Source organism: Pseudonocardia sp. UM4_GMWB1, assembly GCF_017312155.1.
GTDB classification, from domain to species: domain Bacteria; phylum Actinomycetota; class Actinomycetes; order Mycobacteriales; family Pseudonocardiaceae; genus Pseudonocardia; species Pseudonocardia alni.
On record NZ_QJPN01000001.1, the window covers coordinates 4,668,987 to 4,783,203 of the forward strand.

The window sequence follows — 114,217 nt, forward strand, 5'->3', positions numbered from 1 at the left end:
CGCCGTGTGTCAGTCCTGCTGCTGCGACGGCAGCGTCCCCGCCGCCATCCGGCGGGCCACCTCGCGCCGCATCCAGACCAGGACCGCCCACACGAGGATGAACACCACCGCGACCACGACCAGCGAGGACAGGAACACCAGCGCCGCGACGAGCAGCGCCACCTGCAGCACCAGCGCCGCGGTGAGCCCCCACGGCCGCCGCTGCACCCCGGACGCCAGGATCATGGCGACGGCGATGCCCGCCACCACCCCGAAGCCGAGCGCGGTCGACCCGGTGCCGAAGCGCGGGAGCACCAGCAGCGCCAGGAGGACGACGATCGCCTCCAGGATCAGCGTCGCGGCGAACACGCCGCGGGCACCCTTCATGGGGTCGGTGGGCGGCGGCCGCACACCCTCGGGCACACCCGGCACGTCGCTCACTCCGGTTCCTTCCCGAACAGCGCCCGCGCCTCGCCGACGGTGACGACCGACCCGGTGACGACGACGCCGACCCCGGACCCGCCCGCCTCCTCGGCGATCTCGCGGGCCTGCTCGACGGCCTCGGCCAGCGACGGCTCGACACTGACCCGCTCGGACCCGAAGACCTCGGCAGCGAGCGCGCCGAGCTCGTCGGGGTCCATCGCACGGGGCGAGGAGTTGGTGGTGACGACGACCTCGTGCAGCGCCGGCTGCAGCCCCTCCAGGATGCCGCGGGCGTCCTTGCCCTGCAGCACCCCGATCACGCCGACGAGCCGGGTGAAGCGGAACTCCGAGCCCAGCGCGCCCGCGAGCGCGGTGGCTCCGGCCGGGTTGTGCGCGGCGTCGAGCAGCACGGTCGGCCGGTCAGGCCCGCCCTCGACGGGCTCGAGCCGCCCGGGTGAGCGGACCGAGGCGAACGCGGCGCGGACCGCGTCGGGGTCGAGGGGCTGCGCGGTGCCGGCGCCGACGAGCGCCTCGGCCGCGGCCAGTGCGACCGCCGCGTTCGACGCCTGGTGCTCGCCGTGCAGCGGCAGGAAGATCTCGTCGTAGCGGCCGGACAGGCCCTGCAGCTCCAGGCGCTGCCCGCCGACGGCGAGCTCCCGCTCCACGACGCCGAATTCGGCGCCCTCCCGGGCGACCTGTGCGCCGACCTCGGCGCAGCGCTCCAGGAGGACCTCGGCGACCCGCTTGTCCTGGGCCGCGAGGACGGCGACCGAGCCCTCCTTGATGATCCCGGACTTCTCGCGGGCGATGTCGGTGATGTCGTCACCGAGGTACTCGGCGTGGTCGAGCCCGACCGGCAGGACCACCGCCACGTTCCCGTCGGCGACGTTGGTGGCGTCCCAGCGCCCGCCGAGCCCGACCTCGATGACCGCGGCCTCGACCGGGGCGTCGGAGAACGCCGCGAAGGCCATCGCGGTGAGCACCTCGAACTTGCTCAGCGCGGGCGCGTCGCCGCGCCCGGCGTCGACGAGCTCGACCAGCGGCTCCACCTCGCGGTAGGCCGCCACGTAGCGCTCGGGGGTGACCGGGCGGTTGTCCAGGTTGATCCGCTCGGTGGCGCGCTGCAGGTGCGGGCTGGTGTAGCGCCCGGTCCGCAGCCCGATCTCGGTGAGCAGCGCGTCGACCATCCGGGAGGTGGAGGTCTTGCCGTTGGTCCCGGTCAGGTGCACGACCGGGTAGCCGCACTGCGGGTCGCCCAGTGCGTCGCACAGCGCCTGCATGCGCTCCAGCGACGGCTCCATCACCGACTCCGGCCAGCGCCGGTCCAGCGCCGCGTCGACGGCGAGGAACTCGGCGTAGCCGGTCACGGTGGACTGGGCCGGGACGACGTCGGGGTCTCCCCCGCCGCGGATCTCGTCCAGGACGGCCGCGATCAGGGCCTCCTGGGTGTCCTCCGGCGCCGCGTCGGACGCCTCGGGGGCGTCGGAGCGGTCCTCGCCACCGGGCTCGTCGTCCTGCTCCTGCTCGGCGTCGCCGCCGGACGGCTCACCGTCGGGCGAGTCGCCGAACCCGCCCTCGGCCCACCGGTCGCCGCCGTAGGTCGGCGAGTCGGCCTCGGTGAAGTCGTCGAACTCGTCGTACTCCTTCGCCACGGCGGGATCAGGCCTCCGGGAGCGCGGCGAGCCGCGCGGTGATGCGGTCGATGTCGGCGACGGCGGTCGCGTGCCGGGCACGGATCCCGTCGACGACCTCGGCCGGTGCCTTCTCGGTGAACTTGGGGTTGTTCAGCTTCTTGTCCGCGGCGTCGCGCTCCTTCTCCGCGGCGGCCAGGTCGCGGCCGAGCCGGGCGCGCTCGGCGGCGACGTCGATCGCCCCCGAGGTGTCGAGCTCGACGGTGACCGGCCCACCGGAGGTGGCGACCTCGAAGCTCGCGGTGACGGCGAAGTCGTCACCGGCCGGGTCGAGCCGGGTGAGGAAGCGCAGCGCGCGCTCGTGCGCGGTCAGCCCGGCGGCGTCGAGGCCGGTGAGGCGGGCGGCGACGGCCTTGCGGTCGGGCAGGCCCTGCTCGGTGCGGAACCGGCGGACCTCGGTGATGACCTTCTGCGCGTCGGCGACCCGGACCGCGGCGGCCGGGTCGACCGGCGCCCCGGTGCCGTCGGCCGTCGGCCAGGCCGCGGTCACGACGGTCTCGCCGCCGGTCAGCGCGGTCCACAGCGCCTCGGTGACGAACGGCGCGATCGGGTGCAGCATCCGCAGCAGCGCGTCGAGGACGTGTCCGAGGACGGCCCGGGTGCCCGGCTCGGTGGCCGGGTCGTCGAGCTGGGTCTTGCACAGCTCGACGTACCAGTCGGCCAGCTCGTCCCACGCGAAGTGGTACAGCCCCTCGGTCGCCTTGGCGAACTGGTAGCCGTCGAGCAGCTCGTCGGTCTGCTCGCGGACCTCGGCGAGCCGGCCCAGGATCCAGCGGTCGGCGTCGGTGCGTTCGGCCTCGACGGGCAGCGGCAGGCTCGCGTCCGCGCCCTTGGCCAGCGCGAACCGGGTGATGTTCCACAGCTTCGTGGTGAAGTTGCGGGACCCGGCGACCCACTCCTCCGACAGCGACATGTCGGTGCCGGGATTGGAGCCACGGGCGATGGTGAACCGCAGCGCGTCCGCGCCGTAGGAGTCGATCAGCGCCAGCGGGTCGATGACGTTGCCCTTGGACTTCGACATCTTCTTGCCGTGCTCGTCGCGGATGAGCCCGTGCAGGTAGACGTCGCGGAACGGGGCCTTCCCCATCACGTAGGTCCCGAACATCATCATCCGGACGACCCAGAAGAACAGGATGTCGTAGCCGGTGACCAGGACCGAGTTCGGGTAGTAGCGCTCCAGGTCCGGGGTCTCGTCCGGCCAGCCCAGCGTGGAGAACGGCCACAGGCCGGAGGAGAACCAGGTGTCGAGGACGTCGGGGTCCTGGCGCCAGCCCTCGCCCGACGGCGGCTCCTCGTCCGGTCCGACGCACACGACCTCGCCGTCCGGGCCGTACCAGACCGGGATGCGGTGGCCCCACCACAGCTGCCGGCTGATGGTCCAGTCGTGCATGTTGTCGACCCAGTCGAAGTACCGCTTGGCCTGCTCCTTCGGGTGCAGGACGGTCTCGCCGGAGCGGACCGCGTCGCCCGCGGACCGGGCCAGCGGCTCGACCTTGACGAACCACTGCAGGCTCAGCCGCGGCTCGATCGGGACCCCGGTGCGCGAGTCGTGCCCGACCGAGTGCAGGTAGGGGCGCTTCTCGGCGACGATCCGGCCCTGCGCGCGCAGCTCCTCGCGGATGGCCTCGCGCGCCTCGAAGCGGTCCATGCCGTCGAAGCGGGTACCGGTCCCGGCGATGGTGCCGGCCTCGTCCATGATCGTCGGCATCGGCAGGTCGTGGCGGCGGCCCAGCTCGAAGTCGTTCGGGTCGTGCGCCGGGGTGATCTTGACGGCGCCGGAGCCGAACTCCGGGTCGACGTAGTCGTCGGCCACGACCGGGATCCGCCGCCCGGTGATCGGCATCTCGACCTCGGTGCCGACCAGGTGCGCGTAGCGCGCGTCGTCCGGGTGCACCGCGATCGCGGTGTCACCGAGCATCGTCTCGACCCGGGTGGTGGCGACGACGAGCGAGGCGTCCCCGTCGCCGTAGCGCATGGAGACCAGCTCGCCCTCGGTCTCGATGTGGTCGACCTCGATGTCGGAGATCGCCGAGCGCAGCGCCGGGGACCAGTTGACCAGGCGCTCGGCCCGGTAGATCAGCCCGTCGTCGAACATCTTCTTGAAGACGGTGGCGACGGCGCGGGAAAGGCCCTCGTCGAGGGTGAAGCGCTCGCGCGACCAGTCGACACCGTCGCCCAGGCGCTCCATCTGCCCGAGGATCGAGCCGCCGGACTCGGCCTTCCACTGCCAGACCTTCTCCACGAACGCCGCACGGCCGATCGTGTGCCGGTCCGGCTCGCCCGCGGCCGCCATCCGCCGCTCGACGACCGACTGGGTCGCGATGCCGGCGTGGTCCATGCCGGGCAGCCACAGCGCGTCACGGCCCTGCATGCGGGCGCGCCGGGTCAGTACGTCGATGAGCGTGTGGTCCATCGCGTGGCCCAGGTGCAGGCTGCCGGTGACGTTCGGCGGCGGGATGACGATGCAGAACGGGTCCTTGTCCGACGACGGGTCGGCCCGGAAGTACCCGGCGTCGACCCAGCGGCGGTACATGTCGCCCTCTACCTCGCCCGGGGTCCACTTCGCGGGCAGGTCGGCGGTACGCGCTGGCAGGGTCTCGGTCACATGTCAAGTCTACGAGTCGACACCGACACGATTCCCGGCCCCCGGACCCGCGCGCTCAGGACCGGAAGTGCGCCTTGGGGATGACCCCGTGCACCCCGACGGTCCGGTCCACCACCTGCGAGACCGCGAAGTCCGCCGCCGCGGAGAGGTAGGCGTAGGCCGTCGCCCGGTCCATGCCCCGGTCCTCCTGCAGGAAGTCGAGCGCGTTGACCACGGCCCGGCGCATCGCGACGTCCAGGTCTCCCTTCTGGCCGCCGACGCTCCCGTCCGGGTCGGAGAGCCCGATGGGCACCCAGGCGTCCTGGGTCTCGCCGAACGGGTGGCCGAAGGCCACCGACGGCGCCGTGCCCTCCCCCGGCCGGCACACGGTGAGCCGGAACGTGGCACGCAGCGAGCCCTCCAGCGCGGTCAGCGCGACCTCCCCGTCACCCATCGCCAGGTGCGGGTCGCCGACGTGGAACAGTGCCCCCTCCGCGCGGACGGGCAGGTAGAACGCCGAGTCCGGGCCGAGCAGCCGGATGTCGATGTTGCCGCCGCCCAGGGTCGGCGGGATCGAGTTCAGCTCCGGGGCGTTCTCGGCGTCGGCCGCGGCGTGGGCCACCCCCATGGTGCCCATGAACGGTCGCAGCCCGAACGACACCTCCTGGCCCTCGCCGAACGCCAGGTGGGCCTCGGGGCCGTCCGCCCCGTCGCGGACCGGGGTGAACACCGAGACGTTGCCGTAGCGCGCGGGGTCGCCGGTGGCGCGACCGTCGGTGGCCGGCGGCGGCATGACCTCGTCGAGGACGATCCCGGCGGGCGGCGCGCCGGACGCGGTGCGCCCGAGTGCCCCCTTCCCGTGCCTGCTGGAGACGACGCCGTACGGCACCCGGGGCACCGCGGACAGGGTCTCGACCTTCAGGACGTCGCCGGGGCGCGCCCCCTCGACGAACACCGGCCCGGTGATGACGTGCGGGCCGTCGGCGTCGAAGTCGCGCGGTGTGCGCCGGTAGTCCCGGGCGACCGCGACGGCATCGGAGAGCACACCGTCGGCCGCGACCCCGTGGCGCCCGAACCACGCGACCGGGTCCCGGCCCTGGTCCTCCAGGATGCCCTCGTGGGAGACGGTGTCGATGGTGACGGTCTGCCCCGACCGCATCGTCAGCACCGGAGCGGCCCCGATCGCCGGGACGTAGCCCCAGCGCACGTCGGCCGGGTCGGACCCGAGGTAGTGGTCGCCGGGGATGTCGCCCGCACCGGGCTGCAGCGGACCGTCCGGCAGCGTCGCCGCGACGGATCCGGGGACGGTGGCGGACGTGCCGCAGCCGGCCAGCCCTCCGGCCGCGGTGACGGCGGCGGCCGCGCGGAGGAAGTCGCGCCGGCCGAGCGCGGCGAGCAGCGGGCGGGGATCGGGGGGAGCCATGTCCCCACCCTCACCCGCGTCCGTTACGTCCGGATCACCGCTCGTTTACGCCCGGCCCACGGGCAGCAGCAGGCACCACGGCCGCGGCCACCCCAGCACCCCGCCGACGGCCGCCGGGTCGCCCCGCCGGAGCAACGCCGGGTCGAACGCCCGCACCCGGCCGCAGCCGGGCTCGTAGACGCGCCACCGGCCGTCGTCGTCCACGCCCAGGACCAGCACCCAGTGCCGCGGCAGCCACCGGGACCCGACCAGCAGCGGGACCGGACCGACGGCGGCGGGCACCGCGGCGAGCGCGTCGCGGGTCGCCGGGCGGATCCGGAACGGTCCCGCGGCGGGTGCGTGCCGGCGCAGCCACGCCCGCATCCCCCACGGCGTCGTCCCCAGGGCGCGCGGCCAGAGCCGGTTGGCCTGGCGGTGCGCGGTCCGCTGGGCGGCGGCGAACCGGTCCGCCACCACGCCGGGCCACCCCGAGCCGGCCAGCACCGCGGTCACCACCAGCACCGAGGGTCCGCACGTGACGCCGTCGACCTGGCGGCCGAGCAGGGTGCCGGGTGTGAGCTCGTCCATGGCGGACACCCTCCCCCGGCGGCGGGTGACGCGGCACCCCCGGCGGGTCTTCGGGACCGCCACGCGGCTACGGCCACGGCTGCCTGCCGGCACGGCCCCGGCGGTGGGCGCGTGTGGTCACGGCCGGTCCGGGCGGGCCCGACCCGGTGTCGCCCGGGTGGTCGGGCGGGTTCCCGGCCTAGGCTCGGCGACATGCCCGTTCTCACACCCGAGGTCGTCGAGTTCCTCAACCACGGCACCCGTACCGGAATGCTCGGCTGGACGGCGAAGGACGGGCGCCCGCTCGTCGCGCCGGTCTGGTTCCTCGTCGAGGACGACACGATCGTCTTCGACACCGGGGCGGACACCGCGAAGGGACGGGCGATCGTCCGCGACCCGCGGGTCGTGCTCACCGCCGACCTGCCCGCACCGCCGTACGCCTTCGTGCAGGTGCAGGGTGTCGCCGAGATCAGCACGGACCCCGACGAGCTCCTGCGCACCGCGACCGCGCTCGGAGGCCGCTACATGGGCGCCGACCGGGCCGAGGAGTTCGGCCGGCGCAACGGCGTCCCCGGCGAGCTCGTCGTCCGGATCCGCCCGTCGAAGGTGGTCGCCCACCTCGACATGACGGCATGATCGGTTGACCTGAAGTCCGGTTCATCGTCCACCGTCGCGGCGGGCGATGAGTTCGGCCGTCGGCGTCGGTCCATCACCCCGAGAGGACGGTGGACCATGACGCAGCTCGACCTCCGGCACGGCACGCAACGGGTCTTCGCGCACCTGCTGGTGAGCACCCTGGTGGTGTCGGTCGTGAACTTCACGGTGTGGTTCGCCGTGACGTTCTGGGTGTTCCTGGAGACGGGGTCGGTCGCGGCGACCGGCATCATCGCCGGGATCTTCCTGGTGGCGACGGCGCTGACCGGGATCCCGTTCGGCGGGGTCGTGGACCGGTTCGGCAAGCGCGCGGTCATGCAGGTCTCGGCGGCGGTGTCCGCCGTGGTCTACGCGCTGTGCCTGGTCCTGCTGCTGCTCGCCCCCGAGGGGGCGTTCCGCGACCCGACGGACCCGTTGCTGTGGACGCTGGTCGTCGCGCTGATGCTGGGTGTGATCGCCGGGAACCTGCGCACGATCGCGCTGCCGACGCTGGTCACCCTGCTCGTCCCGGCCGCGGTCCGGGACCGCGCCAACGGGCTGGTCGGGACCGCGACCGGGGTGAGCTTCCTGGTCACCTCGGTCGCGTCCGGGCTGCTCGTCGCGGTGGACGGGATGCGGTCGGTACTCGTCGCCGCCCTCGTCGTGCTGGTCGTGTCGCTGGTGCACCTGTCACGGGTCCGGATCCCGGTCGTGCCCGCACCGGCCGGCCCGGCCGTCCCCGTGACCGTCGAGGAGCGGGGCGGCCTCGACCTGCGCGGCACCGTCCGGCTCGTCGCGGGTGTGCCGGGGCTGCCCGCACTGATCGTGTTCTCCTGTGTGAACAACCTGCTCGGCGGGGCGTTCATGGCGTTGATGGACCCCTACGGCCTGTCGATGATGTCGGTCGCGGCCTGGGGGCTGCTGTGGGGCGTGCTGTCCGCCGGGGTGATCGTCGGCGGGCTCCTCGTCGCCCGGATCGGGCTGGGCAGCCGCCCGGTCCGGACGTTGCTGCTGGTCAACGCCGTGCTCTGGGCCTCGACGATGCTGTTCCCGCTGCAGGCCTCGATCCTGATGCTCACGCTCGGCATGGCGGTGTTCATGCTGCTCATGCCGTTCGCCGAGGCCGCCGAGCAGACCGTGCTGCAGCGGGTCGTGCCCTACGGGCGGCAGGGCCGGGTCTTCGGGTTCGCGCAGAGCGTGGAGCAGGCCGCGTCGCCGCTGACCGCGTTCCTGCTGGCCCCGTTCACCGAGCTGGTGGTGGTTCCCTACATGAGCGACGGCGGCGCCGGTGCGGCCGCGATCGGCTCCTGGTTCGGCACCGGCACCGCCCGCGCGATCGCCCTGGTGTTCGTGGTCTGCGGCGCCCTGGGCGTGGTGCTGACCCTCGCAGCCCTGGCGAGCCGCCCCTACCGTCGTCTGTCCGCCGCCTACGCGACCACGCCCACCGGGTCCGTCACACCCGCCGCGGAGGGTGCGGCCACCGCGCCCGACGCGGCCGACAGGTCCGACACGGCCGACAGGTCCGACGCGGCCGACAGGTCCGACGCGGCCGACAGGTCCGACGCGGCCGACAGGTCCGACGCGGCCGCCGGGCCCGCCGGGCCCGACACGGCCGGTGGTACCGACGTGCCCGGCGCGGTCACGGGGACAGGCACGGGCCCGGACGCCGGGCGGGCCACCCCGCCCGCGGCCCCTCCGAGCCCGGCCGCGGTCCCCGCGACCCCGGTCGCCGTGGCCGTGGCCACCACCGCCGTCCCCGGACCGGCCACCACCGTCCGGCTCCCCGCGGAGCCGGACACCGCACCCCGGCGCTGACCACGGAGCCGTCCCCTGGATCCACACCCCCTGGCGGGCTCCCACACCCGTCGCAACAGGTGTGGGAGCCCGCCGGAGGGTGTGGACGCAGCCGGAGACGTCGTCGCACCCCGGCCGGGGTCGGCGCACCGCTGCCGGCCACGCCGGAGGCCGCGGACGCGGTCGTCAGGTCCGGCGCAGGGTGGTGGTCCAGAGGGAGGCGCCGGCCTGGTCGCGCAGGTGGACCTCCAGGGTCGTCCCGTCGGGGGCGACGTCGAGCTCCCCGAAGTGCTGGAACCCCTCCAGTGGGCTCGCCCCCTGCCGGGACGGTCCGCGCACGAACTCCGCCCGCGGACCGAAGGTCGGGTCGAGCTCGTTCGGACCGAAGGCACCGGCGTGCAGCGGGCCGGACACGAATTCCCAGAACGGGTCGAAGTCGGTGAACGCGGCGCGCTCGGGGGCGTAGTGGTGGGCGGCGGTGTAGTGCACGTCCGCGGTCACCCAGACCACGTTGCGGACCCTCCGCCGGCGAATCCCGGCGAGCACCCCGGCGATCTCGGACTCGCGCCCGCTCGGCGGCCCCGGCACCCCGTTGGCGACGGCCTCCCAGGCGGTGTCGCCGTCGGGCACCAGTACCCCGATCGGCATGTCCGAGGCGACGATCTTCCACGTCGCACGGGAGGACGCGAGCGCGTCGACGAGCCAGCGGGCCTGGGCCTCCCCCAGGATCCGCTCGCCGCGTCCGGTGTTGGCGGAGTTCGCGCTGCGGTAGGTGCGCATGTCCAGCACGAACACCTCGACGTGCGGGCCGAACGGCACCCGCCGGTACACCCGTCCGTCGACGGCGGTGCGTGGGTCGACCGGCTGCCACTCGTGGAACGCGCGGAACCCGCGGGCCGCGAGCACGTCCACCCGCTTCTCGGTGTAGCGCTCCCCCACCTCACCGGTGAGGATCTCCCCCGGGTACCAGTTGTTGGTGACCTCGTGGTCGTCCCACTGCACGATCTGACCGACCGAGGCGGCGAACCGGCGCAGGTTGTCGTCGCGCAGGTTGTAGGCGAACTGGCCGCGGAACTCGGTCAGGGTCTCGGCGACCTTCGCCTTCTCGGGCGTCATCTCGTTGCGCCACACCCGGCCGTCGGGCAGCGTGACGGTCTCGGTGAGCGGGCCGTCGGCGTAGACGGTGTCGCCGGAGTGCAGGAACAGGTCGGGGTCGCGGTCGGCCATCGCGGAGAAGATCCGCATGCCGCCGGTGGCGCGGTCGATGCCCCAGCCCTGCCCGACGACGTCGCCGGACCACTGGATCCGCACCGGCTCGCCGCGCCCGGGGACCGCCCGGAAGGAGCCGGTCAGCGGCGCGCTCGCGGGACCGCCGTCGAGCGGCTCGGCGACGACGCGGTAGTGCACCCGCCCCCGCGTCGCCGGGACCCGCAGCTTCCCGGTGAGGTCGGTGTCCGGGGTCAGCACCGGGCCGGGGACCCGCAGCGCCCGCCGGAAGTCCGGCGAGCCCGCGACCTCCACGACCATCCGCGACGGCCGGTCGGCGCGCGTCCAGACGAGCCCGGAGCCGGGCCGGACGTCACCGGCGGCGACACCGTGGGTCAGGACCGGCCGGCCGGAGCGCACCAGGGCGGGTGCGGCCGCAGCCGCCCCCGGCAGGACGAGGGTCGCGGCGCCGGCGAGACCGCCGGCGGCCGCGGTGCGGAACAGGGAGCGTCGGGAGAGAGCCACGCCCGCCGTTCTAACCCGGACGAGTGATGACGAACCGGACCGTCCGGGTGAACGGCGGGCGAAGACTCAGCCGAACAGGGCGGGGATCTTCAGGACGAGCTCGTACAGCCCGTAGGCGAACGGCACGCCGACCCACACCCAGGCCAGGACGGCCCCGATCCACTGCACCGGCCCCCAGGTCGACGACCCGCCGGTCTCGGCAACGCTGCTCACGCGGTCTCCTTCTGGGTCGGGGTGCGGGCCGCCTGCGCGGGCGGCTCGTGGTGCTTCGCGTCGACCGGCTTGATCAGCTCGTTGCAGACGAACGCGATGACCAGCAGCACGATCATGATGATGAACGCGGTCGTGTACCGGGCCGGGCCCTCGACACCGGCCTCGATCCGCGCGTCGGCGATCGCGTTGACGATCAGCGGGCCGAGGACGCCCGCGGTGGACCACGCCGTCAACAGCCGGCCGTGGATCGCGCCGACCTGGTAGGTGCCGAACAGGTCCCGCAGGTACGCCGGGACGGTGGCGAACCCGGCGCCGTAGAACGACAGGATCAGCACCGCGGCGACGATGAACAGCGCCCGCGACTGGTTCGGGATCAGCGTGATCAGCAGGTACAGCAGCGCGCCGACGCCCAGGTAGATGCGGTACATGTTCTTGCGACCCAGCACGTCCGACAGCGACGACCAGGCGATGCGCCCGGCCGAGTTCGCCAGCGACAGGATCGCGACGAACCCGCCCGCCGCCGCGGCGAGGGTGGCCGTGGCCCCGTTCTCCGCGAAGAAGTCCTGGAAGATCGGCGAGGCCCGTTCCAGGATGCCGATGCCAGCGGTGACGTTGAAGCACAGCACGACCCACAGCAGCCAGAACTGCGGCGTGCGGATCGCGGTGTTCGCCGAGACGTTGCCGGTCGAGATCATCCCGCTCTTCTTGGCCGTCGACGGGTCCCAGCCCGGCGGCGTCCAGCCCTCGGCGGGCACCCGGATGAGGATCCAGCCGACCGACATGAAGACGAGGTAGATCAGGCCCATCGTGAGGAACGTGGACCCGATGCCGGCCGAGGTGGCCCCGTCACCGGAACCGCCGAACGCCGACAGCAGCGAGTTCGTCAGCGGGGTCGCGATGAGCGCGCCGCCGCCGAAGCCCATGATCGCCAGGCCGGTGGACAGGCCCGGGCGGTCCGGGAACCACTTGATCAGTGTGGAGACCGGCGAGATGTAGCCGATGCCCAGGCCGATGCCGCCGACGAAGCCGTAGCCCAGCACGACCAGCCAGTACTGCTCGGCGTAGAGGCCGAGACCCGAGATCAGGAACCCGGCGACGAAACAGCTCGACGCGACGACCATCGCCCAGCGCGGGCCGTTGCTGTCGACCTTCGTACCGAACAGCGCCGAGGACAGGCCCAGCATGATGATGCCGAGTGTGAAGGGCAGCGCCGTGGCGACGCCCGACAGGTCGAGTGCGTTCGCCAGCGGGGTCTTGAAGACGCTCCAGGCGTAGACCTGGCCGATCGCCAGGTGGATGGACAGCGCGGCCGGTGGGACGAGCCACCGGCTCCATCCGGGTGGAGCAACGATGCGCTCCCGCGTGAGAAATCCGGACATGTCGCCCTCCGTCGTAGTTGACGGAGCAACGCTAAGTAGTGCGGAGGGGTGCAGCAACCCGAGCGGGTCTCGAAACGACAACGCCGGTCCCACCTGCAGGTGGGACCGGCGTCGGGTCGGTTCCGGCCGCGGCTCAGGCCGAGCGGTCGCGGCGCTCCCGGCGCTGCGGCTGGCGCGGGACAATCGTCGGGTTGACGTTGTCCTTGACCGTCTGTGCCGTCACGACGACCTTCGCCACGTCGTCGCGGCTGGGGATGTCGTACATGACCGGGAGGAGCACCTCCTCCATGATCGCCCGCAGGCCACGGGCGCCGGTGCCGCGCAGGATCGCCTGGTCGGCGACGGCGTCGAGGGCGTCCTCGGCGAACTCCAGCTCCACGCCGTCCATCTCGAAGAGCTTGCGGTACTGCTTCACCAGGGCGTTCCGCGGCTCGGTCAGGATCTTGACCAGAGCGTCCTTGTCGAGCGAGGTCACCGAGGCGACGATCGGCAGCCGGCCGATGAACTCGGGGATCAGGCCGAACTTGATCAGGTCCTCGGGGAGGGTCTCGGCGAAGCGCTCCGCGGAGTCCAGGTCCTTCTTCGAGCGGATGTCGGCGCCGAAGCCGATACCGGACTGGCCGACCCGCTCGCCGATGATCCGCTCCAGCCCGGCGAAGGCGCCGGCCACGATGAACAGGACGTTCGTCGTGTCGATCTGGATGAACTCCTGGTGCGGATGCTTGCGGCCGCCCTGCGGCGGGACGCTCGCGGTGGTGCCCTCGAGGATCTTCAGCAGCGCCTGCTGCACACCCTCGCCGGACACGTCGCGGGTGATCGACGGGTTCTCCGACTTCCGCGCGATCTTGTCGACCTCGTCGATGTAGATGATGCCGGTCTCGGCGCGCTTCACGTCGTAGTCGGCGGCCTGGATGAGCTTGAGCAGGATGTTCTCGACGTCCTCGCCCACGTAGCCGGCCTCGGTGAGGGCGGTCGCGTCGGCGATGGCGAACGGGACGTTGAGCATCTTGGCCAGCGTCTGCGCCAGGTAGGTCTTGCCGCACCCGGTGGGGCCGAGCATCAGGATGTTCGACTTGGCGATCTCGATGCCGTCGGAGGCGTCGCCGCCCGCGGCACGGCTGCGCTCGCCTGCCTGGATGCGCTTGTAGTGGTTGTAGACCGCCACCGACAGCGTGCGCTTGGTGGTGGCCTGACCGACGACGTACTGGTCGAGGAACTCGTGGATCTCGGTGGGCTTGGGCAGCTCGTCGAGCTTGACCTCACCGGCCTCGGCCAGCTCTTCCTCAATGATCTCGTTGCAGAGATCGATGCACTCGTCGCAGATGTAGACGCCGGGGCCGGCGATGAGCTTCTTGACCTGCTTCTGGCTCTTCCCGCAGAACGAGCACTTGAGCAGGTCCCCGCCGTCGCCGATGCGTGCCATAGGTGTCGATCCCCAGTCCTGGTCCGGCGTTCTCGCGTCGCGCCCGTCGCCCCGTGCGGATTGACGGTACCTGCCCGCGGCCCGCACGGGGACCGGAAGCGGTGTCCGGTTCCCCGGCGGGTCGCCGGGCGGTCACCGGCGGCCGGAACCGGCCGCCGGTGACCCGGGTGTCACTTGCCGCCGGCGGTACCGGACAGCTTGCGGCTCTGCACGATCTCGTCGACCAGGCCGTACTCCTTGGCCTCCTCGGCCGTGAGGATCTTGTCCCGGTCGATGTCCTCGCGCACCTGGTCCGCGGAACGGTTCGAGTGCCGCGCGATGACCTCCTCCATCCGCTTGCGGATGCGGGAGATCTCCGCCGCCTGGATCTCCAGGTCCGACACCTGGCCGTACACGCCCTGCGTGGCCGGCTGGTGGATCAGGATGCGGGCGTTCTCGACCGCCATGCGGCGGCCCGGGGTGCCCGCGCACAGCAGCACCGCCGCGGCCGACGCCGCCTGCCCGAGGCAGACGGTCTGGATGTCGGGACGGATGAACTGCATGGTGTCGTAGATCGCCATCAGCGACGTGAACGACCCGCCCGGCGAGTTGATGTACAGCGAGATCTCGCGGTCCGGGTCGAGCGACTCGAGCACCAGCAACTGCGCCATGGTGTCGTTCGCCGAGGTGTCGTTGATCTGCTCACCGAGGAAGATGATGCGCTCCTCGAAGAGCTTGTTGTACGGGTTCGACTCCTTGACCCCGTAGCTGGTGCGCTCCACGTAGGACGGGAGCACGTACCGGGAGCGGGCCGGGTCCGGCGCCCAGCCTCCGGGGCCGCGCAGGTCGGTCATCGACTCCGGGTGGCGAGGGTCGAAGGTGCTCACTTGTCGCTCCCGTTCTGCTCGCCGATCCGCCCGGCGTGCGTCACGACGTGGTCGACGAAGCCGTAGTCCTTGGCCTCCGGCGCGGAGAACCAGCGGTCCCGGTCGGAGTCCCGCTCGATGGTCTCGACCGACTGACCGGTGTGCTGGGCGATCAGCTCCGCCATCTCCCGCTTGGTGCGGCGGAACTGCTCGGCCTGGATGGTGATGTCGGCTTCGGTGCCCCCGACGCCCGCGGACGGCTGGTGCATCATGATCCGTGCGTGCGGCAACGCCGAGCGCTTGCCCGGGGTGCCCGCCGACAGCAGGAACTGCCCCATCGACGCGGCCATGCCCATCGCCGTGGTCGCCACGTCGCACGGGATCAGGTTCATCGTGTCGAAGATGGCCATGCCGTCGGTGACCGAGCCACCGGGCGAGTTGATGTAGAGCTCGATGTCCTTGTCCGGGTCCTCGGCCGCGAGCAGCAGCATCTGCGCCGCGATGCGGTTCGAGATCTCCGCGTCCACCTGCTGACCGAGCACGATGATGCGCTGCTGGAGCAGGCGGTCGTACACGGAGTCGGACAGCGACATCGCGCTGATGCCGGACCGCATCTGCGGCCCGGTGCCGCGGCCCGCGGACGGGCCGGTGTCCTGCTGGCTCACTTCACCCTGCTTTCCGAAGTCGGGCCCGCCCCGTGGCGCGGACGCCGCGGGAGAGGGTCCCGGAGTCTTCCTCTGGATCGCTCTCGGTTCTCCGGTGTCGGGTCTTGCGAACCCGTTCACGGTCCGGTTGGGGACCGGTTCGGGGCCGACCCTACGCGGAGCGGATGCCCCGCGTAGGGAACGACGCCCGATGTTCGCCGACAGCGCACGACGAGTCGTGCGGGACCGCGCGACGACTGCCGATCAGGCCTTCGCGTCGGCCTTGTCGGAGGTCTCGTCGGCGGTGGTGTCCGCGGCGTCGTCGGCGGTGTCGTCGGCACCGTCCACGTCGGTCGCGGGGATCTCCTCGACGGTGGTCTCGTCCTCGTCCGGCCCGAGCAGGTCGGACAGGTCGACGGCCTCGCCACCCGGCAGGGTGACGGTGGCGGCACGCACCGCGGTGATCAGCGCCTTGGAGCGGCGGACGTCCTGGTAGATCACGCCGAGCTGGCCGGCCTGCTGGATCTGCTGGACGAACTGCTCCGGGGCCATGCCGTACTGCTGCGCCTGGTAGACGATCCGCTCGGTGAGCTCCTGGTCCCCGACCGAGATCTCCTCGCGGTCGGCCAGGGTGTCGAGCACGAGGCGGTAGCGGACGGCCTTCTCGGCCTCCTCGCGCGTCTCGGTGTCGAACTGCTCGCGGGTCTTGTCCTGCGAGGAGAGGAACTCGCCGAACTTGTCCTCGTCGTGGTCGAAGGCGTGCACCGCGTCGTGGGTGCGGGTCTCGACCTCGGCGGCGACGACCGACTCCGGCAGCGGCACCTCGGTGTCCTCGACGAGCTTGTCCAGGAGACGGTCACGGGCCTGCGCGGCCTGCTCCATCCGCTTGGACCGGCCCAGACGCTCGCGCAGGTTCTCGGTCAGCTCGTCGAGCGTGTCGAACTCCGAGGCCAGCTGGGCGAACTCGTCGTCGGCCTCGGGGAGGTGACGCTCCTTCACGGTGGTCACCTTGACGGTGATCTCCGCATCCTTGTCGGCGTGCTCACCGGCGACCAGCTTCGAGGTGAAGGTCTTCTCCTCGTCGGCCGACATGCCCTCGAGGGCCTCGTCGATGCCGTCGATGAGACCGCCCTGGCCGACCTCGTAGGAGAAGCCGGTGGTGGTGGCCTCCTCGATCTCCTCGCCGTCGACGGCGGCGGAGAGATCGATCTGGACGTAGTCACCGGACTGCGCGGGACGCTCGACACCTGCCAGGGTGCCGAACCGGGCGCGCAGCTGGTCGAGCTGCTCGGTGACCTCGTCCTCGGTCACCTCGGTCTCGTCGACCTCGACGGTCAGGCCGTCCAGGTCGGGGAGGGTGATCTCGGGGCGGATGTCGACCTCGGCGGTGAACGCGATGCGCTCGCCGTCGGCGATCTCGGTGACCTCGATGTCGGGCCGGCCGATCGGCTTGACGTCCTCGGACGTCACCACGGCCTCCTGGTACTTCACCGGGATCGCGGCGTTCACGACCTCGTCCAGGACGGGGCCACGGCCGATCCGGGCCTCCAGGATGCGGGCCGGCGCCTTGCCCGGGCGGAAGCCGGGGATGCGGACCTGCTGGGCGATCTTCTTGTACGCGCGGTCGAAGTCGGGCTTGAGCTCGTCGAACGGCACCTCGACGTTGATCCGGACGCGCGTCGGGCTGAGGTGCTCGACGGTGCTCTTCACGGTGGAACTCCTTGGGCGGTACGAGTGCTGCAACGGGCCGCGGCTCGCGCGGCCCCCGGTCGGTGGCCCCGCCCGCCGGCGCCGGACGATCCCGGCTCTGCGCCGGGCGTCCCGTGCCACCGGCCGCCGGGTACGTGGGACGCGCCCGGTGACGGCGGGGCTCGCGCGAGTCTAGGCGAGCCCGGTCACCGTGCGACGGCCCGGGCGCGGGTCACGGTGCGACGGACCCGCCCGGAGCCCCGCCCGCACCGACGTCGGCGACGGTCACGTCGACGGCCAGGGTGTCGTCACCGAGGACGGCACGGACCCGGTCGGCGACCTCGTCGGCGACCACGGCGAACGGCCTGCCCAGCCGCAGGACGACGGCGATCTCCACCGGGTCGGCCAGCCGCACACCCTGGACCCGGTGCCCGGGCAGGTACGACGCGATCGAGCCGAACGGGCCGCCGTCGAGCCGCAGCACCGACGGGTGGGCGAGCACGGCGTCCGCGACGGCCTGCGGGCCGGGTCCTGCGGCGGGGTCGGTCACGGCTCGGACCCTAGCCACACACGACGGCGGCGGCACCCCGCTGCGGGGTGTCGCCGCCGTCGTCGTGCGCGGGTCAGCTCGTGAAGGTGTCCTTGAGCTTCTCGCCGGCCTGCTTCAGGTTGCCGGTGGCCTGGTCCGCCTTGCCCTCGGCCTGCAGGTCCTTGTCGTCGGTGGCCTTGCCGGTGGCCTCCTTGGCCTTGCCACCCAGCTCCTCGGCCTTGTTGCTGATCTTGTCTCCGAGACCCATGGGGCTCACCTGCTTCCTGATCGCGTGTCCGGCGGGCGAGGGTGCGAGCCGGTCGCTACCGTCGCTGACCGGGTGGACTACCCCACCCTCCACTTCCCACACCCCGACGGGGCGTCCATGGCGAACGCACAGGTCAGCGGCCCACCGGCCGCCGGGCCCCCGGGCCCCGGCGTGCCGTCGGCACGGCCGGCGCGGGTGCCGTCGCGGGCCGCGCTGGACGAGACCACGCTGGTCGTCCGGGCCCAGGACGGCGACGTCGGCGCGTTCGAGGAGCTGGCCCGCCGTCACCAGAACGCCCTGTTCCGGGTCGCGGTCCGGGTGCTCGGCGACGCCACCGACGCCGAGGACGCCCTGCAGGACGCGCTCGTCGACGCCTGGCGGCGGATCGGCACCTTCCGCGGCGAGGCGGCCTTCTCCACCTGGATGTACCGGATCGTCACCCACCGTTGCACCGCGCTGGTCCGGCGGCGGCGACGGACCGAACCGCTCCCGACCGACGACGGGCCCGGCGCCCCGGCCGACGACCGCTCCCCCACCCCGGAGCGGGCCGCCGAGGTGGACGCGGAGATGGCGGCCCTGTCGCGGGCCGTGGCGTCGCTGCCGGAGGACCAGCGCACGGCCTGGGTGCTGCGGGAGCTGGAGGGGCTGGGCTACAGCGAGATCTCGCAGATCACCGGGGCGGGTGAGACCGCCGTCCGCGGCCGGATCCACCGGGCGCGCGGGGCACTGGCGGAGAGGATGCGGGCATGGCGGTAGAGAGGAGCGGGGCGGAGCGCGTCGAGCCGCTGGCCTGCGGCCGGGACGCCGCCGACGTCTGGGACCACGCGGAGGCGGGCGTGCTCGACGAGCACGAGCTGACCTGCCCGCACTGCATGCGCGCGCACGCGGACCACGACCGGCTCGGCGGGCTGGTGGCGCGGATGGCGGCCGAGCCGCTGCGACCGCCGCCGTCGGTGCTGGAGCAGGTGATGGGCGCGGTCGTCGCGGACCTGCGCCCGCACGAGCTGCTCGCCCTGGGGCCGGACGCCTGGCTGGGCAGGCCGACCGCGGAGGCGGCGCTGCGGCACGTCGTGGACACGATGGACGGGCTGCGGGCCCGTCGGTGCCGGATCGAGCAGCTGCGCGCCCCGGACGGTTCCGGGGACGACCCGGCCGCGGTGTGGGTGCGGGTGACCGTCGCGGCCCGGTTCGGGGTCGACCTCGCCTCGGTCACCGCGCGCGTCCGGCAGATGATGATCTCGGCAGGGGACCGCACCCTCGGCGTGCCGATCGCCGGGGTCGACATCCTGGTCGAGGACCTGTGGGAGGAACCGGCATGAGCGGGCGCACGACGGTCACCGTCTCCGACCTGGCCGTCGCACGGGTGGCGGCGCGGCGGGTCCGGCGGGTGCCGGGGGTGGCGGCGCTGATGGGCGACGTCGCGCAGACCCTGCTGGGGCTGGCCGCGGACTGGCTGCCCCGTGACCCGGTCCCCGAGGAACTGCGGGTGCAGGGCCTGGTCGCGTCGGTGCACGGGCACGAGGCCGAGATCCGGGTGACGGTCGGGGTGCGGTTCGGCACCCACTGCGCCGAGCTGGCCGAGCGGGTGCGCCGGGAGGTGACCGAGGAGGTCGCGACGGTCTGCGGCCTCGACGCCCGGGTGCGGGTGACCGTCGCCGACATCGCGCTGCCTGCCTGATCCCCTCCGCCCCCCACGCGGTGTGCGCGGGAGGACCTGGTCCGGTGGGTCCGGATCAGGCCCGGCCGACGAGCACGCAGTCGCCGCAGGTCCCGCCGCCGGGGGCGCGGACGTAGAGGCAGCAGGAGCGGCGCCGGAACGCCCACTCGGTGTCCGCGTCGGTGTCATCGAGGCGGAGCAGCCGGCCGGTGGCCCCCGACGGCAGCGGCCCGCGCAGCACCGGGTGGTCGGCGAGCGCGTCGAGCAGGGCCAGATAGCGGCGCCGGTCCGGGCGTCGCATGGCCTCCATCACCCGTGCCGCCCCGCCGATCGAGGACACGACGTTGCCGCGCAGCACCCGCGGCGACACCACGGCCCGGGCGGCGACGGCGGCGTACAGCGGATCGAGGTGGGTGGCGGCGAGCTCGCGGGCGAGCAGGTCCGCGGCGCCCGCCGGGTCGTCGGCGACGTCCGGGGTGGCGACGCCGGTGGGCCCGGCGGACAGGCTCGGCGCCCACGGGTCGGCGGCGCCGGGGTCGCGGCGCAGCTCGCCGAGCGACGGGAGCACACCGTGCAGGGCCACGGTCGCGAAGGGCATCGACACGATCCGCGCCGCGAGCCCCATGACCGCCACCGAGGCCCCGATCCGCCGGTCCCCGCCGAGCGCGGTGGTGACCTCGCCGATCCGCCGGCCGAGCGGGTCCGGGCCGCCGGGGACCGGCGCGGCGTAGAGGTCGGCCCACCGGACGGTCCCGGAGGCGGCGGGTGTCGCCACCGCGAACCAGGGACCGATGGTCGCGACGTCGGCGAGTACCTCCACCACCCGGCCGCCGGTCACCCGCTCGGGTGAAGTCGGCGGCGGCCCGGGTGTGGCGACGCGGATCGGGGGCACGTTCACGAGGGAGCAGTCTGCCCGACCCGGGGACGCGCTGCGTAACGGTTCGGACGCCCGCGGCGATCCCATGCAGGAGCACGCCGCTCCCGACGGATGGTCACGCCTCGCTCACCGTCCGGACACGGGCCGGCAACGTCGACCTGCTCGCATGGTCAGCGATCCACATCACGGGACCGGTGGGCCGCTCTCAGTAGCGCATCGCGGTGGCGGCGTGCGACTCTGTGCACTCGCCAGACCGCACTCGCCGGGGTGTGTGGTCGAACCGTGCCGCAGGAATGGCCGGGTACTGGAAGTCAGCGCCCGGCCGCTCGGCGTGCCCGGAGGAGGATTCCGTCCGCCGGTCACCCACCCGGCGGCACGGTGCACCTGAACGGCCCTCGTCGCACGTCCCACTCGGGCTGCGCGCTGTATTCTGAGAACTTTCTTCGGACCGCAGCGAGCTGCCCGGTCCGGGTCGTCCGATGCGGGTGACTCCAGGTGCACCGAGACGACAGGAGGAGCAGTTGGCCGCGATCAGTGACCAGACGCGTCGCCCCTCGCCCGGTGGGCTGTACGCCGCCGATCACGAGCACGACGCCTGCGGTGTGGCCATGTTGGCCGACGTCACCGGCAAGCGCAGCCACGCCATCGTGCAGAAGGCCATCGAGGCCCTGCTGCGCCTGGAACACCGCGGTGCGCGTGGCGCCGAGTACAACACCGGTGACGGTGCCGGGATCCTGATCCAGGTCCCGGACGCGTTCTACCGCGAGGTCACCGACTTCGACCTGCCCGCGGAGGGCGCCTACGCCACCGGCATCGCGATGCTGCCGCGTGACGAGGACGAGGCCGCCGCGGCGATCGAGCGGATCGACGCGCTCGCCGCCGAGGAGGACCTCACGGTCCTCGGGTGGCGCGAGATCCCGACCGACCCCGATGCCGCGGACCTGGGCTCCATCGCCCGGGACGCGATGCCCGGCTTCCGCCAGCTGTTCGTCGGCGGCGTGGAGCTGACCGGGGACGCCCCGGAGAACGCGCCCGCCGGCATCGAGCTGGAGCGCCGCGCGTTCTGCTTCCGGAAGCGGGTCGAGCACGACACCGAGACCTACTTCCCGTCGCTGTCGCCGCGCACCGTCATCTACAAGGGCATGCTCGCCGAGCCGCAGGTCGCCGCGTTCTACCCGGACCTGAACGACGAGCGCGTGACCTCCGCGCTGGCGATCGTGCACTCGCGGTTCTCCACGAACACGTTCCCGGCGTGGCCGCTGGCGCACCCGTTCCGCTACGTGGCGCACAACGGTGAGATCAACACCCTGCGCGGCAACCGGAACTGGATGGCGGCCCGCGAGTCGCTGCTGGAGTCCGCGAACCTGCCCGGCGACCTGTCGCGGCTGACCCCGATCGTCACCCCGGACGCGTCGGACTCGGCCACCTTCGACGAGGTCCTGGAGCTGCTGCACCTGTCCGGGCGCAGCCTGCCGCACGCGGTGCTGATGATGATCCCGGAGGCCTGGGAGCACAACACCGAGATGGACCCCGCCCGGCGGGCGTTCTACGAGTACCACTCCACGCTGATGGAGCCGTGGGACGGACCGGCCCTGGTCGCGTTCACCGACGGCACCCAGATCGGTGCGGTCCTCGACCGCAACGGACTGCGCCCGGCCCGCTACTGGGTCACCGAGGACGGCCTGGTCGTGCTCGCCTCCGAGGTCGGCGTGCTGGACGTCGCGCCCGACAAGGTCGTCCGCAAGGGCCGCCTCGAGCCGGGCCGCATGTTCCTCATCGACACCGAGCGCGGCAAGATCGTCGACGACGACGAGGTCAAGGGCGCGCTGGCCGCCGAGCAGCCGTACACCGACTGGCTGCACGCCGGTCTGATCCGGCTCGACGAACTGCCCGCGCGTACCCGCGAGACCCCGACCCACGAGACGCTCAACCTGCGCCAGCAGGCCCTCGGCTACACCGAGGAAGAGCTCAACGTCCTGCTCCGCCCGATGGCGGTCACCGGGGCCGAGCCGATCGGCTCGATGGGCAACGACGCGCCGATCGCGGCCATCGCCGAGCGTCCGCGTCAGCTGTACGACTACTTCATCCAGCTCTTCGCCCAGGTCACCAACCCGCCGTTGGACGCGATCCGCGAGGAGCTCGTCACCTCGCTGTTCAGCCAGCTCGGCCCGGAGCAGAACCTCCTCGACGCGACGCCGGCGCACTGCCGCACGATCGTCGTGCCGTTCCCGGTGCTGACCAACGACGACCTGGCGAAGATCGTCCACATCAACGACGACGGGGAGTTCCCCGGCTTCGCCTCGCACGTCGTCCGCGGCACGTTCACCGCCCGCGACGGCGGCAAGGGCATGCTGTCGCGGCTGGCCGAGATCAAGCAGGAGGTGTCCCGCGCGATCGAGAACGGGGCCCGCCTGATCGTGCTGTCCCAGCGCGGGGTGGACGCCGAGCACGCGCCGATCCCGTCGCTGCTGCTCACCGGCACCGTGCACCACCACCTCGTCCGGGAACGCTCGCGCACCCGCGTCGGGCTGGTCGTGGAGTCCGCGGACGCCCGCGAGGTGCACCACATCGCGCTGCTGCTCGGCTACGGCGCCTCCGCGGTGAACCCGTACCTGGCGATGGCCACGGTCGAGGACCTCGCCGAGCGCGGCGACGTCCCGGGTGTCGACGGCCGGACCGCGGCGAAGAACCTGGTCAAGGCGCTCGGCAAGGGCGTCCGCAAGACCATGTCGAAGATGGGTGTCTCGACGGTCGCGTCCTACACCGGCGCGCAGATCTTCGAGGCCGTCGGCCTGGGCTCCGAGGTCATCGACTCGGCGTTCCGCGGCACCGCGTCGCGGATCGGCGGCGTCGGCTTCGACGTCCTGGCCGAGGAGGTCCTCTCCCACCACCGCCGCGCCTACCCCGCCGACGACGTCCGTGCCTCGCACCGGGCGCTGCCGGTCGGTGGCGAGTACCAGTGGCGTCGCGAGGGCGAACTGCACCTGTTCAACCCGCAGACCGTCTTCAAGCTGCAGCACTCCACGCGGGCCGGGCGCTACGAGGTCTTCAAGGAGTACACGAAGGCCGTCGACGACCAGGCGCGGAAGCTGATGACGCTGCGCGGCCTGTTCACGTTCAAGGACGGCCTGCGCGAGCCCGTGTCCGTCGACGAGGTCGAGTCGATCGAGTCGATCATGACCCGGTTCGCGACCGGTGCGATCTCCTACGGCTCCATCTCCCAGGAGATGCACGAGACCCTGGCGATCGCGATGAACCGCATCGGCGGCCGGTCCAACACCGGTGAGGGCGGCGAGGACCCGGACCGCTTCACCGCGGACCCGAACGGCGACTCGCGCCGCAGCGCGGTCAAGCAGGCGGCGTCCGGCCGGTTCGGCGTCACCAGCGAGTACCTGGTCAACGCCGACGACATCCAGATCAAGATCGCCCAGGGCGCCAAGCCCGGTGAGGGCGGCCAGCTGCCCGGCGGCAAGGTCTACCCGTGGATCGCGACCACCCGGTACTCGACGCCGGGCGTCGGCCTCATCTCGCCGCCGCCGCACCACGACATCTACTCGATCGAGGACATCAAGCAGCTCATCCACGACCTGAAGAACGCCAACCCGCGGGCCCGCATCCACGTGAAGCTGGTGTCCCAGGTCGGCGTCGGGACCGTGGCGGCCGGCGTGTCCAAGGCGCACTCCGACGTCGTGCTCATCTCGGGCCACGACGGCGGCACCGGCGCCTCGCCGCTGTCCTCGATCAAGCACGCGGGTGGTCCCTGGGAGCTCGGCCTGGCCGAGACCCAGCAGACGCTGATGGCCAACGGGCTGCGCGACCGGATCACGGTCCAGGCCGACGGCCAGCTCAAGACCGGTCGTGACGTCGTCATCGCGGCGCTGCTCGGCGCCGAGGAGTACGGCTTCGCCACCGCCCCGCTGGTGGTCTCGGGCTGCATCATGATGCGCGTCTGCCACCTGGACACCTGTCCGGTCGGCGTCGCGACGCAGAACCCGGAGCTGCGCAAGAAGTTCAACGGCAAGGCCGAGTACGTCGTGAACTTCATGAAGTTCGTGGCGCAGGAGGTCCGCGAGATCCTCGCCGAGCTGGGCTTCCGCTCGCTGGACGAGGCGATCGGCCGGGCCGACGTGCTCGACGTCGACTCCGCCGCCCAGCACTGGAAGTCCAAGCACCTGGACCTCTCGCCGATCTTCCGGATCGCCGACGTGCCGGACGACGCGCCGCGCAAGCGGACCCGCGAGCAGGACCACGGCCTGGACAAGGCGCTGGACAACACCATGATCCAGCTGGCCGAGGGCGCGCTGCGCAACGGCGACCGGGTCCGCCTGGACCTGCCGGTGCGCAACGTCAACCGCACGGTCGGCACCATGCTCGGGTCCGAGCTGACCCGGGCGCACGGTGGCAAGGGCCTGCCCGACGACACGATCGACATCACGTTCACCGGCGCGGCCGGGCAGAGCTTCGGTGCGTTCGTGCCCAAGGGCATCACGCTGCGGCTGGTCGGCGACACCAACGACTACTTCGGCAAGGGCCTGTCCGGTGGCCGGCTGACCCTGCGGCCGGACCCGTCGTCGCCGTTCGCCGCCGAGGAGAACGTCATCGCCGGCAACGTGATTGGCTACGGCGCGACCTCGGGCGAGATGTTCATCCGCGGTGTCGTCGGCGAGCGGTTCTGCGTCCGGAACTCGGGCGCGGTGGCCGTCGTCGAGGGCGTCGGTGACCACGGTTGCGAGTACATGACCGGTGGCCGGGTCGTCGTCCTCGGGCGGACCGGGCGCAACTTCGCGGCCGGGATGTCGGGGGGCGTGGCCTACCTGCTCGACATCGACAAGAACCGGGTCAACCCGGAGATGGTCGACCTCGACCCGCTCTCGGACGAGGACCGGTCGATCGTGCACGACCTCGTCGAACGGCACCACGCCGAGACCGGCTCGGCGGTGGCGCACGCGCTGCTCACCGACTGGGACAACGCGGTCGAGCGGTTCGGCAAGGTCATGCCCAAGGACTACAAGCGCGTGCTGCTCGCGACGGAGAACGCCGAGCGCGAGGGCCGCGATGTCAACCAGGCGATCATGGAGGCTGCTCATGGGTGACCCCAAGGGCTTCATGACCACTCCCCGGCAGACGCCCACCCGGCGGCCGGTGGACCTGCGGCTGATGGACTGGCGCGAGGTCTACGAGGACTTCCCGACGAAGACCCTGGAGTCCCAGGCCGGGCGCTGCATGAACTGCGGCATCCCGTTCTGCCACCAGGGCTGTCCGCTCGGGAATCTCATTCCCGAGTGGAACGACCTGGTCTACCGCCACGACTGGCGCGAGGCGATCGAGCGCCTGCACGCCACGAACAACTTCCCGGAGTTCACCGGGACGCTGTGCCCCGCCCCGTGCGAGGCGGCGTGCGTGCTGGCCATCAACGACGACGCGGTCACGATCAAGCAGGTCGAGATCGAGATCATCGACAAGGCGTGGGACGAGGGCTGGGTCACCCCGCAGGTGCCCGAGGTGAAGACCGGCAAGAAGGTCGCCGTCATCGGGTCGGGGCCGGCCGGGCTGGCCGCCGCCCAGCAGCTGACCCGGGTCGGGCACGACGTCGTCGTGTTCGAGCGGGCCGACCGCATCGGCGGACTGCTGCGCTACGGCATCCCCGAGTTCAAGATGGAGAAGGCGCGCCTGGACCGGCGCCTGGAGCAGATGGTCGCCGAGGGCACCCATTTCCGGGCCTCGGTCGACGTCGGCACCGACGTCACCGTCGAGCAGCTGCGGGCCGACTTCGACGCGGTCGTCCTCGCGGGCGGTGCGACGGCGTGGCGAGACCTGCCCGCCGAGGGCCGCGACGCCGAGGGCGTCTACCAGGCGATGGAGTTCCTGCCGTGGGCCAACCACGTGCAGCAGGGCGACCTGGACGCGCCGCCGATCTCGGCCGAGGGCAAGGACGTCGTGATCATCGGCGGCGGTGACACCGGCGCCGACTGCCTGGGCACCTCGCACCGCCAGGGTGCGCGCTCGGTGACCCAGCTGGAGATCATGCCGACCCCGCCCGAGCAGCGCACCGACAACATGCCGTGGCCGACCTACCCGACGGTCTACCGGGTGTCCTCCGCGCACGAGGAGGGCGGCGACCGGCTGTTCTCGGTCAACACCACCGAGTTCGTGAAGGACGCCGACGGCAAGCTCGCCGGCATCCGGATCGTCGAGGTCAAGCGCGGGGACAACGGCTTCGAGCCCGTCGAGGGCACCGAGCAGGAGCTCCCCGCGCAGCTGGTGCTGCTCGCGATGGGCTTCGTCGGCCCGGAGAAGGGCGCCCTGCTGAACGACCTCGAGGTCGACCTGGACGAGCGCGGCAACGTCGCCCGCGACGACCGCTACATGTCCTCCGCCGACGGCGTGTTCGTCGCCGGTGACATGGGCCGCGGCCAGTCCCTGATCGTGTGGGCCATCTCCGAGGGCCGGTCCGCGGCCGCCGGGGTGGACGAGTACCTGACCGGGCGCACCGTGCTGCCACGCCCGATCGACCCCACCGACCGGCAGATCGCCTGATCCACCCGGCGTGACGACAGGGCCCGGCCGTTCGCGGCCGGGCCCTTCGTCGTCCCGGGATCGTCCCCGGGCTCAGTCGAGGCGTTCGAGCTCGTAGGCGTCGTCGCCGATCCAGATGCGCACGCCCTCGGCGTCGTCGGAGATGTAGCCGTCCTCCTCCTCGCCGAGCTCGCGGATCGCGCCGAGGGCGAGCCGGTCGAACTCCACGACGCCGTCGCCCACGTCGACCGGCCGGTACTCCCGGGCCAGCATCGCGGTGCGGCACTGCGTCGCCAGCCACGTCGCGTTCTCCGTACCGACCTCGACCCGCCACCGCTCATCGCGCATACGAGGAGTATGGCCTGGATCTCTCCGTCCGTCGCCGGTCTTCTACCGGCGATCGTGACGGAGTGCTCCTCATCGGACGCACGCCGCGATCCGCTCCCGCCCGTCGCGGGGGCGGCGCCGCTCACGGTGGCGGGCGAGACAGGAGCCACTGCACCCACAACCCGACGGCGGGTCGGGCGTTGAACCCCGTGACCGGCATCTGCAGAACCGGGAGCCCCTGTCGATGCCGGGCACCATCGGGTCATCGGGTACCGCGGCCACGCGCCGCGGGCCCGATGCCCGGTGGTGTATCCCGCCCGGTCGCCGCGCGAGGCGATGAGTTCTCCGGGGCCAGCCGGTCGTAGGCGGTGAGTGCTCCGGAACCGCCGGGGCCGTGCCCGCGGAGGCCACCATGACCGCCCCCTCCCCCACCCGTCGTATGCCGGTCGCCGCACATCGTGCGCTGTGGGTGCTGCAGATCCTGCTCGGCCTGTTCTTCGTCCTGGCCTCGGCGCTGCCGAAGTTCTGGGGCGACCCGTTCGCCGTCGCGATCTTCGACGGGATCGGCCTCGGCCAATGGCTGCGCTACGTCGTCGGGTTCCTCGAGCTGGCCGGCGGGATCGGCCTGTGCACCCGGCGCTCGGCCGTACCGGCCGCCATCGGGCTCGTCCTGCTGATGGTCGGTGCGGCGCTCACCCAGGCATTCGTCCTGCACGGCGGGGCGCTGGTCGTCACACCGCTGGTCGTCGGCGCCCTGACCGCCGTGGTCGCGGTCGCGCGACGGAACGAGACGCTCACCACCCCTCGCTGACCTGCGTTTACGCACAGCGATCATCGGGCATTTCCGGGGAGAGAAGACCGATCCGGATACCCCGGTTCGCCCGCGTGAGTCCCGCAAAGGGGAGGAACCCGCCATGGCCGACCGCCACGTCAAGCCGGTCGACGACGGCTGGACCGTCGAGAAGGAAGACGCCCAGCGCCCGAGTGCCCGTACGAGCACCCAGGCCGAGGCCATCACCCGGGCGGTGGAGATCATCGCCAACGACGGCGGCGGCAACCTCGTCGTGTACGGCACCGACGGCTCGGTGCGCGAACGCCGCTCCATCGACGCCGACGCCGACGCCGGCACCGCCACGAAGGCCGTCGCGAGCACCACCGCCACCGCGGCCGGTGACACCGCGTCGAAGGCCGCCGAGACCACCGGCAAGGCCGCCGACAAGATCGGTGCCGACACGCGGACCACCGCCAAGAAGGTCGCCGGCGAGACCGGTGACAGCGCGGCGAAGGCCGGCGAGACCGTCAAGAAGGGCGCCGACAAGGTCGCCGCCGAAGCCCGCAAGGTCGATGACCAGGGTAAGGACCCGAAGAAGGCGGGCAAGGCCGCCGCCGAGGCCGCGAAGGCCACCGGCGAGCAGCTGGCCGGGAACGCCCAGCGCACCGGCAAGCAGGTCGCCGGCGAGGTATCGTCGTCCGCGGAGCGGTCCGCCGCCACCGTCAAGGCCGTCGCCGAACAGGGTGCCGACTCCGCGGTGCGCACCGCGGACCGGACCGCGCGCGTGAGCGCCCGCGTCGAGGACGACCTGGACGACACCGGGGCCCGCCTGGCCCGCCGGCTCTACGAGAACGGCGAGCGGGCCGCCTCGCAGCTGGACGACTTCGCCCTGCGCGTCTACAAGCCGCTGAACCCGATCCGGTTCACCAGCCGCGTCGCCGCCGGGGCGGTCGCCACCGCGTTCGGGGTGACCGGTGCGGTCACCTCGCGCGCGGGCAAGCTGTTCCAGCGCGGGACCCGCAAGGCCGCAGGCCGCTGAGTCCCCGCAGTACCGCGACCGCGCCCCCGCCGACCACGTCGGCGGGGGCGCGGTCGTCTGCGGTCAGGACGTCGGACGCAGCACGTAGTCGCCGGTGTCGTCGCTCCACTCCATCGCGATGAGGTCCCGGGCGCGGGCCGCCTTCGCGAAGGACAGGAAGCTGCCGAAGCCGTAGCGCTTCTCGGAGAAGTCCGGGACCCGCTTGCGGAGCTGGTTCTTCAGCCCGGACAGCTGCGGCGGGTCCCCAGCCGCGGCGATCCCGCGCACCACGTCGACGAGCAGCGCGAACGCGTCGTGGTCGGCGTCCGGGTCGTCGGGCAGCGCCACCTCGGGGTCACCCTGCGCCGCACCGGTGGTCAGCGTGACCGCACCGCGATCCTGCAGATGGCGCAGCAGCTCGCCGAAACCGCGGAAGCCGTGGTCGGCCTCGTCGAACGTGGGGTCCTTGCGCAGGATCGCGCGCTTGAGCCGCGACGCCAGGACCGGGCCGTCGGCCTGGCGGGTCAGTCCGACGAGGGTGCTGACGACGAGGCCCGCGACGTCGCGTTCCTCGGCCCCGGTGGTGGCGGTGTCGTCGCGCCCGTCGGAGAACGTGACGTCGAACGGGTCCGGCGGAACGACCGGCTCCGGCTCCGGGACCGCGACCGGGGCGGGGGTCGCGACCGGTCCCGCGGCCGGGGCCGGGGCGGGGCGCGGACTCCCCCGGCGACGACGCGGCGGTGCGGGCGCCTGGGTCGGCTCGACACCGGGGAGCCGGTCGTAGAACAGGAACTCGTCGCAGGAGGGCGGCAGCAACGCCGAGGTCGAGGACTGCACCCCGATCCCGATCACGCGCTTGTCCAGCTCGCGCAGCTTGTGCATGAGCGGGGTGAAGTCCGAGTCGCCGGTGCCGATGGCGAAGGTGGTGATGAACTCCCGCTCGTAGGCGAGCTCGATCGCGTCGACGGCGAGCTTGATGTCCGCCGCGTTCTTGCGGGAGCCGCCGATCCGCTGCGGGATCTCGATGAGCTCCACCTGGGCGCGGGCCATCAGGCGGCGGTCCTCGTCGAAGGAGGACCAGTCGGCGTAGGCGCGGCGGACCACCACCCGCCCGCGTTCGGCGAGCGCGTCGGCCACCGGGCCGAAGTCGAAGGGGACGACCCCGAGCCCGTCGCGGGCGCCGATCGCGAGGTTCTCGTAGTCGAGCAGCAGTGCGATGCGTTCGTCCTCGTGGGCCACCGCGGAAGCCTAATGCGCTGGCCCGGGTGCCCGCCCGCAGGGCACGGTTCACCGATGCGCGCGGACGACGTCGAGAACGCGGTGACGATGATGGTCGGAGCCCTGGGGGCGGTACCCGACGACGGCTGGTCCGCCCCGGCCGGACCGCTGGACTGGTCGTGCCGCGACACCGTGGTGCACGTCGCGGACGACCTGTTCGGCTACGCCGCCCAGGTGGCGATCGCCCCGCCCGACGACTATCCGCCGTTCGAGATCGTGGTGCCCGACACCGTCGGCACCGCCGGGCTGCTGCAGGTCGTCGCGACCGGCGGGGCGATGCTCGCCGCCGCCGTCCGGACCGCACCCGGCGGGGTGCGCGGCTGGCACCCCTACGGCGACGCAGACGCCGCCGGGTTCGCCGCGATGGGCGTCACCGAGGTCCTGATGCACACCCACGACATCACCCGGACCACCGATCCGGCGTGGACGCTGCCCGCGGCGCCGTGCCGGGGCGTACTCGCCCGGCTGTGGCCGGACATCGACGCGGGCGACGACCCGGCCGGGGCGCTGCTGCACCACACCGGCCGGGCGTCGTGGCGTGGTGTGCCCGCGCCGGCCCGGTGGCGCTGGCACGGCGCGCCACGCTGAGCGGCGCGCCGGGGTGTCAGGGGGCGGGCGGTCAGCCGCCGTCCGGTTCCCCCTGCGACCCGCCCAGCGGCTGCTCGGCGACCTGGCCGGTCCACGCGGCACGCGCCCCGGAGTCCCCGATCCGTACCGTCGTCACCACCGGTCGCTGCGGATCCTCGCCCGGCTGGGCGCGACGGGCGTCGTCGCGGTGGTGCTGCCGGCGAGCGCCCTGGTCGGGGTGAACGCCGGTCTGGACTACCTGCGGACCGTCGGCGACGTGGCCGGGACCGGACCGGCGGAGGGGATCGGGGTCGCCCAGCTGCTGCTGAGCCGGAAGGTCCCGGCGACCGGTCAGGTCGTGCAGATCCCGATCCCGGGGACGGCGTCGCACTTCGCGGCCCGGCCCGCGGTCGTGTGGGTGCCGCCCGCCTGGTACGAACGGCCCCGGCCACAGCTGCCGGTGATCGTGCTGCTGCACGGGACCCCCGGCCGTCCGGTGGACTGGGTGGACTCCGGGGGCGCCGCCGACGTCGCGAACGCCTGGGCCGCCCAGCACCACGGGGTGGCACCGATCCTGGTGATGCCCGACGTCAACGGCACCTACACCGCGGACTCCGAGTGCGTCGACACCCCGACGGCGAAGGTCGAGACCTACCTGACCCGCGACGTGCCCCGGGTGGTGAGCAGGCTCCTGGGGACGCGGCCGCCGGGGCCGTCGTGGGCGGTGGCGGGGTTGTCCGAGGGCGGCAGCTGCGCGGCGATGCTGGCGCTGCGCCATCCCACGGTGTTCGCCACGTTCGGTGACTACGCCGGACTGCTCGGCCCGCGGGTCGGGGACTCCAACGGCGGAGTCCCGGACACCGTCGCCGGGCTGTTCGGCGGGTCGCAGGCCGCGTTCGCCGCACACGACCCGGCGACGCTGCTGGCCGCGAACCGGGCCCCCGGGATCGCCGGCTGGTTCGAGGCGGGTGACGCCGACACCGATCCGGCCGCCGCCGCGCACACGCTGTCGGCGGTGGCGACCCGGGCCGGTGTCGAGAACCGGCTGGTGATCGTGCCCGGGGGCGGGCACGACTTCGACCTGTTCTCCCAGGCCCTGTCGGACTCCTATCCGTGGCTCGTGGGACGGGTGTCGGTCCCCGTGCCCTGAACCGGGGTCAGGGGGCGCCGAACCCGGCCGCCCCGAGGACCTGACGGCCCTCGTCGCCGTTCACGAACTGCACCCACTTCTGCGCCGGCTCGGCGTTCTTCGTGTTCTTCAGGACGACGATCGGGTACTGGTTGACCGCCTCCGACGCCTGCGGGATGTCGACGCCCTGCGCCTGCCCCGTCGACGCGGCGACGTCGGTCCGGTAGACGACCCCGGCGTCGGCGTTGCCGGTGGTGACCTTCTGCAGCACCGACTTGACGTCCTGCTCCTCGGAGACGGGCGTGATGTCCACGCCGGCGGCCTTCTCCACCTTCTCCGTCGCCGAGCCGCACGGCACCTGCGGGGCGCAGACCACGGTCCGCAGGCCGGGCCTGCTCAGGTCCTGCAGCGACGCGATCTGCTTCGGGTTCTGCGGCGCGACCGCGATCTGCAGGGTGTTGGTGGCGAAGACCTCGGGCTGCCCCTGGGCGTTGCCCGCGTCGGTCACCTTGGTCATGTTGTTCTGGTCGGCCGAGGCGAACACGTCGGCCGGGGCGCCCTGGTTGATCTGCTGGGCCAGGGCCGAGGACCCGGCGAAGTTGAACACCACGTCCGTGCCCGGGTTGGCGGCCTCGAACTTCTTCTCCAGGTCACCGAACGTACCGGTCAGCGACGCCGCGGCGAACACCGTCAGCGTGCCGCCCTGCGCCTCGCCGCCCGGCTGCGCGGCGGTCCCGCCGCCCCCGGCTCCCCCGCCGCAGCCCGCCGGCGCGAACAGCGCCGTCACCGCCAGCGCGGCGCCGGCCACTCGTCCTCGGATCCTCACGAACACCCTCCCGGGATCGACTCCCCGCGCCGTTCGCCGATCACGAACTGCGGATCAGCGGGCATCCTATGCACGCAGTCACCGGTTACGCACCCCTGATCGGCACGCAGAACCGGATCTCCGCCGTGCGGCTCGAATGTGGACTCTCGGTGATCGCTCAGCGTCCTCTGGGCTTGCTCTGCGCAACGACCGGAAGGGGCACCCGCGGTGGCGGATCGTGCCGCAATGACGCAGGAGACGGTGCATGGCGCTGGAGACGCTGGTCCCGCCGGGGGCCCCGACCCCGGGGACGACGGCGGTGGGGCGACCCGCGGGCGGGACCGGTCCACCCCGGGTCCGGCGGTGCGGCGATGAGCGCGGTCGAGACCACCGTCGAGATCGCACCGGAGCCGTCGCGGCGTCGCCGCCGCAGGCGTCGGGCGGGTGCCGTGCCGGGGTGCTCGTGGTGCTGCTCGGCGGCGCGGGCGCCGGGGTGGGCGCCGTGACGTCGGCTGCGCCCCCGGTACCGGGCCGGTCGAGGCGACCGCCGAGCGGGCCCGCGACCACGGGCTGAACTGGCTGGTCACCGGCCTGGAGCAGCTCCAGTGCGCCGTGGACGCGCCGTCCGAGGGCGGTACCCCGGCCGGCGGGATCCCGCGGGCTCCGGGTGCGCTGTCCGACCCGGCGACGACGCCGCCGGTCGCGGCGGGCGCGGGGGTCGCGGCGGTCGCCCCGCTGCCCGGGAGGGCGCGTGGTGCGGTCGTGACCGGGCGGGGGCCCCGTCCCGGGACGGTCAGTCCTCGGGCGGGGCCTCGCCCAGCTCGTCGGCCTCCGCACCGGCGGCGGCGATCTCCTCCTTGACCACCCCGTAGGCGACCCCGGGCCCGTAACCCTTGCGCGCGAGCATGCCGACCAGCTTGCGGGCGCTGGACTGCCGCTCCTCGCGGCTCCCGACGGGCAGGCTCCGCAGCCGCCGTACGACGAGCTCGCGGGCCCGGTCGCGTTCGGAGTCGTCGTCGATGCCGGTGAGCGCCTCGTCGGCGATCTCGCGGTCGACGCCCTTGCGGTGCAGCTCCATCGCGATCGCCCGCTTGCCGAGGCCGCGGTGGCGGTGGCGGGACCGGACCCACTGTTCGGCGAAGGCCTGGTCGTCGACGAGTCCGACCTCGTCGAACCGGTCGAGGACGCGGTGCGCGACCTCGTCGGGGACCTCCTTGCGACGCAGCGCGTCGCCGAGCTCCTTGACCGTGCGGGCGCGGTCGGTGAGCAGGCGCAGGCAGATGTCGCGGGCGCGGGTCTCCTGCTCCTGCGGTGTCTCGACGCGTGGGGTGACGTCCTCACCCCGACGTCTCCCCCGGCCACGGCCCTCTCCGCGGCGCCGGCCACGGGGGGTGGTGCTCTCCTCGACCGGGTCCGGCCCGGTGCCCTCGGGCACGGCGGCCGTGGCGTCCCGGTCGGTCGCGCCTGCCGCGGCGGCCGGACGCCGACGCGGGGTCGCGCGGTCGCGACGGGGTCCGCTGCGGCGGGCGCCCCGTCCGGACAGCTCCTCGAAGGAGACCACACGGGGTGAGCCGGGTCCCGCATCGTCGACGCCGTCGTCGGCGCTCCCACCGGAAGCCGGGTCGGGGTGGGGGTCGGGGTCGTCGAGGGTCAGCCTGCGGACCGGGGCGGGGGCCGCCGCCCCGTCCGTCGCGCCGTCCGCCGCCGGTCCCGTGGACCAGGCAACCGGCGGTTCGGTCGCCGTCGTGGGGGCCTCGTCGGCACCGCTCAGCGCGGCGAACGAGACCTGGTGGGGGCTCGTGTCCCAGCCGGGGACCCCCGAGGGCTCGGCGACGGACTCGTCCGGCTCACCGCCGGTCGGGTCGGCGGTCCGGATCGCGGGCGGATCCTGCTCGTCGGTGACCGACGGGGTCACGCCGAACAGGTCGTCGAGCGGGACGGTGCGGGGCCTGGTCGGCTCCGCACCGTCCCGTCCGGACGTGCCTCCGGACCCGTCGCGCTCGCCGGTCACGCTCAGAAGTCGACCGGGGCCGGGAGGGGCTCGACCGGGCTGGTCTCCTCTGCGTCGACGACGGCGCCGATCCCCAGCTTCTCCTTGATGCGCTTCTCGACCTCGGCGGCGACGTCCGGGTTCTCCTTGAGGAACTTGCGGGCGTTCTCCTTGCCCTGCCCCATCTGGTCGCCCTCGTAGGTGTACCAGGCACCGGACTTGCGGATGATCCCCTGCTCGACGCCCACGTCGATCAGCGAACCCTCCTTGGAGATGCCGACGCCGTAGAGCACGTCGAACTCCGCCTGCTTGAACGGCGGGGCCACCTTGTTCTTCACGACCTTGACCCGGGTCCGGCTGCCGACCATGTCGGTGCCGTCCTTCAGGGTCTCGATGCGGCGGATGTCCATGCGGACCGACGCGTAGAACTTCAGCGCCTTACCACCGGTCGTGGTCTCCGGGGACCCGAACATCACGCCGATCTTCTCGCGCAGCTGGTTGATGAAGATCGCGGTGGTGCCGGAGTTGCTGAGCGCACCGGTGATCTTCCGCAGCGCCTGGCTCATCAGCCGGGCCTGCAGGCCGACATGGCTGTCGCCCATCTCGCCCTCGATCTCGGCGCGCGGCACGAGCGCGGCCACCGAGTCGATGACGATGATGTCGAGCGCGCCGGAGCGGATCAGCATGTCCGCGATCTCCAGCGCCTGCTCACCGGTGTCCGGCTGGGAGACCAGCAGGTCGTCGGTGTCGACGCCGAGCGCCTTGGCGTACTCCGGGTCGAGCGCGTGCTCGGCGTCGATGAACGCCGCGACGCCTCCGGCGGCCTGCGCGCTCGCGACGGCGTGCAGCGCGACGGTCGTCTTGCCGCTGGACTCCGGGCCGTAGATCTCGACGACGCGGCCGCGCGGGATGCCCCCGACGCCGAGCGCGACGTCGAGCGCGATGGAGCCCGTGGAGATGGCACTGATCGGGACGCGGGTCTGGTCGCCCAGGCGCATCACCGATCCCTTGCCGTGGTTCTTCTCGATCTGGGCGAGGGCGAGTTCGAGCGCCTTGCCGCGGTCCGGAGCGGACATCTCTTGACTCCTCGCTGGTGGTCGACGATCGGGTCCTGCTGGTGTCTTTCGGGGAGGCACACCACAACGGTATGGGGTACCCCTGACAGTTACGGGCCCGGATCGGCGCCTGTGGACAACTCGTCCGACACCGCGCCGCAGGACCGGTACCGCGAGCCCTGGCGGAACCGTAGACGAACACGCGTTCGATCCGACACCGCGACACGCCGACCGGGCACCCACGGGAGCCGAGCGGTCACCACGACCGCCCGGGCGCCGCTACCGCCGTGCGGGTGGGACCTCGTAGGCCGCGCAGACCGCGCGCCAGACCCGGCGCAGGTCGAGACCTGCCTCGATCGCCTGCTCGACGGTCCGGCCGCCGAGGTCGGCGAAGACGTGGTCGCGGGACAGCGACGCCGCCCGCACCGGCCCGAACTCGCCCTCCATCAGTTCCCGGAAGTGGCTCAGTCGCACGCCCGCGAGGGTAGACGGGTCACCCGTTCCGTGTGGTGTCCGCCCGTTGACGGCCCCGGAGCCGGTAGCCTGGGTGATATGTCCGAACTGCTCGCGACCGTCCCGGTCGACGTCGCCGACGAGGTCCTCGCGACGACCGGCATCGGGTCGCCCCTGGCGTGGCAGGTCGTGTCGCTGCTCGCGCTGCTGTCCGCGCTGGTCGTGCTGGTGCGCTGGTGGCTCCACCAGCGCCGTCGCTGAGGGTCCCGCTCAGCCGGCCGCCGGGCGTCCCGTGCGGGCCGAGCGTGCTGCCACCAGCAGGAACGGCACCGTCGCCACGACCACCAGCGCGCCGAGCAGCGCGTAGGACGACACCGTCACGAGCACCCCGGCCACGATCCCGGCGGCGGCGCCGACCAGGTTCATCGCCACGTCCACCGAGCCCTGCACCCGCGGCCGGTCGGCCACCGCCAGCGACGCCGTGAGCTGCGCCGACCCGCCCACCACCGCTGCCGACCAGCCCAGACCGAGCAGCACCAGGCCCACCGACAGCAGGCCGGTCGAGGTCGGCGCGGCGAGGGCGCAGACCACCCCCGCCAGCGGCAGCAGCACCCCGGCACCGGCCAGCACCCGCGCCGGACCGAGCCGGTCGGCGAGCCACCCGAACAACGGGCTGAGCGCGTACATCCCCGCGATGTGCAGGCTGATCACCAGCCCGACGACCGACAGCGCCGCGCCGCCGTGGTCCATGTGCACCGGGGTCATCGACATCAGCCCGACCATCACCGCGTGCCCGAGCACGATGCCGACCGCGCCGAGCAGCGCGGGGCGCGAGGCCCGCAGCACCGCCCACGGCCGCACCGCCGCGGCCCCGGGCGCGCCGGCCGGGGTCCCCGCGCGCTCCCGGGCCCGCAGCAGCGGGTCGGGCCGCAGACCCAGCCACCCGGTCAGGGCCGCCAGGGCGAACGCGACCGCGCAGAGCAGGTACGGACCGGCGACACCGGGCAGCCCGGCCGACACGGCCACGGCGTCCAGCGGACCGAGCAGGTTCGGCCCGGCGACCGCACCGACCGTCGTCGCCCACACCACCAGCGCGAGCGCGCGGCCGGCCCGCGCCGGCGCGGCCAGGTCGGTGGCGGCGTAGCGCGCGGCGAGCCCGACCGCCGTCCCCGAACCGATCAGCAGCAACGACACCAGCAGCAGCGCCAGCGAGCCGGTCGTGACCGCGACGACCGCACCGACCGCGCCGAGCAGTCCCACCAGGTGACCGCCGACCAGCGCGGGACGCCGTCCCCGGGCCTGGGCCACGCGTGCGACGACGGCGGCCGCACCCGCCGCGCCCAGCACGCTCGCCGTCGACGCGACGCCACCGACCGCGGGCGAGCCGGACAGCCGGGACGCGACCAGCGAGCTCGCGGCGATCGAGGTCGCCACGGCCGTCCCGCCGAGCACCTGCCCGATCGCGAGCACCGCCAGCAGGCGGGGCTGGGCGGGGTCCTGCGGCGGGGAGGCGGCGTCGGGTGCGGCGGTCACGGACGGATGCTGCCGTGCCACGACCGCCGCGCGCCAGGGCGTTACGCTCCGGCCCGGCCACGCGAGCGGAGGACGGTGGACATGGCGGGCACGACCCCGAACACACGCAGGTCGGCGGGTACGGACGACGCGGAGCTGCAGAACGCCTACCGCATGGTCTCCGACGTGCTGGCCGGAGCGGTGCGCGAGACCCTCGCCGCGCCGGGGCCCGACCCGGCCCGGTTCGCCGTGCGCAGGCTGACCGCGGTCGACCGGGACATGCCGCCGGACGCCACCCCGCCCGGCTGGTCGCTGGCCTTCCTGGTGCTGGCCGACTGGTACGACGCCGCCCGCACCGCGCTGGCCGACCACGACGACCGCTCCGAGCGGGCACTGGGCTGGATCGGGAGCAACCTGGGCCCGCGCTACGCGGCCCGGGCCCGCTACACGGTCGCCCCGCTCGTCGACCCGGCCGACGCCCGCGAGACCTCGCACTACGTCGACGCGCTGGGCGTGGACTTCCTGGCGTCGATGGTCTGGACGGTCGCGGCGGTCGTCGCCGAGTTCCCGGCCGAGGACACCGCGGAGGTCTGGCCCCGCACGAGGGCCGACGCCGCCCGCTGACGTCGCAGGTCACGCCCGGTCCGACGGGCGCTCGACGGGTGACTGTCGGACCCCACCCGCATGATGGTCGGCGTGACCGCACTCGAGGGCTTCTCCCCCGCCACCCGCCAGTGGTTCGAGGGGGCCTTCGCCGCGCCCACGGCGGCCCAGGAGGGCGCCTGGTCCGCGGCGCAGGCCGGGCGCAACGCGCTCGTCGTCGCGCCGACCGGGTCCGGCAAGACCCTCGCCGCGTTCCTCTGGGCGCTGGACCGGCTCGCCGCCACCCCGCCGCCCGCCGAGCCGAAGCACCGCTGCCGGGTCCTCTACGTCTCGCCGCTCAAGGCCCTCGCCGTCGACGTGCAGCGCAACCTGCGCTCGCCGCTGACCGGCATCCGCCAGGCCGCGCAGCGGCTCGACGAGCCGGTCCCCGACATCACCGTCGGGATGCGCACCGGCGACACCCCGGCCGACGAGCGACGCCAGTTCCAGCGCACCCCGCCGGACGTGCTGGTCACCACCCCGGAGTCGCTGTTCCTGCTGCTCACCTCGGCCGCGCGGGAGTCCCTGCGCGGGGTGACGACGGTGATCCTCGACGAGGTGCACGCCGTCGCCGGGACGAAGCGGGGGGCGCACCTGGCGGTGTCGCTGGAACGCCTCGAGGAGATCACCGAGGCCACCCCGCAGCGGATCGGGCTCTCGGCGACCGTGCGCCCGGTGGACGAGGTCTCGACGTTCCTGTCCGGCACCCGCCCGGTCGAGGTCGTGCAGCCCGCGATCCCCAAGACGATCCGGGTCGAGGTGCAGGTCCCGGTGCCCGACCTGGCCGCGCTCGACGAGCGGCCCGCCCCGGGCAGCACCGACGAGGAGGTCGTCGGGTCCGCCGCGGGCACGGCGCGCAGGCCCTCGATCTGGCCCGCGGTGGAGGAGCGGCTGCTCGGCCTGGTGCGCGAGCACCGTTCGACCATCGTGTTCTCCAATTCCCGCCGGCTCGCCGAGCGGCTGACCTCCCGGCTCAACGAGCTCGCCGCCGAGCAGGAGGCCGCCGCCCTGGAGGAGGCCGCCGACCTCGACGCCGACGCCCCGGGTGCGTTCCCGGCCGAGGCGGTCGGGCAGTCCGGGGTGGGCGGCGGGGCCGCGCCGACGGTGGCCAAGGCCCACCACGGCTCGATGTCGCGCGACCAGCGGACCCTGGTCGAGGAGGAGCTGAAGTCCGGCGTACTGCCGTGCGTCGTCGCGACGTCCAGCCTGGAGCTGGGCATCGACATGGGGGCCGTCGACCTGGTCGTGCAGGTCGAGGCGCCGCCGTCGGTCGCGTCCGGGCTGCAGCGGGTCGGGCGCGCCGGGCACCAGGTGGGCGCGGTGTCCGAGGGCGTCGTGTTCCCGAAGTACCGCGGCGATCTCGTGTCCTGCGCCGTCGTCGCCGAACGGATGACGACCGGGTCGATCGAGTCCACGCGCTACCCCCGCAACCCGCTCGACGTGCTGGCCCAGCAGATCGTCGCGATGGTCGCGATGGAGTCGTGGCAGCTGTCCGACCTCGCCGCGACGATCCGCCGGGCGGCCCCGTTCGCGGCGCTGCCGGACTCCGCGCTGCACTCGGTGCTGGACATGCTGGCCGGGCGCTACCCGTCCGAGGAGTTCGGCGAGCTGCGCGCCCGCATCACCTGGGACCGGGTCACCGACGAGCTGCGCGGCCGCCCGGGCGCGCAGCGCCTGGCCGTCACCTCCGGCGGCACCATCCCCGACCGCGGCCTGTTCACCGTGATGACGCCGGGCGGCGCGGACGGCGCCGGGTCGCGGGTCGGCGAGCTCGACGAGGAGATGGTCTACGAGTCCCGCGTCGGGGACACGTTCCTGCTGGGGACCTCGTCGTGGCGGGTCGAGGACATCACCCACGACCGCGTGATCGTCACCCCGGCGCCGGGGGTGCCCGCCCGGATGCCGTTCTGGAAGGGCGAGTCGATCGGGCGGCCGCTGGAGCTGGGCCGGGCCGTCGGCGCGTTCGTGCGCGAGATGTCCGGGCTGGCCGACGCCGACGCCCGGGAGCGCGCCGCCGCGGCCGGGCTCGACGAGTGGGCCTGCGACAACCTGCTGTCCTACCTGCGCGAGCAGCGCGAGGCGACCCGGCACGTTCCGAGCGACCGCACGATCCTGGTGGAGCGGTTCCGCGACGAGCTGGGCGACTGGCGCCTCGTCGTGCACTCGCCGTTCGGGGCGCAGGTCAACGGGCCGTGGGCGCTGGCGATCGCCGCCCGGATGCGGGAGCGCCGCGGGGTCGAGGTGAGCGCGTCGGGCGCCGACGACGGGATCGTGCTGCGCCTCCCGGACGCCGTGGACGACAACGGCACCGAGGTCGTCCCGAGCGCCGAGGACGTGCTGCTGGAGCCGGGCGAGATCGAGCAGATCGTCGTCGCGGAGCTGGGGAACTCGGCGCTGTACGCGTCGCGGTTCCGGGAGTGCGCCGCGCGGGCGCTGCTGCTGCCCCGGCGCGACCCGGGCCGTCGCAGCCCGTTGTGGCAGCAGCGGCAGAAATCGGCGCAGCTGCTGAGCGTCGCGGGCAAGTTCGAGCAGTTCCCGATCACCCTGGAGGCGATGCGGGAGTGCGTGCAGGACGTCTACGACCTGCCCGGCCTGCGCGAGCTGATGGGCGACGTCGCCGCGCGGAAGGTGAAGGTCGCCGAGGTCGAGTCGTCGCAGCCGTCGCCGTTCGCGCGCAGCCTGCTGTTCGGCTACGTCGGGATGTTCCTCTACGAGGCCGACGCGCCGCTGGCCGAGCGCCGCGCGGCCGCGCTGTCGCTGGACTCGACGCTGCTGGCGGAACTGCTCGGCTCCGAGGCGATCCGGGAGCTGCTCGATCCGGAGATGCTGGCCGAGATCGAGGGCCAGCTGCAGCGCACCGACCCGGACCGGCACGCCCGCGACATGGAGGGCGCCGCGGACCTGCTCCGCTTCGTCGGTGACCTGTCCGAGGCCGACGGGCGGGCCCGCGGTGTCGACCCGGCGTGGCTGGCGCAGCTGGAGCGCGACCGCCGGGCGCTGCGGGTGCGGATCGCCGGCGAGGAACGGTTCGTCGCGATCGAGGACGCCGGCCGGATCCGGGACGCGCTGGGCACGGCGCTGCCGGTCGGGGTGCCGGAGGCGTTCACCGAGCCGGTGCCCGACCCGCTCGGGGATCTCGTGCTGCGCTGGGCGCGCACGCACGGGCCGTTCACCGCCGCCGAGCTCGCCCGCCGCTTCGGGCTGGGCGTGGCCGTGGTCGCCGGGGTGCTGGAGCGGCTCACCGGCACCGGTCGGCTGATGAAGGGCGAGCTGCGCCCGCAGGCGTCGGTGCCCGCCGGTTCCGGCGGCGAGCTGGAGTACTGCGACGCCGAGGTGCTGCGACGGCTGCGGCGCGCGTCGCTGGCGAAGCTGCGGCACGAGGTCGAGCCCGTCGAGCAGCGGGCGCTGGGCCGGTTCCTGCCGCAGTGGCAGGGCGTCCAGGTGCGGTCGGGCTCCGAGCGGCGAGGCCGGGTGCGCCGCGCACCGGGTGCCGAGGACGTGCTCGGTGTGGTCGAGCAGCTCGCCGGGGCGCCGCTGCCGGCGAGCGCGGTCGAGTCGCTGGTGCTGCCGGCCCGGCTGCCGGGCTACACCCCCGCGCTGCTCGACGAGCTGACCGCCTCCGGTGAGGTGACCTGGGTCGGGTGCGGCGCACTGTCCGGGCAGGACGGCTGGCTGGCGCTGGCCCCGGCCGACGTGGCGGATCTGCTGCTGCCCGCCCCCGACCTGGACACCGCGGGTACTCCGCTGCACACCGCGGTACTGGCCGCGCTCGGGCTGACCGACCCGGCCGCGCTGACCGATCCGGAGGCCGCACCGGACTCCGGGGGCGGTGCGCTGTTCTTCCGCGAGCTCGCGACCCGGGCCGGGGTGCTGCTGACCGAGCAGGACGAACCGGCCCCTTCCGACGACGACGTCGTCGCCGCCGTCTGGGACCTGGTCTGGGCGGGTGCGCTCACCAACGACACGCTCGGCCCGCTGCGGGCCCGGCTGTCCGGGGGCGGCGGGCGGCGTGGCGCGTCCGGGCGGCAGGGCGGGGCGCACCGCACGGCACGCCGACCGGCCCGCGGGCGCTATGCGCAGCTGCGTGCGGGGCGGCCGTCGATGCCCAGCCGGACCGGGCCGCCGTCGGTCGGCGGGCGCTGGTCGGTGGCCGTGCCGCGCGAGCCCGACCCGACCCGCCGTGCGCACGCCACCGCGGAGGCGTTCCTGGAGCGCCACGGCGTGCTGACCCGGGGCGCGTTGGGCACCGAACGGGTCACCGGCGGGTTCGCCGCGGTCTACAAGGTGCTCCGGGCGATGGAGGAGTCCGGCCGGTGCCGGCGCGGCTACATCGTCGAGGGGCTGGGCGCGGCGCAGTTCGCTGTACCGGGCGCGATCGACCGGGTCCGGGCCCTCGCCGGGAGCGACGGCGGCCCCTCCCCCGCCCCGCCGACCGGTCCGCGCCGCCTCGGGGCCGGGCCGGGCGCGGTCGTCGCCGACCCCACCGACCGCGCCGGTTCCGCCGACCCGGCCGGGTCCGTGGACCCGACCGGGGACGGCGAGCCCCTGCCCGACGACCTCTCCGACGACGCAGCCGGGTTGCCGGGCTCCGACCTCTCCGGCGACGTTGCGGGGCTCCAGCCGGGCGACGACCCGTACGCGGGGGTGCCCGACGACCTGCGCGGCGGCCTGGGCGGGCTCGGCGGCGCCGGCCGCCACGGCGAGTTCGACGGCGCCAGTCGCCGCCCGCAGGCGCCGCGGGAGGCGTGGCGCGAGCTGTCCCGGGTGGTGCTCGCCGCAACCGACCCCGCCCAGCCCTACGGCGCGGCCCTGCCCTGGCCGGACACGACCAGCGAGACCCGGCACCGCCCCGGTCGCAAGGCCGGCGCCCTGGTCACCCTGGTCGACGGGGCGCCCGCGCTCTACGTCGAACGGGGCGGGAAGTCGCTGCTGTCGTTCACCGAGGACCGCGACGAGCTGCGCGCCGGCGCCGAGTCGCTCGCCGGGGCGGTGCACGAGGGCTGGCTCGGGTCGCTCGCCGTGGAACGCGCCGACGGGCAGGACTCGCTGGTCTCGGCGCTGTCCGAGGTCCTCACCGAGGCCGGGTTCCGGGTGACGCCGAAGGGGCTGCGGCTGCGGGCCTGACCGGGCACCTACCCCCGTCGGACGCCCGCGGCCGGACCGTGGGGGGGTGCGGCCGGGGCAGGCGCGCGGGCGGCCGGAGTCGGTACACATCTGACGGAGGTCCCCCGTGACGCTCGAACTGGCCCTGCCCGACGGCAGCACCCGCTCGGTGGAGGTCCACCGGGTCTTCAACGCCGGGTACGCCGGACGCGCCCAGGAGGAGGTCGCCGCGCACGTCGCCGAGCTGGCCGAGCTGGGCGTGCCGGCCCCGGACACGGTGCCGGCGCTGTACCCGGTCTCGCCGTACCTGGCGTCGCAGACCGACCGGGTCCCCGCCCAGCACGACCGGACCTCCGGCGAGGCGGAGTGCGCCCTGGTCGTCGGCGACGACGTGACCGACCCGCTGCTGACCGTCGCCTGCGACCACACCGACCGCGCCCTGGAGGTGCACGGCGTCGCGTGGAGCAAGAACGCGGGTCTCGACGTCCTGGGCCGGAAGGCCTGGCGGCTGTCGGAGGTCGCCGACCGGCTCGACGACATCAGCCTGCGCGCGTGGGTCCGTCACGGCGGCAGCGAGGAGCTCGTGCAGGACGCGACGCTGGCCGCCCTCCTCCCGCCCGGATACTGGGTCGACCTGCTGCGCGAGCGCGGCTGGCTGGTGCCCGGCACCGTCCTGCTGTCGGGGACCGTCGCGATGAGGCCGGGGGTCGACCAGTTCGCCGACGCCTGGCGGGTGGAGCTGCACGACCCGGCCACCGGCGACACGATCGGCCTGACCTACGAGGTCGACCGGCTCCCGGAGCCGATCGGCTGACCGGCCGCCCGACGGCGACCGGTCGGCAGGCCCGGTGGACGTGGCCGGGATCGCCTGCGGGCACCCGGCGCCGGCCGTGACGCCCGCCGCATCGGCGGGCGCGGCCGCCGCCCGTATCGGGTGGCACCATCGTTGTCATGCTCCGTCGCTCCCCCGGCACCCCGTCCCGTGACCGGCGTCTCGCTCTCGGGCTCGCGGGGCTGCTCGGCACCGCCGCCGTCCTGCACGTGGTGCGGCCCGAGCCGTTCGACTCGATCGTGCCGCGCAGCCTGCCCGGGGAGCCCCGGTTCTGGACCTACGCCTCCGGGGCCGCCGAGGGCGCCGTCGCCGCGGCGGTCGCGCATCCGCGGACCCGGCGTGCCGGCGGCTGGGCCGCGGCAGCGCTGTTCGCGGCGGTGTTCCCGGCGAACGTGTCGATGGCGCTGCACTGGAACCGCAAGGACCCGCTGTACCGGGCGATCGGCTGGGGTCGGCTGCCGCTGCAGGTCCCGCTGGTGCTGTGGGCACTGCGGATCGCCCGCAGCGCCCCGCGCGGCTGACCGGAGGGTGGGCCGCCGGTAGACCGAAGTCGATCGTCCACCGCCCGATGCCCGCTGCACCGGACGGACCCCCCGGGGTCTGATGGCGCCGGGCCCGGGACCGCCGGCGTCCACGTCGTCGCTCGGGGGGACACATGACGTCGTCGACCACGGTCCGGGACTCCGGCGCTGCGCCCACGGCGGTTCCGCGGCTCGCGCGGCTGCCCGTCGGGATCGTCGCCGGGGTGGTGGCCGTCGTCCACCTCGTCATGGGGGCGCTGGGGCGCGGGTACTGGTTCGACGAGGCGCTGATGCTGGCGATCGGGCGGCACCACCTCGACTGGGGGTCGGCCGACCAGCCCCCGGTCGCACCGGCGCTGGCCGGGCTCGCCGACGTCCTCGCACCCGGGGTGAACGGGGTGCTGCGGATCGTGCCGTCGCTGGCGACGGCGGGCGCGGTCGTCGTCGCCGCGTTGATCGCCCGCGAGCTGGGTGGCGACCGCCGCGCCCAGGTCCTCACCGCGCTCGCCCAGGCCACCGGGCTGTGGGTGACGCTGTTCGGGCACTTCCTGACGCCGTACTCGCTGGAACCGCTGCAGTGGGCGCTGCTGCTGTGGCTGCTGGTGCGCTGGACCCGGGTCCGCGACGACCGGCTGCTCCTCGCCGTCGGCCCGCTGCTCGGCCTGGCCGCGCTGACGAAGTTCCAGGTCATCCTGCTGGGCGCGGTGCTGGTCCTCGCGATCGGCGTGGCCGGGCCGCGGGCGATGCTGCGACGGCCCGCGTTCTGGTGGGCCGCTCTGCTGGGTGCACTGATCGCGTCACCGACGCTGGTGTGGCAGGCCATGCACGGCTGGCCTCAGCTGCGCATGACCTCGGTCGTCGCGCAGGAGTCGGTCCTGTTCGGCGGGCCGGGCCCCAACGCGGTGGCGATGCTGCTGCTGGCCGGGCTGCTCGGCACCGTGCTCGTCGTGGTGGGGGCGGTCGCGGCGTTCACGACGCCGCGGCTGCGGCCGTACCGCTTCGTCGCGGTGACCTTCCTCGTGCTGTGGATCGTGTTCGCGGTGACCGTGGGGCGTGCCTACTACCTGTGCGGTCTGCACGGTGCCGTCGCCGCGCTCGGGGCGGTGTGGTTCCAGGAGCGGCGCGGGGCCGGGCGACGGCGGTGGTCCTGGGTGGCGTGGCCGGCCGGGATGCTGTCGGTCGCCCTCGCCGCGGCGATGCTGTCCGCGAGCGCCGGGGCGGCCGACCCCGCCGTACCGGAGCGGATCGTCGGCGAGGTCGCCCGCGTCCGCGACGGGCTGCCCCCGGACCAGCGGGACCGCGCCGTCGTGGTGGGCGGCTCGTACATCTTCGCCGCCTACGTCGACACCGCCGACCCCGCGCTCGGCCTGCCGCCCGGGTACAGCGGCAACCGCAGCTACGGCTACTTCGACCCGCCCCCGGACGACCACGACGTCGTGATCTTCCTCGGCCGGGACCCCGGCCTGCTGGCGCCCACCGGGGTGGCGCTGCGACCGGTCACCGACCTCGGCGACGGCAACCGCATCTGGCTGGGCGAGGGCATGACGCGTCCGTGGTCGCAGGTGTGGCCGCAGCTGCGGACCCTCGTCGTCGACTGAGCCCGGGCCGGACCCGGCCCGCCCGGGTAGCGTCGCGGACGTGCCCGAGGGAGACACCGTGTACCTGGCCGGTAAGCGGCTGCACAGCGCGCTGGCGGGGCACGAGCTGCTGCGCGGCGAGCTGCGCCACCCGCGGCTGGTCGAGCACGACCTGGCCGGGCTGACCGTCACCGGTGTCGTCCCGGTCGGCAAGCACCTGTTCACCCGGTTCGACGACGGCCGCAGCCTGCACAGCCACTTCCGGATGGACGGCTCCTGGCACCTGTACCGGCCGGGCATGCGGTGGCGCCGGGTCGCGCACGAGGCGCGCGCGGTGCTGGAGACCGCCGACCGGGTCGCGGTCGGGTTCGCCCTGCACGACCTGGAGCTGCTCGCCACCGACGACGAGCACACCCTCGTCGGTCATCTCGGGCCCGACCTGCTCGACCCGGACTGGGGCCCCGGCCACGACGCCGAGGCGCTGCGCCGGATGACCGCCCGGGCCGGCCACCCGCTCGGGCTGGTACTGCTCGAACAGCGGGTCATGGCCGGTCTCGGCAATCTCTACCGCAACGACATCTGCTTCCTGCTCGGGCTCACGCCCTGGGTGCCGATCCGCGACGTGCCCGACCTGCCCGGGGTCATCGACCTGTCGCGGCGGCTGCTGTCGTCGAACAAGGACCGCCCGGAGCAGACGACGACCGGCTCGCTGGCCGCCGGCGAGGCGCACTGGGTGTTCGAGCGGCCCGGACGCCCGTGCCGCCGGTGCGGGACCCGCATCCGGACCGCCGACCAGGGCGACGACCACCGCGCCCGGATCACCTACTGGTGCCCGCGCTGCCAGACGGGACCGTCCCCGCGCCCGGTGCGCCGGGCGACCGGCCCGCGCCGCGGTGCCCCCGGGCGACCGCCACCCGGCGCCGCCCGCACCCGCTGACCCCTGCTGCCACGGGCGCCACCGGCGGCCGGGCCTGCGGACAGCCGCCCGGGCCCGGACACACGTCCGCCGCGGTCCCTGGGCGGGACCGCGGCGGACGGGACGGAACGGGCGAGCGGCTCAGGCGGTGCCGGGCTGCTGCTGGTTCTGGGTGTTCTGCTGCTGGGCCGGCGCCGGCGAGGACGGCAGCTGCTGCTGCGCCTCCCCCTGGCCCACCTGCGGGGCCTGCTGACCCCCGGCGATCGGCGCCCCCGACATCGACGCCCGGATCTGCTCCAGCCGCGACATGCCGGCCATGTCGGTGGTCGACTGCTGGACCTCCAGCATCCGGCCCTGCACCGAGTTCTGGGCCAGCTCCGCGGACCCGAGCGCGGTCGCGTACCGCTTCTCGATCTTGTCGCGGACCTCGTCGAGCGAGGGCGCGTTGCGCGGCGCGGAGAGCTCGCTCATCTGCTGCAGCGACTTCGCGGCCTGCTCCTGCATCTTGGCCTGCTCGAGCTGGCTGAGCAGCTTGGTGCGCTCGGAGATCTTCTGCTGCAGCATCATCGAGTTCCGCTCGACGGCCTGCTTGGCCTGCGCGGCGGCACCGATCGACTGGTCGTGCAGCGTCTTGAGGTCCTCGACGCCCTGCTCCGCGGTCACCAGCTGCGTCGCGAAGGTCTGCGCCGACTGCTCGTACTGCTGGGCCTTCTGCTCGTCGCCCTGGGAGCGGGCCTGGTCGGCCAGCACGAGCGCCTGGCGTGCCGACGACTGCAGCTTCTCGATCTCGCCCAGCTGCCGGTTCAGCTTCATCTCCAGCTGACGCTGGTTGCCGATCACCGCGGCCGCCTGCTGCGACAGCTGCTGGTGCTGGCGCTGGGCGTCCTCGATGGCCTGCTGGATCTGCACCTTCGGGTCGGCGTGCTCGTCGACCTTCGACGAGAACAGGGCCGACAGATAGCTGAAGAACTTGGTGAATCCGTTGGCCATCTCTGCGCGTCCTCCGCCTGCGTTCGCTCGCGACCGTGCCCGCCACCACGGCGGGCGTGCGGACCCCGGACCGACCCCGCGTTCCCCCCGTGGTCGGCACCGGACCTCCGGCCCTGTCCATCCTGGCATCGCTGCCGGTCTGTCCGCACCCTACCGCGCAGGAGCGGTCGGCCGGGGCGGGCCGTGCGATCAGGCAGCCGAGGCCACCGGCCCGCCCGAGGACGCCGGCGCGGCGACCACGGAACCCGGCCGCCCGGCCAACCGCAGCTCGGCGTGCCGCTGCCCGATCGGGACGAGCACGTCGTCGCGACGGCCCGCGGCCGCGGCGGACGTCGCCGTCGCCATCTCGGCGGCGACGATGGTCAGCAGGTCCGGCACGGAGACCCCGAGCGCCTCGCAGATCGCCGCGAGCAGCTCGCTGGAGGGCTCCTTGCGCCCGCGCTCGACCTCGGAGAGGTACCCGAGGCTCACCCGCGCGGCCCGCGAGATGTCGCGCAGCGTGCGCCGGCGCGCGGTACGCACCTCACGCAGCCCACTGCCGATCGCTTCCCGCAGCAGCATGTGCCCTCCTCGACTGCTCCCCGGACACCCGGTGATGTCTCACCGTACCGACTTCCCCGGTTCCCACGCGCCGTGACGCTGTCCGCCCACGGCGAACACCTCAACGCCGCGTGGGCCCCGGATCGTCCCCGCAGGTCAGGCGGGCCGGGGGCGGACGGCCTTGCGGACGTAGTCGGCGCCGGTCACCACGGTGAGCACCAGCGCGGCGGCCATCACCGCCCACTGGAGGACGAGCACGGCGGTCGCGGCGGCGCCGGGGCCCAGCAGCTCCGGCAGCGGGAGCAGGAACAGCCCGATCGCGACGGTCTGGGCGACGGTCTTGGCCTTGCCGCCGCGGCTGGCCGGGATGACCCCGCGACGGCGGATCACGACGAAGCGCAGCGCGGTGATGCCGAGCTCGCGGACGACGATCACGATCGTCGCCCACCAGGGCAGCACCCCGAGGATCGACAGCCCGATCAGGGCGGCGCCCATCAGGGCCTTGTCCGCGATCGGGTCGACCAGCGCACCGAACCAGGTGACGAGCCCGCGGCTGCGGGCCAGCTGGCCGTCGAGCCGGTCGGTGGCCGCCGCGATCACGAACACGGCGAACGCGACCAGCCGCCACATCACGTCCTCGCCGCCGTCGACGAACAGCGCGACGACGAACACCGGGACGAGCAGCAGCCGCAGGACGGTCAGCGCGTTCGCGATGTTCAGCAGCGGCGGGTCACCGACTCCGGCGGTGCCCCCGGCCGGGTGCGAGCTCATCCGGCTGCGGAGGCCGCCGGGACGGCCGCGGCCGGCATACGCGGGTCGAGCAGTTCCAGGGCCTCCACCAGCAGGTCGACACCCTCGGTGTCCACGACGCGGCAGCGGACCAGGTCACCGGGTCGCAGCGAGTCCGGCTCCGGGCCGTCCTGCGCCGCCCCGACGACGGTGGACTCGCCGTCGGCGTCGGGGCCCTGGTGCGCGGCGCGGCCGGTGCAGTCGTCCTCGTCGCTCTCCCCGGACTCGACGAGCACGACGACCTCGGTGCCGATGCGTTCCTCGGCGCGCTGTTCCATCAGCTCGTCGACCAGCGCGGAGATCCGCGCGACACGGGCCTGCACCTCGGCCGGGTCGACGTGGCCGTCGTAGCCCTCGGCCTCGGTGCCGTCCTCGTCGGAGTAGCCGAACACACCGACGGCGTCGAGCCGGGCGCCGGTGAGGAAGGCCTCCAACTCGGCGAGGTCCTCCTCGGTCTCGCCGGGGAACCCGACGATGACGTTGGAGCGGATCCCGGCCTCCGGGGCGAGCGCGCGGATGCGCTCGCAGAGGTCGAGGAAGTCGGTGCGCGACCCGAAGCGGCGCATCCGGCGCAGCACCCGCGCCGACGCGTGCTGGAACGACAGGTCGAAGTAGGGCGCGACGCCCGGCGTGGTGGCGATGACCCTGAGCAGGTCGGGCCGCAGCTCGGCCGGCTGCAGGTAGGCGACCCGGATCCGCTCGACCCCGTCGATCCCGGCGAGCTGCGGGAGCAGGTCGACCAGTGCGCGGGTGCCGCCGGGGAGGTCCTTGCCGTAGCTGGTGGAGTTCTCGCTGACCAGGACGAGCTCGCGCACGTCCTGCCGGGCGAGCCAGGCGGCCTCGCCGAGCACGTCGGCCGGCGGGCGGGACACGAAGCTGCCGCGGAAGCTCGGGATGGCGCAGAACGCGCAGCGGCGGTCGCAGCCCGACGCGAGCTTCAGCGACGCGACCGGCCCGCCGGAGAGGCGGGTGCGCGCGATGTCGGGCACCCAGTCGTGACCGGGGACCGAGACGTCCGCGGTCGCGGCCGGGCGCTCGACCGGGGAGATCGGCAGGAGCGTGCGGCGGTCGGTGGGGACGTGCGGGGCCGGGGCGTGCCCGCCCAGGACGTCGCCGAGGCGCTCGGCGAGCTCGGGGTAGGCGTCGAAGCCGAGCACCGCGTCGGCCTCGGGCAGGTCGGCGGCCAGCTCGGCGCCGTAGCGCTCGGCGAGACAGCCCACGGCGACGACCTTCGCCCCCGCCGGACGGGCCACGTCCGAGGCGGCCAGCACGGTGTCGATCGAGTCCTTCTTCGCCTGCTCGACGAATCCGCAGGTGTTGACGACGATGACGTCGGGGCTGCCGTCCTCGGCGTCGACCAGCTCCCAGCCGGACCCGGCCAGGCGGCCCGCGAGCTCCTCGGAGTCGACCTCGTTGCGCGCGCAGCCCAGCGTCAGCAGGGCGGCGCGCCGGGGTGCGTTCTCGGGGGAAGCCACGGGTACCAGGGTAGACGCCGGGTCCGACGGCCCCGGTCTAGGCTCTCCTGCCGTGCCCGAGCCCGTCCCCGCCCCGGTTCCCGACGTGATCGTCCGCCGTGCCCGCACCCGCGACGTCCGCCGGATCCGCGAGCTCGTCGACGAGTACGCGGGCACGGTGCTGCTGGCCAAGGAGACCGTGACCCTGTACGAGGCGGTCCCGGAGTTCCTCGTCGCCGAGGTCGACGGCACGGTCGTCGGCTGCGGCGCCCTGCACGTGCTCTGGGAGGACCTGGGTGAGATCCGCACGGTCGCGGTGTCGCCGTCGGTGCTGGGCCGCGGGGTCGGGCACCGGATCGTCGCCGCCCTGATCGACGGCGCACGCGACCTCGGGCTGGAGCGGCTGTTCGTGCTCACGTTCGAGAAGCAGTTCTTCGCCCGGCACGGCTTCGCCGAGATCGACGGGACGCCGGTGTCGGCCGAGGTGTTCGCGGCGATGCTGCGCAGCTACGACGCCGGCGTCGCCGAGTTCCTCGACCTCGCCCACGTGAAGCCGAACACCCTGGGCAACGTGCGGATGCTGCTCACCCTCTGACCTCAGCCGGTGGCGGCCCGCACGGCCGCGACCACGGCCCAGACCAGCGCGGCGACGATCGCGACGACCAGTGCCACCAGCAGCAGCACCGGCGCCAGCGCCACGACGACGCCGATCAGCACCTTCGCCGCGGTCCCGAGCGCGGCGAACCCGCCCTTGATCGCGCCCCACACCGGGTTGTCACCGCGGGCGAGGGCCTTGCCCGCGCCGAGCGCGGCGCCGAGACCCGGCCCGCCGTCGGCCGCCATCCGCTCCAGCGAGTCGGCCAGGCGGTCGACCTGGTCGCAGGCGAGCGCGGCGATCCGGTCGACGAGTGCGGCCAGGATCCGCTCCCCGGCGGCGCGCAACTGCGTCATCGGGTCGGGCGGCGCCGGCGGGGTCGCCGTGCGCGGCTCCCGGGCCTGCGGGACCGCGGGGGCCTCCTGCGTCGCGATGCTCATCGGGTCCTCGCGGGGACGGCCATGACGATCGGTCCTCTCGGTTCCGGGTGTGTGTCGGTTTCCGCCCGCCCGGGCGGGGGAACGCTGCAGTTCGAGCCGACGTGCGGAGGGAGCGCGCCCATGCGGCCACCGGACCGGTCGACGCTGGACCTGCTGCTCCTCGGCGCGGTCCACGACGCCCCCGGCGACGGGGCCGCGGTCCGCGACGCCGTGCTCGACCGCTCCGGCGGCGCGCTGGCCCTGTCGGCGGGCTCGGTGTACCGGGCGCTGCACCGGCTCGAACGGAACCGGCTGGTGCGACGCCCGGCCGGGAGCCGCGGGTACCGGCTGACCCCGGGCGGGGAGCGGGTGCTGCGGTCGCGGACCCGCGAGTTCGAGGCGCACGTGCGGGCGGTGCGCGCGGTGCTGCCCGGCGGGGGTGTCACGAGCGGTGCCGGGGCAGCAGCGGACCGAGCGGGCCGAGCTCGAGGTTCAGGTCCGCCGCGGTCAGACCGAACTCCGCGGTGAGCTCGTCCATCGCCTCCTCGAGGTGCATGAGGGCGCTGCCGAGGTCCTCGACCTCGTCGTCGGTGAGGTCGCCCTGCTCGACGCGGCGCAGCGCCTGGCGCTCCATGAGCTGACGCAGCAGCTCGACGATCGTCAGCACCAGCTTCATGAGGTCCCGGCGGACGGCGTCGCGGTCGATGTCGATCCGGCCGCCGGGGCGCGGGTCAGGCGTCATCGGGCGGCTCCTCCCCCGCCTGCCGCCCGGCCGGGGCGATCGACACGATCAGCGCGCGCAGCGAGATGCGGATCAGGTCCACCCCGGCCAGCGAGACGGTGACGTCACCGGCCAGCACGACCCCGCCGGCGAGCAGCCGGTCCAGCAGGTCGACCAGCGCGACCTCGCGGTGGGCGAGGCCGGTCTCCCCCGTGCTCACCGCTCCTCCTCGACGAACGAGTACGGCACCCACGGCCCGGTGACCTCGACGGTGAGCCCGGCGCCGTCCGCGGCCCCCGTGACGGCGGCGCGCCAGGTGTCGCGGTCGGCGTCGTCGACCAGGTAGGCGCCGTTGAGGACCATCGGCTCGGTGCGTCCGGTCAGCGCGGGGGCGTGCAGCCGGTGCCGTCGCGTCGTCACCGCGGCCCGCGCCGCCGCCTCGTGCAGCCGCTGCGCCGCGGCGTGGGCGGTGTCGTCGTCGCCCGCGACGCGGTCGAGCTCCCGGCGACGGCGGCGCAGGTACTCGGCCCCGGACGACGCCCGCCCGACGTCGCGGCGCTCCGGCCGCGTCGTGGCGTAGGCCTTCACGCCCCACTCGGTGCGGCCCCGGAGCCGGTCCAGGACCTCGGCGAACGCGGTGTGCCGTTCGGTCAGCACGGCGCGGACCCGGTCGTCGTCGCGGTAGACCGTCGCGAGGGCGAGCGGCGCGACGACGGTGCGCGCACCGAGCGCGTCGACGACGGCGTGGTGCTCCCGCGCGGTGGTCGCCAGCCAGGTCAGGTCCTCCAGCCGGGCGGTCAGGGCGCTCTCGCCGAAGTCGGACTCGGGGACGGTGCCGGTGGCAGCCCAGAGCGCGTCGCCGCCGGTCACCGTGTGCACCGGGCGGCCGCCGATGCCCGTTAGCCCGGCCAGGTCGGGCGGGGCAGCGTCGCCCACGGCGTAGACGTAGGTCAGGTCCACGGCTCAGTCCTTCCCGCGTGCCGGGCGACGGGTGGTGGTCGTGCGGCGCCGCCGGGTGGCGGCGGGACGGGTGCGACGGGGTGGGGCCTCGGGTCCGTCCCCGTCCTGTTCCGCGCCGGCCCGGCCCCGGTGACCGGCCGGGTCTGGTCCGTCGTCGGGTTCGTCCTCGCCGGGTTCGTCCTCGCCGGGTCCGTCCTCGCCGGGTCCGTCGTCATCGGTCTCGTCGGCCGGTCCGTCGGCCGGTCCGTCGGCCGCGTCGTCGGCGGCGGTCCCGTCGGTCTCGGCGTCGGTCTCGGCGTCGGCGACGGCCCGGTCGATCGACCTCTCGACGGCGGCGTCGTCGGCCCGGGCCGATGCCCCGTCAGGACCGTCGTGGGTGTCGTCGGACGGCGCGGACCGCTCGTCGGCGGGGAGCAGGCGTTCGAGGCGCTCCACCCGGTCACGCAGCCGTGCGTTCTCCTCCTCCAACTCGTCGCGGCCGCCCGACAGCGTCGGGTCGCGCTCCCACCAGTCGATGCCCATCTCCTTGGCGCGGTCCACCGAGGCCACGACCAGCCGGATCTTGATGGTCAGCAGCTCGATGTCGAGCAGGTTCACCTGGATGTCGCCGGCGATGACGATGCCCTTGTCCAGGACGCGCTCGAGGATGTCGGCCAGGTCGGTGCCCGACTGCCGGGGCGGTCGCTCGGTGCGGCGCTGCGGCGCACCGGGACTGCTCCAGCGGACGGCGTCGCTCATGGTCCTCCCTCAGTCGTCGTCGCCGCGGCCGCGCGGGTAGCGCCGGACCCGCTGGTACGACATCAGCTCGGCCTCGTCGTCGAGCTCGGCCTCGTAGACGGCGAGCACGTCGGAGGAGTCGGGGATGCGCTCGGTCTCGACGACCTCGACACCGACCAGCCAGCTGTCGTCCTGCCTGCGGACGAACGTGACCCCCTCCGGTGCGCGGCCGGTCATCTCCGCGATCTGTTCGACGGCGGCGCGGGCGGCCGCGCGGGCGCCGATGCGACGCCGGGGCGGGTCGGGTCGCGCCTCCGGCTCCGCGTCCTCAGGCTCCTCGCCCTCTGTCACCTCGTCGTCCGGTCCCTCGTCCTCGGGGGAGTCGTCCTCGTCGAAGCCGTCCTCCTCGTCGTCACCGAGCTGGTCCACGATCACCTCGGGCTCGGGCTCCCTCTCCTCCTCGGACTCGGGATCGGGATCGGGATCGGGCTCGTCGTCGGAGTCGTCGTCGGAGTCGAGGTCGGTCTCCCGGTCGTCCCCGGTATCGGTGTCGGCCTCGTCCCCGGTCCCGTCGTCGGCTCCCGTGTCGTCCAGGACCTCCTCGTCCCGGTCGCCCACCGGCTCCCGGTCCGGCTCGTCGCGGCCGGCACGTCCCCGCCGCGGGCCTCCGCCCGCCGGGCGACGCCGCCGCTGTGGGGGCTGCTCCTCCGTGTCGTCACGGCGACGACGCGGCGCCGCCGGGGCACGGTCGTCGTCGCGGGGCCGGGTCCGGTGCGCGGGCCGCTCCCCGGTCGCACCGTCGTCGCCGGACCGGCGACGACGGGCGGGCTCGTCCCCGGCGGAGCGACGACGCACCGGCCGCTCGCCGGTGTCGCGACGCCGCCCGGACCCGCCGTCCCGTGCACCGCGTCCGCCCCGCTCCGACGGCGCGTCGGCGGCCCGGTCCTGCGCGGTGTCGGAGCGGCGGCGCGACGACCCACCGTCGGCCGGACGTCGCCGCCGGGGCGGTTGCTCCCCGTCCGCCGACCGACGGCGCGGCGCGGCGTCGTCGTCCACCGAGCGACGACGCGGCGGAGCATCGTCGTCCCCGGAGCGACGGCGTCGTGGAGCCTCACCCGCTCGTCGCCGCACCGGAGCCTCCGATCCGTCCCGCCGACGGGCCGGCTCTTCCGACCCGCGACGACGTGGTCGCTCGTCGGACGACCGGCCCTCCGGCTCAGCCACGGCCGTCCCCCGGTCGCCCCGTCAGCCGGGCCAGCAGGACCTCCTGACGCGCGTCGCGGTCGGCCTCGGAGATCTCCCCCTGCTCGTAGGCCCGTTCGACCTCGTCGATCTGCCGGCGCACCGCGACCGGGTCGTAGAGCCGGGCGTGGGCCTGGTCCTGCAGCTGCTCCCCCACCCAGACGACGCCGCGCAGCGGTGCGAGCGGCAGCCCGAGCAGGCCGCGCAAGAGCCCCATCAGCCCTCGGCCTCGGGTGGTTCGGGCAGGAAGTCGTACGGTGCGACCGGGCCGATCAGGCGCAGCCGCACCCGCTCGTCCCACTCGTCGCCGAGCGCGTCGACGGCCTGCTCGAAGTCGCCGACCCGGTCGCGGTGCACCAGCAGCGCCAGCTCGACGGCGCCGTCCTCGGCAGCGGGCTCCTTCACCGACGTCGCGACCGCGAACGGGCCCAGCCGCTCCACGGCGAGGTCCGCGTCGTCGGACCGGATGCGCTCGACGTGGCCCGCGATCGCCTCACCGAGCCGGATGCGCTCGTAGTACGTGGCGTCCGGGTCCTTGCCGCGCACGGCCTCACCGAGCTGCTGGATCTCCGGGTCGGCCTCGACGATGTCCGCCACCAGGCGGTCGGAGTCGTAGCGGCCGGTCAGCACGAACTGCCGGCAGCCGTCGAGCTGCTCCAGCGCCCAGGCGAAGTACTCCTGGTGCGCGGCGAGGAGCTCGTCGACGACGGCGCGGTCGTCGTCGACGACGCCGCCGAACCGCATCGGCAGCACGGTCGTGCTCCCGGCCAGGGTGTTCACGGTGCGCTCGTGGGCCAGGAGGTCCTCGCGGCTGCCCAGCGGGGCGTCGCGCGGGACGTCGCTGACGACTGCGGCGAGCCGCCCGTGGTCGATCACCGCCACCTCCTCGCCGCCGCCGACGGGGGTCAGCCCCTCGGGCAGGTCGATGTCGGCGGCGACGACGGCGTAGACGTAGGTCGCGCTGCTCACCCGCTCTTCTCCTTCCGTGAGCGACGCTCACCCCGGAGGTCGTCGAACTTCTCCTTGCCCGCCTCGATCACTCCTTTGGTGGCTCCTTTCGAGACCCCTTTCGAGCCGCCCTCCGAGATGCCGCTGACGACCTCGCCGAGGTCCTTGCCGCCCTTCTGGTGCAGGTCGAGGCGGTTGGTGGCCTCCGCGAACCGCAGGTAGGTGTCCACACTGGCGACGACGATGCGGGCGTCGATCGTGACGAGCTCGATACCGACCAGCGACACCTTCACGAAGATGTCGATGACGAGACCCTTGTCCAGGATCAGGTCGATGACCTGGGCGAGGTCGCCCTGCGGGGCGCGGTCGACCCGGCCACCGCCCCCCTGTCGATGGCTGACGGTCACGGTGTACGTCCCTCCGTTCGCAGGTGCCGGGCCGGGTCAGCCACGCGAGCCCGCCGTGCGACGGCGACGGCTCCCGGCCCGTCGGCCGCCGTCCTCCTCCGGCTCGGGCTCCCCGGCCTCGGCGTCCTCCGGCTCGGCGTCGTCGTACTCGGCGTCGTCGTACTCCGGGTCGGGCTCGTCGGCCGGTTCCTCGTCCGCGGCCTCGGCGTCGGCGTCGGTGTCGAGGCCGTCCTCGTCGAGGTCCTCCTCCGCGTAGTCGTCGTCCTCGGCCGGTTCCTCCTCGGCGAGGTCGTCCTCCTCCGCGAGGTCGTCCTCGTCGAGGTCGTCCTCGTCGTACTCGGCGTCCTCGTAGTCGTCGTCGTACTCGTCGTCCTCGTCGTCGTACTCGGCCTCGCGCTCCTCCTCGAGCCCCTCCTCGTGGGTCTTGACGACCTCGCTGTCGCGGATCTCCCCGCGCCAGCCCTCCAGCTCCTCGCGATTGAGCAGGGTCTCGACCATCACGTGCCGGCCGTAGTGCTTGAACTCCAACCGGGCCCGGCGGCCGACGGCGCGCCAGATGTTGCCGGTCTTCTCGAACAGGCCGACCGGGTAGTACTCGAGGATCAGCACGACGCGGGTCAGGTTCGGCGCGAGTTCGTGGAACGACACGCACCCGTTGGCATAGCCCTTGGCACCCTGCGAACGCCAGATGATGTGGGTGTCCGGAATCTGCTCGATGATCGTCGCGCTCCAGGTGCGCTTCGACCAGAACACCTGGGCCTTCCAGTTCGTCTTCTCGTCGGACTCCTGGTCGACCGACTGCACCTTCTTCATGAAGGTCGAGAAGTCCGCGAACTGCGTCCACTGGTCGTAGGCGACCCGCACCGGGACACCGACGTCGAGGTGCTCGACGATGTTCATGAACTTGAACTTGCCGCGGCCCCCGCCGGAACCACCGCCGCCGGCGCCGCCCTCGGAGTCCTCGGAGTCCTCGTCGCCGCCGAGCCCGACGGCCCCCATCACCTTGTCCTTGACGGCCGAGAACCCGCCCTTCACCGCGTTCGTCACCGGATTGCCCCCCTCCTCCGAGCCACCCCCGCCGAGAGCCGCGCCCAGACCGGTCCCGCCGTTCTCGGCGACGCCCGTCAGCCGCTCGGTGAGTCCCTCCACCTGGTTCATCGCGGCGCCGACCGCACGGTCGGCGGCGGCCTTCAACAGCAGCTGCCCGGCCTGTTTGAGGCGGTCGGTGGGCAGCTGGTCCAGCACCGAGGTGCTGCCGTTCTGCTCCTCAGCCATCGGCCCGCGCCTCCGCCTTCCTCGTCGCACGCCCGCCCGAGCGCGGCGCCCGGCCGTTGCGCGAGCCGCCCTTGCCCGACGAGTCCGAGGACGAGGAGGACGACGACTCGGAGCTGCGGCCCGAGGAGGACCGCGCGGTCCGCCGGGCCGGGGCCGCGCGGCCCTCGGAGTCGGAGTCCGCGCCGTCCGATGACGACCGGCTCGACGATCCCGCACGTCCCGACGACGATCCCGAGCCCGATGACCGTCCGGGCCGCCGGCGCGGGGGGTCCTCGGAGTCGGCGTCGGCCGACCGCGGACGGCGCGCCTTCGACGTGGTGCCCGCGACCGCCCGGCCCGCTCCCCGCGTCGCCGACCCGGCCGCGCGGGTGGCGCTCTTCGCGGCCCGGCCGACCACCGGAGCCTCCCCGGCGGCGTCGCCGGCGGCGTCGGTCGTGTCCCCGACGGCGTCGGTCGCGCGCTCCGTGGTGTCCCCGGTGCCGCCGGCGGCAGCACCGGCGCCCTCGACGGCCGCACCGGCCGCGTCACCGGTCTTCTCCACGCCCGCCCCGGCGGCGTCACCGGCGGCGCCGGCGACCTGCTCGACCGGCTTGCCGAGATTCTCGACCCGCTCGACGAGCGAGCTGGTCAGCGCCTCGAGCCGGTTGCCGGCCGCGGACACCGCGGCCTGTTTACCCGCCTCGAACAGTCGGCCACGCACGGCGTCGGACAGCCGGGTCAGCTCCGGCGACCCCGCCACCACCTTGGACGCCTGCGACACGATTCCGGCAGGCGTCAGATTCAGTTTCCGCCCGGCGAGCGCACCCCCGAGCATGATCGCCAGCTTGGCCTTCTTCGTTCTTCCCAGCACATAGCCGCCGACGACGGCCATTCCGATCTTGGAGGCGTTGCTCATGACCCCGTCCCTCTCCATTGAGCGATTACCGGACAGCACTCCGGAACGCCCCGCGTTCCCCACACCGAATCGGAACCATGACACACCACGAACCGATCTGCCCCCCCCGACGAATACGGATCGGCAGATCGTGCAATTCCGATCTTGCGCATCCGGTGACCATTCGATCACCACGGTGATCGAATGGACGTGGGACCGATTAAGGAAATGTTTCATCCGAACGGAGCGATTGGGCGACGACCGCTCTAAGATCCATTCTGTGAAAGGGCCTGTCCGCTACGGCGGACGGCCGGGTGCGACAACCGCTCACTTTTCGACCCCGCGGCCGTTCTCAGGATCGCCGGGCACCCCCGGTGGACCCCGTCGACCGTTCGACGAACGACCACGGAACACCTGGCGGCGCGGGCGCGTCCGGGCGTCGCCGACGACCGTCCGTTCCGGACTCCCGGCCGCCCCGTCCCGGCGGCGCTACCCTGGCCCGCATGTCCGACGGGGCCCGCCGCTGGCGTACCTCCGCCCGTCTGCGCCCGCTCGTGTCCGGGATCTGGTGCTGGTCCTCCCCCGCGGGCCCGGCGGGGACGCACCAGGGCGTGTCGAGCGCCCACCTGACCGTCGTGCTCTGCCTGGACGGTGCGGTCGACCTGCTCGCCGCCCCGGATCCGCGACGCGGCCCGGGCCGGTTCACCGCCTCGGCTGCCGGCCTGCACGCCGCACCCGCGGTGCTCGCGACCGGCACCCGGCAGGCCGGGATGCAGCTGGAGATGACCTGGCGCGGCGCCCGCACGCTGCTCGGGCTGCCCGCCGGCGAGCTGGCCGGCGACGTGGTCGACCTCGCACTGCTCCTCCCCGGCCTGGACACCCTGCTGGACCGGCTGCGCGCCGAGCCGGGGTGGGCGGGGCGCTGCGCACTGCTCGACACCGCACTGTGCGCCGTCGCCGAGGCCCGGGACCGTCCGGGCGACCCGCCGCCGGAGGTGGTGCGCGCCTGGGAGCTGCTGGCCCGCAGCGGCGGGACCGCGCGCGTCGCGGACGTCGCCGGGGAGGTCGGCTGGTCGCAGCGCCACCTCGGTGAGCGGCTACGACGCGAGACCGGGCTCGCGACGAAGGCCGCGGCACGGGTCATCCGGTTCGAGCGGACGTGCACGCTGCTGCGCCGCCCGTCGGCTCCCCCGCTCGCCGAGCTGGCCGCGATCTGCGGCTACGCCGACCAGCAGCACCTGGCCCGCGACTTCCGCGACCTCGCGGGCACCACCGCGCTCACCTGGCGGGCCGAGCGGGTCCGCCCGGCGGCTCCGATTCGTCCACGACCGCGGCGCCCGTCCCCGGCACCCTCGCCCCCATGAGCGACTGGCCCAGTCTGTCCAGCCCCGGCCCGCTCGTCCTGTCACGTTCCTGACCTCGGCACCGGACTTCACCGAGCGCGCCGTCCACACCGGTGACGACGGCGCGATCGTCCACGCCGAGCTGGTGCGCACCGGGGCCACCGGTGCCCCCGCCGCCGTGCTGCTCGGCCCCGCCCACGACGGGTGCCGCCCACCCGGCGGCGCGGCCGTCCACCTCGTCTGCGACGACCCGGACCCCCTGTTCGCCCGCGCCGTCGCGGGCGGTGCCACCGTCGTGCACGCGCCCTTCGACGCCGACGACGGCAGCCGCCTGTTCGCAGTCGCCGACCCGGACGGCAACCACTGGAGCGGGGGCACCTGGTACGAGTAGCGCGTGGTCCGCCTCGCCCTGCACACCCCGGAGATACCGCCCAACACCGGCAACGCGATCCGGCTCGCCGCGAACACCGGCGCCGAGCTGCACCTGGTCCGGCCGCTCGGCTTCTCCCTCGACGAGCGCTCGGTACGCCGGGCCGGGCTCGACTACGCCGACCTCGCCGAGGTCGTCGTGCACGACGACACGGCCGCGTTCGCCGGCTGGGTGCGCGCCGCGGGGGCACGGGTGTTCGCGTTCGTGCCGGGCGCGCCGGTCCGCTACACCGACGTCGCCTATTCCGACGAGGACGTGCTGCTGTTCGGCCGCGAGTCGACCGGGCTGCCGCCGGAGGTGGCGGGCGCGGACTGGGTGACGGGCACGGTGGCACTGCCCATGCGGTCGTCGAACCGCTCGCTGAACCTGGCCAACGCCGCCGCCGTCGCCGTCTACGAGGCGTGGCGGCAGCAGGGGTTCAGCTGATCCCGTCGAGGAACCGGGCGATCCCGGTGTCGAGGATCCGCAGCAGGTCGTAAGGCGGGTCCCCGATCCGTCGCCGCGGCCGCTCCCGGGCTCGCCGAGCACCGGGCCGCGACCGCCGCGACGGCCCTCACGCTCCCGGGGTACCGAGCACCGGAGGTCAGGACTGCCGGATCGCCTGCACGTCGAGCTGGATCTGGATCGTCGACCCGACCACGGGCAGGCCCTTGGCGATGGTCTGCTGCCAGTTGAGCGTGTAGTGCTCGCGGTGCAGCTGGGTGGTGGCGACCGCGCCGACCCGGTCACCGTTCCACTCCGCGGCGCCCAGGAACGTGGTGTCCAGCGAGACGTCGCTGGTGAGGCCGTGCAGCGTGAGGTCGCCGTCCACGGTCCACCGGTTCCCGCCGTGCGCGACGAAGCGCACGCTGGAGAAGCGGAGCTCGGGGAAGCGCTCGACGTCGAGGAAGTCGGCCGAGCGCAGGTGGGTGTCCCGGGCGGGGACGTTGGTGTCGACACTCGCCGCGTCGATCACGACGTCGACCGAGGACTCCTCGAACGGCTCGGCGATCCGGATCTGGCCCTGGAACCGGTTGAACCGGCCGTACACCTTGGACATGCCGATGTGCCGGGCGACGAAGCGCACCGAGCTGTGGTCGCCGTCGATCACGAAGACGCCGGGGCGCGGCGGGCGCAGCGCCGGGTCCTCGCCGAGGACGATGTGGCCCATGTCGGCGTGCTCGCCCCAGGACACCTCGACGACGTCGGTGACCTGCTGGTAGCCGCCCGCCTCGACGCGCACCCGGTACCGGCCGGGCATCAGCGACGCGGCGAACCGGCCGAACGGGTCGGTCTCGACGTACACCGCACGCCGGTCGGCGGGGTCCATCACGGACACCTCGGTACCGGCCAGGGCACCGCCCTGCTGGTCGCGGACCTGGCCGGACAGCACTCCGCCGGTCAGCGGAATCGGGACGAGCGCGTGCCGGTCGGTGGTGCCCCGCGCCGGGCGACGACGGTCCTTCTTCCTCCAGAACACCAGCCAGAACCTCCCCTGCCCGGCGACGACGGGCAGCACGACGTACGGTCGCCGGCCGGCGACCCCTGGTCACTCTGGCACGAACGTGACCGTTCCGTTAACCCGTCGGCCCGAAAAGTCGATCACCGACGGTGTCGGGATCATCACCGCCCCGCAGCCGTCACCCGCGGCGTCACTCGTCGTCGTCGGCGATCTCGCCGCCGTCGGCGGTCCCGCCGCCGCGGATCAGGAGGAGAGCACCCTCCAGCTCGTCCGGCTTGACCAGCACGTCGCGGGCCTTCGAGCCCTCCGAGGGGCCGACGATGTTGCGGGTCTCGAGCAGGTCCATCAGCCGGCCCGCCTTCGCGAACCCGACCCGCAACTTGCGCTGCAGCATCGAGGTCGACCCGAACTGCGAGCTGACGATCAGCTCGGTGGCCTGCAGCAGCAGGTCGAGGTCGTCACCGATGTCGGCGTCGATCTCCTTCTTCTCGCCGGCCTTCTGCGCGGTGACGCCCTCGGTGTAGCTGGGCTCGGCCTGCTCCTTGGTGAACGCGACGACCTTGGAGATCTCGTCGTCGTCGACGAAGGCGCCCTGCATGCGGACCGGCTTGCCGGCGCCCATCGGCAGGTAGAGCGCGTCGCCCATGCCGATCAGCTTCTCCGCGCCCGGCTGGTCGAGGATGACCCGCGAGTCGGTCAGCGACGACGTCGCGAACGCCAGCCGGCTCGGGACGTTGGTCTTGATCAGACCGGTGACGACGTCCACCGACGGCCGCTGGGTCGCCAGGATCAGGTGGATCCCGGCCGCACGCGCCTTCTGTGTGATCCGGACGATCGCGTCCTCGACGTCGCGCGGCGCGGTCATCATGAGGTCGGCGAGCTCGTCGACGATGCACATGATGTACGGGTAGGGCCGGTACACCCGCTCGGACCCGGGCGGGGCGGTGATCTCCCCGGTGCGGACCTTGCGGTTGAAGTCGTCGACGTGGCGGACCCGGTTGGCCTGCATGTCCTGATAGCGCTGCTCCATCTCCTCCACCAGCCAGGCCAGCGCCGCGGCGGCCTTCTTCGGCTGGGTGATGATAGGCGTGATCAGGTGCGGGATGCCCTCGTAGGGCGTCAGCTCGACCATCTTCGGGTCGATGAGGATCATCCGGACCTCGTCCGGCGTGGCCCGCGTCAGCAGCGACACCAGCATCGAGTTGACGAAGCTGGACTTACCGGAACCGGTGGAGCCCGCGACCAGCAGGTGCGGCATCTTCGCCAGGTTCGCGACGAGGTAGTGGCCCTCGATGTCCTTGCCCAGCCCGATCCCCATCGGGTGCTGCTCGGCGCGGGCGTTGCCCGAGCGCAGCACGTCGCCGAGGCGGACCATCTCGCGGTCGGTGTTGGGGACCTCGATGCCGACCGCAGACTTGCCGGGGATCGGCGCGAGCAGCCGCACGTTGTCGTTGGCGACGGCGTAGGCGAGATTGCGCTGCAGCTGGGTGATCTTCTCGACCTTCACCGCCGGGCCGAGCTCGATCTCGTAGCGGGTGACCGTCGGGCCACGGGTGAAGCCGGTGACCTGGGCGTCGACGTTGAACTGGTCGAGGACCCCGGTGATCGCCTCGATCATCGCGTCGTTGGCGGAGCTGCGGGACTTCGGCGGCGGCCCGGCCTCCAGGGTGTCCGCCGGCGGCAGGATGTACTCGGTGTCGGACTGCGGCTCGCGGATCGCCATCGAGAGCTGCTCCCCCTCGAGCGGCTCGTCCGCGACCTGCGGCGTCTCGACGACGGGCTTGCGCGGCTTCGTCGCCGGCGGTGCGGCCGCGGCGGGGACGGCGGCGGGCACCTCCTCGTCCGGGACGCCGGGCAGCGACGGGTCCACCGGGGCCGGGGCGTGCTCGCCGTCCTCCGTCCGGAACGCGTCGGCTTCCGCGGCCCCCTGCCTGCGCCGCGCCGGGCGCCGCTTCTTCGGGGCCTCCTCGGCATCCCCGGCCTGCCCGTCCCGCTCGGCGACGGCGTCGGCCACCGTGCGCGGGCGGCCCGCACCGGTGTCCTCCTCGTCGTCCTGCTCGGGCGGCAGCTGTCCGGTGAGCCTGCGGAAACGATCCGGCAGCTCCCGCACCGGGATGCCGGTGACCAGCAGGACCGAGTACAGCGTCAGGAGGACGAGAACGGGTACGGCCGTCCACAGGCTGAGCCCTGCCTTCAGTGGGGTCCCCGCGACGTAGCCGAGCGCGCCGCCCGCGGCGCGCCAGGCGTCGGGCTCGGCGGGTGCTCCGGCACCCAGGTGCACCAACCCGAGCACGCCGAGGGCGAGCAGCAGGCTGCCGGTCACGATCCGCGGCCGGGCCTCCGGGTGCCCCTCGGTGGTGACCAGCACGATGCCGATACCCAGCAGGATCGCCGGCAGCGCGACGCCGGCCTGGCCCATCACCGCCTGCACGAGGAAGGTGAACCAGTAGCCGACCGAGCCGCCCGCCTGCCACCACAGCCCGGCGGCGGCGATGACGGCGAGCACGAGCATGCCGAAGCCGATGCCGTCACGGCGGTGCGCGGGGTCGATCTCGCGGGTGCGCCCGACCGCGCGCCCGGAGGCGCGGACGGTCTTCGCCACGCCCCGGCCGACCGCGTCGATCCCGCGGTCGACCAGGTCCGGGCCCTGGCGCCGGGCCGGCGGCCTGCGGCCTGCCGACGGGCGCTTGCGGGCGGTGGACGCGCGCGAGCCGGACCGCCCCGAGCCGCGGCCCGCGGCCGCAGTCGTGGTGGTCCTGCCCGTACCCGTGCGTCCCGCCATGTCACACACGGTAGCCCGGTTCGGTGATCGAACCGGGGACCGACGCGGGTGTGGAGGGGTCGACGACCCCTCCACACACTCAGACGGCGATGACCGTGGGGACGATCATGGGGCGGCGGCGGTAGGTGTCCGACACCCAGCGGCCGACGACGCGCCGCACGCCCTGGGCGATCCGGTGCGGGTCGGTGACGCCCTCGTTCTCCAGCCGGGACAGCTCGTCCTCGACCAGCGACTGGGCGGCGTCGAGCGCCTTCGGGTCGTCGGAGAACCCGCGCCCGGAGAGCGTCGGACGCGACAGCGCACGGCCGGTCTTGTGGTCGATCGCCACGTTGATCGCGATGAAGCCGCCCTCGCCGAGCGCGATACGGTCGCCGAGAGTGGTCTCGCCCACGTCACCGACCGACAGCCCGTCGACGTAGACCTGCCCGACCTCGACCCGGCCGGTGATCGCCGCGCGGCCGTCGACGAGGTCCACGACCACGCCGTTCTCCGCGATGACCACCGACTCCTCGGGTACTCCCGTGCGACGCGCGAGCGCGGCGTTGGCCCGCAGGTGGCGCCACTCCCCGTGCACGGGCATGACGTTCGACGGGCGCACCGCGTTGTAGAGGAACAGCAGCTCGCCGGCCGGGGCGTGCCCGGAGACGTGCACCTTGGCGTTGCCCTGGTGCACGACGGTCGCGCCGAGCCGGGTCAGCCCGTTGATCACGCCGAACACGGCGGTCTCGTTGCCCGGGATCAGCGAGCTGGCCAGGATGATCGTGTCGTCCGGGCGGATCGTGATGCTGCGGTGGTCCCCGCGCGCCATCCGGGACAGCGCGGCGAGCGGCTCACCCTGCGATCCGGTGGAGACGAGCACGAGCTTCTCGTCGGGCAGGCGCATCGCCTCGTCGATGTCGACGAGCAGCCCGTCGGGGATGTTCAGCAGCGAGTGGTCGTCGGCCAGGCCCATGTTGCGGACCATCGAGCGCCCGGTCAGGCACACCTTGCGGCCGTGCGCGTGCGCGGCGTCGAGCACCTGCTGGACGCGGTGCACGTGGCTGGCGAAGCAGGCCAGGATGATCCGCGACGGCGCCCGGCGGACCAGGTCGGAGATGACCGGCCCGATGTCGGCCTCGGGGGTGACGAAGCCCGGCACCTCGGCGTTGGTGGAGTCGACCAGGAACAGGTCGACGCCCTCCTCGCCCAGCCGGGAGAACCCGCCCAGGTCGGTGAGCCGCCCGTCGAGCGGGAGCTGGTCGAGCTTGATGTCACCGGTGTGCAGCAGCAGCCCGGCGGGCGTGCGGATCGCGACGGCGACGGCGTCGGGGATCGAGTGGTTGACCGCGAAGTACTCGCAGTCCCACCCGCCGTGGGACACCCGGTCGCCCTCCTTGATCTCCTGCAGGTGCGGGGTCAGGCGGTGTTCCTTGCACTTGGCCGCGACCAGGGCGAGCGTGAACCGGGACCCGACGACGGGGATGTCCGGGCGCATGCGCAGCAGCCACGGCACGGCACCGATGTGGTCCTCGTGGCCGTGGGTCAGCACGAGCGCGTCGATGTCGTCGAGGCGGCCCTCGAGGGTCCGGAAGTCGGGCAGGATCAGGTCGATGCCCGGCTCGGAGTCGGACGGGAACAGCACGCCGCAGTCGACGACGAGCAGCCGGCCCTCGTACTCGAAGACGGTCATGTTGCGACCGACCTCGCCGATGCCGCCGAGCGCGTAGACGCGCAGGCCGCCCCGTGCGAGGGCGGGTGGCGGGGCGTCCGGGAGCTCCGGGCGCTCGATGTTCTCCGGCGGCGCGGAGAGCGTCCGGCCGGGCCGGTTGCGTCGGTCGTTGCGCTGGGGACTCACAGGGGTTCGTGCCTCACATGGGTTCGTGTTCTCTGGTTCGCGTTCTGGGGGCCCGCTCGGGTGCGGAGCCGGCGCACCTGCTCAGGTGCGGTGGTATGCGACCTCGGCGCCGACGTCGGCTGCGGTGCGTCCGCCCAGGGCGCCGTGGCCGGGCTGGTAGGTGGGGGCGTTCGGGCGGGCCTGCGGGTCCAGCGCCACCCCGGCGACGGCGAGGTCGCCGGCGATCGCCGCGACCTGGTCCTCGGTGGCGGGCGGCAGCGGCAGCCGGGTGTCGCCGACGTCGATGCCGCGCAGCCGCAGTGCCGTCTTGGCGAACACCGCGCCGCCGACCCGGCCCATCCCGCGGATCACCGGGAGCATCGCGTAGTGCAGCGCACGGGCCCGCTGGTGTTCACCGGCGTGGTAGGCGTCGATCATGGCGCGCAGCCGGTCGGCGACGACGTGGCCGATCACGCTGACGAAACCGACCGCCCCGACCGAGAGCCACGGCAGGTTCACCGGGTCGTCGCCGGAGTAGTAGGCCAGCGTGGTCGTGGCGAGCACCTCGGTGCCGACCCGCAGGTCGTTGCGTGCGTCCTTCACCGCGACGATGCGCGGGTTCTGCGCCAGGCGCTGGAAGGTGTCGACATCGATGCCGATCACGCTGCGCGGCGGGATGTCGTAGAGCATCACCGGCAGGTCGCCCGCGTCGGCGACGGCGGTGAAGTGGGCGAGCAGGCCCTCCTGCGGCGGCCGCGAGTAGTACGGCGTCACCACGAGCAGTCCGTGCGCACCGGCGCGCTCCGCGCTGCGGGCCAGCTCGATCGAGTGCGCGGTGTCGTAGGTGCCCGCCCCGGCGACGATCGTCGCCCGGTCCCCCACCGCCGACACGACGGCGCGGATCAGCTCCGACTTCTCGATGTCCGACGTCGTCGGTCCCTCACCGGTCGTGCCGTTGACGACCAGCCCGTCGTTACCGAGATCGACCAGGTGGTTCGCCAGCTCCTCGGCCTTCGCCAGGTCCAGCTCGCCGTCGGCGTCGAACGGCGTGACCATCGCGGTCAGCACCTCGCCGAACGGTCGGCGCGGCGGGTGCTGCTGCCCGCCGGGGGCGGGCTCGGGACCGGTGCTCATGACTGGTGACGGTACCGCCCGGGGCCGACGGATCCCGGTCACATCCCGGACGGGGCGCCGCGGTAGGCCTCCACGTCGGCGGGCAGACCGGTCACCTCGACCCGCGCGGCGTCCCGGCCGAAGGCGTGCAGCACGAGCTCGGCGGGCTCGCCGGTCACCGTGACCACGCCGAAACCGGTCGCGACGACCTGGGTCGCGCCCTCCGGGCGGGCCAGGACCACGCCGACCGGGCTGCGCCGGAACAGCAGCTTGGCCTGGGTGTGCAGCAGGTTCCACAGTTGTCCGTCGCGCTCCGGGTCGGACGGGCGGGGCTCCCAGCCGGGCTCCCCGCGGCGCAGATCCTCGTGGTGGACGAAGAACTCGGCGCCGTTGGCGATCTCGTCGACCTTGCCGACCTTGAACGGCGACCACGCGGGCGGGCCCTTGCGCAGGTCGTCGATCATGTTCGGCCAGGCCGCGGACGCGTAGCCGTCCATCGCCTTGTCGGTCATGCCCGACAGGGCGGGCACCACGATCCCCGCGGCGTTCCACGGCTGCCGCTCCCGCACCAGCAGGTGGGTGAGCAGGTCCCGGGCGTTCCAACCCTCGCACAACGTCGGGCGGTCGGGGCCCGAGCGTTCGAATTCGGCACACAGGGCGGCACGTTCGGCGGTGGCGAGGCTCACCGCCCCCAACCTAGTCCGGCCCGCCCCGGGCCGCACCGCGCGACGAACGGTCGACAAACGGCTGACGGAACGCAGGCCATCTGTAGCCGGTGATACAGATCTCACCTGTCCGTGTCCGGATACTCCGGTCCGTCCCACTACACGCTTCTCGACGGGGAGAACACACGTGACGAACGCTGCCACCACGCAGCCGCCGCGGTCGATGCGCCGGATCGCGCTCGCGAGCATGACCGGCACGGTCATCGAGTTCTACGACTTCTTCATCTACGGCACCGCCGCGGCCCTGGTGTTCAACAAGGTCTTCTTCCCCGAGCTCGGGGCGGCGGCCGGTACCGCGCTCGCCCTGGCCACCTTCGGCGTCGCGTTCGTCGCGCGCCCGTTCGGGTCGGTCCTGTTCGGCCACTTCGGCGACCGGCTCGGCCGCAAGGGCACGCTGGTCACCACGCTGCTGCTGATGGGCTTCTCGACGCTGGCCATCGGCCTGCTGCCCACCACCGGCACGATCGGCGTCCTCGCGCCGATCCTGCTCGTGGTGCTGCGCATCCTGCAGGGCCTCGCCGTCGGCGGCGAGTGGGCCGGTGCCACGCTGCTGACCGCGGAGAACGCGCCGACCAAGGCGCGGGGCAAGTACGCCCTGTTCCCGCAGCTGGGCCCGTCGGTCGCGTTCGCGCTGGCGTCGGCGACCTTCCTGGTCACCGCGCTGACCATGAGCAACGAGGCGTTCCTGGCCTGGGGCTGGCGCATCCCGTTCATCGGGTCGGTGCTGCTCGTGGCCGTCGGGCTCTACGTGCGGCTCGCGCTGGAGGAGACCGCGGGCTTCAAGAACAGCGGCCCGGTCTCGACGAAGCTCCCGATCACCGAGGTCTTCACCAGCCGTCCGGCCGCGGTGTTCCTCGGCGCCGGCTCGACGACCGCGGTCTTCGCCTTCTTCTACATCGGCGTCACCTACCTGACCAGCTACGGCACCCAGCAGCTGCAGCTGCCGCGGCCGTCGGTGCTGGCCATGGGCATCGTCGGCGGCATCGTCTTCGCGCTGACGACGATCGCCTCGGCGATCCTGTCCGACCGGGTCGGGCGCCGGAAGATGGTCGTCGGCGGCAACATCGCCTCGGTCGTCGCCGGGCTCGTCGCGTTCCCGATCATCGACATCGGCACGGTGTGGTCGTTCGGTCTCGGCCTGTCGCTGGTGCTCGGCGTCGTCGGCATCGCCTACGGCCCGATCGGCGCCCAGCTGCCGGAGCTGTTCCCGACCCGGTTCCGCTACACCGGCGCCGGGATCGCCTACAACCTCGCCGGCGTCTTCGGCGGCGGCGTGGTCCCGCTGTTCGCCGCGGCGCTGGCCGCGTCGTCTCTGGGCAGCCTCGGCATCGGCCTGCTGCTCTCGGCGGTCTCGCTGATCAGCCTGCTCTGCACGCTGGCCCTGCCGCGGACCGACGCGGACTCCCTCGCCGAGCAGGACGCACAGCTCGCGGCCGCCTGACCGGCCACCGGTGCGGCCCGTCCGGGCGGGCCGCACCGCACCCACCCGGTGCCGGCGGCCGCCGGCCGGCACCCCCGGACCCCGACGGCCCGGACGCACCCCTCGGCGTCCGGGCCGTCCCGCCTACCCGCAGGCGTCCCAGCCCGCTACCGTCCGGACGGACCATCGGCGACGGCCGGGAGGCGGGACCATGAGCAGCGGCGCGGCGCGGCGGCCCGACGGCACCGTGCGCGCGCTGCCCGATCCCGACCCCGACGACCACCCGGTCTCACCGTTCCTGACCGCCCCGTGGACGTCGCTGACCTCCCGGATCGCGCAGCTGGGCAACCCCCGCCACTACGCCCGCGGCGAGCACGTCTATACCCAGGGCCAGCTGTCGTCGCGGTTCCACCTCGTCGTGTCCGGGCGGGTGCGGATCTACCTGCACCGGCCCGACGGCTCGGAACGCTCCCTGGCCTACGCCGAGCCCGGCGCCAGCCTCGGCGAGGCGGCCTGCGTCGACGGACGGCCGCGCCACCTCGCCTCGGTCTGCACCCGGCCGTCGGAGATCGTCTCGGTGACCCGCGACGCGTTGCTGAGCGCCGCCCGCGAGGAGCCGGAACTGCTGCTCGAGATCACCCGACGGATCGCCTACAAGCAGCGCGTCATGCAGCTGCACGTGCTCATCGAGGGGCTGCCCGCCCGCGAGCGGATCATCCTGCTGCTCGGCCACCTGGTGGAGGCCTACGGCGAGATCGCGCTCGACGAGGTGGCCCGGCTGTCGATCCGCCCCGCCGTCGACGAGCTGGGGCTGCTCGTGGGGCTCACCCGGGTCACGACCAGCCGTGAGCTGTCCCGGCTGGTCGCGGAGGGCCTGCTGGAGAAGGAGGGACGCGGGTTCGTCGTGCGGGACCTGCCGGACCTGCGACGACGGGTGCACGCCGTCCTGGCCTGAGCCGGTGCTCGGCGCCGGTACCCGCTCGGTGAGCCTCGCTCAGCCCTCGGCCACCAGTGGGCTGGAGGCGATCTCGGTGCCGTCGGCGAGGGTCTGGATCTGGAAGTCCGCGAACACGTTCGGCACCTCGACCTGCAGCTGGCGCAGGCACTCGACGGCGAGGTTGCGGATCTCGACGTCGGCGGCCTCGGAGGCGCGCATCGCGATGAAGTGCCGCCACGCCCGGTAGTTCCCGGTGACGACGATCTTGGTCTCGGTGGCGTTCGGCAGCACCGACCGCGCGGCCTGGCGGGCCTGCTTGCGCCGCAGCGTGCCGTTCGGCACGTCGGCGAAGCGCGCCTCCAGACCCTCGAGGAGCTTCTCGTAGGACGCGAGCGCGTCGGCCGAGGCCTGCAGGAACAGCTCGTGCAGCTCCGGGTCCTGGGCGATGACGTCGGGCTCCACCATCGCGGCGTCACGCTCGGGGACGTAGCGCTGCGAGAGCTGGGAGTAGGAGAAGTGGCGGTGCCGGATCAGCTCGTGGGTCAGGGAGCGCGAGATACCGGTCAGGTAGAAGCTGACCGAGCCGTGCTCGAGGACCGAGAGATGCCCGACCTCGAGGATGTGGGCGATGTAGCCGGCGTTGGTCGCGGTGCGCGGGTTCGGCTTGGTCCACGACTGGTAGCAGGCGCGGCCGGCGAACTCGGCCAGCGCCTGGCCGCCGTCGGCGTCGGTGGACCACGGGACGTCCGCGGGCGGGGTGAACTCGGTCTTCGCGACGAGCTGCACGGTCAGCGGGACGGTCTTCGGCGCGGTCTCCGGCATGCCGCGAGGGTAACGACCGGCGTCTCCGGCACCCGCCGGGCCCCGCGCCCGCACCGACGGTGGCGGCCGCGGCACCCCCGGTGCGCTGCGACGTCGCCACCGACGCCACGAACGAGTGGCGTGATGTCAGGAGTGACGCCATAGTGGTGTCATGGACCTCACGCCGTATGTCGCGCAGCTGCGCGACGACCTCGCCGCCGCGGCGGCCGCGGGCGACGAGCAGACCCGCCGCACGGCGGCTCTGCTCGGCTCCGCGATCGAGCCCGCCGCCCGGCTCGCGATCATGAACGCCCTCTCCGACCTGGCCTCGGAGGCGACCGCCGCGCTCGGCGACCGCTCGGTCGAGGTCCGCCTGCACGGCCGGGAGGTGCGCGTGTCGGTGTCCGGGGGCGACCCGGAGCCGGGACACTCCGCCACCCCGGACCCGGCCCCGGCGAGCGAGGGGACCTCGCCGTTCGGCGGCTTCCCGTTCGGCGGCGGCGGCTCCGGTGGCCCGGCCTCCGGTGGCTCGCCGTTCTCCGGTGACGCCGGGGACATCAGCCGGGTCACCCTGCGCATCGTCGAGCAGATCAAGGCCCAGGCCGAGCGTGCCGCCCAGTCCCAGGGCGTCTCGCTCAACACCTGGGTGTCCCAGGCGGTGCAGGGGGCACTGGCCGGCGCGGAGGGACGCGCCGGCCGTCCGCACCGCGACGGGCGCAACCTGAGGGGATGGGTGCAGGGATGAGCGACGGACAGACGGGCCCCGGACCGGACGACGGCAGCGGTGACGCCACGCACGACGGCGACGCCCACACCGGCTCCCGGAGCCGCCCCACCGGGGAGAGCGGCGCCTCCACCGGCGCGAGTGGCGGCGACGGCGATGGCACCGGCCACACGCCGACCGGCGACACCGGCAGCGCGGGCACCGGCAGCACAGGCGGCGACAGCACAGGCGGCGGCCACGGCTCCACGGGCGGCGCCGGCACACCCTCCCGCAGCGAGCGGTTCGACTGCGCCGGCGCCGCCGAGATCGAGGTGACGACCGGCGCCGGCCGGGTCCGGATCGACCTGGTCGACGGGGCCGACGAGGTCCGCGCGGAGGTCACCGCCGACCGCAGCACCGCGCCGTGGTCCGGCGGCCTCGGCGGGCTGCTCGACTGGATCGGCAGCTCGATGACCGGCGGCTCCGGCGTGCCCCGGGCCGGGGCGGGCTGGTCCGGCCGCGGGTTCGACCCGATCGTCGGTGCCCCCTGGGAGGCCACCGGCGACCCGTCGGCGGACGCCGTCGACGCCGTCACCATCGAGTGGTCGGCCTCGTCGCGACGCCTGGTGGTCCGCGGGGCGGACGACCCGGCCCTCGGCGCGGTGCCGCTCGTGGTCACCGTCTCCGCCCCCGCCGGGTCGCGGCCCGCGGTACGGACCGGCGCGGCCTCGGTCGAGCTGACCGGCCGGGCGTCCTGGGCCGCGGTGCGGACCGGGTCCGGCGCGGCCCGCGTGGCCCAGGTGCACGGCGACGCCGACGTCACCACCGGCTCGGGGTCGATCGACCTGGGCACGTGCTCGGGCCGGGCGCATCTGCGTGCCGGCTCCGGCGGCGTCGAGGCCGGGTCGCTCGGCGGCGCGTCGCGCATCCGGACCGGCAGCGGCGACGTCCGCGTCGGCGAGCTCACCGCGGACCTCGAGGTGCGCTCGGGGTCGGGGGACGTCGTCGTCGCCGACGCGGTCTCCGGTGACGTCCGGCTCGGCACCGGGTCGGGGTCGGTCCGGGTCGGGGTGCACTCCGGTGTGGCCGCCGAGCTGGACCTGTCGACCGGGTCGGGCCGCGCCCGATCCGAGCTCGACGTCCGCCACGACACCCCGTCCACGGCGCCCGCGGTGCGGCTGTCCGGACGCACCGGCAGCGGCGACGTACTCGTGACCCGGGCGTCGGCCGGCGCGGTCTGACCCTGCGACCGGTACCTCGTTCATCGAGATGATCGGCGAGCGAGGTACCGGCGTAGGCTCGGCGTCGTGGACAGCACGCCGGAGTGCGCGATCCGCTCAGTCACGGGCGACGAGCCGCACCGCGCGGTCGAGCCCGGGCGCGCCGAGGCCGCGGCCGTCGTCGTCGGCTACCTGCGGGCACGCGACGTACCGTGGGCGCTGTCGGCGTTCCCGGTGCCGGCCGACGCCACCGAGGAGCAGGTCGCCGAGCACCTGGACACGATCGCCGTGTTCCGCCTCGACCCCGCCTGAAGGCTCAGGCGGCGGCGACCTCGGCCCGGAGCTCGGCGGCCAGGTCGCCGCGCTCCCCCACGGCGACGCCGTCGAGCCCGAGCCAGCCCGCCATCGTCGCGAGCTCCCCGGCCAGCTCGGCCGCGATCCGCAGGCGCGGGGCGCTCGCCCCGGGCTCGGCGAACGCGCCGGGCACTCGCAGCACCCCGGCCGCCCGGTCGGCCTTGAGGTCGACCCGTCCGACGAGCTCACCGTCGAGCAGGAACGGGAAGACGTAGTAGCCGTACTCCCGCTTCGGCTCCGGCACGTAGATCTCGATGCGGTAGCGGAACCCGAAGATCCGCTCGGTCCGGTCCCGCTCCCACACCAGCGGGTCGAACGGGCACAGCAGCGCCCGGCCGGTCACCGCGCGCGGCACCCGGGCCTCCGGGTCCCGGTAGGCGGGCCGGGCCCAGCCGCGCACGGTCACCGGTTCCAGGGCACCCGCGTCGACGAGTTCGGCGATCGCGGTGCGGGTGCGCTCCGGGCCGAGCCGGTAGTAGTCGCGCAGGTCGGTCTCGGTACCGATGCCCAGCGCGGACGCGGACCTGGCCACGAGCTCGCGCGCGGCGTCCGCCGGGTCCGGTACGGGCTGCGCGAGGACCTCCGGGGGCAGCACACGCGAGGGCAGGTCGTAGTGGCGTTCGAAGTGGACACGGGTGCCGACCGACAGCTCGCCGGTCGCGAACAGGTACTCGCAGACCCGCTTGACCTCCGAGCGCTCCCACCACGTCGCGCCCGGGGGGCGCGGGCGCACCTCACCGGCCCGTCCGTGCGGGGCGAGCGCCTTCTCGATCGCACCGGCACCCAGCGGCCCGGACTCCGCGACGACGTCGAGGATGTCCCCGGCCAGGGCCGGGTGCTTCTCCAGCAGCGGGCCGTAGTGCTTCCACCAGCGCCGCGGCAACGCCTCGTGCGAGAGCAGCGGCATGTCCCGGACCGGGACCAGACTCGCCTCGTGCGCCCAGGTCTCCACCAGCAGCCGTGGGCGGCGCGCGTCGGGCGACCAGGCGGCGTCGTCGAGGAGGGCGGCGGGGTAGGCACCGAGCCTGCTGAACAGCGGCATGTAGTGCGCGCGCACCGCGATGTTGACCGAGTCGAGCTGCAGCAGCTTCACCCGGTCCAGCACCCGTCCGAGATGACGACGGGTGACCGGCCCGGACGGCCGTGGGTCGGTGAAGCCCTGGGCCGCGAGGAACGTCCGACGGGCGACATCGGCTGAGAGCGTGCGCACGGCCGGGATGCTGCCACGGGGCACCGACAGGATCCGGTGCCGCCCGGACCGGCGGCCGGGCCGCACCACACGGGCGGCACCGGACCCGCGGCACCGCGCCGGGTGACATCCGGCCGGTCAGCTGCCGGGCGGTGGGCCGCCGGGGCCGCCGGCGCCCGGCCCGCCCCCGCCCGGGGCGGCACCCGCGGTCGGCTCGGTGGACAGGTCGACGGCGGCGGTCAGTGCGACCGTGTAGCCCGTGGCCGGATCGCCGGTGACGGTCGCGAGCTGGAGGGCGCCGCCGTCATCGCCGAAGACGTTGTCGGACGCCAGGCTCAGCTCGGCCAGGTTGGACACCGACTGCTCGTATCCCGTGGTGGCGTAGACGGTGTCGCAGTCGGCCTGCGGCAGGGCGACCTGCGAGGTGGCGACCGCGTTGGCGGCGTCGGTGATGTCGGCCTCGGAGGGGTAGACCTCGAAGTGGATGTGCGGCCAGCGCCCCCTATAGCAGGCCGGGAAGATGCTGGTGAAGCGCACCTTCCCGTCGCTGCCGGCGACCTGGACCCCTCGCAGGTAGTTCTCGTCCTCCAGCCCCTCGGAGTACAGGGAGTACCGGCCGTCGCGATCGCAGTGCCAGACGTAGACCGCGGCACCCGCCATGCCCGCGGCGGCCATGTCGGTGATCGTCAGCTCGAGGGTCATCGGCACCCCGGCCGCGGTCGCCGAGCCGGTGCCGAAGCTCGACCGGATGTCGCTGCGGACCACCCCGGACTCGGTCAGCACGTTCGCACCGTTGGTGCCGTCACCGGGGTACGGGCCGGCCGTCTCGTCCGGGATCTCGCCGGTCGTGGTCGCGGTCGTCGCCGACGGAGCCGCGGTACCGCAGGCCGCGAGCCCGGCGCTGACGGCGCCGACGCCGAGCACGGCCAGCATGCGGCGCCTGCTCAGCAGGGTGCCGAGGTCGAACCCGAGGCCCTGGTCGACGACCTCGTCGTCGGGGCGGGGCAGGTCACGGCCCTGGTAGCGGGGCATGGCGGGATCCTCCGGTGCGTCGTCGTACGGACTCTCGTGCAGAACCGATGACGACGGTAGGGACCGGGCATGGGGCGCGGATCGCAACGACCTGTGCGGCCGCTGTGGACCCGGGCGGTGACGCGGCCCGCGGGGTCGCACGGTAGGCATGACCCATGGCCACCGCGACCGTCCGCCCCGCCACCGACGACGACGTCGGCGCGATCATGGCGATCCAGGACCGCACCTGGCGCACCGCCTACGCCGGGCTGCTGCCCGAGGAGGCGTTCGCCGGGCTCACCTCCGACGCCGCGCGCTCGCACTGGAGCGACGCCGTGCACGCCGGGGACGGCTTCCACCTGTTCGTCGCCGTCGAGGGGGACGAGACCGTCGGGTTCGCCGCCGCCGCCCGCTATGCCGGGGCCGACGGCATGGCGATCGCCGAGGTCAGCACCCTGCTCGTGGAGCCGCGCTGGGGCAGGCGCGGGCACGGCGGACGGCTGCTCGCCGCCGCCGCGGCCGCGCTGCGGGAGTCCGGCTCGGACTCGGGGCGCACCTGGGTGGCCGAGGCCGACACCGCCTCACGGAACTTCTACGGCCGCGCCGGCTGGGCACCCGACGGCGCGGTGCGCACGCTGGACACCGGCACGTCGACGCTGCGCGAGGTCCGCCACGCCGGAACGCTGGACCTGCACCTGGTCGGCTGAGGGCTCAGCCGAGCCCGAGCAGCGGCTCCAGGCCGATCGTCAGGCCCGGGCGGTCGCGGACGGCGCGCACCGCGAGCAGCACGCCCGGCATGAAGCTGGTCCGGTTCATCGAGTCGTGGCGCAGCGTGAGGACCTCGCCGTCGGTGCCGAGGATGACCTCCTGGTGCGCGATCAGCCCGGGCATCCGGACCGCGTGCACGTGGACGCCCTCGACGACCGCGCCGCGGGCGCCGTGCGGGTCGTCGGTGGTGGCGTCGGGGACCTCGCCGAGCCCGGCCTCGCGTCGTGCCGCGCCGATCACCGACGCGGTCCGCGCGGCGGTACCGGACGGCGCGTCGACCTTGCCGGCGTGGTGCAGCTCGACGACCTCGGCGGAGTCGAAGAAGCGGGCGGCCTGCGCCGCGAAGTGCATCATCAGCACGGCGCCGACCCCGAAGTTCGGGGCGACGAGCACGCTGCCGGAGCCGCGCTCATCGAGGATCGCGCGGACCTCGTCGAACCTGGCGGCGTCGAAGCCGCTGGTCCCGACGACGGGCGCGACCCCGCGCGCCAGGCACTCGCGGATGTTGGTGATCGCGGCGCCGGGGTGGGTGAAGTCCACGGCGACGTCGGCGCCGTCGAGGGCGGACAGGTCGTCGCCCGCGTCCAGCGCGGCGACCAGCTCGGTGTCCCCGGCGGCCTCGACCGCCCGGCACACCTCGGAGCCCATCCGGCCCTTCGCCCCGAGGACCGCCACCTTGATCGTCCCGCTCACCCGTACACCTCGCGCACCTCGACGTCGTGGACCGCCGCGGAGTCTATGCAGCGGCCGACCGTGATCACGGATCCGGCACCGGACCGGTCGCACGCCGGTGCGGACGGTGCCCGATCCACGATCACGGGGCCACGGTCGGCCGGGGCTCAGCCGACGACCAGGCCGCCGATCCACACCGCGACCGTCACCAGCCCGGCGGCGAGCTCGATGAGGATGCTCCAGCCGACGGCGGTGAGCGCCTCGCGTGCCGAGCGCCAGGCGGTGGCGGCGTCGGGCAGGCGGGCCAGCTCGGCCAGCCACACGCCGAGCACGAACCCGAGGAACAGCCCGACGACGGGCACGACGAAGAACCCGACGACCCCCAGCACGAGCCCCGCGAACAGGGTGCGGGTCGGGACCCCGGCTGCCTTGAGCCGGCGTCCGGGGAGCAGGTACTTCGCGATCTGACCGGCGACGGTGACGAGCACCGCGATGCCGAGCACCCACCAGCCGACCGCGTCGCCGCGCGGGACCGCCCAGACCGCCACCCCGCCGACGATCAGCAGCGGCCCGGGCAGCACCGGCAGCACGGTCCCGGCCAGGCCGACGAGCATCATCAGGCCGGCGACGACGGCGAGGGCGGTCATGACGCCCAGCCTGCCAGCAGGTCACACGCGTCGAGCGGACGAACCCGCGGTGACGGCCGGCTGTCATCGTCACGAATGGGTAAACGCTGTGAGCCGGGTCTACCGATTTCTGGTACTGCCGTGCCAGCCTCGATGTCACCCGAAACAGTGACACCCGCTCACCTGCGGTCGTCCCACCACCCGCGCGTGCCGGTCACCACCACCGCACCGCGGACGAACAGAGAAGAGCAGCGTGCTCCGGTACCTCCTGCGCAGGGGCGCCGGGTGGCTCGCGATGATCGTCGTCGCGACCAACCTGGTCTACTTCCTCGCGAACTCGTTCCTCGACCCCCGGGTCAACTACCTGCAGCTGCGGCCGCCGCGCACCGACGCGGAGATCGCCCGTTCGCTGGGCCAGTACAACCTGGACTCGAACGTCCCGGTCCTGGAGCGGTGGTGGATCTGGGTCACCGGGATCGTGACCCGGTGGGACTGGGGCACCAGCCCGATCGGCGACCCGGTGAACGCGCAGGTGGCGTTCCGCGTCGTGGTGTCCGGGCAGCTGGTGTTCTTCTCGCTGCTGCTGTCGATCGTGATCGGGGTGGCGCTCGGGGTCTACTCGGCCCAGCGCCAGTACCGGCTCGGTGACCGCGCCGCCCAGCTGACCTCGGTGTTCACCCTGAACATCCCGTCGGCGGTCGCGGCGCTCGCGGTCGTATTCGTCGCCATCGCGATCAACCAGGGTGTCGGCGGGACGCTGTTCTACGTCGCGGGGTCCGAGTCGCCCGGGGTCACCGGGTTCTGGCCGCTGCTCCTCGACCGGGCCCAGCACCTGGTGCTGCCGACGATCTCGCTGCTGATCATCTCCTACGCGGGCTACCACCTGCTGCAGCGCTCGATGCTGCTCGACGTGGTCAACTCCGACTACGTGCGGACCGCCCGGGCCAAGGGGCTGACCCGCAGGCAGGCCATCCGCCGCCACGGGCTGCGCAGCTCGATGATCCCGGTCGCCACCCAGGTGGCGTTCGCGATCCCGGCGCTGTTCACCGGCGCGGTGATCACCGAGAAGACCTTCGCCTGGCAGGGCATGGGCGACTACTTCATCCGCACCATCTCGACCAACGACATCCACGGCGTCGTCGCCACGGCGGCGTTCGGTGCGGTGACGACGGCGGTCGGCGCCATGCTCGCCGACGTCGCGGTCGTCGTCCTCGACCCAGTGACGGCACAGAGCCCCGGACCGCCCGGTCCGGGGCTCTGCCCGTCTCACCCACCACCCCGGATGCCCCGAGAGTCACTCTCGGGGCCGTAGAAGCCACGAAAGTGACCCTCGGAGCAGGTTCGGGGGAGGTCAGGCCAGGTCGCGCAGCGCGGCGGGGAGGTCGTCCACGTCGCCGTAGGGACCCACCACGGCCGCGGTGAGCGGCTGGGCCAGCAGCTCCCCCGCCAGTGCGGCGACCTCGGCAGGGGTGACGGCGTCGATGCGGGCCAGGCTGTCGGCCAGCGACCGCTGCCGCCCGTGGTCCAGCTCGGCGCGGCCGAGCCGGTTCATCCGCGACGCGGTGTCCTCGCAGCCCAGCACCAGTCCCCCGCGCAGGGCGCCCCGGGCGCGGACGACCTCGGCCTCGGTCAGACCGTCGGCCGCGACCTCGGCGAGCACGTCCCGCACGACCGCGACGACCTCGCCCAGCCTCTCCGGGGCGCACCCGGCGTACACCGACAGCGCGCCGGCGTCGGCGTAGCGGACGGTCGAGGAGTAGACCTGGTAGGCCAGTCCGCGCTGCTCGCGGACCTGCTGGAACAGCCGCGACGACAGTCCCCCGCCGAGGGCGGAGTTCAGCACCGCCAGCACCGGCAGGCCGCGTCCGGCGCGACCCGCGGTGGGCACGCCGAGCATCATGTGGGCCTGCTCGGAGTCGTCGTCGAGCAGGCCGAGGGCGCCGGTGCGCACGGGGCGGGCCCCGGTCGCCGTCCGCGGCGGCACCGGGCGCGCGCCGGTGTGGCCCTGCGCCGCACGGTCCAGCGCGGCGGCGACGAGCTCCGCGACGTGGTCGTGGTCCAGGTTCCCGGCCGCGGCGACGACCATCCGCGGCGTCGTGTACTCCCCGCGCCAGAAGCTGTGCAGGGTGTCGCGGCTCATCGCCCGGATCGAGTCCTCGGAGCCGATCACCGGGCGCCCGAGCGGATGGTCGCCGAACAGGGTCTCGTCGAACATGTCGCCGAGCAGGTCCTCCGGGTCGTCGTCGCGCATCGAGATCTCCTCGAGCACGACGCCCCGTTCCAGCTCGACGTCGGTGTGGGCCAGCTCGGCGTCGGTGACGACGTCGGCCAGCACGTCCACCGCCAGCGCCACGTCGGTGTCGAGGACGTGGGCGTAGTAGCAGGTGTGTTCCTTGGCGGTGAACGCGTTCAGCTCACCACCGACGGCGTCCATCTCCTCGGCGATGCCTGCCGCGGTGCGCCGCCGGGTGCCCTTGAAGAGCAGGTGTTCCAGGAAATGCGCGGCGCCGGCCTGCTCGGGGGTCTCGTCCACCGAGCCGATCCCGATCCAGATGCCCAGCGCGACCGAGCGGACGCCGGGCACCGTCTCGGTGACGAGCCGGACCCCGCCGGGCAGGTCGCTGCGGCGGACCGTGTCGGTGGTGTCGTCGGCGGTGGTCACGGGCGCCGGGGACACGCGGGCGGCGGCCCGGGAAAGGTCCCGGGCCGCCGCCGCGTGGTCGTTCTCAGGTGCCAACAGTTCAGCTCGGGTTGGCGGCCTCGGCCGGGGCCTCGGCGTCGACGGCGCCCTCGGCGGCCGGGGCCTCGGTGACGTCTGCGGAGGCGGACTCCTCCACGACCGGGATCAGCGAGATCTTGCCGCGGTTGTCGATGTCGGTGACCTCGACGCGCAGCTTGTCGCCGACCTTGACGACGTCCTCGACCTTGCTGATCCGCTTCCCGCTGCCGAGCTTGGAGATGTGGACCAGGCCGTCCTTGCCGGGGACGAGCGAGACGAAGGCACCGAACGCGGCGGCCTTGACCACCGTGCCCAGGAACCGCTCGCCGACCTTCGGCAGCTGCGGGTTGGCGATCGCGTTGATCATGCCGATCGCCTCCTCCGCGGAGGGGCCGTCGTTCGCACCGACGTAGATCGTGCCGTCGTCCTCGATCGAGATGTCGGCGCCGGTCTTCTCGGTGATCGAGTTGATCATCTTGCCCTTCGGCCCGATGACCTCGCCGATCTTGTCGACCGGGACCTTCACCGCGGTGACCCGCGGCGCGTACTTGCTCATCTCGTCCGGGCCGTCGATGGCCTCGCCGATCACCTCGAGGATGGTCAGGCGGGCGTCCTTGGCCTGGTTCAGCGCAGCGGCGAGCACCTCGGACGGGATGCCGTCCAGCTTGGTGTCCAGCTGCAGCGCCGTGACGAACTCCTTGGTGCCGGCGACCTTGAAGTCCATGTCGCCGAACGCGTCCTCGGCACCGAGGATGTCGGTCAGCGCGACGTAGCGCGTCTGGCCGTCGACCTCGTCGGACACCAGGCCCATCGCGATGCCCGCGACCGGCGCCTTCAGCGGCACACCGGCGTTGAGCAGCGACATCGTGGACGCGCAGACCGAGCCCATCGAGGTCGAGCCGTTCGAGCCCAGGGCCTCGGAGACCTGCCGGATCGCGTAGGGGAACTCGTCGCGGTTCGGCAGGACCGGGATCAGGGCCCGCTCGGCGAGCGCGCCGTGGCCGATCTCGCGGCGCTTCGGCGAGCCGACGCGGCCGGTCTCACCGGTCGAGTACGGCGGGAAGTTGTAGTGGTGCAGGTAGCGCTTGCGCGTCTCCGGCCCCAGCTGGTCGATCTGCTGCTCCATCCGGAGCATGTTCAGCGTGGTGACACCCATGATCTGGGTCTCGCCGCGCTCGAACAGCGCCGAGCCGTGCGCCCGCGGGACGACCTCGACCTCGGCCGACAGCGGCCGGATGTCGGTCAGGCCGCGGCCGTCGATCCGGACCTGGTCGGTCAGGATGCGGCGGCGGACCAGCTTCTTGTTCAGCGAGCGGAACGCGTTGCCGAGCTCGGACTCGCGGCCGACGAAACGCTCGCCGAGCTTGTCCAGCACCGACGCCTTGATCTCGTCGGTCCGGGTCTCGCGCTCCTGCTTGCCGGCGATGGTCAGTGCCTGCGCCAGCTCCTGCTCGACGGCCTCGGAGACCGCCTCGAAGGCGTCCGGCTGGTAGGCCGGGAACACCGGGTAGTCGGCGGTCGGCTTGGCCGCGACGTCGGCCAGCTGCTGCTGGGCGACGCACAGGCTGCGGATGAACGGCTTGGCCGCCTCCAGCCCGTCCGCGACGACGCCCTCGGTCGGAGCGGTGGCCCCACCGGCGACGAGGTCGATGGTGTTCTCGGTGGCCTCGGCCTCGACCATCATGATCGCCACGTCGTCACCGACGATGCGGCCCGCGACGACCATGTCGAACGCGGCGCGGTCGAGCTGGTCGTGGGTCGGGAAGGCGACCCACTGGGTGTCGGTACCCGCCTCGTTCGCGATGAGCGCGACGCGGACGCCGCCGACCGGACCGGAGAACGGCAGGCCGGCGAGCTGGGTGGACGCCGACGCGGCGTTGATCGCCACGACGTCGTAGGGGTCCTTCGGGTCGAGCGACATGACCGTCACGACGACCTGGATCTCGTTGCGCAGGCCGTCGACGAAGGACGGGCGCAGCGGGCGGTCGATGAGGCGGCAGGTCAGGATCGCGTCGGTGCCCGGGCGGCCCTCGCGGCGGAAGAACGAGCCGGGGATCCGGCCCGCGGCGTACATCCGCTCCTCGACGTCGACCGTGAGCGGGAAGAAGTCGAACTGGTCCTTCGGCCGCTTCGAGGCGGTCGTGGCGGACAGCAGCATGGTCTCGTCGTCGAGGTACGCGACGACGGACCCGGCGGCCTGGCGGGCGAGCCGGCCGGTCTCGAACCGGACGGTGCGGGTGCCGTAGGTGCCGTTGTCGATGACGGCGGTGCTCTCGTGCACGCCGTCCTCGGAGATGACGTCAGTCATACGGGGGTGTTCTCCTCGTCGTTGGGAGTGGTCTTCGTCTACCCCCACCACCGTGGCGCCGGCTCGATCCCCTGCTGGGCCGGTCTTCGATCGAAGCCCCCGGCCGCGCGTCGCGCTCCGGGGGCCACTACCGAGGACCGGCGGATGTCCGGTCGCCCGAGTGGCGGGCTCTGTTCAGTTGTGTCGCTCGGTGTCACGGAACGACCCGGCACCGGGAACCGGTGCCGGGTCGGCCGGGCGGGTCAGCGGCGCAGACCCAGCTTCTCGATCAGCGCGCGGTAACGGGTGACGTCGACCTCGCGCAGGTACTTGAGCAGCCGGCGACGACGACCGACCAGCAGCAGCAGGCCGCGCCGGCTGTGGTGGTCGTGCTTGTGCTGCTTCAGGTGCTCGGTCAGGCCGACGATGCGCTTCGTCAGCAGCGCGACCTGGGCCTCGGGGGACCCGGTGTCGGTGGCGTGGGTGCCGTACTGCTCGAGCGTGCTCTTCTTCTCGGCGGTGGTCAGTGCCACTGCTCAACTCCTTCATCCTTGAGACGGTCCGTGGGGCCATGACGTCCGACGACACCCGGGTGAACCGGTGGGACGGCAGGAAGTCGGTCTCGGCCGCCACGGACTGCAGCCGGACCCGGTGTGAAACGGTACCAGCGACGGGTGCGCCGACCGTCTCCGACCCGTGTCACCCCGGTGTGCGGTCCGGCATGCCGGGGCGGAGCGGGACCCGGTGGAGCACGGTGTAGCGCGCACCGGGCTCGCTGCGCACGAGCACCGCCTCCCCCGGTGTCCACCAGGGGCCCGCGGCGATGCCGTCGCCGCCCACGGTCGCGTCCCCGCGGCGCCGGTCCCACCGGGCCAGGGTGACGTGCGGGAGGTACGGCCGGGGCCCCGTCGCACCGGCCCGGGCGGCCAGGTCGGCGAGGGCGCCCGCGGCAGGGCCGTCGCGTTCCTCGACCCCGGCCCACAGCACGCCCGGGAAGGTGCCGGTGCCGGCGATCCGCAGCCGGGGCGCGACGGCACCGGCCAGGGCGATGTCCAGGGTCGCGGCGCGGGCGTCCGGGTCGTCGTCGCCGTGGAAACACAGCGTCACGTGCCAGGTCGACGGGTCGGCCCGGCGCGCGCCGTCCGGGAGCGGGGACGGAGCCCCGTCGAGGGCACGGGTCAGCGCCGCCACCGCCCCGGGCGGCGGCCACAGCGCGCTGAACAGCCGCATCCGCACAGCCTGTCAGCGCCGTCCGGCGGCGGCACGGCGCAGCACCTCCGCGATCTCCGGGAACGCCGGGGCCAGCTCGGCCGCCGCCGCGACGAGCCGGGCCGGCGCGCTCACCCCGCGCAGCGCGTCCTCCGCGGTCGGCTCGGCCGGGGCCCGTCGCGGCTGCGGCACCGCCGGCCCGGAGGCGGGGGCCTGCCCGGCGCAGCGGCAGCCGCCGGTGGGTCCCCACGGCGTCGGCTCCTGCCGGACCCGGGCCAGCAGCACGTCGCGCTCGGCGTCGGACACCGGGCCGTGCGCGAGCCGCCGGTCCAGCGCGGTCATCCGGCCCAGCACCGCCGGGTCCCCGATCTTGACCCGGCGCCCGCCCGCCAGCTGGGACAGCATCGCCGGGCTCAGCCCGACCGCGGCGGCGAGGCGGGCCTGGGTGATGCCGAGACCGGTCGTGAGCCGGCGGATGCGCTCGTCGAGGGGCTCGCCGTAGATCGCGCTCTGGCGGTCGCGGTTACGCGCGATCTCCTGCGCCACCGGGTCCGCGGTGCGGGGGTCGTCCATGCCGCACAGCCTCGGCGACCACGCGGTGCGGGCGTGGACGTTCGGCCCCGGCAGGGGGTTTTCACCTAACCCGGCGCCCCGTCGGGTCCGGTCGCGTCGCCGGCCGCGGTGAGGATCTCGCGGCAGGTCGCGACGTCGCGACCCATCTGCGCGACGAGCGCCTCGATGCCGTCGTAGTGCTCCTGGCCGCGCAGCCGCTCGACGAACTCGACGCCAACCTCGTGGCCGTAGAAGTTCTCGTCGACGTCGAGCACGTAGACCTCGACGGTGCGCACCCGCCCGGAGAACGTGGGGTTGGTCCCCACCGAGACGGCGCCCATCAGGCGGCGGTCGCCGATGCGGAACCAGCCCGCGTAGACGCCGTCGGCGGGGATCGCCGTGTGCGGTGGGCTGGCGACGTTCGCCGTCGGATAGCCCAGGTCACGGCCACGCTTGTGGCCGTGCACGATCACGCCGTCCACCCGGTGCCAGCGGCCCAGCGCGTGCGCGGCGTCGCGGACGGCCCCGGCGTCGATGCAGGACCGGATGTAGGTGGAGGAGAAGGTCACGTCGTGGTCGGAGACGAGGTCGAGGGCCTCGCAGGCGAACCCGAAGCGACGGCCCAGCTCGGCGAGGGTCCCGACGTCGCCCTCGGCCCGGTGGCCGAAGGTGAAGTTGCTGCCCACGACGACGACGGCCGCGTGCAGCCGGTCCACCAGCACCTCGTGCGCGAACCCGGCGGGGGCCATCCGGGACAGCGCCTCGGTGAACGGGATGACGCAGAAGACGTCCGCGCCCGCCTCGGCCACGAGCTCCGCCCGCCGGTCGAGTGTGGACAGCCGCGCCGGGTGCGTGCCCGGCCGGATCAGCTCGGCCGGGTGCGGGTCGAACGTCACGACGACGGCGGGCAGGCCGCGCTCGTGCGCCCGTTCCACCGCGCGGGCGATCAGCTGCCGGTGTCCCCGGTGCACCCCGTCGAACACGCCGACGGTGACGACGCACCGGCCCCAGCCGGGCGGAACCGCCTCCAGACCACGCCACCGCTGCACGGTCGCGAGCCTAGGCGAACCGGGTGGGATCCCGTGCAGCGGGCGACCGCGACCGGCCCCGGCCGTCAGCCCGCCGGGGCGAGCACGACGACCGGGCGCGCGTCGCGCCCGCGGTCGGCCATCAGGGCCAGCGCGGCGCCGTCCGGGGCGAACACGCCGTAGGTGCCCTCGATCCCGGCCGCGGGCAGCGACTTGCCGAACCGCACGTCGGTGGCGGCGGAGGCGTCGAGGTCGACGCGGGGGAACGCCGTCGCGACGGCCGCGGCGAGGTCCAGCGACAGCCCGGGGTCCTCGGCGAGCTGCTCGACGGTGCGCGCGTGCTCCAGGGTGAACGGTCCGACCCGGGTGCGCCGCAGCGCGGTCAGGTGCCCGGCGGAGCCCAGCGCGGCGCCGAGGTCGCGGGCGAGCGCGCGGACGTAGGTGCCCGAGGAGCAGTCGACGGCGACGTCCAGATCGCACCACGCCCCCTCGCGGCGCACCGCGAGCAGCTCGAAGGCGGACACGGTGACCGGGCGGGCCGGGATCTCGACGGTCTCGCCGTCGCGGACCCGCTGGTAGGCGCGCTTCCCGTCGATCTTGACCGCGGAGACCGCGCTGGGGACCTGCATGATCTCGCCCGTCAGCGCGGCCGTCGCGGCCCGGAGAGCGGCGTCGTCGGCATCGACCGGGACGGGCTCGCCGATGGGCGTGCCCTCGGCGTCGTCGGTGTCGGTGGCCTGCCCGAGGCGCACGGTGGCGGTGTAGGCCTTGGTGTCCAGCGACAGGTGCCCGAGCAGCTTGGTGGCCCGCTCGATGCCGACGACCAGCACCCCGGTCGCCATCGGGTCCAGCGTCCCGGCGTGGCCGACCTTGCGGGTGCCCATGATCCGGCGGAGCTTCCCGACGACGTCGTGACTGGTCGGGCCCCGGTCCTTGTCGACGATCACGAGTCCGGGCGGCGGGGGCGGGTTGCGTGCGGGCACGCCGGGACGCTAACGCGCCAGCCGGTACCCGACTCCACGGACCGTCACCACGACGTCGCGGGTGCCCAGCTTCGACCGCAGCGACGCCACGTGCGCCTCCAGCGTGCGTGCCGCGGAGGCGTCGGCGATCCCCCACACCTGCTCCAGCAACTCGGTGCGCGGCAGCACCGCGCCCTCGCGGCGGGCGAGCGCGGCGAGCAGGTCGAACTCCTTGCGGGTCAGCGCGACCTCGGCGCCGCCCGCGGTCACCGCGCGCCGGTCGAGGTCGACGACGACGTCGCCGACGCTCACCGTCGCGGCCACCGCCGAGCCGGTGGCACGACGCAGGACGGCCTCGATCCGGGCGACGAGCTCCTCGGTGGAGACCGGCTTGACCAGGTAGTCGTCGGCGCCCGAGCGCAGGCCCTGCACCCGCGCCGCGACGTCGCCGCGGCCGGTGATCGCCAGGATCGGCACCCGGGACCGCTCCCGGATCTCCCGACAGACGCCGATGCCGTCGCGGTCGGGCAGGCCCATGTCGAGCAGCACCACGTCGGGCTCCCGCTCGGCGACGGCCGCGATGGCCGCGGACCCGCTGGTCACGAGGTCGGTCGGGTAGCCCTCGCGGACGAGGCTGCGGCGCAACGCGTCGCCGAGGATCGCGTCGTCCTCGACCAGCAGCACCCGCACGCCGCCCACCCTAGCCACGCTTTCCTCAAAGCTTCCTCAAGCCCGGTGTCCCCGCGGTTGCCCCACGACACGACCCGACCCCATCGTTTCCCCACCGCACACGTCGAGGAGGACGGACATGGCCGAGGTCGCCAACGCAGACGGCTCGTCCGGGACGGGGTCCACCACCCCCACCCGGACCAAGAAGAAGGTCTACACCCAGCTCTGGTTCTGGGTCATCGTCGGCATCGTCTCCGGGATCCTGGTGGGCTTCCTCGCCCCCGGGTTCGCCAAGGAGACCAAGTGGCTGGCCGACACGTTCGTCCAGATGATCAAGGTCATCATCGGCCCGGTCATCTTCTGCACCGTGGTCGTCGGCATCGCCTCGCTGGGCAACCTGGCCCGCGCCGGCGGTCTCGCCGCCCGGGCGCTGGGCTACTTCCTGGTCATGACCGTCATCGCGCTGACGATGGGGCTCATCGCGGGCAACGTGTTCCAGCCGGGCGCCGGATTCACCGGCCAGCCGAGCGCGTCCGACCTCGCGAAGGCCACCGACCAGGCCGCGACCGGCAGTCAGGAGTCGGGTGTCATCCCGTTCATCCAGGACTCGCTGCTCCCGCACAGCTTCTTCGGCCCGTTCGTCGAGAACTCGGTGCTGCAGGTCCTGGTGCTGGCGATCCTGTCGGCCTGCGCCATCTCCTCGCTGAACCCGGCCCTGCGCAGCCGCCTGGTCGGCGGCATCGAGGGCATCGCCCAGGTCATCTTCGGCATCATCAAGATCATCATGTGGGCCGCACCGGTCGCCGCGTTCGGCGGCATGGCCTACACCGTCGGCCAGATGGGCGGCGGGTCGCTGGTCAACCTGCTCAAGCTGATGGCCGTGTTCTGGGGCACCTGCGCGGTGTTCGTGGTCGTCGTCCTCGGCGCGGTCTCCTGGGCCGCCGGGTTCAACGTCCTCAAGGTCATCCGGCTGATCAAGGACGAGCTGCTGATCATCGTCGGCACCTCGTCGTCGGAGTCGGTGCTCCCCCGCTTCCTCACGAAGCTCCAGTCCGCCGGTGCGTCGAAGCAGACCGTCGGCATGGTCATCCCGACCGGCTACTCGTTCAACCTCGACGGCACCTGCATCTACCTGACCCTGGGTGCGCTGTTCATCATCCAGGCCGGGGGCGAGGTACTGCCGATCGGCGCGCAGATCGCGCTGGCCGTGCTCATGGTGCTGACCTCGAAGGGCGCCGCCGGTGTCACCGGCGCCGGGCTGGTCACCCTGGCCGCGTCGCTGCAGGCCTTCGGCGGGGAGTTCTTCACCCCCGAGGCCATCGTCGTCGGCCTCGCGCTGATCGTCGGCATCGACCGCATGATGTCCGAGGGCCGGGCGCTGACCAACGCGATCGGCAACGTCGTCGCCACCCTGGTCGTCGCCCGCTGGAACGGCGAGCTCGACCGTGAGCGGCTGGCCGCGGTGCTCGACGACCCGACGCTGGTCGAGGCCGACATGGAGGCCGCGCACGGTGGCGGGGCCGCGGACGCCGAGATCGACGAGGCCGCCGACGGCGCCGCGAAGCCGGACGCCGACGAGTCCCGTCGCGAGAAGGTCGGCGCGGGCTCCTGACCGGGCACGTCCTCCTCCCATGACCGTCGCACCCCCGCGGAGCCCCGAGGCCCGCGGGGGTGTCGACGTCCCGGCCGGTGCACGGGTCCCACTGCCGCCCCCGCGGTGGCAGGCTGGGCCCGTGCGCCGGCCGCTCCGTTCCTCCCCGCCGCTGCGCCGCTCGCGGCTGGTGCGGCGGCTGTTCCTGCTGCAGGTCGTCACCGTGCTGCTGACCGTCGGCGGGCTCGCCGCGCTCGGCGGCTACGGGGCGAGCCGCCTGGAGCACGACGCCGCGGGCCGGCTCACCACCGGGATCGCGCTGTCGCTCGCCTCGGACCCCGAGGTCGTCGACGCCGTCCGCGACGGCGGCGGTCTCGCCGCCCTCTCCGCCCGCCTCCAGCCCATCGCCGAGCGGGTCCGGCGGGCCACCACCACCGGGTTCATCGTCGTGATGTCCCCGCAGGGCATCCGCTACAGCCACTACAACCCCGACGAGATCGGGCTGCCCTACCAGGGCAACATCGCCCCCGCGCTGGCCGGGCGGACCTCGACCGAGGTCTACACCGGCACCCTCGGGCCCTCGGTCCGCACCGTCACCCCGGTCCTGGTCGACGGCCGGATCGCCGCCGTCGTGTCCGTCGGCGTGCTGCAGACCCGGATCAGCGACCTCGCCCTGCGCTCGCTGCCCGGGATCGTCGCGGCCGCCGCGGGGGCGGTGCTCGTCGGTTCGGGGCTGGCGGTGCTGCTGGCCCGGCGGCTGCGCCGCCAGACCCTGGGGCTGGAGCCCGAGGACATCACCGCCGCCTACACCCACCACGAGGCGGTGCTGCACGCCGTCGGCGAGGGGCTGCTGGTCGTCGACGGCGACGGGCGGCTCGTCGTCGTCAACGCCGAGGCCCGGCGGCTGCTCGGCCTGCCCGGCCACGACTCCCCCGACGACCCCGCCGTACCGGGGCGGCCGCTCGCAGGCCTCGGCATGGACCCCGCCGTCGCCGCCGTGCTCACGAGCGGGCTGCGCTCGGACCTGCGCGACCGGGCCGCCCTGGCCGGGGAGCGGGTGCTGCTGGTCAACAGCAGGCACGCCGGGCCGGCCGCGGGCCCGGGGACGCGGGTGTTCACGCTGCGCGACCGCACCGAGCTGGCCGGGGTGCTGCGCGAGCGCGACGAGGCCCGCGACACCGTCGCCGCGCTGTCCGGCCAGGCACACGAGTTCGGCAACCGGATGCAGACCGTCCTGACCCTGATCGAGCTCGGCGACACCGTCGACGCCGCGAAGGCCGGGACCGCCGCGCTCGACCGCACCCGCGGCCCCGCCGCGCAGGTCGTGGCCGCGGTCTACGACCCGGTCCTCGCCGCGCTGCTCGCGGACAAGGCGTGGCAGGCCGCCGAGCAGGACGTCACCCTGACCGTCACCGACACCTGCGACCCCGACGTCCTGCCGGACCTGCGGCTGCCGTTCGCCGCGGACGACCTGGTCTCGCTGGCCGGGAATCTCGTCGACAACGCGATCGAGGTGGTCGCCGGGCGCACCGGGGAGCGGTCGGTCGCGGTGGCGCTGAGCACCGCTCCGGACGGCCGCGAGCTGCGGCTGGAGGTCGCCGACAGCGGTCCCGGCGTGCCCGAGGACACCGCCCGCGAGCTGTTCACCTTCGGGTTCAGCACCCGGGCCACGCGCGGCGGCCGCCCCCGCGGCATCGGGCTGGCCCTGGTCGACCGGATCGCCCGCCGCCTCGGCGGGTCGGTGACGGTCGGTACCCGCGACGACGGCAGCGGCGCCGTGTTCACCGTGCGGCTGCCGCTCCCGGCCGGGTCCCCCGGGGACGACGGGAACACCGGGTCGCCGGAGGACCCCGGGGCGCCGCTCCACCGGCCGGGTGCCGCCGTCCACCGTTCGGAGACCCCGGCCACCGACCGGGGCTGAACCCCGCCGCCACCACCGGGCCCCAGGCGCGCCGGGGAGGAACGCCGCGCGGGACATGGCTCGGTGCCCCGTCCCGGAACCGCCGAGTGGCACGTCATGCACCTCCGGACCTCGTCACCGGGTGCCTGGTGTGCCGCTCGGCCGCCCGGGCTCCGTCGACGGGCCACGCGCGTCAGGCCCGGACCTCCCCCGGGACCGCCCAGCGCCCCGACCGCGCCCGCAGCCCCACCGCGACCAGGCGCACCACCATGAACGCGGCGAGCCCGGTCCAGATCCCGGCCAGTCCCCACCCGAACAGCAGCGACAGCCAGATCATCGGCAGGAACCCGCCGAGCGCGGCGAGCAGCGTCGTGGTGCGCAGGAAGGCCGCGTCACCGGCGCCGAGCAGCACGCCGTCCAGGGCGAACACCACCCCGGCGATCGGCTGCAGCGCGGTGAAGAACCACCACGCCGCGGGGATCGCCGCGAGGACCGCCGCGTCGCGGGTGAACACCGGCGGCAGGACGGGGTAGAGCGCGGCGAACAGCACGCCGAACCCGCAGCCGAGCACGAGGCCGTAGCGGGTGACCCGGGCGGCGAGCGACCGCGCCGGTCCGGTGTCCGCACGGTCACGGTCCGCACCGTGTCCGCCGTCCGCGCCACCCAGGGCGGCCCCGACCAGCGACTGCGCCGCGATCGCGACCGCATCGAGCACGAGGGACTGGAACACCCACAGCTGCAGCACGATCTGGTGCGCGGCGACGGACTCGGACCCGAACCGGGCGGCGACCGCCGTCGCGGACAGGAAGCAGGCCTGGAACCCCAGCGACCGCACGATCAGGTCGCGGCCCATCGTCGCCTGCGAACGGAGCACCGCGGCGTCCGGCGCGAAGCGGACCGGGTCACCGGCGGGCGCGCGCCGTCGTTCGACGACCAGCGCCCGCAGGAACAGCGACGCCGCGACGGCCTGCCCCGCGACGTTGGCGATCGCCGAGCCCTCCAGCCCCCAGCCCGCCCAGTCCCCCGCCCCGTGCACCAGCAGCGGACAGAGCAGCGCGGACAGCAGGTTGCCGCCGATCACGATCCACATCGGGCGACGGGTGTCCTGCACCCCGCGCATCCAGCCGTTGCCGGCCAGCGTCACCAGGACCAGCGGGGCGCCGAACAGCGCGATCCGCAGCCACGACACCGCGCCCTCGGCGATCACCGGGTCCCCGGCGAGCAGCCCCGCCAGCGGTGCCGCGGCGAGCTGTCCGAGCACGACGACCAGCAGCCCGACGCCCAGCGCCAGCCAGGTCGCCTGCACACCCTCCGCCACCGCGGCCGACCGGCGCCCGGCACCGTAGAACCGGGCCGCGCGCGCCGTCGTCCCGTAGGACAGGAACGTCAGCTGGGTCGTGACCTGCGCGAACAGCACCGCCGCGACGGCGAGCGAGGCCAGCGGCAGCCCACCCAGCCGTCCGACGACGGCCGTGTCGACCAGCAGGAACAGCGGCTCGGCCGCCAGCACCGGGAGCGCGGGCAGGGCGAGCCGGAGGATGTCACGGGGCCCGCCCGCGATGGGGGCGGGCCGGGTCACCGACGGGGACGACGGCAGAGGAAGCAGAACGCGGGCGGCAGGTTGCGCCACACCGTTCGGGTCATCACGACCTCGTCGAACGTGTCGTGCAGGGCCGCCTTGAACCGCCGCGCCGAGGGCATCGGCAGGGTGTGGGAGTAGGCGAACGTCGCGAACGCACCGGTCTCCCCCACCGCCCCGACGACCTGGTCGAGGATCTCCTGCTGCATCGTCCGGTCGAACAGCGACCAGGGCAGCCCGGAGATCACCGCGTCGACCGAGGTGATGTCGCGCTCGGCGAGCAGCGCCCCCAGCTTGCGGGCGTCGCCGTTCACGACCTCGACGCCCGGGTGCCGGCTGCGCAGGTAGTCCGCCATCCGCGGGTCCAGCTCGACGGCCAGGTGCCGCCCCTCCGGGGACAGCCGGCGCGCGACCTGCGCGGTCACCGCCCCGGTACCCGGCCCCAGCTCCACGACGACCGGCGCGCCGTGACCCGGCGCGATACGGGCCAGCTTCGCCGACAGCCGCGGCGAGCTCGGCCATACCGCACCCACCTGGGCCGGGTTGCGCAGCCAGGCCCGGAGGAACTCCGGCCACCCGCTGGGCTCGTTGCCGTGACTGTCGTCGCCCCCGCGGGCCGCAGCGGGCTCGGATCGCACCGCTCACCTCCTGGTCTCGCGGGACACGCTACGTGCCCCGGTGCTGCGACACCGGACCGCCCCGAGGTCCATCCGATCGTGGTGTCGCGGCGATGTACCCCGGATGAACCCGATCAACCGGGCACGTGCTCAGCGGGCCAGCTCCGCCCGGAGCAGCTCCAGGAGCTCGTCGCGGGTACCGGAGCGCTCGAACCCGGCGGCACCGGTGTGCCCGCCGCCGCCGAGCGTCGTCGCCACCCGGGACAGGTCCGGGGACCCGTTGCCGCGCAGCGACACCGACCACTCCCCCGGTGCCGTCTCGGTCAGCAGCGCCGCCACCCCGCCCCCGGCCGCGGCCTGCAGCGGCCCGACCAGGGCGACCGTGCGGTCACGGAACCGGGTCGCGGTCGCCACGTCGACGGCGGCCCACACCAGGTCCGCCCCCGCCGCGACGTCCTCCTCCCGGTGGGCCCCGGCCAGCACCGTGGCCTGCGCGGCGAGCCAGGCGAACGGCACCGGACCGCCGATGTCCCGCAGCAGCGGAGCGGGCTCGACACCGGCGTCGACGAGCTCGGCGCCCAGCCGGAGCGCATCCGCACCACCACGCCGGAAACCGCCGGTGTCGGTGTAGAGCCCCGCGAACAGGGACCGGGCGAGGACCGCGTCCAGCGGGACGCCCAGCTCGGCGAGCACCGCCCGGACGAGAGTCACCGTCGCCGGGGCGCCCGGGTCGACGAGGTACCGGTCCGCGAACGCCACGAACGACGCGTGGTGGTCCACCGCCAGCGACGACCCGGACGTGTCCAGCACCGGCTCCAGGTCCCCCAGCCGGGGGGACGACGAGATGTCGCAACAGACCAGCAGGTCCGGCGCGCGCGGCGCGTCCACCGAGGCGACGACCAGCCCGGCGGGGTCGAGGGTGTCGACCAGCCCGGCGGGCACCGGGTCCGGCCCGCCGAACGACACGGTGACCGGGATCCCCGCGCGGTGCAGCGCCGTGGCCAGGGCCAGGGCGCTGCCCGCGGCGTCCGCGTCGGGCCGGACGTGCCCGACCACGAGCACGTCACGGGCCCGGCGCAGCACTGCCGCTGCCCCGGCCGGGTCGACCGGACCGGGACCCGGGACGGTCTCGTGCGCGCCGCCGGTCACTCGGCGTCGGTCTCCCGCGGGGCCTTGTACGGGTCCGCGTCCCCCGCCGGCGACGCCGTGGCCGCCAGCCGGGCCACCTCCTCGTCGGAGGCGCGGGTGCGGGCCAGCAGCTCCTCCATCCGGCGGGCCGTGTCCGGCACCGCGTCCAGCACGAACGCGAGGCTCGGCGTGTGCCGCACCCCGGTCTGCTGTCCCACCCGGCTGCGGAGCACCCCGCTCGCGCTCTGCAGCGCGGCGGCTGCCCCCGCGGTGTCCGGCTCCTCCTCCAGCGAGGCACCCATGACCGTGTAGAACACGGTCGCCTCGCGCAGGTCGCCGGTGACACGGGTGTCGGTGATCGTCACCATCGCCAGCCGCGGATCCTTCACCTCGTGCTCGAGGGCCTCCGCGACGATCTGCGAGATCCGCTTCGCGAGCTTGCGCGCGCGGGCCTGGTCGACCATGTCCTGCTCCTTCCAGCGGGTCGTGCGAGCCCGAGTCTAGGCACGGGTCGCGGGGTCACGCCGCGTTCGATTCTCGGTCCTGCCGGTTCGTCCCCCGACCGCCGGGACGCGGTGCCGCTGCGTCGTCTCCCGACCGCCGGGACGCGGTGCCGCTGCGTCCGTCCCCCGACCGCCGGGACTCAGTCGTCGTCGGGGCCGAACAGCCGGGTCCGGGCCGACAACAGCTCCAGCTCGGGGCGGGCGGCCACCAGCCGCTCGCACCGCTCCAGCAGGGCACGGACGTGCCCCGCGTCGGCGGCGACACAGCTCACACCGATCAGCGCACGCCGGTGCAGGTCCAGATGTCCCGCCTCGGCCGCCGCCACCTCGAACCGGCGCAGCTCGGCCAGCAGCGGACGCACCGCCGAGCGCTTCTGCTTCAGCGACCGGACGTCGCCGAGCAGCACGTCACACTCCAGGGAGCCGACGTACACACACACCTCCGCTGACGCCGACGGGGCGGCCGGTGACCGGCCGCCCCGTCGGAGCGCGTTCGTCAGCCGCTAGTCGCGCGGCTTCTCCCGCATCTCGAACGTCTCGATGACGTCGTCGACCTTGATGTCGCCGTAGGTACCGAGCGTCAGACCGCACTCGAAGCCCTCGCGGACCTCGACCACGTCGTCCTTGAACCGGCGCAGCGAGGAGATCGGGAGGTTCTCGTGGATCACCTTCGAGTCGCGCAGCAGGCGCGCCCGGGCGTTCCGGCGGATCTCCCCACTCATCACCAGGCAACCGGCGATCGTGCCGAACTTCGAGGACTTGAAGACCTCGCGGACCTCCGCGCGGCCCAGCTCGACCTCCTCGTACTCCGGCTTGAGCATGCCCTTGAGGGCCGCCTCGATCTCGTCGATCGCCTGGTAGATCACCGAGTAGTAGCGGATCTCGACGCCCTCGCGGTTGGCCAGCTCCGTGGCCTTGCCCTCGGCACGGACGTTGAAGCCCATGACGATGACGTTGTCCGCGATGGCGAGGTTGATGTCGCCCTCGGTGATACCGCCGACGCCGCGGTGGATGACCCGCAGCTCGACCTCCTCACCCACGTCCAGCTTCATCAGGGCTTCCTCGAGCGCCTCGACGGTGCCCGAGTTGTCACCCTTGATGATCAGGTTGAGGGTGTTGGTCTCCTTCAGCGCGGCGTCCAGGTCCTCCAGGCTGACGCGCTTGCGACGGCTCGCCAGCTCGGCGTTCCGCTCGCGGGCACGCCGCCGGTCGGCGATCTGGCGCGCGACCCGGTCCTCGTCGACGACGAGGAACGTGTCGCCCGCACCCGGCACCGACGTCAGACCGATGACCTGCACCGGACGCGACGGGAGCGCCTCGGTGACGTCCTGGCCGTGCTCGTCGACCATGCGCCGGACGCGCCCGGAGGCGTCGCCGGCCACGACCGAGTCGCCGACCCGGAGCGTGCCGCGCTGGACCAGCACCGTGGCCACCGGGCCGCGACCGCGGTCGAGGTGACCCTCGATGGTGACGCCCTGCGCCTCCATCTCGGGGTTGGCCCGCAGGTCGAGGGCCGCGTCGGCGGTCAGCAGGATCGCCTCGAGCAGGGCCTCGATGTTCGTGCCCTGCTTCGCGGAGATGTCGACGAACATGGTGTCGCCGCCGTACTCCTCGGCCACCAGGTTGTACTCGGTGAGCTGCTGACGGATCTTCTGCGGGTTCGCACCCTCGACGTCGATCTTGTTGACCGCCACGACGATCGGCAGACCGGCCGCCTGGGCGTGGTTGATCGACTCGACGGTCTGCGGCATCACACCGTCGTCCGCCGCCACCACGATGACCGCGATGTCGGTGGACTTGGCACCACGGGCACGCATGGCGGTGAACGCCTCGTGACCCGGGGTGTCGATGAACGTGATGAGCCGCTCCTCGCCCTCGAGCTCGGCCGCGACCTGGTAGGCGCCGATGTGCTGGGTGATGCCACCGGCCTCGCCCTCGCGGACGTTCGCCTTGCGGACCGTGTCCAGCAGTCGCGTCTTACCGTGGTCGACGTGACCCATGACGGTCACGACCGGCGGACGCGCCTCGAGCGCGTCCTCGTCGCCCGGGTCACCGAACTCGATGTCGAACGACTCCAGCAGCGCACGGTCCTCCTCCTCGGGGGAGACGACCTGCACGCGGTAGTTCATCTCCTGGCCGAGCAGCTCCAGGATCTCGTCCGAGACCGACGCGGTGGCCGTGACCATCTCACCGAGGTGGAACAACACCTGCACCAGCGAGGCCGGGTTGGCGTTGATCTTCTCGGCGAAGTCGGTCAGCGACGCGCCACGCGGCAGCCGGACGGTCTCGCCGTTGCCCTTCGGCAGGCGGACGCCGCCCACCGAGGGAGCAGCCATGGCGTCGTACTCCTGGCGCTTCTGCCGCTTCGACTTGCGACCCCTGCGGGCCGGTCCGCCGGGACGGCCGAAGGCACCCGCGGCACCGCCGCGGCCACCGGGACGACCGCCGCCACCGGGACGACCACGGAATCCACCGGCCGGGGGCGGACCACCGGGACCGCCGCCACCGGGACGGAAACCGCCGCCACCGCCACCGGGACGACCGCCACCGGGGCCACCACGGCCACCGCCGGGGCCACCACGACCGCCGCCGGGGCCACCACGGCCACCGGCACCGGCGCCGGGACGCCCGGCAGCCGGACGCGCGGGCATCATGCCCGGGTTCGGCCGCGGAGGCATGTTGCCCGGGTTCGGACGGGGACCGCCCGAACCCGGAGCGCCGCCCGGACGGGGCGGACGCGGCGGGGCCTCACCGGAACGCGCGGCCGGAGCCTCGGGACGGCCGCCGCCCTGCTGGCCGCCACCGCCCTGCTGGGGCTGCGGCGGGCCGGGACGCGGGCCCGGCTTGGGCGAACCCTGGCCGACGCCGAACGGGTTGTTGCCGACGCGCGGCTGGCGCGGGCCCGGACGGGCGCCACGCTCGCCGGGCTGGCCGGCGGGACGCGGGGCGCCGCCGCCCTGGCCACCCTGTCCCTGTCCCTGGCCCGGACGGGGCGCGGGGGCGGGCTTCGGCGCGGCCGGACCCGGCTTCGGGGCCGCCGGACCGGGCTTCGGCGCGGCGGAACCGGGCCGCGGCGCGGCCGGGGCCTCGGCGGCCGCGGCGGGGGTCTCGACGGCCGGAGCCGCCGGGGCCTGCGGGCCGGGCTTGGGCGCGGCCGGTCCCGGCTTCGGGACGTCGGTGCGCGCCGCGGGCTGCGCCGGCGACGGGGCACCCGGGGTGGGTGCCGCGGGGGCCGGCGGACCCGGACGCGGGCCGGGCTTGGGGGCCGGACCCGGGGTCGGGCGCGACGGCGACGGGGCGCCGGAGCCACCGGCGCGCGGACGACCGCCACCGGGCGCACCGGAACCGCGGCGCTGACCGCCGGCGGCGCCCCCACCGGAGGCCATCGCGTCGCGCAGCTTGCGCGCGACCGGGGCCTCCACGGTGGAGGAGGGGGACTTCACGTACTCCCCCAGGTCCTGCAGCTTGCTGAGGACCTGCTTACTGCTGATTCCGAGCTCTTTCGCGAGCTCGTGCACGCGGGCCTTGCCTGCCACTGCTCTCCTCATCCTGACCGGAGGCCGGGCGGCAGCATCCCGCTCGACCTCGAACCTAGTGTCGAAGCACGTTCATGGTGCGATCTTCACTGCTGGCTCATGACTGGTCGACCTTGCTTTCTTCCGATGACGGGTCCGAGAGGTTCCCGGGCCCCAGCGGGTCGCGCGACTCCTGCAGCCACCGCTTGACGGCGGTGACGTCCGGTGCCGAGCGGACGCGTAACGCCCGGGCGAACGCCGAGCGTCGCTCGGCCCTGTCCAGGCACCCCGTCGAGAGGTGCAACCAGGCACCCCGTCCGGGGAGACGGCGGCGCGGATCCGGAATGCAACGTCCGTTCTCCACGACCACCCGCAACAGTACGTCGGCCCGTTCCCGGGTCCGGCACCCCACACAGGTCCGGATCGGAACCGACCGGGTGTGCGTGGGCGACGGTCCGCGACCGCGGGCCGGTGACGAGTGTAGCGCAGAGCGGTCCTCGGGCATTCCCTCGCCCGGCCCCTGCTGTTGATCTCCGTCGGTCAGGACGGCTCCCCGGCGGGGTCGACCGGCCCACCGTCGGGGGTGACCGGGTCACGCGGGTCGGCGTCGCTGCGGATGTCGATCTTCCAGCCGGTGAGCCGGGCGGCGAGGCGGGCGTTCTGCCCCTCCTTGCCGATCGCCAGCGACAGCTGGAAGTCCGGCACGACGACGCGGGCGATCCGGGCGCGCTCGTCGAGCACGGTCACCGAGACCACCTTCGACGGCGAGAGCGCGTTGCCGACGAACTCGGCCGGGTCCTCGGACCAGTCGATGATGTCGATCTTCTCGCCGGCCAGCTCGCCCATCACACCGCGCACGCGGGCACCCATCGGGCCGATGCAGGCGCCCTTGGCGTTGAGCCCGGAGCGGGTCGAGCGCACCGCGATCTTGGAACGGAACCCGGCCTCACGGGCCACCGAGACGATCTCGACGGAGCCGTCGACGAGCTCGGGCACCTCGAGGGCGAACAGCTTCCGCACCAGGTTCGGGTGGGTCCGCGAGAGCGTGATCGAGGTGCCCCGCGGGCCGCGGTTCACGCCGATGACGAAGCAGCGGATCCGGTCGCCGTGCCGATAGACCTCGCCCGGCACCTGCTCGGCGGCGGGGAGCACGGCCTCGGTGCCGCCGGAGAGCTCGACCACGACGACGCCGCGGGCGTTGGCGCGCGCGTCGCGCTGCACGATGCCCGCGACGACCTCGCCCTCCTTGGTGGAGAACTCGCCGTAGGTGCGCTCGTGCTCGGCGTCGCGCAGCCGCTGCAGGATGACCTGGCGGGCGGTGGTCGCCGCGATCCGGCCGAAGCCCTCGGGTGTGTCGTCGAACTCCGGGCCGGGGGTGCCGTCCTCGGAGGCGTCGGCGGCGTCGCGGACCATGACCCGCACCACACCGGTCTTGCGGTCGATGTCGACGCGGGCGTCCGGGTGGTGGCCGTCGGTGTGTCGGTAGGCGGTGAGCAGCGCCGTCTCGATGGCCGAGAGGACCGTCTCGAACGGGATCTCCTTGTCCCGCTCGATCGCGCGCAGCGCGGGGATGTCGACGTTCACCGGTTCTCCTCGTCGCGGACGGTCTCGACGGCGCCGCCGTCGTCGTGGTTCGTGGGGGCCCCGTCGGCCCCGTCGGTGCTGCCGGACAGCGCGTCCGGGTCGAGCAGTGCGGTCTCCGCGGGCGGGGCGGGCTTGAACTCGACCTGCACCTGGGCGTGGCGGATCTCCGCGAGCGGGATGTCCCGGCGTTCGGGCGCCTTCCGGCCGGGGACCGCGACGGCGACCGTGTCGCCGTCGAGCCGGCCGACCCGGGCCTCGACGACGGTGCCGTCGGTCAGGGTGATCCGCGCCAGGCGCAGGTAGGCCCGTCGCCAGTGCCGGGGCTCGGTGAGCGGCCGGTCGATCCCGGGCGAGGTCACCTCGAGCGTGTACGAGCCCTCGATGAGGTGCTCGTGCGGGTCCAGCTCGGCGGCCGCGGAGCGGCTGAGCCGGGCGATGACGTCGAGATCGATGCCGGTCGCGGGCGAGGACTCGGGCAGGTCGACGACGAGCTTGACCGAGTGCCGTCGCCCGGCGGTGCGGACCTCCACGGCGTCGATCTCCAGCCCGGCCCCGTGGACCACCGGCTCGAGCACGCCGCGCAGCTGGTCTGCCAGCTGTGCGGGGTCCGGACTGCGCATCGGGTGACTCTCCTCGTGTCAGGGTGCCCGCCGGGGCGGCGGCCGGTCGGCGGGGCTTCGGGTGGGCGTCGATCGTGGTGCCGCGACCGCCGGTGGGCGGGCACGTCGGTCGCTTGCGGACGGCATACGACGGCGGCGCCGCACACCGCGACGCGTCCGGACGGGACCGGACGGTGCCGGTGACGGTGGGGACGGCCGACGAGCCTAGCGCGTCGGCCCGGCGGGCCGCCGGTCGGTGGCCCGTCGGTGGGCGGTCGTCCGCGGCCCGGGCGGGCACGGTCGGTGCCGGGCGGCCCGGCACGTGCTGGCAGCATGACCCGACGTGAACGACCGCGAGCCATCCGTGTCGCCCCGGGTGTCCCCGGCCGGGCCGCCGCCGTCGGTGACCCCGTCACCGGTGACCCGCCGCGGCGGTGCCCGCCCGACGCGGCGCCAGGTGCTGGCCACCACGGCCGCGGTGGCCGCGATGGTGCCGCTGGCGGGCTGCTCGAGCGCGACGACGCGCACCGAGGACGCCTCCGACGCCCTGCTCGCGCTCGCCGACGCAGCCCGGTCCGACGCCGCGCTGGTCGTCGCCGCGGTGACCGGCGACCCGTCGCTCGCGGGCCGGCTGGAGCCGCTGCGCGCGGCCCGGATGGAGCACGCCGCCGCGCTGGACCAGGCGGGCGGACGCACTCCGGGCCAGATCGCCGCCCCCGCGACACCGCCGTCGGGGGACCTCGCCGCGGTGCGCGACGCCGTCGCCGGGTCGGCCCGCAGCGCAGGCGAGGTCGTCCCCCGCGCCTCGGCGCTGCAGGTGGGTCTGGTCGCCGAGGTCGCCGCCTGCTGCGCCACCTACGCGGCGGTCCTGACCGGGGCGCCGGCGTGAGCGCGGGTCCGCGGCCGCGGCAGTCCTCCGACGACGAGCCGCAGGTCCCCCAGGTCACCGTCGAGGCGCTGCAGCGGGCACTCGCCTGCGAGCACGCGGCGCTGTGGGCGTACAAGATGGCGCTCGCGTTCATCCCGCCGGAGTGGGCGACCCGGGCCCGCGGCGACATCGAGGCCCACACCACCCTGCGCGGTCAGATCACCCAGACCCTGTCCGACATCGGGCAGCGGCCGGTCTCGGCGCAGCCGGCGTACGCGGCCCCGCAGCCCGTCGTCGACGGGGTGTCGGCCGGGGCGCTGCTGGTGTCGGCCGAGACCGACGCGATCGCCGCCTGGCGGTCGGTGACCGAGCGGTCGTCGTCGGTCCCGCTGCGCGAGGCCGGGCTCAAGGCGATGGTCGAGTGCACCGGCCGGCTCGCGTACTGGCGCGGGGTCACCGAGCGGTCCCCCGTCGTACCGGTGTTCCCCGGCCGCAGCTGAGGGGTCGCGGCGCTCAGCGGAGCGCCGCGGCGGCCGCCTCGACGTCGTCAGGGGTGGTCGACAGGTGGAACGCCAGCCGGGCGGCCCCGTCGCGCACGGCGGCGGTGACCCCGGCCGCGGCCAGCCGGTCGGCCGCCCCCTCGGCGCGCACCGACACGATGGCCGACCCGGCGGGCGGCATCCCGAGCCGCTCGCGCAGGGTGTCGGCGAGACCGACGCAGTGCGCGCGCAGGCCGTCGGCGTCGAGCGAGGCCAGCCAGGGCAGCGTCACCGCGGCGCCGGCGTGGGCGAACCAGACGGGGGCCTCCTCGCCGCCGGCCGGTCCGGGCCGCGCGGGCGGGTCCGGGGTGTAGAGCCCGCCGCCCCAGCGGTCCCGGGTGCCGTACCAGCCCGCGGAGTGCGGGACGGGCTCCGGCCAGCACGCCCCGGCGGGCGGCCCGTCCACCCACGACGGACGCCGGGCCAGCCAGGCGGTGCCGCGCGGCGCGAGCAGCCACTTGTACCCGGCACCGACGACGGCGTCGGCGTCGTGCAGACGCAGCGGGAGCCACCCGGCGGCCTGGGTGACGTCGAACAGAAGCCGCACGCCGCTGCGGGCGCGGGCGGCGAGCAGTGCGTCGACGTCGGCGATCGCGCCGTCGGCGGACTGCACCACCGACACCGCGACGAGGTCGTGGTCACCGGCGTGGGCCGCCAGCTCCGGGAGCGGCACCTCGGTCACCCGGACCCCGCGGTGGGCCTGCACCGCGAACGGCCGGGTCACCGAGGAGAACTCACCGCGGGCGACGAGCACGCGGGTGCCGTCGGGCACCGACGCGGCGAGCGGACCGATCAGGCCGGAGGTCGTGGCGCCCTGCGCGACGTCGGCGACCGGCACCCCGGTGATCGCGGCGAACCCCGCGCGGGCCGCCTCGACGTCGTCGTCGAAGTCCTTCGGCGAGGCCGCGCCGACCGCCCAGCGCGCCACGACGTCGGCGACCACCGCCGACGCCCGGAGCGGCGGGATGCCGATGCTCGCGGTGTTCAGGTAGCCGGGCCGGTGTGGCAGTTCCCACCCGGCGAAGGTGACTGTGTCGTCCACGCTGCCCGAGCGTAGTGAGCGTCCTAGTGTCGGGGTCGTGCACAGCGAGCTGATCGAGATCCGGACCGGTTCCGAGGAGACCGTCGTGGACCTGACGCACCGGATCGAACGCTTCCTGTCCGACTGCGGTGCCGGTGACGGCCTGCTCAACGTCTTCGTGCCGCACGCGACGGCCGGCATCGCCCTCATCGAGACCGGCGCGGGCAGCGACTCCGACCTGCTCGAGCAGCTGCGCGAGCTGCTCCCCGCCGACGACCGGTGGCGGCACCGGCACGGCAGCTCCGGGCACGGGCGCGACCACGTGCTGCCCGCGTTCGTGCCGCCGTCGACGACGGTGCCGGTGATCGACGGCCGCCCCGCGCTGGGGACCTGGCAGTCGATCTGCCTGGTCGACACCAACATCGACAACCCGACGCGTTCGGTGCGGCTGACGCTGCTGCCGGGCTGAGCCCCGCCGCACGCCCCGGACCGCCGGGCGACCGCGGTCGGCCGCCCGCCGGAACACCGCGTCGGGGTCGCGCGACACCGCCGTACGCTGCGCCGGTGACCTCCGGCCGGACGACGACGACCGACCGCCCGGCTCCCGCGACACCGTCGCGCCCGGGCGACCCCTCCCCCGGATCCGGGCGACGGCTGCGTCCCGCGCTGGCCGCCGCCGTCGCCGTGCTGGTCGTGGCCGGCGCGGTGGCCGGGCTCGGCGGCATCCGCCCGGACTCCACCACGGCCACCCCGGCCGCACCGGCCCCGGCCGCGGAGCCCGCCGCGTTCGCCGTCACGCCCCCGCCGGGGTGGACGGCCCCGACCGCCGGCGCGCCCGCCCTGGACGTGTTCGGGGTGCCGTTCGCCCGGCTCGCCGAGGCGCCGCCGTTCGCCGCGGGCGACTGCCCCGTCGGCGCCGCGCCACGCGGGGTCGCCGCGGCCGCACTCGTCGCCGTCCCGGCCGGGACGACGGTCGAGCAGGCCGCGCAGGCGTTCGCCCGCGGCGCCGGGGAGTCGGCCTACGCCGGCTCCGCACCGCAGGTGGCGGTCGGGCCGCCCGGACCACGTCCGGGCAGCGGTGAACCGGGGACGTGGGTCGAGGCCACGGTCCGCACCGACGGCACCGCGTCGGGGGCCGGCGGGTGCCGCGCCACCGACGGCGCGGTCGGTGTGCTGGCGGTCCCCCGCACCCAGGCCCGGGACGGGTCGGTCGGCGTCGCGATGCTGGTCGTCGCTGCGGATGCGGGCGGCGGTCCGGGCGACGCGGTACCCCGCTCGGCCCTCACCGACCTCGCCGCCTCGGCGGTCCGCCCCGGCTGACCGGAGGAACGCACGGAGCGGGCCTCTCCGGCGAGGGACCCGCCCGTGCGGTGGCGGTGCCGCTCAGGCCCCGCGGACGATCCCCGCGACGAGCTCGGCGGCACCGGCGCGGTCGATCTCGCTCCGCTCGCCGGTGGCGCGGTCCTTGAGCTCCAGCTTCCCGTCGGCGAGCCCCCGCCCGACGACGACGATCGTCGGCACGCCGATCAGCTCGGCGTCGGCGAACTTCACGCCGGGGCTCGCCTTGCGGTCGTCGAGCACGACCGACAGGCCCTGGGCCTCCAGCTCGGCGGCGACGGCCTCGCCGCCCGCCAGCAGCTCCGCGGACTTGCCCGCGACGACGAGGTGCACGTCGAACGGCGCCACCGACCGCGGCCACACCAGGCCGGAGCCGTCGTGGGACTGCTCGGCGATCGCGGCGACCAGCCGGGAGACACCGATGCCGTAGGAGCCCATCGTGATCCGGACCGGCTTGGAGTCCGGGCCGAGCGCGTCGAGGGAGAAGGCGTCGGCGTACTTGCGGCCGAGCTGGAAGATGTGCCCGATCTCGATGCCGCGGGCGGCCTCCAGCACGCCGGTGCCGTCCGGGGACGGGTCCCCGGCGCGGACCTCGGCGGCCTCGATCGTGCCGTCCGGGGTGAAGTCGCGGCCCGCGACGAGGTCGACGACGTGGTGGTCGGCCTTGTCCGCGCCGGTGACCCAGGCGGTGCCGGTGACGATCCGCGGGTCCACGAGGTAGCGGACGCCGTTCGCGGCGAGCGCGCCCGGCCCGATGTAGCCCTTGACCAGGAACCCGTTGCGGGCGAAGTCGGCCTCGTCGAGCAGCGCCACCTCGGCGGGCTCCAGCGACGCCTCCAGGCGCTTCATGTCGACCTCGCGGTCGCCGGGGACGCCGATCCCCAGCAGCTCCCACTCGTCCGCGCCGGGCTGCCGGGTCTTCACCAGCACGTTCTTCAGCGTGTCGGCCGCGGTGAAGGTGCGCTCGGTGTGCGCGTTGAGGAAGGTCACCAGCGACTCGATGGTCGGGGTGTCCGGCGTGTGGTGCACCTGCGCGGCGGGCAGCCCGTCGAGCGGGACCGCGGGGGGCGCGGGCGTGGTGACGGCCTCGACGTTGGCCGCGTAGCCGCCGGGACCGCGGACGAAGGTGTCCTCGCCGGTCTCGGACTCGGCGAGGAACTCCTCCGACGCCGAGCCGCCCATCGCACCCGAGGTCGCGGACACGATCACGTAGCGCAGCCCGAGCCGGTCGAAGATCTTCACGTAGGCGTCGCGGTGCTTGCGGTAGGACTCCGACAGTCCCTCGTCGGTGAGGTCGAAGGAGTAGGAGTCCTTCATGAGGAACTCGCGGCCGCGCAGGATGCCCGCGCGGGGGCGCTCCTCGTCGCGGTACTTGTTCTGGATCTGGTAGAGGATGACCGGGTAGTCCTTGTAGGACGAGTACTCGCCCTTGACCGCGAGGGTGAACAGTTCCTCGTGGGTCGGGCCGAGCAGGTAGTCGCCGCCCTTGCGGTCCTTGAGGCGGAACAGGTTCGGGCCGTACTCGGTCCACCGGTTCGTCGTCTCGTAGGGCTCGCGCGGCAACAGCGCCGGGAACTGGATCTCCTGGCCGCCCATGGCGTCCATCTCCTCGCGCACCACCTTCTCGACGCGGCGGAGCACCGTGAGACCGAGCGGCAGCCAGGAGTACACGCCCGGGGCCACGCGACGGACATAACCGGCGCGGACCAGCAGCTTGTGGCTGGGTACCTCCGCGTCGGCCGGGTCCTCACGCAGGGTGCGCAGGAACAGCGACGACATCCGGGTCAACACCTGCAGAAGGGTAGCGAGGGACCCCGGAGCCGCTCATCCCGGTTCCGGAGCGGGCAGACTCGGGGCATGGGAGACGAACAGCACGAGCTGCTCGCGGGGGCACGCCAGGGCGTCCTCGCGACGATCAAGCGCAGTGGCATGCCCCAGCTGTCGCCGGTGACGCCGTACTACGACCGCGCGGCCGGGACGGTGCAGGTGTCGATGACCGAGGGGCGGGCGAAGACCGCGAACCTGCGGCGGGACCCGCGGGCGGCGCTGTCGGTGGAGAGCACCGACGGCCGCTCCTGGGCGACGGCCGAGGGCCCGGTCGAGCTCGTCGGTCCCGACGACTCGCCCGACGGACCGGCCGTGCAGGCGCTGGTCGACTGGTACCGCGCCGCCGCCGGGGAGCACCCGGACTGGGACGAGTACCGCGAGGTCATGGTCCGGGACCGGCGGGTGCTGATGACGATGCGGGTGCAGCGCGTCTACGGGGAGAACCTGGGCTGACGGCGTTCCGGCCGTGGCCGCGCCCGGTGGACGCGGTCCCGGCGGCTCAGACCGCCTCGTCCAGCAGCTCGGCCAGCAGCCGGGCCACCGTCGGCGTCTCCACCAGGAACCCGTCGTGCCCGTACGGCGAGTCGATCACCTTGAGCGGGTCGGCGCGCGGGATGCCGTCGGCCAGCTCCTGCTGGTCGGCGAGCGGGTAGAGCCGGTCGGAGGTGACCCCGGCGACGTAGGTGCGGGCGCTCACCCGCGACAGCGCCGCGGTCACCCCGCCCCGGTCGCGGCCGACGTCGTGGTGGTTCATCGCCTGGGTCAGCCGCACGTAGGACGCGGCGTCGAAGCGGTGCACGAGCTTGTGCGCGTGGTGGTCCAGGTAGGACTCCACGGCGTAGCGGCCGCCGTCGAGCGGGTCCTCGCCCGGCTGCGGGCCGCGGCCGAAGCGGGTCGCCAGCTCGTAGCCCGAGCGGTAGGACAGGTGCGCGATCCGGCGGGCCACGCCGAGTCCGCGCCACGGCCCCTCCGGCGTGTCGTGGTAGTCGCCGCCGTGCCAGTGCGGGTCGCCGGTGATCGCCTGGATCTGCGGGCTCGCCCAGCCGATCTGGTCCGCCGTCGACGCCGCGGGCCCGGCGAGCAGGAACAGCCGCCGTACCCGGTCGGGCTCGGTGGCCGCCCACTCCAGGGACCGCATGGACCCCATCGAGCCGCCGATCACGCAGGCGAACGCGTCGATGCCGAGCGCGTCGGCCAGGTACTGCTCGGCGACGACCGTGTCCCGCACGGTGACCGTCGGGAACCGGCTGCCCCAGGTCCGCCCGTCCGGCGCGCGGGACGCCGGACCGGTGCTGCCCTGGCAGCCGCCGACCGCGTTCGGCGCGACGACGAACCAGCGGGCCGGGTCCAGCGGGCCGCCCGGCTCGATCAGCCCGGGCCACCAACCGGACGTCGGGTGCCCGGGGCCGGCCGGACCCTCCAGGTGCGCGTCGCCGGTGAGGGCGTGCAGGACGAGGACGGCGTTGGAGCCGTCCGGCGCGAGCTCGCCCCAGGTCTCGTAGGCCAGGCGCACGCCCGGCAGCTCCCCGCCGGCCGCCAGCTTCAGCGGCGCGGGCAGGTCGAGGAAGTGGCGGCGGCCGGGGTCGTCCCCCTCCCGCCAGGCGCCGCTGGCGGGAGGGAGCTCGAAGTCGTTCACGGACACCAGGTAATCAGATCCGCTCTCAGGCGCCCTTCGCGGCGCGGAAACCGGCGTCCAGGTCGGCCTTGAGGTCCTCGATGCCCTCGAGGCCCACCGACAGCCGGACCAGGCCCGGGGTCACGCCGGAGGCGAGCTGCTCCTCCGCGGAGAGCTGGCTGTGCGTGGTCGACGCCGGGTGGATGACCAGGCTGCGGACGTCGCCGATGTTGGCGAGGTGGCTGTGCAGCTCGAGGGCGTTCACGAACTTCTTGCCCGCCTCGACACCGCCCCGCAGCTCGAAGGCCACGATCGCGCCGCCGCCCTTGGGCAGGTACTTCTGCTGGAGGGCGTGCCACGGGCTGGACGGGAGACCGGCGTAGTGGACCTGCTCCACCTCGTCGCGGGCCTCGAGCCACTCGGCCAGCGCCTGGGCGTTCTGGTTGTGCCGGTCCATCCGCAGCGACAGCGTCTCGATGCCCTGGATGATCAGGAACGCGTTCTGCGGGGAGATCGCCGGGCCGAGGTCGCGCAGCAGCTGCACACGGGCCTTGATGATGTAGGCGATCGGGCCGACGGCGTCGGTGAACACCGCGCCGTGGTAGCTCGGGTCCGGGCTGGTCAGGCCGGGGAACCTGTCCTTGTTCGCGACCCAGTCGAACGTCCCGGAGTCGACGATGATGCCGCCGACCGAGGTGCCGTGGCCGCCGAGGAACTTGGTCAGTGACTCGACGACGATGTCGGCGCCGTGCTCGATCGGCCGCACCAGGTACGGGGTCGGGACGGTGTTGTCGACGATCAGCGGGACCCCGGCGTCGTGCGCGACACCGGCGACGGCGGCGATGTCGAGGATGTTGCCGCGCGGGTTGCCCAGCGTCTCGCCGTAGAGGGCCTTGGTGTTCGGCCGGATCGCGGCCTTCCACTCCTCCAGGTCGTCGGGGTCCTCCACGAAGGTGACCTCGATGCCCATCTTCGGGAAGGTGTAGTGGAACTGGTTGTAGGTGCCGCCGTAGAGCGAGGCGCTGGAGACGATGTGGTCCCCGGCCTCGGCGATGTTCTGGACCGCGAGCGCCTGCGCGGCCTGCCCGGACGCGACGGCCAGGGCCGCGGCCCCGCCCTCCAGCGCGGCGACGCGCTGCTCCAGCACGTCCTGGGTGGGGTTCATGATCCGCGTGTAGATGTTGCCGAACTCGGCGAGCCCGAACAGGTTCGCGGCGTGGTCGGTGTCGCGGAAGACGTAGGACGTCGTCTGGTAGATCGGCGTGGCCCGGGCGTTCGTGGTCGGGTCGGGTGCGGCGCCGGCGTGCACCTGCTTGGTCTCGAACGACCAGTTGGCGGTGGTGTCGGGGTCGGTCACGGTGGGACTCCTCTTCGGGTCGACCGCCGGTGTGAGCGTGCCGAGGCGGGCCGGGCCCGGGTCGGTCGATCGCGGCGGTGGAGGGGCTGTGGCGGGGCGGACGCGTGCGTGGGCCCTCGGACGAGCGCGGGTCAGCGGCAGGGGCGACAGGCCGCGCTCGTGATCCGCATGCAGTCGACGTGGATGCGCGCCACCAGGCAGGTCACGGGCCCGAACCTAGTGCGGTCCCCCGGCGGGCACAACGGCCGCGCGCGGCGATCACTAGTCTGATGCGCCGTGCTCGTCCTGCTGCCGCCCTCGGAGACCAAGCGTGACGGCGGCGACGGCCCGCCGCTCGACCTCGCCGGGCTCTCCCACGACGCCGACCTCGGCCCCGTCCGCACAGACCTCTGCGACGAGCTCGTCGCACTGGCAGGCGACCGTCCGGCCGCGCGCGCCGCGCTCGGGGTGTCGCAGCGCCAGGACGCCGAGATCGACCGCAACGCCGCGCTGCGCACGAACCCGACGCTGCCCGCGCTGGACCGCTACACCGGGGTCCTCTACGACGCCCTCGACTCCGGCTCCTTCACCCGCGCCACCCGGGACCGGGCCCGATCCCGGCTCGCGGTGTGCTCGGCGCTGTTCGGACTGCTCGGGGCCGACGACCCGATCCCGCCCTACCGGCTCTCGGCGGGCTCGAAGCTGCCCGGCTCGGGCACCCTGGCCGCGCGCTGGCGCCCGGCGCTCGACCCGCTGCTGGCCCGCATCGCCGACGGCGAGCTCGTCGTCGACCTCCGCTCCGGCGGCTACGCCGCGCTCGGGACGGTCCCCGGCGCGGTGACGGTGAACGTGCTGGCCCGGCGACCGGACGGGAGCCGGTCGGTCGTCAGCCACCACAACAAGTCGCACAAGGGAGGCCTGGCCCGGCTGCTGGCGACCTCCCGGGCCGAGCCCGCCGACGCCGGCGCGGTGGCCCGGATCGCGCGGCGGGCGGGACACGTCGTCGAGCGCGACGGCGACCACCTGGATCTCGTCATCCCGGCCTGAACCCCGGACACCGAGTCGGACATACGGCATGATCCGGGCATGGTCGAGCAGCTGAACCTGTGGGTCGCCGCCCTGCACCCGGTGTGGCAGTTCCTGGCGGTGTTCGTGATCGGCGTGGTGCCGTTCCTGGAGTCCTACACGGGCACGCTGGTCGGGACGGTCACCGGCATGCCGGTGCTCCTCGCCGCCGCCGGGGCGATCGCGGGCAACGTGCTGGCCCTGGTCGTCGCGGTGCGGCTGGGCGACCGGGCCCGGCGGGGACTCGGCCGCCGCGCGTCGCGGCCGCCGTCGGAACGGCGGCAGAAGGTGACCGCCCGGGTGGACCGCTACGGCGTCCCGGTCGCCTCGCTGCCGGCCCGACCCTGATGGCGATCTCGGTGACCGCGTTCGGGATGGTCGCTGCCGGACTGGACCGGCGGCAGGTCGTGGTCTGGCAGGTCGTGGCCGTCGTGGTGTGGGCGGCGCTGTTCGCCGCGATCGGGCTCGGCGCACTCAGCGCCTTCGGCTGAGCGCAGGGTCCGCGCGGCACGGAAAACCGGTGGCGGGCCGGGACGGCGTCCGGCAGGGTCGCCACCGGCCGGAGGGACCGGTGGCGCGGCAGGGCCGCGCGGTGCGAGCGGGGAGGTGCGTACCGATGGCCGTCCGTCGTGTCCGGGTGCGCAGCGCGTGCCCGCCCGCACCGTCCCCGTCGCGCGGCACGACCGGTCCCTGAGGACCGGCTCCGCGCGGCACCCCCTGCCGCCTCCGGAGCCGCACGTGTACTCCTCCGACCGTCCCGATCCCGTCCGCCGTCGCCGCCGTTTCGACGACGACGAGCCCCGCCCCCGTCCCGGCCGCGCCGACACCGCCGCGCTCGCCCTGGACGGCCGGGCCGGGCACGACCCCGACACCGCCGAGGTCCCCGGCGGTGGCGACCGCTGGTCCACCTGGCCCGGGCTGCCCGCCGGTGCCCGTGGCCCGCACCCCCACCCCGGCTGGCTGGTGACCGACGCCGGCGCCGTCGACCACGAGCGCGGGGTGCTCAAGACCGGCAAGGAGGCCGACGTGCACCTCGTCGGACGCGGCCTCCCCGGCCGTGACGGGGTGCTGCTCGCCGCCAAGCGCTACCGCGACCCCGCGCACCGCATGTTCCACCGCGACGCCGGCTACCTGGAGGGGCGCCGCGTCCGCCGCTCCCGGGAGACCCGGGCGATGGCGCAGCGCACCGCGCTGGGCCGCGACCTCATCGCCGGGCAGTGGGCGGCGGCCGAGTTCGCCGCACTCGCCCGGCTGCACTCCGCGGGCGCCCCGGTGCCCTACCCGGTGTCGGTCGACGGGACCGAGGTCCTGCTGGAGTTCCTCGGCACGCCCGACGGGCGCGCCGCACCCCGGCTCGCCGCGCTGCGCCCGGACGCGGACGCGCTGACCGCGCTGTGGCACGACCTCGTCGACGCCCTCGGCGTGCTCGCCGACCTCGGCTGGGCGCACGGCGACCTGTCTGCCTACAACGTGCTCGTCCACCACGGCCGGGCGGTGCTGATCGACCTGCCACAGGTCGTCGACGTCGTCGGGAACCCGCAGGGACCGGAGTTCCTGGACCGTGACGTCCGACGCATCGGCGAGTGGTTCGTCGCCCGCGGGCTCGACCCCGCCGCACCCGGGCGACTCCTCACCGAGCTGCGGGAACGCACCCTGCTGGGCTGACCCGGCCCGCCGCTCCCCCGGGGCGCGACGCGGCGTCACGCGTCGCGTCCCGGCGGCCCGGCACCGGGCAGCACGGGTATGGCGCGTAGTGTGGATCGACGAGCGCCCGGCCGCCAGAGCCGCCGGGCCGAGCCCTTCCATCACGGAGCGCGCACCGCGACGACGCGCCGCCGCGCCCGGGCCCGTCGGCCGAGCACACCTCCCCCGAGGTCTCCGCAGGACGTGCCACGTTCTCGAGGAGACCTGTCTTGACCAGGCCGCAGTTCCGCCCGCCGTCGTCCGACGCCGGCACCACGTCCGACCGTCCCGCCCGCCGGCGGGCCACCCGCCCGTCCGGCCCGTCCGGCGACGGTGGCGCCCACCGCGGGTCGGCCCGGCGCGACGACCGCCGCACCGAGACCCGCGGCGACGACCGCCGCGACCGTCCCGCCCGCGACGACGACCGCCGCGACGCCCCGCGTCCGGCCCGGGGCGCCCGCACCGGCGGCCCCGCCCGCGGCGAGCGCTCCGGCGCCCCCCGTGCGCCCCGCCCCGCCCGGGGCGAGCGCTCCGGCGACGGCGGTGGCAACCGCGCCGAGCGTCGCGAGCACCTCCAGGACGGGAGCCGGGTCGACCGCGGCCCCGCCCGGTCCGCGCAGCGCGGCGGTGACCGTCCGGCCGCCCGCCGCGGCCGCCGCGGTGGTGGCGCCGCCGCAGCGTCGCGTCCGGCCCCGGCCCGCGCCGCCGCCGTCGCCGCCCCGAAGGCGGAGCCGGAGCCGCAGTGGATCGAGCCCGAGGACGGCATGCCGTCGTTCGCCGAGCTGGGCCTGCCCGAGCGCCTGACCAAGGCACTGGCCGAGCAGGGCTTCACCGCCCCGTTCCCGGTGCAGGCGGCCACGCTGCCCGACACCCTCGCCGGGCGCGACCTGCTCGGACGCGGCCAGACCGGGTCCGGCAAGACCCTCGCCTTCGGGCTCGCGCTGCTGGCCCGCCTGGCCGGGGAGCGCTCCCGCCCGACCGCCCCGCGCGGCCTGGTGCTGGTCCCGACCCGCGAGCTCGCCACCCAGGTCGTCGAGGTCCTCGCGCCGCTGGCGAAGGCGGTCGACCTGCGGGTGACCGACATCGTCGGCGGGATGTCGATGAACAAGCAGGTCGCCGAGCTCCGGCGCGGGGTCGACCTGCTGGTCGCCACCCCGGGCCGGCTGTCCGACCACCTGCAGCAGCGCACCTGCGACCTGTCCGAGGTCACGGTCACCGCGCTGGACGAGGCCGACCGCATGGCCGACATGGGCTTCCTGCCCCAGGTCCGCGCGATCCTCGACCGGACCCCCGCCGACGGGCAGCGACTGCTGTTCTCCGCGACCCTCGACGGCGACGTCGACACCCTGGTCCGGCGCCACCTGACCGACCCGGTGACCCGCTCGGTCGCCCCGCCGACCGGCAGCGTCGCGACGATGGAGCACCACGTGCTCGTCGTCGACCGCGACGACCGGTCCCGCGTCGTCGCCGAGATCGCCGCCCGGGAGGGCCGCACGATCCTGTTCGTGCGCACCAAGCACGGCGCCGACCGGATGGTGCGGGTGCTGCGCCGCGAGGGCGTCGCCGCCGGGCCGCTGCACGGTGGCCGCTCGCAGAGCCAGCGCAACCGCGCGCTCGACGACTTCCGCTCCGGCGCGGTGCCGGTGCTCGTCGCGACCGACGTCGCGGCCCGCGGCATCCACATCGACGACGTCGGGCTCGTCGTGCACGTCGACCCGCCCGCCGACCCCAAGGCCTACCTGCACCGTGCCGGGCGTACCGCCCGGGCCGGTGAGGACGGCGTCGTCGTGACGCTGGCGATGCCCGAGCAGCGCGCCGAGGTGGACCTGCTCACCCGCCAGGCCGGGGTCTCCGCCGAGGTCT

110 protein-coding genes (1 of these 110 running past the window's edge) are annotated in these 114,217 nt (G+C 74.2%); 42 read left to right on the forward strand and 68 right to left on the reverse strand.

Annotated elements, in window-relative coordinates; genetic code table 11:
- Positions 1-9: 9 nt before the first annotated feature.
- Genes DMP15_RS21795 through DMP15_RS21815 form a run of 5 tightly spaced genes read right to left on the reverse strand, consistent with a single transcriptional unit; the run spans position 10 to position 6,667 of the window.
- The gene (locus DMP15_RS21795) at positions 10-420 is read right to left on the reverse strand and encodes a DUF4233 domain-containing protein (RefSeq protein WP_308292812.1); all 411 of its coding nucleotides are present in this window, start codon (positions 418-420) and stop codon (positions 10-12) included.
- On the reverse strand, positions 417-2,054 hold the full coding sequence (locus DMP15_RS21800) for a bifunctional folylpolyglutamate synthase/dihydrofolate synthase (RefSeq protein WP_083659070.1): 1,638 nt from the start codon (positions 2,052-2,054) through the stop codon (positions 417-419). Before DMP15_RS21800 ends, DMP15_RS21795 begins: the two co-directional genes overlap by 4 nt.
- 7 nt (positions 2,055-2,061) lie before the next feature.
- Complete coding sequence (locus tag DMP15_RS21805; protein WP_337826390.1) at positions 2,062-4,698, reverse strand: valine--tRNA ligase; 2,637 nt, start codon at positions 4,696-4,698, stop codon at positions 2,062-2,064.
- A 55-nt stretch (positions 4,699-4,753) separates the two neighbouring features.
- Positions 4,754-6,100 carry an acetamidase/formamidase family protein gene (locus tag DMP15_RS21810; RefSeq protein WP_337826391.1) on the reverse strand — a complete coding sequence of 449 codons (1,347 nt, stop codon included), beginning with the start codon at positions 6,098-6,100 and terminating at the stop codon, positions 4,754-4,756.
- A 45-nt stretch (positions 6,101-6,145) separates the two neighbouring features.
- The gene (locus tag DMP15_RS21815) at positions 6,146-6,667 is read right to left on the reverse strand and encodes a hypothetical protein (RefSeq protein ID WP_179760654.1); all 522 of its coding nucleotides are present in this window, start codon (positions 6,665-6,667) and stop codon (positions 6,146-6,148) included.
- Between the two features lie 192 nt (positions 6,668-6,859).
- Here DMP15_RS21815 and DMP15_RS21820 point away from each other — a divergent pair, with 192 nt between their 5' ends.
- Both DMP15_RS21820 and DMP15_RS21825 read left to right on the forward strand, forming a co-directional pair.
- Entirely contained in the window at positions 6,860-7,282 is a 423-nt protein-coding gene (locus DMP15_RS21820) for a PPOX class F420-dependent oxidoreductase (RefSeq protein ID WP_161152716.1), read from the forward strand.
- A 96-nt stretch (positions 7,283-7,378) separates the two neighbouring features.
- Positions 7,379-9,094: an MFS transporter gene (locus DMP15_RS21825; RefSeq protein ID WP_337826392.1), complete on the forward strand. Its 1,716-nt coding sequence runs from the start codon at positions 7,379-7,381 to the stop codon at positions 9,092-9,094.
- A gap of 165 nt (positions 9,095-9,259) precedes the next feature.
- Here DMP15_RS21825 and DMP15_RS21830 read toward each other — a convergent pair whose 3' ends face one another.
- From DMP15_RS21830 to DMP15_RS21870, 9 genes are all read right to left on the reverse strand, one after another.
- Complete coding sequence (locus DMP15_RS21830; RefSeq protein WP_073578077.1) at positions 9,260-10,804, reverse strand: alkaline phosphatase D family protein; 1,545 nt, start codon at positions 10,802-10,804, stop codon at positions 9,260-9,262.
- 66 nt (positions 10,805-10,870) lie between these two features.
- Entirely contained in the window at positions 10,871-11,017 is a 147-nt protein-coding gene (locus DMP15_RS21835; RefSeq protein ID WP_157818505.1) for an MFS transporter small subunit, read from the reverse strand.
- Complete coding sequence (locus DMP15_RS21840; RefSeq protein WP_337826393.1) at positions 11,014-12,396, reverse strand: OFA family MFS transporter; 1,383 nt, start codon at positions 12,394-12,396, stop codon at positions 11,014-11,016. Before DMP15_RS21840 ends, DMP15_RS21835 begins: the two co-directional genes overlap by 4 nt.
- A gap of 133 nt (positions 12,397-12,529) precedes the next feature.
- Positions 12,530-13,819, reverse strand: a complete 1,290-nt coding sequence (gene clpX, locus DMP15_RS21845; RefSeq protein WP_020625701.1) for an ATP-dependent Clp protease ATP-binding subunit ClpX — start codon at positions 13,817-13,819, stop codon at positions 12,530-12,532.
- A gap of 170 nt (positions 13,820-13,989) precedes the next feature.
- A complete protein-coding gene (locus DMP15_RS21850; RefSeq protein ID WP_062404399.1) occupies positions 13,990-14,652 on the reverse strand; it encodes an ATP-dependent Clp protease proteolytic subunit in 663 nt (220 codons plus the stop codon).
- A 29-nt stretch (positions 14,653-14,681) separates the two neighbouring features.
- The gene (locus tag DMP15_RS21855; RefSeq protein ID WP_062404398.1) at positions 14,682-15,278 is read right to left on the reverse strand and encodes an ATP-dependent Clp protease proteolytic subunit; all 597 of its coding nucleotides are present in this window, start codon (positions 15,276-15,278) and stop codon (positions 14,682-14,684) included.
- Positions 15,279-15,572: 294 nt separating this feature from the next.
- Positions 15,573-17,018, reverse strand: coding sequence for a trigger factor (gene tig / locus DMP15_RS21860; RefSeq protein ID WP_073578079.1), 1,446 nt, complete (start codon positions 17,016-17,018; stop codon positions 15,573-15,575).
- A 211-nt stretch (positions 17,019-17,229) separates the two neighbouring features.
- A complete protein-coding gene (locus DMP15_RS21865) occupies positions 17,230-17,547 on the reverse strand; it encodes a hypothetical protein (RefSeq protein WP_253067253.1) in 318 nt (105 codons plus the stop codon).
- A 73-nt stretch (positions 17,548-17,620) separates the two neighbouring features.
- On the reverse strand, positions 17,621-17,794 hold the full coding sequence (locus DMP15_RS21870) for a CsbD family protein (RefSeq protein WP_073578081.1): 174 nt from the start codon (positions 17,792-17,794) through the stop codon (positions 17,621-17,623).
- 117 nt (positions 17,795-17,911) lie between these two features.
- On the opposite strand from DMP15_RS21870, the gene DMP15_RS21875 reads away from it, so the two are divergent.
- Genes DMP15_RS21875 through DMP15_RS21885 form a run of 3 tightly spaced genes read left to right on the forward strand, consistent with a single transcriptional unit; the run spans position 17,912 to position 19,472 of the window.
- Complete coding sequence (locus tag DMP15_RS21875) at positions 17,912-18,550, forward strand: RNA polymerase sigma factor (RefSeq protein ID WP_083659119.1); 639 nt, start codon at positions 17,912-17,914, stop codon at positions 18,548-18,550.
- Entirely contained in the window at positions 18,541-19,113 is a 573-nt protein-coding gene (locus DMP15_RS21880; protein WP_073578082.1) for a hypothetical protein, read from the forward strand. Before DMP15_RS21875 ends, DMP15_RS21880 begins: the two co-directional genes overlap by 10 nt.
- A complete protein-coding gene (locus DMP15_RS21885) occupies positions 19,110-19,472 on the forward strand; it encodes an Asp23/Gls24 family envelope stress response protein (RefSeq protein WP_073578083.1) in 363 nt (120 codons plus the stop codon). The genes DMP15_RS21880 and DMP15_RS21885 overlap by 4 nt, the downstream gene beginning before the upstream one ends.
- A gap of 55 nt (positions 19,473-19,527) precedes the next feature.
- Here the strand turns inward: DMP15_RS21885 and DMP15_RS21890 are convergent, their stop codons facing one another.
- A complete protein-coding gene (locus DMP15_RS21890) occupies positions 19,528-20,349 on the reverse strand; it encodes a (2Fe-2S)-binding protein (RefSeq protein ID WP_253067255.1) in 822 nt (273 codons plus the stop codon).
- Positions 20,350-20,936: 587 nt separating this feature from the next.
- Here DMP15_RS21890 and gltB point away from each other — a divergent pair.
- Positions 20,937-25,421 (forward strand): glutamate synthase large subunit, encoded by a 4,485-nt coding sequence (gene gltB, locus DMP15_RS21895; RefSeq protein WP_376772715.1) that lies wholly within the window; start codon positions 20,937-20,939, stop codon positions 25,419-25,421.
- A complete protein-coding gene (locus tag DMP15_RS21900; protein WP_073578085.1) occupies positions 25,414-26,865 on the forward strand; it encodes a glutamate synthase subunit beta in 1,452 nt (483 codons plus the stop codon). Before gltB ends, DMP15_RS21900 begins: the two co-directional genes overlap by 8 nt.
- 72 nt (positions 26,866-26,937) lie before the next feature.
- On the opposite strand, the gene DMP15_RS21905 is transcribed toward DMP15_RS21900, so the two are convergent.
- The gene (locus tag DMP15_RS21905) at positions 26,938-27,192 is read right to left on the reverse strand and encodes a hypothetical protein (protein WP_073578086.1); all 255 of its coding nucleotides are present in this window, start codon (positions 27,190-27,192) and stop codon (positions 26,938-26,940) included.
- A gap of 391 nt (positions 27,193-27,583) precedes the next feature.
- On the opposite strand from DMP15_RS21905, the gene DMP15_RS21910 reads away from it, so the two are divergent.
- On the forward strand, positions 27,584-27,982 hold the full coding sequence (locus DMP15_RS21910) for a DoxX family protein (RefSeq protein ID WP_337826394.1): 399 nt from the start codon (positions 27,584-27,586) through the stop codon (positions 27,980-27,982).
- A gap of 103 nt (positions 27,983-28,085) precedes the next feature.
- Positions 28,086-28,982 (forward strand): DUF2188 domain-containing protein, encoded by an 897-nt coding sequence (locus tag DMP15_RS21915; protein WP_073578087.1) that lies wholly within the window; start codon positions 28,086-28,088, stop codon positions 28,980-28,982.
- 63 nt (positions 28,983-29,045) lie between these two features.
- Here the strand turns inward: DMP15_RS21915 and DMP15_RS21920 are convergent, their stop codons facing one another.
- Positions 29,046-30,200 (reverse strand): PIN domain-containing protein, encoded by a 1,155-nt coding sequence (locus tag DMP15_RS21920; protein WP_073578088.1) that lies wholly within the window; start codon positions 30,198-30,200, stop codon positions 29,046-29,048.
- Between the two features lie 54 nt (positions 30,201-30,254).
- On the opposite strand from DMP15_RS21920, the gene DMP15_RS21925 reads away from it, so the two are divergent.
- Both DMP15_RS21925 and DMP15_RS21930 read left to right on the forward strand, forming a co-directional pair.
- Positions 30,255-30,827, forward strand: coding sequence for a maleylpyruvate isomerase N-terminal domain-containing protein (locus DMP15_RS21925; protein ID WP_217266942.1), 573 nt, complete (start codon positions 30,255-30,257; stop codon positions 30,825-30,827).
- Positions 30,828-31,017: 190 nt separating this feature from the next.
- Complete coding sequence (locus DMP15_RS21930) at positions 31,018-31,956, forward strand: alpha/beta hydrolase (RefSeq protein ID WP_304580214.1); 939 nt, start codon at positions 31,018-31,020, stop codon at positions 31,954-31,956.
- Positions 31,957-31,963: 7 nt separating this feature from the next.
- On the opposite strand, the gene modA is transcribed toward DMP15_RS21930, so the two are convergent.
- The 4 genes from modA to DMP15_RS21950 form a co-directional block, all read right to left on the reverse strand.
- Entirely contained in the window at positions 31,964-32,761 is a 798-nt protein-coding gene (gene modA / locus DMP15_RS21935) for a molybdate ABC transporter substrate-binding protein (RefSeq protein WP_073578263.1), read from the reverse strand.
- Between the two features lie 772 nt (positions 32,762-33,533).
- Positions 33,534-34,751 carry a regulatory protein RecX gene (locus tag DMP15_RS21940; protein ID WP_337826395.1) on the reverse strand — a complete coding sequence of 406 codons (1,218 nt, stop codon included), beginning with the start codon at positions 34,749-34,751 and terminating at the stop codon, positions 33,534-33,536.
- A 2-nt stretch (positions 34,752-34,753) separates the two neighbouring features.
- Entirely contained in the window at positions 34,754-35,806 is a 1,053-nt protein-coding gene (gene recA, locus DMP15_RS21945) for a recombinase RecA (RefSeq protein ID WP_073578091.1), read from the reverse strand.
- 258 nt (positions 35,807-36,064) lie between these two features.
- The gene (locus DMP15_RS21950; protein WP_062401227.1) at positions 36,065-36,259 is read right to left on the reverse strand and encodes a DUF3046 domain-containing protein; all 195 of its coding nucleotides are present in this window, start codon (positions 36,257-36,259) and stop codon (positions 36,065-36,067) included.
- A 78-nt stretch (positions 36,260-36,337) separates the two neighbouring features.
- Between DMP15_RS21950 and DMP15_RS21955 the strand changes: the two genes are divergently transcribed.
- Positions 36,338-36,499, forward strand: coding sequence for a hypothetical protein (locus tag DMP15_RS21955; protein ID WP_167379121.1), 162 nt, complete (start codon positions 36,338-36,340; stop codon positions 36,497-36,499).
- 9 nt (positions 36,500-36,508) lie between these two features.
- Here DMP15_RS21955 and DMP15_RS21960 read toward each other — a convergent pair whose 3' ends face one another.
- A complete protein-coding gene (locus tag DMP15_RS21960; RefSeq protein ID WP_073578092.1) occupies positions 36,509-37,771 on the reverse strand; it encodes an MFS transporter in 1,263 nt (420 codons plus the stop codon).
- A gap of 81 nt (positions 37,772-37,852) precedes the next feature.
- Between DMP15_RS21960 and DMP15_RS21965 the strand changes: the two genes are divergently transcribed.
- From DMP15_RS21965 to DMP15_RS21990, 6 genes are all read left to right on the forward strand, one after another.
- Positions 37,853-38,374: a hypothetical protein gene (locus tag DMP15_RS21965; RefSeq protein ID WP_073578093.1), complete on the forward strand. Its 522-nt coding sequence runs from the start codon at positions 37,853-37,855 to the stop codon at positions 38,372-38,374.
- A 60-nt stretch (positions 38,375-38,434) separates the two neighbouring features.
- Positions 38,435-43,516: an ATP-dependent helicase gene (locus tag DMP15_RS21970; protein ID WP_337826396.1), complete on the forward strand. Its 5,082-nt coding sequence runs from the start codon at positions 38,435-38,437 to the stop codon at positions 43,514-43,516.
- A 106-nt stretch (positions 43,517-43,622) separates the two neighbouring features.
- Positions 43,623-44,309, forward strand: coding sequence for a DUF2848 domain-containing protein (locus DMP15_RS21975; protein ID WP_073578095.1), 687 nt, complete (start codon positions 43,623-43,625; stop codon positions 44,307-44,309).
- 137 nt (positions 44,310-44,446) lie between these two features.
- Positions 44,447-44,848: a MauE/DoxX family redox-associated membrane protein gene (locus DMP15_RS21980; RefSeq protein ID WP_073578096.1), complete on the forward strand. Its 402-nt coding sequence runs from the start codon at positions 44,447-44,449 to the stop codon at positions 44,846-44,848.
- A gap of 134 nt (positions 44,849-44,982) precedes the next feature.
- Positions 44,983-46,446: a glycosyltransferase family 39 protein gene (locus DMP15_RS21985; RefSeq protein ID WP_073578097.1), complete on the forward strand. Its 1,464-nt coding sequence runs from the start codon at positions 44,983-44,985 to the stop codon at positions 46,444-46,446.
- A gap of 40 nt (positions 46,447-46,486) precedes the next feature.
- The gene (locus DMP15_RS21990; RefSeq protein ID WP_073578098.1) at positions 46,487-47,362 is read left to right on the forward strand and encodes a DNA-formamidopyrimidine glycosylase family protein; all 876 of its coding nucleotides are present in this window, start codon (positions 46,487-46,489) and stop codon (positions 47,360-47,362) included.
- Positions 47,363-47,482: 120 nt separating this feature from the next.
- Here the strand turns inward: DMP15_RS21990 and DMP15_RS21995 are convergent, their stop codons facing one another.
- The 4 genes from DMP15_RS21995 to rimO form a co-directional block, all read right to left on the reverse strand.
- Positions 47,483-48,331, reverse strand: a complete 849-nt coding sequence (locus tag DMP15_RS21995) for a PspA/IM30 family protein (protein ID WP_073578099.1) — start codon at positions 48,329-48,331, stop codon at positions 47,483-47,485.
- Positions 48,332-48,520: 189 nt separating this feature from the next.
- Entirely contained in the window at positions 48,521-48,892 is a 372-nt protein-coding gene (locus tag DMP15_RS22000) for a helix-turn-helix domain-containing protein (protein ID WP_073578100.1), read from the reverse strand.
- 135 nt (positions 48,893-49,027) lie between these two features.
- On the reverse strand, positions 49,028-49,642 hold the full coding sequence (pgsA, locus tag DMP15_RS22005; protein WP_073578101.1) for a CDP-diacylglycerol--glycerol-3-phosphate 3-phosphatidyltransferase: 615 nt from the start codon (positions 49,640-49,642) through the stop codon (positions 49,028-49,030).
- On the reverse strand, positions 49,639-51,135 hold the full coding sequence (gene rimO, locus DMP15_RS22010) for a 30S ribosomal protein S12 methylthiotransferase RimO (RefSeq protein WP_083659075.1): 1,497 nt from the start codon (positions 51,133-51,135) through the stop codon (positions 49,639-49,641). The genes pgsA and rimO overlap by 4 nt, the downstream gene beginning before the upstream one ends.
- Before the next feature lie 52 nt (positions 51,136-51,187).
- Between rimO and DMP15_RS22015 the strand changes: the two genes are divergently transcribed.
- Positions 51,188-51,709 carry an amino-acid N-acetyltransferase gene (locus tag DMP15_RS22015; RefSeq protein ID WP_073578102.1) on the forward strand — a complete coding sequence of 174 codons (522 nt, stop codon included), beginning with the start codon at positions 51,188-51,190 and terminating at the stop codon, positions 51,707-51,709.
- Between the two features lie 2 nt (positions 51,710-51,711).
- Here the strand turns inward: DMP15_RS22015 and DMP15_RS22020 are convergent, their stop codons facing one another.
- Positions 51,712-52,149, reverse strand: coding sequence for a hypothetical protein (locus tag DMP15_RS22020; RefSeq protein WP_083659076.1), 438 nt, complete (start codon positions 52,147-52,149; stop codon positions 51,712-51,714).
- Positions 52,150-52,269: 120 nt separating this feature from the next.
- Here DMP15_RS22020 and DMP15_RS22025 point away from each other — a divergent pair, with 120 nt between their 5' ends.
- Positions 52,270-52,656, forward strand: coding sequence for a PadR family transcriptional regulator (locus tag DMP15_RS22025; RefSeq protein WP_073578103.1), 387 nt, complete (start codon positions 52,270-52,272; stop codon positions 52,654-52,656).
- On the opposite strand, the gene DMP15_RS22030 is transcribed toward DMP15_RS22025, so the two are convergent.
- The 10 genes from DMP15_RS22030 to DMP15_RS22075 all read right to left on the reverse strand — a co-directional run bounded on the left by DMP15_RS22030 (position 52,571) and on the right by DMP15_RS22075 (position 59,293).
- Entirely contained in the window at positions 52,571-52,870 is a 300-nt protein-coding gene (locus DMP15_RS22030) for a gas vesicle protein K (protein ID WP_073578104.1), read from the reverse strand. The two genes, DMP15_RS22025 and DMP15_RS22030, sit on opposite strands and share 86 nt — an antisense overlap.
- Positions 52,860-53,069: a gas vesicle protein gene (locus tag DMP15_RS22035; RefSeq protein WP_062401191.1), complete on the reverse strand. Its 210-nt coding sequence runs from the start codon at positions 53,067-53,069 to the stop codon at positions 52,860-52,862. The genes DMP15_RS22030 and DMP15_RS22035 overlap by 11 nt, the downstream gene beginning before the upstream one ends.
- Complete coding sequence (locus DMP15_RS22040) at positions 53,066-53,809, reverse strand: GvpL/GvpF family gas vesicle protein (protein ID WP_073578105.1); 744 nt, start codon at positions 53,807-53,809, stop codon at positions 53,066-53,068. Before DMP15_RS22040 ends, DMP15_RS22035 begins: the two co-directional genes overlap by 4 nt.
- A 3-nt stretch (positions 53,810-53,812) precedes the next feature.
- Entirely contained in the window at positions 53,813-54,547 is a 735-nt protein-coding gene (locus tag DMP15_RS30375) for a gas vesicle protein (RefSeq protein WP_435827786.1), read from the reverse strand.
- Between the two features lie 9 nt (positions 54,548-54,556).
- Positions 54,557-55,582 (reverse strand): gas vesicle protein GvpO, encoded by a 1,026-nt coding sequence (gvpO, locus tag DMP15_RS22050; protein ID WP_304580215.1) that lies wholly within the window; start codon positions 55,580-55,582, stop codon positions 54,557-54,559.
- A gap of 160 nt (positions 55,583-55,742) precedes the next feature.
- Positions 55,743-55,985, reverse strand: a complete 243-nt coding sequence (locus DMP15_RS22055) for a gas vesicle protein GvpG (RefSeq protein WP_073578106.1) — start codon at positions 55,983-55,985, stop codon at positions 55,743-55,745.
- On the reverse strand, positions 55,985-56,737 hold the full coding sequence (locus DMP15_RS22060) for a GvpL/GvpF family gas vesicle protein (protein ID WP_073578107.1): 753 nt from the start codon (positions 56,735-56,737) through the stop codon (positions 55,985-55,987). Before DMP15_RS22060 ends, DMP15_RS22055 begins: the two co-directional genes overlap by 1 nt.
- A complete protein-coding gene (gene gvpJ / locus DMP15_RS22065) occupies positions 56,734-57,123 on the reverse strand; it encodes a gas vesicle protein GvpJ (RefSeq protein WP_062401185.1) in 390 nt (129 codons plus the stop codon). Before gvpJ ends, DMP15_RS22060 begins: the two co-directional genes overlap by 4 nt.
- 36 nt (positions 57,124-57,159) lie before the next feature.
- The gene (locus tag DMP15_RS22070) at positions 57,160-58,398 is read right to left on the reverse strand and encodes an SRPBCC family protein (RefSeq protein ID WP_073578108.1); all 1,239 of its coding nucleotides are present in this window, start codon (positions 58,396-58,398) and stop codon (positions 57,160-57,162) included.
- A complete protein-coding gene (locus tag DMP15_RS22075; protein ID WP_337826397.1) occupies positions 58,391-59,293 on the reverse strand; it encodes a hypothetical protein in 903 nt (300 codons plus the stop codon). The genes DMP15_RS22070 and DMP15_RS22075 overlap by 8 nt, the downstream gene beginning before the upstream one ends.
- A gap of 482 nt (positions 59,294-59,775) precedes the next feature.
- Here DMP15_RS22075 and DMP15_RS22080 point away from each other — a divergent pair, with 482 nt between their 5' ends.
- The 3 genes from DMP15_RS22080 (at position 59,776) to DMP15_RS22090 (ending at position 61,471) form a co-directional block, all read left to right on the forward strand.
- Positions 59,776-60,636 (forward strand): helix-turn-helix domain-containing protein, encoded by an 861-nt coding sequence (locus DMP15_RS22080; protein WP_083659078.1) that lies wholly within the window; start codon positions 59,776-59,778, stop codon positions 60,634-60,636.
- Positions 60,637-60,760: 124 nt separating this feature from the next.
- Positions 60,761-61,006, forward strand: a complete 246-nt coding sequence (locus DMP15_RS22085) for a VOC family protein (protein ID WP_139283013.1) — start codon at positions 60,761-60,763, stop codon at positions 61,004-61,006.
- Positions 61,007-61,009: 3 nt separating this feature from the next.
- Entirely contained in the window at positions 61,010-61,471 is a 462-nt protein-coding gene (locus DMP15_RS22090; protein WP_073578110.1) for a tRNA (cytidine(34)-2'-O)-methyltransferase, read from the forward strand.
- 157 nt (positions 61,472-61,628) lie between these two features.
- Here DMP15_RS22090 and DMP15_RS22095 read toward each other — a convergent pair whose 3' ends face one another.
- The 5 genes from DMP15_RS22095 to DMP15_RS22115 form a co-directional block, all read right to left on the reverse strand.
- Positions 61,629-62,543: a YceI family protein gene (locus DMP15_RS22095; protein WP_083659079.1), complete on the reverse strand. Its 915-nt coding sequence runs from the start codon at positions 62,541-62,543 to the stop codon at positions 61,629-61,631.
- Positions 62,544-62,676: 133 nt separating this feature from the next.
- The gene (locus tag DMP15_RS22100) at positions 62,677-65,268 is read right to left on the reverse strand and encodes an FtsK/SpoIIIE family DNA translocase (protein WP_337826398.1); all 2,592 of its coding nucleotides are present in this window, start codon (positions 65,266-65,268) and stop codon (positions 62,677-62,679) included.
- Positions 65,269-65,347: 79 nt separating this feature from the next.
- Positions 65,348-67,036, reverse strand: a complete 1,689-nt coding sequence (locus DMP15_RS22105; RefSeq protein WP_073578270.1) for a ribonuclease J — start codon at positions 67,034-67,036, stop codon at positions 65,348-65,350.
- A gap of 147 nt (positions 67,037-67,183) precedes the next feature.
- The gene (gene dapA, locus DMP15_RS22110; protein WP_073578112.1) at positions 67,184-68,215 is read right to left on the reverse strand and encodes a 4-hydroxy-tetrahydrodipicolinate synthase; all 1,032 of its coding nucleotides are present in this window, start codon (positions 68,213-68,215) and stop codon (positions 67,184-67,186) included.
- A 38-nt stretch (positions 68,216-68,253) separates the two neighbouring features.
- The gene (locus DMP15_RS22115; protein ID WP_062401167.1) at positions 68,254-68,880 is read right to left on the reverse strand and encodes a TIGR03085 family metal-binding protein; all 627 of its coding nucleotides are present in this window, start codon (positions 68,878-68,880) and stop codon (positions 68,254-68,256) included.
- A 166-nt stretch (positions 68,881-69,046) separates the two neighbouring features.
- Between DMP15_RS22115 and DMP15_RS22120 the strand changes: the two genes are divergently transcribed.
- Complete coding sequence (locus DMP15_RS22120) at positions 69,047-70,360, forward strand: MFS transporter (protein ID WP_083659080.1); 1,314 nt, start codon at positions 69,047-69,049, stop codon at positions 70,358-70,360.
- A 190-nt stretch (positions 70,361-70,550) separates the two neighbouring features.
- On the forward strand, positions 70,551-71,294 hold the full coding sequence (locus DMP15_RS22125) for a Crp/Fnr family transcriptional regulator (protein ID WP_073578113.1): 744 nt from the start codon (positions 70,551-70,553) through the stop codon (positions 71,292-71,294).
- A 39-nt stretch (positions 71,295-71,333) separates the two neighbouring features.
- Here DMP15_RS22125 and thyX read toward each other — a convergent pair whose 3' ends face one another.
- Positions 71,334-72,098, reverse strand: a complete 765-nt coding sequence (thyX, locus tag DMP15_RS22130; protein ID WP_062401161.1) for an FAD-dependent thymidylate synthase — start codon at positions 72,096-72,098, stop codon at positions 71,334-71,336.
- Between the two features lie 151 nt (positions 72,099-72,249).
- On the opposite strand from thyX, the gene DMP15_RS22135 reads away from it, so the two are divergent.
- From DMP15_RS22135 to DMP15_RS22145, 3 genes are all read left to right on the forward strand, one after another.
- Complete coding sequence (locus DMP15_RS22135) at positions 72,250-72,822, forward strand: toxin-antitoxin system HicB family antitoxin (RefSeq protein WP_073578114.1); 573 nt, start codon at positions 72,250-72,252, stop codon at positions 72,820-72,822.
- Complete coding sequence (locus DMP15_RS22140) at positions 72,819-74,021, forward strand: DUF4097 family beta strand repeat-containing protein (RefSeq protein ID WP_083659081.1); 1,203 nt, start codon at positions 72,819-72,821, stop codon at positions 74,019-74,021. Before DMP15_RS22135 ends, DMP15_RS22140 begins: the two co-directional genes overlap by 4 nt.
- A 66-nt stretch (positions 74,022-74,087) precedes the next feature.
- Complete coding sequence (locus DMP15_RS22145; protein ID WP_073578115.1) at positions 74,088-74,312, forward strand: hypothetical protein; 225 nt, start codon at positions 74,088-74,090, stop codon at positions 74,310-74,312.
- A 4-nt stretch (positions 74,313-74,316) separates the two neighbouring features.
- Here the strand turns inward: DMP15_RS22145 and DMP15_RS22150 are convergent, their stop codons facing one another.
- Together DMP15_RS22150 and DMP15_RS22155 are read right to left on the reverse strand one after the other, a co-directional pair.
- Entirely contained in the window at positions 74,317-75,564 is a 1,248-nt protein-coding gene (locus tag DMP15_RS22150) for a winged helix-turn-helix domain-containing protein (protein WP_337826399.1), read from the reverse strand.
- Positions 75,565-75,681: 117 nt separating this feature from the next.
- Positions 75,682-76,575 (reverse strand): dioxygenase family protein, encoded by an 894-nt coding sequence (locus DMP15_RS22155; RefSeq protein ID WP_073578116.1) that lies wholly within the window; start codon positions 76,573-76,575, stop codon positions 75,682-75,684.
- A 155-nt stretch (positions 76,576-76,730) separates the two neighbouring features.
- Here DMP15_RS22155 and DMP15_RS22160 point away from each other — a divergent pair, with 155 nt between their 5' ends.
- The gene (locus DMP15_RS22160) at positions 76,731-77,261 is read left to right on the forward strand and encodes a GNAT family N-acetyltransferase (protein ID WP_073578117.1); all 531 of its coding nucleotides are present in this window, start codon (positions 76,731-76,733) and stop codon (positions 77,259-77,261) included.
- 4 nt (positions 77,262-77,265) lie between these two features.
- Here DMP15_RS22160 and dapB read toward each other — a convergent pair whose 3' ends face one another.
- Both dapB and DMP15_RS22170 read right to left on the reverse strand, forming a co-directional pair.
- Positions 77,266-78,015 carry a 4-hydroxy-tetrahydrodipicolinate reductase gene (gene dapB, locus DMP15_RS22165; RefSeq protein ID WP_073578118.1) on the reverse strand — a complete coding sequence of 250 codons (750 nt, stop codon included), beginning with the start codon at positions 78,013-78,015 and terminating at the stop codon, positions 77,266-77,268.
- Positions 78,016-78,161: 146 nt separating this feature from the next.
- Complete coding sequence (locus DMP15_RS22170) at positions 78,162-78,641, reverse strand: DUF456 domain-containing protein (RefSeq protein ID WP_073578119.1); 480 nt, start codon at positions 78,639-78,641, stop codon at positions 78,162-78,164.
- A 232-nt stretch (positions 78,642-78,873) separates the two neighbouring features.
- Here DMP15_RS22170 and DMP15_RS22175 point away from each other — a divergent pair, with 232 nt between their 5' ends.
- Entirely contained in the window at positions 78,874-79,932 is a 1,059-nt protein-coding gene (locus DMP15_RS22175) for an ABC transporter permease (RefSeq protein ID WP_073578120.1), read from the forward strand.
- A 39-nt stretch (positions 79,933-79,971) separates the two neighbouring features.
- On the opposite strand, the gene DMP15_RS22180 is transcribed toward DMP15_RS22175, so the two are convergent.
- From DMP15_RS22180 to DMP15_RS22215, 8 genes are all read right to left on the reverse strand, one after another.
- Entirely contained in the window at positions 79,972-81,282 is a 1,311-nt protein-coding gene (locus tag DMP15_RS22180; RefSeq protein ID WP_337826400.1) for a M16 family metallopeptidase, read from the reverse strand.
- Between the two features lie 79 nt (positions 81,283-81,361).
- Positions 81,362-83,647, reverse strand: coding sequence for a polyribonucleotide nucleotidyltransferase (locus DMP15_RS22185; protein WP_073578121.1), 2,286 nt, complete (start codon positions 83,645-83,647; stop codon positions 81,362-81,364).
- A 242-nt stretch (positions 83,648-83,889) separates the two neighbouring features.
- The gene (gene rpsO, locus DMP15_RS22190) at positions 83,890-84,159 is read right to left on the reverse strand and encodes a 30S ribosomal protein S15 (RefSeq protein ID WP_073578122.1); all 270 of its coding nucleotides are present in this window, start codon (positions 84,157-84,159) and stop codon (positions 83,890-83,892) included.
- Between the two features lie 166 nt (positions 84,160-84,325).
- Complete coding sequence (locus DMP15_RS22195; RefSeq protein ID WP_337826401.1) at positions 84,326-84,856, reverse strand: 2'-5' RNA ligase family protein; 531 nt, start codon at positions 84,854-84,856, stop codon at positions 84,326-84,328.
- A gap of 12 nt (positions 84,857-84,868) precedes the next feature.
- On the reverse strand, positions 84,869-85,408 hold the full coding sequence (locus DMP15_RS22200) for a helix-turn-helix domain-containing protein (protein ID WP_337826402.1): 540 nt from the start codon (positions 85,406-85,408) through the stop codon (positions 84,869-84,871).
- 65 nt (positions 85,409-85,473) lie between these two features.
- Positions 85,474-86,436 carry a bifunctional riboflavin kinase/FAD synthetase gene (locus tag DMP15_RS22205; protein WP_100880018.1) on the reverse strand — a complete coding sequence of 321 codons (963 nt, stop codon included), beginning with the start codon at positions 86,434-86,436 and terminating at the stop codon, positions 85,474-85,476.
- 65 nt (positions 86,437-86,501) lie between these two features.
- Positions 86,502-87,398, reverse strand: coding sequence for a tRNA pseudouridine(55) synthase TruB (truB, locus tag DMP15_RS22210; protein ID WP_179760694.1), 897 nt, complete (start codon positions 87,396-87,398; stop codon positions 86,502-86,504).
- A 9-nt stretch (positions 87,399-87,407) separates the two neighbouring features.
- Positions 87,408-88,067: a response regulator gene (locus DMP15_RS22215; protein ID WP_073578276.1), complete on the reverse strand. Its 660-nt coding sequence runs from the start codon at positions 88,065-88,067 to the stop codon at positions 87,408-87,410.
- Between the two features lie 118 nt (positions 88,068-88,185).
- On the opposite strand from DMP15_RS22215, the gene DMP15_RS22220 reads away from it, so the two are divergent.
- Together DMP15_RS22220 and DMP15_RS22225 are read left to right on the forward strand one after the other, a co-directional pair.
- A complete protein-coding gene (locus DMP15_RS22220) occupies positions 88,186-89,658 on the forward strand; it encodes a cation:dicarboxylate symporter family transporter (RefSeq protein WP_073578126.1) in 1,473 nt (490 codons plus the stop codon).
- A gap of 121 nt (positions 89,659-89,779) precedes the next feature.
- Positions 89,780-91,558, forward strand: coding sequence for a sensor histidine kinase (locus DMP15_RS22225; RefSeq protein ID WP_337826403.1), 1,779 nt, complete (start codon positions 89,780-89,782; stop codon positions 91,556-91,558).
- A 172-nt stretch (positions 91,559-91,730) separates the two neighbouring features.
- Here the strand turns inward: DMP15_RS22225 and DMP15_RS22230 are convergent, their stop codons facing one another.
- From DMP15_RS22230 to rimP, 9 genes are all read right to left on the reverse strand, one after another.
- Positions 91,731-93,116 (reverse strand): MATE family efflux transporter, encoded by a 1,386-nt coding sequence (locus tag DMP15_RS22230; RefSeq protein WP_253068566.1) that lies wholly within the window; start codon positions 93,114-93,116, stop codon positions 91,731-91,733.
- On the reverse strand, positions 93,113-93,754 hold the full coding sequence (locus DMP15_RS22235; RefSeq protein ID WP_374210215.1) for a class I SAM-dependent methyltransferase: 642 nt from the start codon (positions 93,752-93,754) through the stop codon (positions 93,113-93,115). The genes DMP15_RS22230 and DMP15_RS22235 overlap by 4 nt, the downstream gene beginning before the upstream one ends.
- A 129-nt stretch (positions 93,755-93,883) precedes the next feature.
- The gene (locus DMP15_RS22240; protein ID WP_100880013.1) at positions 93,884-94,882 is read right to left on the reverse strand and encodes a DHH family phosphoesterase; all 999 of its coding nucleotides are present in this window, start codon (positions 94,880-94,882) and stop codon (positions 93,884-93,886) included.
- Positions 94,879-95,325, reverse strand: a complete 447-nt coding sequence (rbfA, locus tag DMP15_RS22245; protein ID WP_062401126.1) for a 30S ribosome-binding factor RbfA — start codon at positions 95,323-95,325, stop codon at positions 94,879-94,881. Before rbfA ends, DMP15_RS22240 begins: the two co-directional genes overlap by 4 nt.
- Before the next feature lie 179 nt (positions 95,326-95,504).
- Positions 95,505-95,798, reverse strand: coding sequence for a DUF503 domain-containing protein (locus DMP15_RS22250; RefSeq protein ID WP_062401124.1), 294 nt, complete (start codon positions 95,796-95,798; stop codon positions 95,505-95,507).
- Positions 95,799-95,867: 69 nt separating this feature from the next.
- A complete protein-coding gene (gene infB, locus DMP15_RS22255) occupies positions 95,868-98,900 on the reverse strand; it encodes a translation initiation factor IF-2 (RefSeq protein ID WP_083659083.1) in 3,033 nt (1,010 codons plus the stop codon).
- A gap of 97 nt (positions 98,901-98,997) precedes the next feature.
- The gene (locus DMP15_RS22260; protein WP_083659084.1) at positions 98,998-99,384 is read right to left on the reverse strand and encodes a YlxR family protein; all 387 of its coding nucleotides are present in this window, start codon (positions 99,382-99,384) and stop codon (positions 98,998-99,000) included.
- Positions 99,385-99,419: 35 nt separating this feature from the next.
- The gene (nusA, locus tag DMP15_RS22265) at positions 99,420-100,463 is read right to left on the reverse strand and encodes a transcription termination factor NusA (protein ID WP_073578132.1); all 1,044 of its coding nucleotides are present in this window, start codon (positions 100,461-100,463) and stop codon (positions 99,420-99,422) included.
- Positions 100,460-101,083: a ribosome maturation factor RimP gene (rimP, locus tag DMP15_RS22270; protein WP_073578133.1), complete on the reverse strand. Its 624-nt coding sequence runs from the start codon at positions 101,081-101,083 to the stop codon at positions 100,460-100,462. The genes nusA and rimP overlap by 4 nt, the downstream gene beginning before the upstream one ends.
- A 322-nt stretch (positions 101,084-101,405) precedes the next feature.
- Between rimP and DMP15_RS22275 the strand changes: the two genes are divergently transcribed.
- Positions 101,406-101,951, forward strand: coding sequence for a hypothetical protein (locus tag DMP15_RS22275; RefSeq protein ID WP_100880012.1), 546 nt, complete (start codon positions 101,406-101,408; stop codon positions 101,949-101,951).
- The gene (locus tag DMP15_RS22280) at positions 101,948-102,430 is read left to right on the forward strand and encodes a ferritin-like domain-containing protein (protein WP_062401114.1); all 483 of its coding nucleotides are present in this window, start codon (positions 101,948-101,950) and stop codon (positions 102,428-102,430) included. Before DMP15_RS22275 ends, DMP15_RS22280 begins: the two co-directional genes overlap by 4 nt.
- A 13-nt stretch (positions 102,431-102,443) precedes the next feature.
- Here DMP15_RS22280 and DMP15_RS22285 read toward each other — a convergent pair whose 3' ends face one another.
- Positions 102,444-103,511 carry an aminotransferase class V-fold PLP-dependent enzyme gene (locus DMP15_RS22285; protein ID WP_073578136.1) on the reverse strand — a complete coding sequence of 356 codons (1,068 nt, stop codon included), beginning with the start codon at positions 103,509-103,511 and terminating at the stop codon, positions 102,444-102,446.
- A gap of 37 nt (positions 103,512-103,548) precedes the next feature.
- Here DMP15_RS22285 and DMP15_RS22290 point away from each other — a divergent pair, with 37 nt between their 5' ends.
- Both DMP15_RS22290 and DMP15_RS22295 read left to right on the forward strand, forming a co-directional pair.
- Complete coding sequence (locus DMP15_RS22290; protein WP_073578137.1) at positions 103,549-103,959, forward strand: secondary thiamine-phosphate synthase enzyme YjbQ; 411 nt, start codon at positions 103,549-103,551, stop codon at positions 103,957-103,959.
- Positions 103,960-104,054: 95 nt separating this feature from the next.
- Entirely contained in the window at positions 104,055-104,810 is a 756-nt protein-coding gene (locus DMP15_RS22295) for a hypothetical protein (protein ID WP_073578138.1), read from the forward strand.
- Between the two features lie 63 nt (positions 104,811-104,873).
- On the opposite strand, the gene DMP15_RS22300 is transcribed toward DMP15_RS22295, so the two are convergent.
- Positions 104,874-106,619, reverse strand: coding sequence for a proline--tRNA ligase (locus tag DMP15_RS22300; RefSeq protein ID WP_073578139.1), 1,746 nt, complete (start codon positions 106,617-106,619; stop codon positions 104,874-104,876).
- Between the two features lie 66 nt (positions 106,620-106,685).
- Here DMP15_RS22300 and DMP15_RS22305 point away from each other — a divergent pair, with 66 nt between their 5' ends.
- Positions 106,686-107,108 carry a PPOX class F420-dependent oxidoreductase gene (locus tag DMP15_RS22305; RefSeq protein WP_073578140.1) on the forward strand — a complete coding sequence of 141 codons (423 nt, stop codon included), beginning with the start codon at positions 106,686-106,688 and terminating at the stop codon, positions 107,106-107,108.
- Between the two features lie 46 nt (positions 107,109-107,154).
- Here DMP15_RS22305 and metX read toward each other — a convergent pair whose 3' ends face one another.
- A complete protein-coding gene (gene metX / locus DMP15_RS22310; protein ID WP_073578279.1) occupies positions 107,155-108,291 on the reverse strand; it encodes a homoserine O-acetyltransferase MetX in 1,137 nt (378 codons plus the stop codon).
- A 25-nt stretch (positions 108,292-108,316) separates the two neighbouring features.
- Positions 108,317-109,627, reverse strand: a complete 1,311-nt coding sequence (locus tag DMP15_RS22315) for a bifunctional o-acetylhomoserine/o-acetylserine sulfhydrylase (protein ID WP_073578141.1) — start codon at positions 109,625-109,627, stop codon at positions 108,317-108,319.
- 276 nt (positions 109,628-109,903) lie between these two features.
- Between DMP15_RS22315 and yaaA the strand changes: the two genes are divergently transcribed.
- The 5 genes from yaaA to DMP15_RS22340 all read left to right on the forward strand — a co-directional run.
- Positions 109,904-110,653: a peroxide stress protein YaaA gene (gene yaaA / locus DMP15_RS22320; protein WP_073578142.1), complete on the forward strand. Its 750-nt coding sequence runs from the start codon at positions 109,904-109,906 to the stop codon at positions 110,651-110,653.
- Between the two features lie 39 nt (positions 110,654-110,692).
- Complete coding sequence (locus DMP15_RS22325; RefSeq protein WP_073578143.1) at positions 110,693-111,019, forward strand: hypothetical protein; 327 nt, start codon at positions 110,693-110,695, stop codon at positions 111,017-111,019.
- On the forward strand, positions 111,019-111,162 hold the full coding sequence (locus tag DMP15_RS22330; RefSeq protein ID WP_161152729.1) for a hypothetical protein: 144 nt from the start codon (positions 111,019-111,021) through the stop codon (positions 111,160-111,162). Before DMP15_RS22325 ends, DMP15_RS22330 begins: the two co-directional genes overlap by 1 nt.
- Before the next feature lie 247 nt (positions 111,163-111,409).
- Positions 111,410-112,336 (forward strand): RIO1 family regulatory kinase/ATPase domain-containing protein, encoded by a 927-nt coding sequence (locus DMP15_RS22335; RefSeq protein WP_073578280.1) that lies wholly within the window; start codon positions 111,410-111,412, stop codon positions 112,334-112,336.
- 248 nt (positions 112,337-112,584) lie between these two features.
- Positions 112,585-114,217 carry the 5' portion of a DEAD/DEAH box helicase gene (locus DMP15_RS22340; RefSeq protein WP_435827784.1) on the forward strand. The gene runs 161 nt beyond the window's last position, so 1,633 of the gene's 1,794 nt are visible here — the first part of the coding sequence; its start codon is at positions 112,585-112,587; the stop codon falls past the right edge of the window.

Coding starts and splice junctions, on each gene's coding strand:
- DMP15_RS22030 (WP_073578104.1), bottom strand. CDS start 52,870: ATGACGCCTGACCCGCGCCCCGGCGGCCGGATCGACATCGACCGCGAC.
- DMP15_RS22020 (WP_083659076.1), bottom strand. CDS start 52,149: ATGAGCATCGCGACGCAGGAGGCCCCCGCGGTCCCGCAGGCCCGGGAG.
- DMP15_RS22200 (WP_337826402.1), bottom strand. CDS start 85,408: ATGGACGACCCCCGCACCGCGGACCCGGTGGCGCAGGAGATCGCGCGT.
- DMP15_RS21925 (WP_217266942.1), top strand. CDS start 30,255: ATGCGCGCGGACGACGTCGAGAACGCGGTGACGATGATGGTCGGAGCC.
- DMP15_RS21815 (WP_179760654.1), bottom strand. CDS start 6,667: ATGGACGAGCTCACACCCGGCACCCTGCTCGGCCGCCAGGTCGACGGC.
- DMP15_RS22070 (WP_073578108.1), bottom strand. CDS start 58,398: ATGGCTGAGGAGCAGAACGGCAGCACCTCGGTGCTGGACCAGCTGCCC.
- DMP15_RS22330 (WP_161152729.1), top strand. CDS start 111,019: ATGGCGATCTCGGTGACCGCGTTCGGGATGGTCGCTGCCGGACTGGAC.
- DMP15_RS22195 (WP_337826401.1), bottom strand. CDS start 84,856: ATGCGGCTGTTCAGCGCGCTGTGGCCGCCGCCCGGGGCGGTGGCGGCG.
- DMP15_RS21885 (WP_073578083.1), top strand. CDS start 19,110: ATGAGCGGGCGCACGACGGTCACCGTCTCCGACCTGGCCGTCGCACGG.
- DMP15_RS22305 (WP_073578140.1), top strand. CDS start 106,686: ATGGGAGACGAACAGCACGAGCTGCTCGCGGGGGCACGCCAGGGCGTC.
- DMP15_RS21985 (WP_073578097.1), top strand. CDS start 44,983: ATGACGTCGTCGACCACGGTCCGGGACTCCGGCGCTGCGCCCACGGCG.
- DMP15_RS22125 (WP_073578113.1), top strand. CDS start 70,551: ATGAGCAGCGGCGCGGCGCGGCGGCCCGACGGCACCGTGCGCGCGCTG.
- DMP15_RS22100 (WP_337826398.1), bottom strand. CDS start 65,268: ATGGCGGGACGCACGGGTACGGGCAGGACCACCACGACTGCGGCCGCG.
- DMP15_RS22055 (WP_073578106.1), bottom strand. CDS start 55,985: ATGGGGCTCTTGCGCGGCCTGCTCGGGCTGCCGCTCGCACCGCTGCGC.
- DMP15_RS22135 (WP_073578114.1), top strand. CDS start 72,250: ATGGACCTCACGCCGTATGTCGCGCAGCTGCGCGACGACCTCGCCGCC.
- DMP15_RS21995 (WP_073578099.1), bottom strand. CDS start 48,331: ATGGCCAACGGATTCACCAAGTTCTTCAGCTATCTGTCGGCCCTGTTC.
- DMP15_RS21870 (WP_073578081.1), bottom strand. CDS start 17,794: ATGGGTCTCGGAGACAAGATCAGCAACAAGGCCGAGGAGCTGGGTGGC.
- DMP15_RS21955 (WP_167379121.1), top strand. CDS start 36,338: ATGTCCGAACTGCTCGCGACCGTCCCGGTCGACGTCGCCGACGAGGTC.
- DMP15_RS22220 (WP_073578126.1), top strand. CDS start 88,186: ATGGCCGAGGTCGCCAACGCAGACGGCTCGTCCGGGACGGGGTCCACC.
- DMP15_RS21980 (WP_073578096.1), top strand. CDS start 44,447: ATGCTCCGTCGCTCCCCCGGCACCCCGTCCCGTGACCGGCGTCTCGCT.
- DMP15_RS22260 (WP_083659084.1), bottom strand. CDS start 99,384: ATGCCCGAGGACCGCTCTGCGCTACACTCGTCACCGGCCCGCGGTCGC.
- DMP15_RS21910 (WP_337826394.1), top strand. CDS start 27,584: ATGACCGCCCCCTCCCCCACCCGTCGTATGCCGGTCGCCGCACATCGT.
- clpX (WP_020625701.1), bottom strand. CDS start 13,819: ATGGCACGCATCGGCGACGGCGGGGACCTGCTCAAGTGCTCGTTCTGC.
- DMP15_RS21810 (WP_337826391.1), bottom strand. CDS start 6,100: ATGGCTCCCCCCGATCCCCGCCCGCTGCTCGCCGCGCTCGGCCGGCGC.
- DMP15_RS22025 (WP_073578103.1), top strand. CDS start 52,270: ATGCGGCCACCGGACCGGTCGACGCTGGACCTGCTGCTCCTCGGCGCG.
- DMP15_RS21875 (WP_083659119.1), top strand. CDS start 17,912: ATGGCGAACGCACAGGTCAGCGGCCCACCGGCCGCCGGGCCCCCGGGC.
- DMP15_RS21880 (WP_073578082.1), top strand. CDS start 18,541: ATGGCGGTAGAGAGGAGCGGGGCGGAGCGCGTCGAGCCGCTGGCCTGC.
- DMP15_RS22140 (WP_083659081.1), top strand. CDS start 72,819: ATGAGCGACGGACAGACGGGCCCCGGACCGGACGACGGCAGCGGTGAC.
- recA (WP_073578091.1), bottom strand. CDS start 35,806: ATGTCCGCTCCGGACCGCGGCAAGGCGCTCGAACTCGCCCTCGCCCAG.
- dapA (WP_073578112.1), bottom strand. CDS start 68,215: ATGAGCACCGGTCCCGAGCCCGCCCCCGGCGGGCAGCAGCACCCGCCG.
- DMP15_RS21900 (WP_073578085.1), top strand. CDS start 25,414: ATGGGTGACCCCAAGGGCTTCATGACCACTCCCCGGCAGACGCCCACC.
- DMP15_RS21970 (WP_337826396.1), top strand. CDS start 38,435: ATGATGGTCGGCGTGACCGCACTCGAGGGCTTCTCCCCCGCCACCCGC.
- DMP15_RS21915 (WP_073578087.1), top strand. CDS start 28,086: ATGGCCGACCGCCACGTCAAGCCGGTCGACGACGGCTGGACCGTCGAG.
- DMP15_RS30375 (WP_435827786.1), bottom strand. CDS start 54,547: ATGAGCGACGCCGTCCGCTGGAGCAGTCCCGGTGCGCCGCAGCGCCGC.
- DMP15_RS21905 (WP_073578086.1), bottom strand. CDS start 27,192: ATGCGCGATGAGCGGTGGCGGGTCGAGGTCGGTACGGAGAACGCGACG.
- DMP15_RS21850 (WP_062404399.1), bottom strand. CDS start 14,652: ATGACCGACCTGCGCGGCCCCGGAGGCTGGGCGCCGGACCCGGCCCGC.
- DMP15_RS22170 (WP_073578119.1), bottom strand. CDS start 78,641: ATGACCGCCCTCGCCGTCGTCGCCGGCCTGATGATGCTCGTCGGCCTG.
- DMP15_RS21855 (WP_062404398.1), bottom strand. CDS start 15,278: ATGCGGTCCGGCATCAGCGCGATGTCGCTGTCCGACTCCGTGTACGAC.
- DMP15_RS22155 (WP_073578116.1), bottom strand. CDS start 76,575: ATGCCCCGCTACCAGGGCCGTGACCTGCCCCGCCCCGACGACGAGGTC.
- DMP15_RS21825 (WP_337826392.1), top strand. CDS start 7,379: ATGACGCAGCTCGACCTCCGGCACGGCACGCAACGGGTCTTCGCGCAC.
- DMP15_RS21820 (WP_161152716.1), top strand. CDS start 6,860: ATGCCCGTTCTCACACCCGAGGTCGTCGAGTTCCTCAACCACGGCACC.
- DMP15_RS22185 (WP_073578121.1), bottom strand. CDS start 83,647: ATGACTGACGTCATCTCCGAGGACGGCGTGCACGAGAGCACCGCCGTC.
- DMP15_RS21840 (WP_337826393.1), bottom strand. CDS start 12,396: ATGTCCGGATTTCTCACGCGGGAGCGCATCGTTGCTCCACCCGGATGG.
- DMP15_RS21965 (WP_073578093.1), top strand. CDS start 37,853: ATGGCGGGCACGACCCCGAACACACGCAGGTCGGCGGGTACGGACGAC.
- pgsA (WP_073578101.1), bottom strand. CDS start 49,642: ATGAGCTCGCACCCGGCCGGGGGCACCGCCGGAGTCGGTGACCCGCCG.
- DMP15_RS22075 (WP_337826397.1), bottom strand. CDS start 59,293: ATGAGCAACGCCTCCAAGATCGGAATGGCCGTCGTCGGCGGCTATGTG.
- DMP15_RS22080 (WP_083659078.1), top strand. CDS start 59,776: ATGTCCGACGGGGCCCGCCGCTGGCGTACCTCCGCCCGTCTGCGCCCG.
- DMP15_RS22325 (WP_073578143.1), top strand. CDS start 110,693: ATGGTCGAGCAGCTGAACCTGTGGGTCGCCGCCCTGCACCCGGTGTGG.
- rimP (WP_073578133.1), bottom strand. CDS start 101,083: ATGCGCAGTCCGGACCCCGCACAGCTGGCAGACCAGCTGCGCGGCGTG.
- thyX (WP_062401161.1), bottom strand. CDS start 72,098: ATGCCGGAGACCGCGCCGAAGACCGTCCCGCTGACCGTGCAGCTCGTC.
- DMP15_RS22000 (WP_073578100.1), bottom strand. CDS start 48,892: ATGCTGCTGCGGGAAGCGATCGGCAGTGGGCTGCGTGAGGTGCGTACC.
- rbfA (WP_062401126.1), bottom strand. CDS start 95,325: ATGGTCGACCAGGCCCGCGCGCGCAAGCTCGCGAAGCGGATCTCGCAG.
- DMP15_RS22160 (WP_073578117.1), top strand. CDS start 76,731: ATGGCCACCGCGACCGTCCGCCCCGCCACCGACGACGACGTCGGCGCG.
- gltB (WP_376772715.1), top strand. CDS start 20,937: ATGTTGGCCGACGTCACCGGCAAGCGCAGCCACGCCATCGTGCAGAAG.